The following is a 90,692-nucleotide window of genomic DNA, read 5'->3' as shown; positions in this document are numbered from 1 at the left end:
AGTCCAGTGATGATGGCAAAGAGGCCACACCCGTTCCCATCCCGAACACGGCAGTTAAGCTCTTTTGCGCTGATGGTAGTTGGGGGTCTCCCCCTGTGAGAGTAAGACGTCGCTGGGCAATGGAAAGAAGTCGTTACCGATTCCGGTAACGGCTTTTTTTGTGGTTTTATATTAAATGGTGGGTGCTCAAAAAAAGAAGCGGATTCCGATTGCTGATGTATATCGCGTAAAACCTCCAACTTTAAACAAAGATGCCAGAAGTAACATTGTGAAAAAACGAAATCTATTAGCAGCAAGTCTACTTCTTCAAAACTACTTGCAAAGTCTTTACGTGAAAGAGTTTCTTCTATAAAAGATATAAGTATAGAAAAAATGAAGGTGTCATTTACTGAATAATCGCATTTGCATCTTCGTTAAGGCGGTAAGAATGTGAAGAATTATGGAAGTTCCTTTATATACTAAGGTTTTCTCCATCTTTTCTCTCTTGCTTTCTTCAGAAATTTCCCCTAAGATGAAAATTAATTCTTATTGAAAAGTGAAAGGGTGTAGAGATTGGATGTGAATCCGTGGTTAATGGTATTGATCATTTTCTCGATCAATATCGTTTATGTAACATTTTTTACGGTGCGAATGATCATGACATTAAAAGGCTATCGCTATTTAGCGGCCGTTGTAAGTATGGTGGAAGTGGTCATTTATATAGTTGGACTTGGTTTGGTTCTCGATAATCTTAATGAAATTCAGAACCTGGTTGCTTATGCTTTGGGATACGGTTCCGGTGTCATCATCGGTTCGAAAATTGAAGAGAAGATGGCACTTGGCTATATTACGGTAAATGTCATCACCAGTGAAGCTGGTGAGTATCTGCCGAAGCAGCTCCGAGAAAAAGGCTATGGCGTAACCGACTGGAATGCCAATGGCCGTGACGGGGGCAGACAATCGATGCAGATTTTGACGCCGCGCAAAATGGAACTGAAATTGTATAAAGCTATCCAGGAAATCGATCCGAAGGCCTTTATCATTGCCTATGAGGCGAAGACGATTCATGGCGGATTCTGGGTAAAGACAGTGAAAAGGGGTAATTTGTATAAATGAGTAAGAATACAATATGGTTTGAAGTAGAAGAACATGAATCCATTACCGAGTGCTTGGATCGAATGAAAGCTGAAGGATATGCGGCTGTTGGCCGCAAAGAAGAGCCATTGTTCGAAGAAATAAACGGACAGCCAGTGCCAATAAGGCAAATTGTGAAATTTAAAGGAAGTAAACTTGGAGAATAACAAATTATACCTTTTAAAACCGAACGATTAAATAATTGAATAACCAATCGTTCGACTTTATCATTGACGTACTTTCTACGACTTGTTATGATTAATGAGAATACCCCATATATGCAAAAGAATTGGCTTTTGCGTCTCTACCAGGACACCGTAATGTCCGGACTATGCGGGAAAGCAACTTAGTGGATCGTAAAACGAAGGAGGGGCTTCTCTATATGTCCTCATCCATGAATTCGTTTCATGTACAGTCCTTAAGTAACCTGCTTTTCACGTAATGTGAGCAGATTACTTAAGGACTTTTTATTTTTTAAAGGAGAGTGTATCGATGAATCCTCGAATTGGCGTCATTATGGGAAGTACGAGTGATTGGGAAACAATGAAACATGCGTGCGACGTATTGGATGAACTGGGTCTGAGCTACGAGAAGAAAGTGGTTTCAGCACACCGGACACCTGATTTGATGTTCAGCTATGCAGAACAGGCAAGAGAACGCGGCTTGCACGTGATTATTGCCGGAGCTGGCGGTGCTGCGCATTTGCCGGGTATGGTGGCAGCAAAGACCACCTTACCCGTTATCGGTGTCCCCGTTCAGTCCAAAGCGTTAAACGGCCTGGATTCCTTGTTGTCGATCGTTCAGATGCCAGGTGGGGTTCCAGTGGCCACTGTAGCTATCGGTAAAGCAGGTGCTGTCAATGCAGGCTTGCTGGCAGCTCAAATATTAGGGACAGTCGACGAAGAAGCTGCACAGGCTTTGCAGAAGAGAAGAGACCGGACAGCTGCAGCTGTGCTGGAAAGTTCAGGTGACCTGATATGACCAAAACAATCTTACCCGGACAAACCATCGGGATTATCGGCGGCGGTCAATTAGGGCGGATGATGGCTCTTGCAGCAAAAGAAGCCGGATTTAAAATTGCGGTTCTCGACCCAGGTATGGATTCTCCTACTGGCCAAGTAGCCGACATTCAAATTGTCGCTCCCTTTAATGATCAGCATGCGCTGGAAGAATTGGCTGAAGTGAGCGATGTCATCACTTATGAGTTTGAAAATATAGACGTTGAAGGATTAAAAAAATTAGCGGAAATTGCTTATGTTCCCCAAGGGGCCGAATTGATTCGGGTGACCCAAAACCGGATTTTTGAGAAACAGGCCATTTCTGAAGCTGGAGTTGTGGTTGCAGATTACATCACTGCTTCTACGTTTAAGGAGTTAACAGAAAAACGCAGCGAGCTGTCATTTCCTTTCGTAGTAAAGACTGCACGTGGCGGTTATGACGGCAAAGGGCAGCAGACGGTTTCTTCTATTGACGAACTCCCTCAGGCAGAAGCGCTGTTTGAAAATGGGGAGTGTGTTGCGGAAGCCTTCGTGGAATTCACGAAAGAGATTTCGGTGATCATCCAGCGCAATGTGCACGGTGAAACGGCTATTTTGCCGATCGGTGAAAATATTCATAAAGACCATATTCTGCATCAGACGATTGTACCGGCACAGATCGATAAAGAGACGGTCGACCTCGCAAAGCAAGCAGCTGAAAAAATCGCTGCCCACTTGAATATGGTCGGAACCTTAGCGGTTGAAATGTTCGTTTTGGAAAATGGCAGCATCATCGTTAATGAACTCGCACCGCGTCCCCATAACTCAGGGCATTATTCAATCGAAGCGACGAACATCTCGCAATTCCATCAGCATATCCGTGCAGTTTGCGGATGGCCGCTGCGGCAGCCGATCTTATGGTCAGAAGCGGTGATGGTCAACGTATTAGGTGAACATGTCGCGCCACTCACTTCGAAAGTCTCACAATTCCCGAATTGGTCGATTCATTTGTATGGAAAAGATGAAGCGAAGCAGAAACGGAAGATGGGACATGTTACGATATTAACGGAAGACTTAAAGGCGACTTTAAGTGAAATAGATGCATCCGGCATTTGGCTGGAATAATTGGAGGAACTTACAAATGATCGCACGCTATACTCGGCCTGAAATGGGCGCAATCTGGACGGATGAAAACAAATACAGCGCATGGCTGGAAGTTGAAATTCTGGCATGTGAAGCTTGGGCTGAAATCGGTGACATTCCAAAAGAAGACGTAGCTAAAATCCGTAAAGGCGCTTCTTTTTCAGTAGATCGCATTTTGGAAATTGAAGAAGAAACCCGCCACGATGTGGTTGCTTTTACAAGAGCGGTATCTGAAACGCTTGGCGAAGAACGCAAATGGGTCCATTATGGCTTAACGTCAACAGATGTCGTAGACACAGCTTTGTCTTATCAGTTAAAACAGGCAAATGTCATTATCCGTAAAGACTTGACGAACTTTATCGAAATCCTGGCGAATAAAGCCAAAGAACACAAGATGACGGTCATGATGGGCCGTACACACGGTGTTCATGCTGAACCGACAACTTTCGGTTTGAAGCTGGCGTTGTGGCACGAAGAAATGAAGCGTAACCTGGAACGTTTCGAAGCAGCTGCAGCTTCCATTGAAACAGGCAAAATGTCGGGCGCAGTGGGCACTTACGCCAACATCGATCCGTTTGTTGAAGCCTATGTCTGCAAAAAACTGGGACTTGCGGCTTCACCGATTTCGACACAGACTTTACAGCGCGACCGCCATGCACAGTATTTGAGCGTTTTGGCATTGATCGGTTCATCGATCGAGAAATTCGCTACGGAAATTCGCGGACTGCAAAAATCAGAAACGCGTGAAGTAGAGGAATTCTTTGCAAAAGGCCAAAAAGGTTCATCGGCAATGCCGCATAAACGCAACCCGATCGGTTCTGAAAATATGACAGGGCTTGCCCGTCTGATCCGCGGTTATATGCTGACAGCTTACGAAAACGTTTCTTTATGGCACGAACGCGATATTTCGCATTCATCTGCTGAACGGGTAATTTTGCCGGATGCGACGATTGCACTGAATTATATGCTGAACCGTTTCGGCAATATCGTCAAAAACTTGACGGTGTTCCCTGAAAACATGAAGCGCAATATGGATTCAACACTTGGCCTCATTTATTCGCAGCGTGTGTTGTTGACGTTGATCGATAAAGGAATGGCTCGTGAAGCGGCATACGATCTGGTTCAGCCATGTGCGATGGAAGCATGGGAAAACCAGACGCATTTCCGAAAAATCGTGGAAGCGAATGACACCATCACAGCTAAACTATCCAAAGAAGATTTGGACGACTGCTTCGATTACAATCACCACCTGCAGCAAGTGGACATGATTTTCAACCGACTTGGACTAAACTAAACGGGGGCTTCTAAAAATGGAAAAAGGTCAGCTATTGTACGAAGGAAAAGCAAAGCGCTTATATGCAACGGATGAACAGGGAATTTTGTGGGTGGAATATAAAGATTCAGCAACGGCTTTCAATGGTGAAAAGAAAGAAGAGATCACCGGCAAAGGCATTTTGAACAATAAAATCACGTCACTGATTTTCACGAAATTGCAGGAAGCGGGCATTGCTTCTCATTTCGTCAAGCAATTGTCTGACCACGAACAATTGGTGCAGCAAGTCAGCATTATTCCATTGGAAGTAGTGGTCCGGAACATTACAGCCGGCAGCATGGCCAAACGCCTCGGAATCGAGGAAGGCGTGGCCATCAGCCGCCCGGTAGTGGAGTTCTATTTGAAGGATGATGAACTGGGCGATCCATTGATCACTGATGAGCATGTCGATATGCTGAACCTGGCAACTTCAGAAGAAGTGGCAGAGCTCAAGCAGAAAGCGCGCAAAATCAATGAGGTTCTCATCGGCTTCTTTAAAGAAATAGGCGTCGATCTGGTCGATTTCAAAATCGAATTCGGCCGCGATGGCGATGGAAACATTCTATTGGCAGATGAAATTTCGCCGGATACTTGCCGGCTTTGGGATACGGAAACCAAGCAAAAGCTTGATAAAGACGTTTTCCGCCGCAATCTAGGGAATTTGACAGAAGCGTACGAACTCATTTTAACTCGTCTAGGAGGACAACACTCATGAAAAAAGTAAAAGTATACGTAACATTGCGCGAAAGTGTATTGGACCCGCAAGGATCCGCAGTTATGGGCTCTCTTCATAAAATGGGCTATGGTGAAGTGGAAGACGTACGGATCGGCAAATACCTGGAATTGGTCATCAGCGACAGCGAACGGGATGTGGATGCATTGGTCAATGAGCTTTGTCATCGCTTGTTAGCCAATACCGTAATTGAAGATTATCGTTATGAAATTGAGGAGGTTGTCTCGCAATGAAATTCGCAGTGATTGTTTTCCCCGGCTCAAATTGTGACTTGGATATGTACCATGCGGTCAAGGACGAACTAGGTGAAGAAGCGGAGTACGTGTGGCATGACTCAAAAGATTTGAGCAGCTATGACGGCATTTTGCTGCCAGGCGGATTTTCATACGGCGATTACCTGCGCTGCGGCGCGATTGCCCAGTTTTCGGGTGTCATGGACGAAGTGAGAAAAGCAGCAGAGGCAGGGAAACCGGTTCTTGGAATCTGTAACGGCTTCCAGATCCTGACGGAAGCGGGGCTGTTGCCAGGTGTTCTTTTACGCAACAAGAACCTGAAGTTCATGTGCCGTACCGTTGGATTGAAAGTTGAGAACAATAATACCTTGTTCACCAATGAATACGAAAAAGGCCAGGAGATCCAAATTCCAATCGCCCACGGAGAAGGCAATTATTTCTGCGACGATGCGACATACAGCCACCTCAAGGAAAACAATCAAATCGTCTTTACCTATGCAGACGATTTTAACGGCAGCCGCAACAACATCGCGGGCATCATCAACGAGCGCGGAAACGTGCTCGGCATGATGCCCCATCCGGAACGTGCAGTGTCTGACTTGATCGGCGGCACAGACGGATTGGCTTTATTCAGATCAATCGTAAAACAGTGGAGGGAAGCACATGTCAGTCATGCTTGAACCAAATGCAGCTCAGATAAAGGAACAGAAAGTTTATCAGCAAATGGGCTTGTCGGATGCGGAATTCGCCATGGTCGAAGAAATCTTAGGGAGACTGCCAAACTACACGGAAACCGGATTGTTCTCGGTCATGTGGTCTGAGCATTGTTCCTATAAAAATTCAAAACCGGTCCTGGCAAAATTCCCGACGAAGGGAGAGCGTGTCCTGCAAGGACCAGGTGAAGGTGCGGGTATTGTGGACATTGGCGACGGGCAAGCGGTCGTATTCAAGATGGAATCACATAACCATCCCTCAGCCATCGAACCTTATCAAGGTGCTGCAACTGGCGTCGGCGGAATTATCCGTGATGTCTTCTCGATGGGTGCGCGTCCGATTGCGTTGCTGAACTCGCTGCGTTTTGGCGAATTGACCACTCCACGTGTGAAATATCTTTTTGAAGAAGTCGTTGCCGGTATTGCCGGTTACGGAAACTGCATCGGCATCCCGACAGTGGGCGGGGAAGTTCAGTTCGACGATTCCTATGACGGCAATCCACTGGTCAATGCGATGTGTGTCGGATTGATCAACCACGAAGATATCCAAAAAGGCATCGCCAAAGGCACAGGCAACCCTGTGATGTATGTCGGCGCTAAAACAGGCCGCGACGGCATCCACGGAGCGACATTCGCTTCTGAAGAGCTGACTGACGGATCTGATAAAAATCGGCCGGCTGTGCAGGTTGGTGATCCATTTATGGAGAAGTTGTTACTTGAAGCCTGCCTTGAATTAATCAAGTCAGACGCTTTGATCGGCATTCAGGACATGGGTGCGGCAGGATTGACTTCATCTTCAGCTGAAATGGCTTCAAAAGCCGGATCCGGCATCGAGATGGATTTGGACCATATTCCGCAGCGTGAAACCGGCATGACGGCATATGAAATGATGCTGTCTGAATCACAGGAACGCATGCTCATCGTCGTTAAAGCTGGCCGTGAGCCTGAAATCGTCGAGTTGTTCGAGAAATACGGCCTGGATGCTGTCACGGTTGGTACGGTTACAGACGATTCGACGCTTCGCCTCAAGCACAAAGGGGAAATCGTTGCAGAAGTACCGGTTGACGCGCTTGCTGAAGACGCACCGGTTTACCATAAGCCATCAGCAGTCCCTGCTTACTTTACGGAGTTTCAGCAGCTCGACAATGCAGAGCCGAAAGTCTCGGATTACACAAAGACCTTGACGGCGTTATTGAAACAGCCGACCATTGCTTCGAAAGAATGGGTCTATAATCAATATGACCACCAAGTGCGCACGAGCACTGTAGTGAGCCCAGGGTCGGATGCAGCAGTGATCCGTGTCCGCGGCACCAATAAAGGCCTTGCGATGACGACGGATTGCAACTCCCGCTACATTTACCTGGATCCGGAAACCGGCGGCAAAATCGCAGTGGCGGAAGCGGCGCGAAATGTGGTCGTTTCCGGTGCAAAACCGCTTGCCATCACGGATTGCCTGAACTTCGGAAATCCGGAGAAACCAGAGATTTTCTGGCAGCTTGAAAAAGCGGCAGACGGCATGTCTGAAGCCTGTACAATCCTGGATTCTCCAGTTATCGGCGGAAATGTCTCTTTATACAATGAAACCAATGGCACGGCCATTTATCCGACGCCGACCATCGGCATGGTCGGGCTTGTGGAAGACCTTTCACACGTTACGACGCAAGACGCTAAGAAACAAGGCGACCTGGTGTATTTGATCGGGGAAAGCTTTACGGAATTTGGCGGCAGTGAACTGCAGAAGATGGTGGAAGGGCGCATTTTCGGAAAAGCGCCAGCCATCGATTTGACAGTGGAAGCAAAACGCCAAAAAGAAATCCTTTCAGCGATCCAACAAGGGCTTATCGCTTCAGCGCATGACGTTGCTGAAGGCGGCGTTGCCGTTGCATTAGCTGAAAAAACTTTCGGCAAGGGATTGGGAATGGACGTCACTTTGTCCGGAACGGCGACAACGGCTTTATTCAGTGAATCGCAATCACGTTTTGTCGTGACAGTCAGCCCGGAAAAAGCAGCACAATTCGAAGAAATCGTATCAGACTCCAAGAAAATCGGCCAAGTCACGGGAGACAACTTAGTAATCAACGGTGAAGACGGCACGGCTTGGATCAACGATTCAGTCGCAACGCTTCGCTCAGCTTGGAAAGGAGCTATCCCATGCTTGCTGAAATCAGAAGCTTAAATGAAGAATGTGGTGTCTTTGGAATATGGGGCCATCCGAACGCGACTCAATTGACCTATTACGGGCTGCACGCGTTGCAGCATCGCGGCCAGGAAGGCGCAGGAATTGTGTCGACAGATGGAGAAGGTCTTCGTCCATTGAAAGGCGAAGGCATGGTCAGTGAAGTGTTCACGCCAGAAAAAATAGAGAAGATTGCGGGGCATGGCGCAATCGGCCATGTGCGTTATGCAACAGCAGGAGGCAGCGGCATTGAAAACGTCCAGCCTTTGCTTTTCAATTCAACTACCGGTAGTTTAGCGATTTCCCATAACGGCAACCTGGTCAACGCGACACAGTTGAAAGGCCATCTGGAACGACAAGGAAGCATTTTTCAAACGAGTTCCGATACGGAAGTATTGGCCCATTTAATCAAAAGAAGCGGCTACGCGACCTTTGAAGAAAAAGCGAAAAATGCCTTGTCTTTATTGAAAGGTGCCTTTGCCTGTGTCATTTTGACCGAGGAAGCGATGTACATTGCCTTGGATCCGAACGGCTTGCGACCACTTTCTCTTGGGAAGCTCGGGGATGCCTGGGTGACGGCATCGGAAACCTGTGCGTTTGATATTGTTGGAGCTGAATTTGTCCGTTCGGTTGAACCGGGTGAATTTTTGATTGTTACGAAAGACGGCATGCGCGCTGAGCGTTTTGCCTATCCGGAAGAGCGTTCAATCTGCACGATGGAGTATGTGTATTTCTCCCGTCCGGATTCGGATATCGATGGCATCAACGTCCATACTGCGAGAAAACGCCTTGGCGTCCAATTGGCGAAGGAAGTGCAGATTGAGGCAGACGTGGTAACCGGTGTACCGGATTCCAGTATTTCGGCAGCAATCGGCTACTCGGAACAAAGCGGCATTCCATACGAATTGGGAATGATCAAGAACCGTTATGTGGGGCGTACGTTCATCCAGCCTTCACAGGATCTGCGCGAACAGGGCGTTAAGATGAAATTATCGCCTGTGCGCCAGGTAGTGAAAGGGAAACGCGTCATCATGGTGGATGATTCAATCGTCCGCGGCACGACTTCACGGCGCATAGTCAACTTGCTGAAAGAAGCAGGGGCAACGGAAGTGCATGTCGTCATCAGTTCGCCGCCGATCAAGAATCCTTGCTTTTACGGCATTGATATCAGCACGGCAGGCGAATTGATCGCCGCTAATAACACAGTAGAAGAAATGCGTGAAATCATCGGAGCAGATTCGCTGACATTCCTGTCGGTGGACGGCATGGTCCAAAACATCGGGCGGACAGATCCCGGTTCGAAATGCGGACATTGCCTGGCTTGTTTTACAGGCGAATACCCGACCAATATTTATCCGGATACCGTATTGCCGCACGAAAAAGAAAAAGTGAAATAAGGGGGAACCGGTGTGTCAAAAGCATATGAAAAAGCAGGCGTCAATATCGAAGCAGGCTATGAAGCAGTCAACCGCATGAAGTCCCATGTGGAACGCACAGCGCGCAAAGGAATGTTGGGTGCGTTCGGCGGCTTCGGCGGCATGTTCGATTTATCCGAACTGAAGTTGAAGGAACCGGTTCTTGTTTCCGGGACGGATGGCGTGGGCACGAAATTGAAGCTGGCGTTCATGGCTGACCGCCATGATACGATCGGCATCGATTGCGTCGCGATGTGCGTCAATGACATTGTCGCACAAGGTGCGGAACCTTTATTTTTCCTTGACTATATCGCAGTCGGCAAAGCGGTTCCTGAAAAGATAGAACAGATCGTCAAAGGGGTAGCGGACGGCTGTGTTCAGTCCGGCGCTGCATTGATTGGCGGGGAAACGGCGGAAATGCCGGGACTCTATGAGGAAGATGAATACGATATCGCCGGTTTTGCGGTGGGCGCTGCGGAGAAATCCAAAATCGTCACAGGAGAAAAAATTACAGCTGGCGATGTCCTGATTGGCCTCGCTTCCAGCGGCATCCATTCAAATGGTTATTCACTGGTGCGCCAGATCATCTTTGATGAAAATAATTTAAAACTCGACCAAAAAGTAGAAGGCTACGAATCGCTGGGTCCAATCGGCGCTGCGCTTTTGACGCCGACCAAAATATACGCCAAAGCAGTGGCAGCCATCGGCAACGAAACGGTTATCCACGGCATGGCGCACGTCACAGGCGGCGGCTTTATCGAGAACATCCCGCGGATGATGCCAAATGGCTTAGGAGCAGAAATTTCCATCGGCAGCTGGCCGGTGCTGGACGTTTTCAAGTTACTGAAGGAAAAAGGCGATCTTGCGGACCGTGACTTGTATTCTGTTTTCAATATGGGCATCGGCTTTGTGCTGGCTGTCGCTCCTGAAGATGCGGAAGCGGTCCTGAAAACAGCTCAAGCGAACGGCGAACAGGCTTTCCAGATCGGCCGCGTCTCAAGCACGGAAGGCGTTCAATTCCAAGGCGAACAGGACGGCACGCTAAATGAACAATAAACCGAAAATTGCTGTTTTTGCGTCCGGCAATGGCTCTAATTTTCAGGCCATCGCCGACGCTATTGCCGGCGGCAGCCTGCAGGCCGATTTGGTGCTTGCTGTGACGGACAAGCCACAAGCTTATGTAGTGGAAAGAGCCCGCCAGGCAGGAGTAGAATCTTTTGCTTTCATCCCTTCCGAGTTTGAATCCAAGCAGCTTTATGAGCAGATGCTGAAAGAGAAACTGCAGGAAATGGGAGTGGAATGGATCGTTTTGGCGGGCTATATGCGCTTGATCGGTCCTGTTCTGCTGGAAGCCTATGAAAACCGCATCGTCAATATCCACCCATCGGTTCTGCCTGCTTTTCCAGGGAAAGATGCCATTGGCCAGACACTGGCGGCGGGTGCAGAAAAAGCTGGAGTCACCGTGCATTATGTGGACGCAGGCATGGATACGGGCAGCATCATTACGCAGCAGTCGTTTCCGGTTTCGGGGCGCGGACGCGAAGAAGTCGAACGACAGATCCATCAGATTGAACATGAATTATATCCTGCAGCTTTGCAGCAATTATTCGACCGGTAATACTGCCGGTCTTAATCTATAGGAGGACTATTTGTGAAAAAAAGAGCATTACTCAGCGTATCGGACAAATCAGGGATATTGGAATTTGCACAGGAACTGGAAAAGATGGGCTACGAGCTCCTATCAACGGGCGGAACCAAGAAATTCCTTGAAGAAAACGGTGTTTCCATTACAGCCGTCGATGAAGTGACGAAGTTTCCTGAAATTCTGGGAGGCCGTGTAAAAACCTTGCACCCTCTTGTACATGGTGGATTATTGGCTAAACATGATGACGCAGAACACCAAAGCCAGATGGCTGAAAACGGCATTTCTCCAATTGACATCGTCTGTGTCAATTTATACCCATTCCGTGAAACCATCGCCAAACAGGATGTGACTGTGGACGATGCCATCGAAAATATCGATATCGGCGGTCCGACAATGCTGCGTTCTGCTGCAAAAAATCATGCCTATGTAACAGTAATCGTGGATGCAGCGGACTACACGGCAGTATTGACGGAATTACACAATGACAAAGCGACTACACCTGAAACAAGACGCCGTCTGGCTGCGAAAGTTTTCCGCCATACTGCTGCTTATGATTCTTACATCTCCAACTATTTAACTGACCTCACGGGCGAAGAATATCCGGACCAATTGACGCTTACTTATGAATTGTCCCAAACACTTCGTTACGGAGAAAACCCTCATCAAAAAGCCGCTTTCTACCGCAGCCCGCTTGGATCGGATTTTTCAATTGCCAACGCCCATCAATTGCACGGCAAGGAATTATCCTACAATAATATCCAAGATGCTAATGCTGCTCTTCAAATCATAAAAGAATTCAAAATGCCGGCAGCAGTGGCCGTTAAACACATGAACCCATGTGGCGTCGGTACAGGCGAAACGATTGCCGATGCTTTCGGAAAAGCCTATGAAGCCGATTCCACTTCCATTTTTGGTGGAATTGTCGCATTGAACCGTGAAGTTGATGCCGAAACCGCCAAACAACTAGCAACCATTTTCCTTGAAATCATTATTGCTCCTGCGTTTTCTGCCGAAGCTACCGAATTGTTGACACAGAAGAAGAATATCCGTCTGCTGACTATTCCATTCGACAGCAAAACCAAAGACAAATGGAATACTGTCACCGTTGAAGGCGGCTTGTTGATCCAGCAGCCGGATGTTTACGGTTATGAGGATGCTGACATCCAAATCGTGACAGAGCGCCAGCCGTCATCTGCAGAGCTTGATGCCTTAAAACTTGGCTGGAGTGTGGTGAAACATGTCAAATCAAATGCCATCGTCGTATGCAACGCTGAAATGACCTTGGGGATCGGTGCAGGACAGATGAACCGTGTGGGATCCGCTAAAATTGCTTTAGAACAGGCAGGCGAAGGGGCGAAGGGCGCTATCATGGCCTCGGACGCATTCTTCCCGATGAGCGATACAGTGGAAGCTGCAGCGCAAGCGGGCATCAAAGCCATCATTCAGCCGGGCGGTTCCAAGAAAGATCAGGAATCGATCGATAAAGCGAACGAATACGGAATTGCCATGGTCTTCACAGGAGTCCGTCATTTCAAACATTAATCGAGGTGGAATAAAATGAAGGTATTGGTCATTGGAAGAGGAGGACGGGAACACGCCATTGTGCGCCAGTTCTCGAAATCTCCATCCGTCACAAAAGTTTTTGCAGCTCCTGGCAACGATGGGATGCGTGAAGACGCTGAAATAGCTGAGATCGACGAAATGGATTTTGCTGGCCTTGCTGAATTTGCACAGCAGCAGGAAGTGGATTTCAGCTTTGTGGGTCCGGAACAACCGCTGTCAGAAGGCATCGTCGACTTTTTTGAAGCCAAAGGACTGCGCATTTTCGGACCGTCCAAAGCAGCGGCGCAAATTGAAGGCAGCAAAGCTTTTGCAAAAGAACTGATGAAAAAATACAGCATTCCGACTGCTGGTTATGAGACATTTACAGAAGTTGCCCCGGCCGTTGCCTTTATCCGACAGCATGGAGCGCCGATCGTCATTAAAGCAGACGGCCTCGCTGCGGGCAAAGGAGTCGTTGTGGCGTTATCGGAAGAAGAAGCCATCTCTGCCGTCAACGATATGCTGGAAGGGCAGAAGTTCGGAGAATCGGGTTCCAAAGTGGTTATCGAGGAATTTTTGGACGGTGAAGAATTTTCGTTCATGTCTTTTGTCTATGCAGGCCATATTTATCCGATGGTCATTTCGCAGGATCATAAGCGTGCTTATGACGGAGATCGTGGACCGAATACCGGCGGAATGGGTGCCTACTCGCCAGTTCCCCAAATCTCACAGGCCATCGTTGATGAGACTTTTGAAAAAATCGTGGAACCGTCGGTCAAAGCAATGGATGAAGAAGGAACCCCATTTAATGGCATCTTGTATACCGGTGTCATTTTAACAGAGCAGGGGCCGAAAGTGATTGAATTCAATGCGCGCTTTGGGGATCCGGAAACACAGGTGGTTCTGCCGCGCATGAAATCCGATTTTGGCGTATTTATCGATGCTGTTCTAAAAGGCCAACCAGCTGACTTGGAATGGGATGACCAAGCGGTGCTTGGTGTGGTCATTGCGGCTGATGGGTATCCGGAAACAGTGGAGAAGGGTACTCTTTTGCCAAATCTCGCAAAGCTTACAGGAGTTGAAGTGACCCATGCCGGTACGAAGCTCTTGGACGGCGGATACGCTGGCAACGGAGGACGTGTGCTGCTGGTTTCGGCGAATGGATCATCCATCCAAGCCGCCCAGGAGAAAGTCTATGAACAGCTGAACAGCATAGACTGGAATGGTTTCTTCTACCGCACGGATATTGGATGGCGTGCAAAATAATTTCACATATGATATAATCATTGATGACACAAATTCGACAAGAAGATGTGTCATTTTTGTTTTGTCGCCTGCCCTATAGGCGATGAGACCAGGTTGAGGATTTTCAACAACCCACGGTTACCTCTATTTAAACTCCAGAATAGCAAATCCATTACGACCTCAGAAACAAAATCAGCAAGGCATTGAAAATCGAAAGGAGACAAATCATGAATTGGTATGAAAAACTAAATCAGTATTTTCCAGTAGAAGAAATGAAATCAAAAGAACATATGGATGCTTTATTAAAGGAAAAAGGGAGTGTCTATTACAAAGATGAGGGTCCTTACCACGTCTTGATGTATGCAGAATTCCCGAATTTCACTTTTGTCGATTATTTGTTCGTATCGAAGGAATCACGCGGCATGGGTCTTGGCAAAAAGACGCTTCAGATGCTGAAAGACAAGAACAAACCGATCATCCTTGAAGTGGAGCCGGTCAACTACGAAGATACGGATACTGAAAAACGTTTGCGCTTCTATGCACGTGAAGGGTTTGAACATGCTTCGTCCATCGGATATTGCCGCCGTTCACTAGCGACGGGAGAAGAGAATTCCATGGAAATCCTTTACTGGACTCCAAGTGGAGAATCAGAAGAACAGATTTTTGAGGGAATGCAGAAAATGTACGAGGATATCCATACCTATAAGGACGAACAGTTTTACGGCGAATCGTACGATTCCGTTGCGGATGTTCTGACTTTCCAGGAAGAAGAGAAAGTGGATGTCCTAAAACCTTTCAGCGACCCCGTCGAAAAATAGTAAGTTACAAAAATCCATGCGGAATGCGTGGATTTTTTGTGTCGGACGTTAATCAGAATGTTCTTGTTTTTTCAGGGAATAACTGTATTTCATTGCATAATTATGCTACGATATTAAGTATCGAACTAGCAGAAAGCAGGTGCCGGCAAATGGTTAATCCCCTATGGAAAAACACAGAGATTCGAAATCAGTTAAAAATTGTCACCAAAGAAGTTGCGCCGGATCTCGTTTTAACAAATGCAACCTATCTTCATGGAATCTTCAAAAAATGGGTCACAGGAAATATATGGATAGCGGACGACCGTATCGTCTACGCTGGAAAAGAAATGCCGAAAATCGATGCTTCGACTGAAGTGGCAGATATGACGGACAAATTCATCGTTCCCGGATACATAGAACCTCATGTCCATCCTTCTCAATTATATAATCCTCGAAGCTTTGCAGATTATGCGGCTCAGGGCGGGACGACGATGTTCCTTTCCGACAACTTGACGCTTTTTTTAGCATTGGAAAATGAGAAAGCGTTTTCATTATTGGATCAATTGGCGGAATTGCCGTTCAGTTTTTATTGGTGGACCCGTTTTGATTCACAGACGGAATTGAACGATGAAGATAAGTTATTCACTTCCACCTCAGTTGGAGAATGGCTGGATCGACAGGACGTGTTACTTGGCGGTGAATTGACCGGCTGGCCGAAACTGATGGCAGGTGACGACCAGATGCTGTATTGGATTCAAAAAGCCAAAATGGGTTTGAAGAAAATCGAAGGGCATTTTCCAGGGGCTTCGGAAAAGACCTTGGCTCGCATGAGATTGCTTGGGGCAGATGGCGACCATGAAGCAATGACTGTGGACGAAGTGGAAATGCGACTGTTGCATGGCTATGGCGTAACGCTTCGCCACTCTTCCATTCGCCCGGATCTTCCGGATTTGTTGAAAGGGATAGTGGAACGGGAGTTGAATGTCTTTGACAAGCTGATGATGACAACTGATGGCTCCACACCGACTTTCCATTTGGATGGGGTTATGGACTTGTGCATTAAAATTGCGCTTGAAGCGGGTGTGCCGCCGATTGATGCTTACATGATGGCTTCTTATAATGTCGCACGCTATTATAATGTAACGAGCCTGCATGGCCTGATCGCGACTGGCCGCTATGCGAACTTGAATATCCTCGATACGGTGGATAATCCAGTGCCTTCAGGTGTCATCTCAAAAGGGGTCTGGCTGAAGAAAGATGGGGAGAAAGTCCGGTCATTGCCGGACATCGATTGGTCGATCTTGCCGGATCTGGACATCGATTATGAACTGACGGAAGATGATTTCCAGTTCTCGATGCCTTTTGGTATTGAGATGGTCAATGACGTTATTACGAAACCCTATTCAGTCAGCGTGGATACCCATGACGGCAAACTCTCGAAATCGCATGATGAAAGCTTTTTGATGCTCATCGATAAGAAAGGGAAATGGCGTGTCAATACACTGATCAAAGGTTTTGCACCGGAATTGGACGGGTTTGCTTCTTCCTATACCAATACAGGTGATATCATTCTGATCGGTAAAAACCGTGAAGACATGTGGATCGCGTTCAATGAATTGAAACGCTTGAAAGGCGGGATCATCCTGACCGACAATGGCGAAATCGTGGAATCTTTGCCGCTTCCATATGGTGGTGTCATGTCGGATCTGCCGATGGAGCAGTTGATCGAGCAGGAGAAGGCGCTGAAGAAAGCTTTGAAAGAGCGGGGCTATAAGCACGGAGATGCGGTTTATACCCTGCTGTTTCTGCAGGCGACACATCTTCCATATGTCCGCGTTACGCAAAAAGGCATCTACGATGTCATGAATAAAAAAATTCTGTTTCCAGCGTTCATGAGGTAGGGGAAAATGAAAAATTGGGCTTTAAGCTTAGGCGTTTTACTTGTGCTTGCGGCATTCGCCGCAGGCTTTTGGCTGATCATAAAAGAAAATCCTGACGAGCCGCCATCGCCGGACGAAATTTTGACCCATTCGCCATATACAGGTGAAGAGGCTGTTCCTCCAGCGAACCGCCGAACTGTCATGGCAGTCATCAATAACCATCCGGATGCACGGCCGCAAACAGGGCTTACCGACGCAGACATGGTCTTTGAAATGATAGCTGAATACGATGTCACCCGATTTTTGGCCCTTTATCAAAGGGATTTTCCAGAAACAATCGGACCGATCCGCAGCGCGCGCGATTACTTTGTTGAACTTGCTGCAGCCTCTGATGCTTTTTTTGTGGCTCATGGCTACAGTCCGGAAGCCCGGGTAATGCTGGAAGCGGGAATCGTCGATCATATCAACGGCATTCAGCATGACGGCACGCTGTTTCAGCGCTCGAGCGATCGTGTCGCTCCCCATAATTCCTATATCTCCTTGGAAAACATCGGAACAGCTATGGAAATGACGCAGGCTGCGACTGAATACAGCGGAAAATCACCTTATTATTTCTATGACTCCGTGGAAGATGCTAAACTTAAGGAACAGGCTCTTTCGGTTAGAGTGGAGTACGGGACAAATGAGCTGTTTTTCAGTGAGTATACATATGGCAGTGAGACACATCTTTACAGCCGATCGTCCGGCGGCGTACCGACAACCGATAAAGAGACCCTGGAAACAGTCGAAGTCTCAAATGTTCTGGTTTTTGAAGCGAAACACCGAACTGTCGATTCCGAAGGCCGTCAGTCAATTGATTTGGCGAACGGTGGGAATGCCCTTCTTTTCCAGGGGGGCGGCGTTCGTGAAATAGACTGGAGTTCGGCAGGCGGAATGCCTGTGCCGACAGCAGATGGGGAGCCGGTGAAGCTGGCACCAGGAAAAACGTGGATTCATATTGTCCCGGCTGCGCCCGGTATAGCAGAATCCGTCAGCTATACGCCTTGATGATCAGAGCAATGAAAGGATGATGAAGCTGCATGCAAGTTGATAAAATCAGAGGCCACCAGACAGATCAATTGATTGAAGCTGTTTTGGCTTTGAAAGATAAGGAAGAAGCCTATCGCTTTTTCGACGATTTATGCACAATCAGTGAAATCCAATCGCTGTCACAGCGTTTGGAAGTTGCCCATATGCTTCGTATGAAGAAAACATACGAAAAAATTAAAAATGAAACCGGTGCGAGCACTGCGACCATTTCCCGTGTCCGCCGCTGCCTCAACTACGGCAATGACGGCTATGATGAAATGCTGGCGCGCCTGTATCCCGATGAAAAACCGTTTGAACTTCCAAAAGACTGAACAGAGAACCGACTCTGTTCGGTTTTTTTGTTATAATAAATTGATGATAATTGATGCAAAGTTGGGTGAAACGAGATGGATTTCAACACATGGCGGCATGTCTTTAAATTAGATCCGGCAAAAGAAATCACGGATGGACATTTGGAACGAATTTGCAGATCCGGGACTGATGCCATCTTGATTGGCGGCAGCGATAATGTCACACTCGACAATGTCCTTCATTTAACGGAGCGTGTGCAGAGCTATGCTTTGCCGGTGGTGATGGAAGTATCCACCATCGATTCGGTAGCGTTGGGATTTGACTATTACTTTATCCCGACGGTCCTTAACAGCGATGATCCCCGATGGATCAAAGGCCTCCATCATGAAGCCCTCCGGGAATATGGCGAGATCCTGGACTGGGATGAATTGATTCCCGAAGGCTATTGCATTTTGAATGCCGATTGCAAAGCCGCCAAGCTGACTGGAGCGAAAACGGATTTGACGGTGGAGGACGTACTGGCTTACGCCCGCATGGCCGAACATTTTTTCCGGCTTCCCATTTTTTATCTGGAGTACAGCGGCATGTTCGGCGATATGGAGTTGGCAGGGAAAGTCAAAAAAGTCCTTGACGAAACCCGGTTGTTTTACGGAGGCGGAATCGATTCGGCCGATAAGGCAAAGGCGGCATTGGCTGCCGCAGATACCATTGTCGTCGGCAATATCATTTATGAAAATATCGAAAAAGCGATTGAAACCGTAGAGGCAGTTGCGGAAACGGCTGATTAGTCGCTATACTAATAAGAACGAATGTTCGAGGTGGTGCACAATGGAATTGATAACGAAGAATTTACTGAACGGGATGAATCCTGAACAAGCAGAAGCGGTCAAAACGACGGAAGGGCCCCTATTGATCATGGCCGGTGCAGGATCCGGGAAAACACGGGTGCTGACGCATCGGATCGCTTATTTAGTGCTGGAAAAACAGGTCTATCCATCCAATATCCTGGCGATTACCTTCACCAATAAAGCAGCACGTGAAATGCGCAACCGGATTGACGGATTGCTGGGCCACGGAACAGGGCAGCGCATGTGGGCTTCGACTTTCCACTCGATGTGCGTACGGATTTTGCGGCGCGACATCGACCGGCTGGGCATGTCGAAGAGTTTCTCCATATTGGATACGACCGACCAACTGACGGTCATCAAAAATGTGTTGAAGCAGCAAAACCTGGATCCGAAAAAATATGAACCACGGACCATGCTGAACGCCATTTCATCGGCAAAAAATGAATGCATCGATGCCACGCAGTTTGCAGCGGATATGAATCAATTCAATCCATATGAAAAGACCATTTCCGATGTCTACTTTGCCTATGAGAAACGGCTTAAGAAAAACCAGTCACTTGATTTTGATGATTTGATCATGACGACCTTGAATCTATTCAATACGGTTCCTGAAGTACTTGAGTATTACCAGAACAAATTCCATTATATCCACGTGGATGAATACCAGGATACCAACAATGCCCAATACCAGCTGGTCCAGAAATTGGCAAGTAAGTTCAAGAACATCTGCGTGGTAGGCGATTCGGATCAGTCGATTTATCGCTGGCGCGGCGCGGACATCACCAACATCCTGTCATTCGAAAAGGATTATCCGAACGCCAAAGTGATCATGCTCGAGCAGAATTACCGCTCAACCAAGCGCATCCTGCAGGCGGCAAATGACGTCATCCAGAAAAATACCAGCCGCTATCCGAAAGAGCTGCGTACCGATAATGACGAAGGGCCGGCTATCACCTTGCATAAAGCGGGGGATGAGCGGCAGGAAGCCCAATTTGTTGTACAGACCATCCAAAGGCTAATGGATGAAGAGAATTACAAGACTTCGGATTTTGCGATCCTTTACCGCACCAACGCGCAATCCCGGATTATGGAGGAAATGTTCGTCAAATCGAATATGTCCTATACCATCGTCGGCGGAACAAAGTTCTATGATCGTAAAGAAATCAAGGATCTGTTGGCGTATTTGCGTTTAATCGCCAATAATGACGACGATTTGTCACTGGCGCGTGTCATCAATGAACCGAAGCGCGGAATCGGAGCGACTTCTTTCGAGAAGATGGCGCGTTTTGCGATTGAGCAGGATCGTACCATCATGGATGCGCTCCAGGAAGCTGACTTTATGGGATTGACCCCCAAAACAGCACAGACAGCCCTTGAATTCCGTACGATGATCGACAGCTTTACGCAAATGCAGGAGTATTTGTCGGTGACGGAATTGGTGGAGGAAGTCTTGAAGAAATCAGGCTACCGCCAGATGCTGCAAATCGATAAAACGATTGAAGGCGAAAGCCGCCTTGAAAACCTGGAAGAATTCCTGTCTGTGACGAAAGCGTTTGAAAAGCAGAGCGATGACAAGTCGCTGGTTGCGTTCCTGACGGATTTGGCTTTGATTTCGGATATTGACTCCCTGGATGACGAAGAAGATGCAGACGGTCCGATTATTTTAATGACGATGCATGCTGCAAAAGGTTTGGAGTTCCCAGTGGTCTTCATCATCGGTCTGGAAGAAAACGTCTTTCCGCATTCGCGCTCCAATAACGACGACGAAGAATTGGAAGAAGAGCGGCGGCTGGCTTATGTCGGCATCACGCGCGCGGAAAAACGTCTGTACTTGACGCACGCCTCTTCCCGCACATTGTTCGGAAAGAGCAACTACAATATGCCGTCCCGTTTCATCTCTGAGATTTCCGAAGACTTGATCGAACTGACGACGGCGCATCACCGTGCCGGAGCAGTAACAAGCTACAAACAGGCACCTAAACGGGCGGCTGTGACGCGCCCTGGCTACAAACAATCAGGTGGAGACAAGCTCGGCTGGAAGACCGGCGATAAAGCAACGCATAAAAAATGGGGAACGGGAACAGTCGTCAGCGTCAAAGGCGAAGGTGAAGAAACCGAACTTGATATTGCTTTCCCAAGCCCTGTCGGCATCAAGCGGCTATTAGCCAAATTTGCGCCGATTGAAAAAGTGTAATCGGGAGGAAACCTTATGGATCGCATAAAAGCGGAAGAACGTGTAACTGAATTGAACGAACTGCTTCGAAACTATGGCCATGCTTATTACGTACTGGATAAGCCGGCAGTTCCGGACGCTGTTTACGATCAATTATTAAACGAATTGATTGACCTGGAAACCCTATACCCCGATTTGGTTTTTCCGGATTCACCGACCCAACGCGTTGGTGGAACCCCGATTGCCAACTTCGATAAAGTGACGCATGAACGGCCGATGCTCAGTTTATCGAATGTTTTCGGCGAAGAGGATCTGCGCGAATTCGACAAACGGGTGCGCAGTGGCGCAGGAGACAGCATCGAATATGTCTGTGAGCTGAAAATTGACGGCCTTGCGGTGTCGCTCATGTATGAGGACGGCAAATTCGTCAAGGGTGCAACCCGCGGGGACGGCCGTATCGGTGAAGACATCACCGTCAATCTGCGGACCATCCGTGCGATTCCGCTGAAATTAAAGCAGCCGGTCACACTGGAAGTGCGCGGCGAAGTCTTCATGCCAAAAGGATCCTTCCACGCCTTGAATGAACAGCGGGGGGAGCGCGGCGAAGAGCTGTTCGCCAATCCGCGCAATGCAGCGGCTGGATCATTACGCCAACTGGACCCGAAAATCGCGGCGAGCCGCAACCTGGATGTTTTCATCTATGGAATCGGCGGAGACGGAGAGACGTACAGCTTGTCTGAACATGATCAATCGCTCAGCTACCTGGCAGATCTTGGATTTAAGACCAATCAGGAACGCCAGGTGTGTACAAGTGTGGAAGAAGTGCTGGCTTATATCGAGAAATGGACGGAAAATCGGACCAAGCTCTCTTATGAAATTGATGGCATCGTCATCAAAGTCAATCGCTTCCTTCATCAGCAGGATCTTGGATTTACAGCGAAAAGCCCGAAATGGGCCACGGCTTATAAATTCCCGGCAGAAGAAGTGATGACGACCGTTCGTGATATCGAATTGAGTGTCGGACGGACAGGCGTCGTGACGCCGACTGCTATACTGGATCCGGTTTCGGTGGCGGGGACGACCGTCCAACGGGCTTCTCTGCATAATGAAGATCTGATTCGGGAAAAGGATATCCGGATCGGCGATAAAGTCATTATTCGCAAAGCGGGAGATATCATTCCGGAAGTGGTGTCGGCCATTATCGAGCAGCGGACAGGAGACGAGCTTCCTTTTGAAATGCCTACAAATTGTCCGGCCTGTGACAGTGAGCTTGTCCGCATTGAAGGGGAAGTGGCCCTTCGATGTGTCAATCCGCAATGCCCTGCGCAAATCACGGAGGGGCTGATCCATTTTGTCTCCCGGAATGCGATGAATATTGATGGCCTTGGGGAGAAAGTAATCGAGCAATTATACCGGGAAGGCCTGATCAAGGACATTTCCGATATTTATAGACTGACAAAAGAACAGTTGCTGGAACTGGATCGTATGGGGGAAAAATCCGCCTCAAATCTGGTTGCAGCAATCGATGCCTCGAGAAGCAATTCGATGGAGAAATTGTTGTTTGGCCTCGGCATCCGCCATGTGGGTGAAAGAGGTGCACGGATTTTATCCGAGCATTTCGGCACTATGGAGCGGTTGATGGAAGCAACAAAAGAAGAACTGGTTGAAATCCACGAAATCGGCGAAAAAATGGCTGATTCCATTGTCACTTATTTAGACAATGAAGAAGTTCGTGCATTGATGGAACGTTTGCGCGAGACTGGCGTCAATTTAACATACACCGGCACACGGGTCCGCGTTGAAGCGGGAGCGAACGCATTCGCAGGCAAAAAAATCGTCCTGACCGGCAAGTTGGAACAAATGACCCGGCAGGAAGCGAGTGCACAGATCGAAGCGCTTGGCGGCAAACTGTCGGGAAGTGTCAGCAAAAAAACCGATTTGCTGATTGCCGGCGAAGAAGCGGGATCTAAGCTCGATAAGGCGCTCGAGTTGAAGGTGGATATATGGGACGAAGAACGTCTCGTTGCGGAATTGAACAAATAAGGGGATTTTAACATGAAACGCATATGGTGGATTCCGATCAGCTTGCTGCTGTTAACGGGATGTGTTCCTTCCGGGACTGATGAGGAAACGGAAGTGATAAATGAGAAAGAAGAAGTAGAGACGGCAATCATTCCGAGCATGCAGTTGGATGATCAGTTTTACCGTACACTTCTGCCATATAAGGAAAGCGCCACAAGAGGGAAAATCGTCAATCGCCTGAACTCCCGCTACGATATTACAGAAACGGAAAATGGTTTATTGCGTTTGTCGCAGAAGCAATTTTCGCCTGATGATTATTATTTCCAGGAAGGGCAAAAAATCACTGATGAAGACGTGACTTCCTGGCTGCAGCGGGCCAGCAAAGATAATCCAACAGGCTTGAATCCCGCAGACAGCCGTTCAGCAGAACAAAAAAAGGCTGGCGAACGGCCGCCTGCTGAAATATTGGCGCATGTCATTGAACAGAATTATTTAGTGAAGACCGATGAGGAGACCATACGGCTCGGCGGCATCTCGATTGGCCTGGCATTGAATTCGGTGTATTACAGCTCAGAAGATGGAATTTCCTATGAACAAGAAATTCCTCAAGCGCAAATCGAAAAAGAGGGCCAGCGTATGGCCGATGAAATCGTGAAACGTCTGCGTGACAAAGAAGGTCTTGCGGATGTACCGATTGTAGTGGGCCTTTTCAAACAAAATTCCGCTAATGCAATGGTGCCAGGAACCTACTTCTCGTACGGCGCAGTACCTGGCGGCGATGAGGCTGTAGCCAATTGGACTGCAGTCAACGAGGCGTATGTCCTGTTTCCGACTTCCGGCGCAGATGAGCGCTACCGGGACATCGATACAGCATTCCGCAATTTCAAACAGGATGTCGAAGTCTATTTTTCCAATTTCACCAGTGTTATCGGCACAGGGTTTTATCAGGAAAATCAATTAAAGGAATTGAAGATTGAAATTCCAATCCAATTCTATGGTGCAGCTGAGGTAATCGGCTTTACACAATACGTAACGGGTCTGGTGATGGAGCATTTTCCTGAAAATGTGTTAGTGGAAGTCAGCTTAACATCGACCAACGGTCCTGAAGCATTAGTTTTGAGAAAAGCCGGGGAAACCGAACCGTTTGTTCACATTTACGAATAATTTGCATGAAAACGGGGATGGCCATGCGGCTGTCCCTATTCATTTTTTTAGAAAAATGGTATGATATAGCGTATGTTTACTGAATCCGGAGGTGTAGAAAAATGGCTAAAATGACAAAAGAAGAAGTGATTGAAGTCGCCCATTTGGCGAGATTGGCAATTACTAACGAAGAAGCGGAACATTTCGCAGATCAATTGGAAGCAATCACAAATGCAATGGAATTGCTGAATGAGTTGGATACAGATAATGTTGAACCGACCACTCATGTCCTGCAGATGGTCAACGTCTTGCGTGAAGACAAATCCATCCCTGGATTGGACCGTGAATTGGTCTTGAAAAACGTTAAAGAACATGAAGGCGGACAAGTGAAAGTCCCAACAATCTTAGAGTAACCGGAAGGAGGAACCATTGATGTCATTGGTGGAAAAGACAGCTGCAGAATTGCAGGAAATGATACATACGAAAGAAACGACGATTGCTGAAATGACCCAAAAAGCATTTGACCGCATTGAAGCCCTCGAGCCGAAAGTGGATGCGTTTCTTGCATTGAACAAAGAACGCGCAACACAGCAGGCCGAAGAAATGGATCGAGTGCCTTTTGCTGAACGCGGACCGTTATTTGGTTTGCCGATCGGCGTAAAAGACAATATCGTAACAGAAGGTTTGGAAACGACCGCTTCCAGCCGTATCCTTGAAGGATTCAACCCGATCTACAATGCAACTGTTGTGGAGAAATTGAAGGAAGCCGGAATGGTGACAGTCGGGAAATTGAATATGGATGAATTCGCAATGGGTTCTTCCAACGAAAACTCATACTATAAGAAAACCAAAAATCCATGGAATCTTGAAACGGTTCCAGGCGGTTCTTCAGGCGGCTCTGCTGCTGCTGTTGCAGCAGGCGAAGTGCCTTTCACATTGGGCTCGGATACAGGCGGATCGATTCGCCAGCCTGCAGCTTTCTGCGGCGTGGTCGGCATGAAGCCAACTTACGGACGGGTTTCCCGTTTCGGTCTGATCGCTTACGCTTCTTCTCTTGATCAGATTGGTCCGATTACAAGAACTGTTAAAGACAATGCGTTATTGTTGAATGCCATTTCCGGTCATGACGACAAGGATTCAACATCCGCCAATGTAGAAGTTCCAGATTTCGCTGCTGCTTTGACAGGCGACATCACTGGACTGCGGATCGGTGTTCCAAAAGAGTATTTTGGTGAAGGTGTCGGCGAAGCGGCAAAACAAGCCGCGCTTGATGCTTTGAAAGTACTTGAAGAGCGAGGCGCAATCTGTGAAGAAATTTCGCTTCCTCATTCGAAATACGCCTTGGCCACTTATTATTTATTGGCTTCTTCTGAAGCGTCTTCCAACCTTTCCCGTTTTGACGGAATCCGTTATGGCTACCGCACTGAAAAGGCAGGAAATCTGCTTGAATTTTACATGAATACCCGGTCTGAAGGATTTGGCGATGAAGTCAAGCGCCGCATCATGCTTGGCACATACGCATTGAGCTCAGGCTATTACGATGCTTATTACAAAAAAGCACAAAAAGTCCGCACCTTGATCAAAAAAGACTTTGATGATGCTTTTGAAAAATACGATGTTATCATCGGCCCTACGACGCCGACACCGGCATTCAAAATCGGCGAAATCATCGACGATCCATTGACAATGTATGCCAACGATATTTTAACGATTCCAGTAAACCTGGCTGGCGTACCTGCGATTTCAATCCCTTGCGGATTCGCTGACGGTTTGCCATTGGGTCTGCAGATCATCGGGAAATATTTTGACGAAGAAACGGTATACCGTGTTGCTGACGTATTTGAACAAGCGACCGATTTCCATAAAAAAACTCCTCAAACCTGGGAGGGAGCAGCACAATGAATTTTGAAACAATCATCGGGCTTGAAGTCCACGTCGAATTAAAAACAGAGTCGAAAATGTTTTCTCCAGCACCTGCACATTTTGGCGCTGAACCGAACACCAACACCAATGTCGTCGATCTTGGCTATCCGGGCGTGTTGCCGGTAGTCAATAAGCGCGCAGTGGATTGGGCAATGAAAGCGGCACTTGCATTAAATTGCGAAATTACCCGCCATACTAAATTCGACCGCAAAAACTATTTCTATCCGGACAATCCGAAAGCTTATCAGATTTCACAATTTGATCAGCCGATCGGCGAGCATGGATGGATTGAAATTGAAGTGAAAGGCGAGAAGAAGCGCATCGGCATCACGCGCCTTCACATGGAAGAAGACGCTGGGAAATTGACGCATACCGGCAATGGCCATTCACTGGTTGACTTTAACCGCCAAGGCACTCCATTGATCGAAATCGTTTCTGAACCGGATATGCGTACAGCTGATGAAGCTTATGCCTTCCTGGAAAAAATCAAAGCGATCATCCAGTACACTGGCGTTTCGGATGTGCGCATGGAAGAAGGTTCATTGCGCTGCGACGCAAACATCTCTCTTCGCCCATTCGGCCAGGATGAATTCGGTACGAAAACAGAACTGAAGAACTTGAATTCATTCAACTTCGTCCGTAAGGGCATCGAGCACGAACAGGTTCGCCAGGAGCAGGTCCTGCTTTCAGGTGGATTTATCGGACAGGAAACCCGCCGCTATGACGAATCGACAGGAAAAACTTTGTTGATGCGCATCAAAGAAGGATCCGACGATTACCGTTATTTCCCGGAACCGGATCTTGTCGACATTGTCATTGACGATGCTTGGTTAGAACGTGTCCGTGCTGAAATTCCAGAATTGCCGGATGCCCGGAAAGCCCGCTATGTTTCGGAACTTGGCATGTCTCCATACGACGCTATGGTCCTGACATTGGCGAAACCGATATCTGATTTCTTTGAAGCGACAGTCGCTGCTGGTGCTGACGCTAAACTGGCTTCCAACTGGTTGATGGGAGAAGTATCGGCTTACTTGAATGCTGAGCAAAAAGAACTGGAAGATACGGAACTGACACCTGAAGGTTTGGCTGGTATGATCAAACTAATTTCTGATGGTACGATCTCATCTAAAATCGCTAAAAAAGTCTTCAAAGAGTTGATTGAAAAAGGCGGCGACGCAAACAATATCGTCAAAGCGAAAGGGCTCGTTCAGATTTCGGATGAAAACACATTGCGTGAATTCGTTACAACCGCACTCGATAGCAACCCGCAATCGATCGAAGACTTTAAAAACGGCAAAGACCGCGCAATCGGTTTCCTTGTCGGGCAGATCATGAAGCAGACAAAAGGGCAGGCAAATCCGCCATTGCTCAATAAAATCCTTCTTGCAGAAATTGCAAAAAGATAAGAAATGCTTTTGATAGGTAAAAGGGTGGTCCATTAGAGGCCATCCTTTTTTTGATGGCCTCCGCATCGGATGCTCTGGGGGACATTGCCTCTGCAGAAATCCATTCTTGTAGTCTAATCATAGTAATAGGAACTAACCGGAATTGTAGTCGTCCTTAAATCGAGGATATTTTTTAGAGCGAAGACCAACGCAAATCGCTGTTTCTGCATCTCAGCCTTGAAGACTGTGCTGCAGAACAGTAAACTGGTAATAAAGAGACATTCGAGCAATGGCATTTATAATCCACCATTGTTTGAAAAAATGATTCAACCGATTATTTTGGCGGGTTAGCCAATAAGCAAGATAAAGGAGAAGTGATTAGATGATGACCGAACAGGAGTATTTCGAAAAAGGCATTACATTGGAGAGCTATATGGCTCAAATGGAGTCGAATCAGCAAAAGTCATACAGTGTATACGAAAAGTTTGAATTGCCGGAAGATCCGGATTTCATGGCTTTACTGAAAGACAAGAAACCTCACATATTGGTCATCACTGAAGACTGGTGCGGAGATGCCATGATGAATAACGCTATTTTGCGTAAGATTGCGGATGCAGCCGATTTGGAGGTTCATTGCGTCTACCGCGATGAAAACCTGGAATTGATGGACCGTTATTTGACCAATGACGGACGTTCAATCCCTAAATATATCTTTCTTTCAGAAGACGGCAATGTCCTTGGTGACTGGGGACCGAGAGCACCCAAAGTACAGGAATTCGTCGATGAGAAAAAGTCGGTTCTTCCTGAGAAGGATGACCCGCAATACGACCTTCACATGAAAACAGTAATCGGTGAAATTTCGGATGGTTTTGTCTATAACGAGAAGTTCTGGGAAATTGTCTATGATGATCTGCGCCAGGCTTTTAAAACCGCATTAAAATAAAGTGGATTTGTTAACCATAAAGAACTGGCCGGCAATTTGCTTGGAATCACCGGAACAAATCCGTGAATTTGCCCTGTCTTACCTTTAACAGAAAGTCCAGAAAGGCTGAATCTGATGAAACGTGCACGTATTATATACAATCCAACTTCCGGCCGTGAGCTGTTCCGAAAGCACCTGCCCGAAGTTTTGGAAAAAATGGAGAAGGCAGGCTATGAAACGTCCTGCCATGCGACAACCTGTGAAGGCGATGCGATACAGGCTGCGAAAGCTGCTGTAGAACGAAATTTTGATCTGGTGATTGCAGTCGGTGGAGACGGTACGTTAAATGAAGTCGTCTCGGGAATCGCTAAATTTGAGGTCCGGCCAAAAGTCGGCCTTATTCCAATGGGGACGACCAATGATTTCGCTCGTGCTGTTCATATTCCCCGCGATATCACCAAAGCTGTGGATATCATCCTTAAAGGAGATTCAATCCCAGTGGATATCGGTTTGATGAACGACGACCGCTATTTCATCAATATCGCAGGTGGCGGAAGACTGACAGAGCTGACTTACGAAGTACCAAGCAAATTGAAGACAGTCCTCGGGCAAATGGCGTATTATTTGAAAGGGATCGAGATGCTGCCTTCGATCCGCTCTTCCCGTGTCCGGATTGAATACGATGGCCAGATTTTCGATGACAGTGCCATGATGTTCTTGATCGGATTGACCAACTCTGTCGGAGGCTTCGAAAAATTGGCTCCGGATGCCAGCATCAATGATGGGAAATTCACCTTACTGATTTTAAAAGAGCTTAATATGGCGGAGTTTATCCGAGTTGCTTCCTTGGCATTGCGCGGAGAGCATTTATCGGATCCTCATGTGATTTATGTCAAAGCCAGTAAAATTACAGTGACGACAAAAGAGCGCGTGCTGTTGAATCTGGACGGAGAATATGGCGGCGTGCTGCCGGCTGTATTCGAGAACTTGGCCGGCCATATTGAAATGTATGTCCCGATCGATTCTTTAAAAGAAAACGACCGCAAATAAAAAGCTGGAAAATGGAGAACACCCCATTTTCCAGCTTTTTATATTCCAGCGATCAACTGGCTTAATGAATCATTTAGAGAAGTTCAATTGCTTTGTCCTGTTCAGCTGCAAGCTGTGGCAGGTCTTTGATCGGTTCCCAGCGGAACAGAAGCGTCATGCCATTGTCTCGCCCGTGGCTTTTGATGGTATGTTCAAATTGATCGATGGGTTCACCTGTATACTCAAATTGAAAGATGTTCCGTTCATACGCTTTGTCCTGGTGTTCAGGATAGTAGGTATACTTATGGATTTTCCCGACAAAGTCAAGAACCTCCCGAGGCAATCCGGTTTCTTCTTTGACTTCTCTGTACAAGGCATCGATCAATAGTTCACCATCTTCGATGGTACCGCCAGGCACTTGCAAGCCGACTTCCGGTTCTCCTTTGTACTCGAATACAAGCAATTCACGATTTTCCTCATCGCCTCTTGTGATATACGCAAATACTTTCCGCTTTGTTCTCATGATGTCTCACCCTTTTTCTTTATTCTCTTTAGAATACTAAATATTAAGAAAAATTTCAATTCATTTCGCTTTATCTTTGTCACAGCTTATTCAAAGTTGAACATAAATACAAGGCTTAGAAGGCGTTTTGAGATATAGGTTTGAGGTACAATAGGAACTAGAGATCAGTGAATTACATGCTTGAAAAAAAGGAGACGAGTAGATTGGACTTTCAAGATCCGGCTTTTCTGAGTCGAATTTTAACGCTATTGACTCTTTCATTCCATATTCTTTACGCAACAATAGGTGTGGGTGTCCCTCTCATGATTATGATTGCCCAGTGGGTGGGCATTAAGAAAAAAGACGATCATTATATTTTATTGGCTCGCCGATGGGCGAGAGGATTTGTCATTACGGTTGCAGTAGGTGTTGTAACCGGTACCGCTATCGGTTTGCAGTTATCGTTGCTATGGCCGAATTTCATGCAATTGGCTGGGAACGTAATCGCTTTGCCGTTGTTTATGGAAGTTTTTGCGTTTTTCTTCGAAGCCATCTTCCTGGGCATTTATCTTTACACATGGGATCGCTTTGAAGATCAGCGAAAGCATTTTCTATTGCTTATTCCGGTTGCGATTGGTGCAGCTGCATCATCCGTTTTCATCACCATCGTCAATGCCTTCATGAATCAGCCGCAGGGCTTTGAAATACTGAACGGTGAAATGGTCAATGTCAGTCCGTTGCTGGCAATGTTCAGTCCCGCAGTGCCCACAAAAGTGGCCCACGTTATGGCCACGGCATTCATGACCAGCGCTTTTGTGCTGGCATCCATTGCTGCATTGCGCATGTTGGGTGGATCTAAGCATATCTACCATAAAAAAGCTTTATTTTTAACGATGAAACTGGGATTGGTATTCGCCATCGCCACTGCTTTGATCGGCGACTTCTCGGGTAAATATTTGGCAGAGTACCAGCCAGAAAAATTGGCGGCTGCGGAGTGGCATTTTGAAACCGAGGAAGAAGCTGGATTGATCCTGTTTGGGATTCTGGATGGGGAAGAGGCGAAGTACGCCATTAAAATCCCTTATGCGCTGAGCATTCTGGCACACAGTAATCCGTTTACAGAAGTAATCGGCCTTAATGAATTTCCGGAAGATGAAATACCGCCGCTATGGATCCATTACCTCTTTGATACGATGGTCATGATCGGTATGTGGTTGGCATTCTTTTCCTTTGTCTATGTTGTGGCCGCTTGGCGCAACTGGGCATTTATCCGGGCAAAATGGTTCCGCTGGCTGATAGTGGCTGGAGGGCCGTTAGCGCTCATCGCCATCGAAGCAGGATGGTGGTTCACGGAAGTAGGGCGCCAGCCTTGGGTTCTTCGAGGCCATATGAAAGTCAGTGAAGCAGCAACCACCAGTGGCCAAGTGGACCTGATGATCATTTTATTCGCAGGCTTATACCTCATCTTGGGTATCGGTACTGGGGTCGTCTTAACCCGTATGTACAAACGCAACCCGGTTGAAAAAGAATTGGCAGCGCGCGAAAATGGCAAAGGCGGTGAAGAAGAATGACTTTAGAGATTATCGGCATATCCGTTCTTTGGCTGTTTCTGTATCTGTATGTCATTGTGGCGTCGATCGATTTCGGCGCCGGCTTCTTTAATGCCTATAGCTCGTTTGTCGGCAAGCAGCATATATTGACTGGAGTCATTCAGCGCTATTTGTCACCGGTTTGGGAAGTCACCAACGTATTCTTTGTGTTCTTCTTTGTCGGGATCATCGGTTTTTTCCCGCAGACCGCTTTCTACTACGGCACCACGCTATTGGTTCCAGCGAGTCTGGCATTGATCCTGCTGGCGATCCGCGGTTCCTATTACGCGTTTGCGACCTACGGGGCAAAGATCAACCATAGAGGCTATATCTATATGTACGGCTTGTCCGGCCTGCTGCTGCCCGCTGCTTTGTCACCGGTGCTGGCCATGTCCGAAGGCGGCTTTATCTTTATGGATAACGGACAGCCTTACCTGGATTACTGGGCTTTGTTTACCAGTCCTTTAATGTGGAGCATCGTGGTCCTGAGCTTAACAGCAGTCCTTTACATTTCCGCGGTATTCCTGACCTGGTATTCCGCTAAAGCTGGGGATGCCAAGGCAACCGATCTGATGCGCAAATACGCATTAATTTGGGCAGGTCCAGCCATCATTACGGCAACTGGCATCATTTACGAACTGCGCGGCCATAATCCGGAACATTATGCGCGCATTCTGGACTTGTGGTGGGTATTCGCTGTATCGTTCCTGCTTTTTGCCGGAACGGTTTACCTGATATGGAAAAAACGCCATTACGGTTGGGCTTTCATTTTATTGATGGGGCAATTCTTTACGGCGTTCTTTGCATACGGTGCATCGCATTACCCGTATCTGCTGTATCCGTATTTGACGATCTACGACAGCTTTACGAATGAAGCCATGGCCATCGCCTTGATCATCGCGTTTATCGCAGGCCTCTGCCTGTTGTTGCCGTCGCTTTACTTGTTGTTCCGTCTGTTCCTGTTCGATAAAGATTACATCGAAGGCAAATCGGATTACCACGCATAGAGGAGGCAGTATCCATGCAGGATTTCATGATATTTTATGCACCATTTCTGGTGTTGTTCGGAGCCATCATTTTCGGCTTCTGGTTTTCGCTGAAAGATGGTCCCGCTACGAAAGATCGGGATTAGGCACGCGTGCAGGCTTTTGCCTGCCGCGTTTTTTTGTTGTATGATAGTTAGATGTGAAACGGAGTGAATATTTTTGAAACCAGTAAATAAAAATGACCGGATAACGGTCCACGTAGAAGACTTGACCCATGACGGTGCAGGTGTAGCGAAAGTGGAAGGCTACCCGTTGTTCATCCCAGGCGCTTTGCCGGGGGAAGATGTAGTTGTCCATGTTTTGAAGACCTTGAAATCTTATGGCTTTGCGAAGCTTATTGAAATAAAACAGGCGTCCCCGTTCCGTGTAACCGCGCCGTGTCCGGTGTTCGATACGTGCGGAGGCTGCCAGATTCAGCACTTGTCCTATGAAGGCCAGATGACCTTCAAACAGAAATTGGTGCGCGATGCCATCACCCGGATCGGCAAATTGCCCGACGTCCCGGTACATCCGGTAAAAGGCATGGAACATCCATGGCGCTATCGCAATAAATCCCAAATCCCGTTCGGTACACAAGACGGAAAAGTCGTCGCCGGATTTTATCAGACGCGTTCGCATGACATTGCAGATACGGATATTTGCTTGATCCAGACGCCTGAAGCGGATGCCATCATGGTGGCTTTGAAAAAGAACCTGGCTGAAATAGGCATCGAGCCTTATGAAGAAGCGACGCATCGCGGCATGCTCCGCCATGTAGTCGTTCGGAAAGCGCGGGCGACAGGCGAAATCATGGTGGTGCTGGTGACCAAGAAAAAGAAGTTTCCTCAGGCAGTACGCGCCATTGAACTGATCCAAGCGACTGTACCGGAAGTTACTTCGGTTGTCCAAAACATCAACAGCGAAAAGACCAATGTCATTTTTGGTGATGAAACCTTGACGCTTTGGGGCAAAGACGTAATCGAAGATCAGATCGGCGATGTCCGTTTTGAAATTTCCGCCCGGTCTTTTTACCAAATCAATCCCGAGCAGACAGAAGTTCTATACGGTCAGGCGCTCGAGTATGCGCAATTGACCGGAAAGGAAACCGTAATCGATGCATACTGCGGCATCGGAACAATCTCCTTGTTCCTTGCGCAGCGCGCTGAATTTGTGATGGGTGTCGAAATCGTGCCCCAAGCGATCGAAGATGCAAAACGCAATGCGGAACTGAATGGCTTATCCAATACGCTATTTGAAGCGGGACCGGCTGAACAAGTCATTCCTCGCTGGTATAAAGAAGGCAAGAAAGCGGATGTATTGGTCGTTGACCCGCCGCGCAAAGGCTGTGATGAGCAATTGCTGCGGACCATCCTTAAGCAGCGTCCGAGGCGTGTAGTCTATGTGTCCTGCAATCCGGCAACATTGGCGCGTGACCTGCGCATACTGGAAGATGGAGGGTATCGCACGAAAGAAGTGCAGCCTGTTGATATGTTCCCGCAGTCCACCCATTGTGAAGCAGTGGCTTGGCTGGAACTGGCGGAGTAACCCGCAAGAACCCGATCAGCATTTATGCTGATCGGGTTCTATTTTTATTTCCAATTAGAATAAGATATTTTAAACATAGACAGGTTTTAAAGGGATAGGCTGAAGGGTAAAGATAAGGGAATACTTCCAGAAGGAGAGAACGAGGAAAATGGAACAGATACCCGAGTCGAAATTCACTGACAAACGTGAAATCATCATTCAAGGATTAGTTGAACAAAATGTCTTTAAGATAAATGGACGGCAATTATATGAAACTTCACTTTATGAGTTGATGAAAACCTATACAGAAACTAACCAAGCCGGCTGATTCCGGCTTTTTTCAATGGTTTATATGGAATAGGAGGAAAATCAATGCACAATCAACATTTAGAAGAGTACCGACGGGAACGGCTGGATGAATTGACGATTGCTGAAATGCAGGAAGAGATGGCTGAAGGCCGGCTGACTTCTGAAGAACTGGTTTTGATGTACAAAGAAAACATTTCTTTGCGCGATAAAAATACACAAGCAGTTCTTGAAATGAATCCGGATGCCTTATTGACAGCACAGTCGCTTGATTTTGAACGCCATCAAACTGGTCCGCGTTCTGTGCTGCATGGCATTCCGATCCTGGTCAAGGACAATATGGAAACGGGCGACAAGATGCATACCAGTGCCGGATCTTTCGCGCTGAAAGATCATTATGCACTGCAGGATGCCAAAGTGGTGGAAAAGCTGCGACAGGCGGGTGTTGTGATTCTAGGGAAGACCAATATGACGGAATGGGCCAACTTCATGTCGGATAAAATGACCAACGGCTACAGCTCAAGAGGTGGGCAAGTGAAAAATCCATATGGCGCTTTTGATGTCGGCGGCTCAAGTTCAGGTTCTGCTGCAGCCATCGCCTCGAATCTGGCAGCGGGAGCGATTGGGACAGAGACATCGGGATCCATCATCAATCCGGCTGCCCAAAACAGTTTAGTCGGCATTAAGCCCACGGTCGGCCTGGCAAGCCGGACCGGTATTATTCCGCTGTCGCATACACAGGATGTTCCAGGGCCTTTGGCGCGGACGGTTGCTGATGCTGTGGCACTTCTTCAAGCCATCATCGGCGTCGACCCGAAAGACGTCAGTACCGCTTTTGCAGCGCCATTTGAGAACTATAATTGGAGCAGCCACTTCAAGACGGATGGCCTTCAAGGTGTCAAGCTTGGTATAGCCAGAGGGCTGTTCAAGGAAATCAGGGACGAGCAGGCAGCTCTTTTCGAAAAAGCGCTGGATGCACTTCGAGCTTGTGGTGCCGAACTCATCGATGACGTCGATTTAGGCGTCCATCAGGAGGATTTGGGATTTGCGGTGCTGTTGCATGAGTTTAAAGCGAATCTCAATGCTTACCTGGCAAAATCAAATCCCGATCAACCGATTCGTTCATTGGACGATGTCATCGCGTTTAATAACGAGCACCCTGAGAAGATGCTGAAGTTCGGACAAAATCTGCTCGAACAAGCCAATGGAATGACGGGCATGTTAACAGAGCGGGAGTACGTGGAAGCGTTGGAGCGCAACCGCTTTTTGGCAGCAGAACGCGGCATGAAAGAAGTGCTGGAAAATATCGGCGTGGATGCGTTGGTGCTACCCCAGGATTTCGGCTGCAATATCGGGGCGGCCGCTGGATTCCCTTCGATTACGGTACCTTTTGGCTATAGCGAATCAAAAGAACCATTCGGCATCACGTTCGCCGGCCAAGCATTCAGTGAGCCGGCTTTGATTGAATATGCTTATGCGTTTGAACAAGCCGTAAATGGGCGGCGCAAACCATAAAAAAGAGCGAAGCCACTACAGGCTTCGCTCTTTTTTATGTGATGTCACTTAAATGCTTCCACACATGCTCAATCAGGATCGACAGTTCAGATTCGATCAAATCGTCATGTGCCAGTGAGGTGAGGACACTTTCAACTAAGGCTTTTCTCGGACTTTCTGCGGCCAGTTCTGTTGAAAGAAAATGCACCAGTTGCTGCGTATTTTTGTGGTTTTTTAATTTCTTTGCATAAGTTTCGAGCAATGTTGAAAGTTCTGCCAGGCTGAATTCGTCAGTGGGGGTGGCGAATGGCAATTTCAAATTACCAATAAAGGTATCTTTTGCCGCTATCTGAAGAGCGATGGTCGCCTGCAAGCGTCGAATCACGAAAGAAGATAGTTTTTCTGCCGGCACTTCCTCGGTGGAAAGAAGGCGCCATAAGTGAATCAGCTGCTGAACATAGCCATGTACAAAAGCCGCATTTTCCAGAGCATATGGTGCTGCTTCTTTGCCGAAAACATCCACAATCCGTGAAGAAATCCATTCCATTTCCGAAGAATATTGTTTGATGGAGAATGCTTTCAATTCCGGCTCCTGTGAGTAGAAAATGCTTTCATAAAGAGAAAACAAGTTCTTTTCAAGGTTCAGCTTAATTCGAATATACAATTGTTCTGCCAGAACTTCTGGATTATGGGGGGGCATGCCGACTGCCGCTGCCATTCGCCGTTGGCGGATTTCGCTGCCGATGGATTCCATGATGGCCATAAGGCATTCTGCTTTGGATCCAAAATAGTTATAGAAAGTCCCTTTGGATACACTGGCTTCATCCAGGATGTCCTGTATCGAAGAGGAATTATAGCCTTTGTTGATGAAAAGTTCATAGGCCGCATTTAGGATCTGTTGTTTTTTAGGGTTCATTTACCTCACCTTTATACCGTTAGTCTATTTTTATAATAACCTGAAAACGCTTTTGAATCAATGTTTTAATAAATGAATGGCAAAATACTTGAAAAAAATATACAGTCGGTATAGAATGATGCAATGGAGAAACAGAAAAAAATACAGAGCAGTAAGTACGGAGGAAAGAAAAAGATGAAAGAACAGAAAAAAACGCCTTATGGCATAATCGCCATTCTCTTTACGGGTGCATTCGTAGCAATTTTTAACCAGACTTTATTGAATATAGCTTTACCTGAAATAATGATCGACCTCGATATCGCGGCTTCCACAGCACAATGGCTGGTCACTGGATATATGCTCGTCAACGGAATTTTGATCCCGGCCAGTGCTTATTTCATCCAGCGCTATTCAAACCGGTCGATTTTCATTGTGGCCATGTCGTTATTTGCCCTTGGTACATTGCTTGCTGCAATGGCACCAGTATTCAGTGTTTTATTGATCGGAAGAATGATTCAAGCTTCCGGTGCAGCTTTGATGATGCCATTGCTGATGAATGTGATGCTTGCAGCATTTCCTGTTGAAAAACGTGGATCGGCAATGGGGGTGTTTGGACTCGTCATGGTCGTTGCACCTGCAATCGGACCGACACTTTCCGGATTTATCGTCGAGAATTACTCATGGCGCGTACTTTTCTGGATCGTCCTGCCGGTGGCTTTGATTCCACTGGCTTTAGGGATATTCAAATTGAAGAACTTGACCTTCCAGAACCGAGAAATTTCGCTTGATAAGGCTTCGTTGGCCCTTTCAAGTTTAGGTTTCGGAGGTGTTTTATACGGGTTCAGTTCAGCAGGAACGATGGGCTGGAGCGATCCGATTGTTATGGTGACGATTGCGATCGGCATCGTTTCGCTGATTGCCTTCGGTTTGCGCCAATTGAAATTGGATGAACCCTTGCTTGAAATCAGAATCTATAAATATCCGATGTTCGCTTTGTCATCCGCTATTTCAATCGCTCTATCCATGTCCATGTTTTCAGCGATGATCCTGATGCCGATCTACATCCAGACCATCAAAGGCATTTCACCGATCGACTCCGGTTTGTTGATGTTGCCGGGTGCTTTAGTGATGGGCTTCATGTCGCCGGTTACCGGCCGGCTTTTCGACCGATTCGGTGCAAAAGTGCTGGCGATCCCTGGATTGGCAATCGTCGTTTTCACCACGTATCTATTCAGCCAATTAAGCTTGGATTCCAGCTATATCAATATCATGTTGATCTATACTTTGCGGATGCTTGGCATTTCAATGGTGATGATGCCGGTTATGACGAACGGCCTTAACACCTTGCCGGTGAAATCTTATCCGCACGGAACAGCCATCAATAATACGTTGCAGCAAGTAGCGGGTGCTGTCGGCTCTGCTTTCCTGATCACCATCATGAATACGCGCACTGAGTCTACAGCGAAAGAACTGGCGGCAAGTGGGACTAATCCTGAGAGTATCATGAATTTGGCAATGCTTGATGGCATCAACTTTTCGTTTTTCGTATCGACTTTTATCGCCCTAGTGTCGCTGATTCTGGCGTTCTTCATTAAAAAACCTGTGCGTCCGGTCACTGAAGCGGAAAAAGAGATTGTCTATAAACAAAAAGAAGTAACTGAATGATTCGTGAAGCCAGGCCCATTTATGGGTCTGGTTTTTTGGTTTTTGTAAGCATCGGGGCTTGGGCTTTTCTTTATTGTCCAGCTCCAGCGCCCAGCTCTTTGGGTCATAAGCCAGCCCAGCGCCGTGGCAAAGAACGCCACTCTGCCGGTCTGTCTTATGCCCGGCAGAGCTACACGGGCGCTTGCGCTTTTCTTCATGTCCAGACTCCCGCAGCCAGCCCCTCGAGTCGCTTCAGCCTTTCCAGCAATGGCTCTGAAGAACGCCATTACCGGCAAGGCTTCCAGCGCTTGTCGGGGCTTAACGGCTGCTTGCGCTTTTCTATGTCCAGACTCCAGCGCCCAGCTCTTTGGGTCATAAGCCAGCCCAGCTGTGCGGCTGAAAATATGCCGCTTCGCCGGTCTGTCTTATGCCCGGCAGAGCTACACGGGCGCTTGCGCTTTTCTTGTTTCATCAAGGCGTTAAAACACCAAATATGATACACTTATAGCATTGAAAAGAAGGTGGAATCGCAAATGACTTTTATAAATGAATTGAGTCCGATATGGCAGGAAAAATGGGAAAAGGCTGGGTTTGAAACGGCAATGCCGATCCAGGAGCAGATGATTCCGGAGATGTTGGCCGGCAATGATATCGTTGCAGAATCTCCAACAGGTTCCGGTAAGACTTTGGCTTATGTACTTCCGATATTAGAACGGGTCAACCCTGAGAAACAAGCAATCCAGGCAATGATCGTCGCTCCATCGCAGGAATTGTCGATGCAGATCGTCAATGTACTGCGTGAGTGGACAGAAGGAACAGACGTAACAGTCACTCAATTGATTGGCGGGGCAAATATCCAGCGCCAATTGGAGAAATTGAAGAAAAAGCCGACGATTGTGGTGGGGACGCCAGGACGTCTAAATGAGTTGGTGAAAACCAAAAAGCTGAAAATGCATGAAATCCGGATTTTGGTGTTGGATGAAGGCGACCAGCTGATGGCGCGCGAACACCGCGGCATCATGAAGGATTTGATTGAAAAAACCCAGCATGAACGCCAATTGGTACTGGTATCTGCAACCATCACTGAAGAAATAGAGCTGGTAGCAGAACGTTTGATGCAGCACCCGACACGTCTGCAAGTAACCGCAGAAGATCTGCCGATGTTTGGGAAAGTGACGCACTCATTCATTAAAGTGGATGAGCGGGACAAGACCGAAATGTTGCGCAGCCTTTCGCATATTCCAGGCATGAAAGGGTTGGCGTTCGTCAATAACCTGGATCAATTGCTGATGAAGGAAAATAAACTGAAGTTCCGTGATGCGAAAATCGTGACCCTGCATTCCGAAATGAAGAAAGATGAACGCAAAAAAGCTTTGGATGCTTTTCGAAAAGGGGAAGTCGCCATATTGATAGCGACAGAAGTGGCAGCACGCGGACTGGATATCGACTTAGTGACGCATGTGATCCATGTGGATGTTCCCCAAACGGTTGAGCAGTACCTGCATCGTTCAGGAAGAACCGGAAGAGCTGGAGCGGATGGTGAAGTGTTGACCTTGTTGGCCTATTCCGATGAACGGCATTATAAGAAATTCACTAAGGAATTGCCGTCTAAACCTGTCCAAAAAGTGATCCATGGCGGGAAACTGATTGAAGGTTCCAGTAAAACCATCGCTGCAAAGGGGAATAAACGATGAATTTTCAGCAGAAGCTCGAACAATATGCCGATTTGACGGTCCATGTAGGCTTAAATGTTCAAAAAGGACAGTTTATTGTTATCAATACGACAATTGATACACTTGAATTCACACGAATTGTTGTTAAAAAAGCTTACGAAGCAGGCGCTAAGCGGGTGCAGGTCAATTATGAGGATCCCGTGTTGACGCGGACGCATTTTGAACTGGCACCTGATGAAGCTTTTGCGGAATATCCTGAATGGTCCGTCGTCCAGCGTGATGAAGTGATCAATACAGGCGGTTCTTTTTTGTGGATTGATGCAGAAGATCCGGATCTTTTGACGGGAATTCCCGCGAAACGTCTGGCTGATTCGCAAAAATCTGCCGGAAAAGCACTGGAGCGTTATCGACAGGCGGTCGGAACAGACAAAGTGGCTTGGTCGATCGTCGCGATGCCGTCACCAAAATGGGCGCAAAAAGTATTTCCTGACCTACCGGCTGAAAAACAAGTGGATGCCTTATGGCAGGCCATCTTCAAAACGGTTCGCATCGGTGAAGGTGATGCCGTGGAAGCATGGAAAAACCACATCGCTTTACTGGAACAGCGCGCTTCCCAGTTGAACGATAAACGATACGTGAAACTGCAATACAGCGCACCTGGTACAGAACTGACAATCGAACTTCCCGACAAACATATCTGGATGTCCGGCGCGTCAAAAACGCCTCAAGGCAATCCGTTCATCGCCAATATGCCGACAGAGGAAGTTTATACCGTTCCCTTAAAGCATGGAGTGGATGGAACGGTCCGCAATACAAAGCCATTGGTTTATCAGGGCAATGTCATCGACGGTTTCACACTAACTTTTAAAAAAGGCAAAATTGTTTCTGCCAAAGCGGAAGTAGGGCAAGAACTTCTCGACGAAATGATCAATGCAGATGAAGGTGCGGCTTATTTGGGAGAAGTGGCATTGGTGCCGTACCATTCACCGATTTCCGACTCGAACATCTTGTTCTACAATACCTTGTTTGATGAAAATGCTTCGAACCATTTAGCGATCGGCGATTCTTATCCGACCTGTTATGAAGGGGCACGTGACCTGGAGCGCAATCAATTGGCTGCCATTGGCTTGAATACATCGATTGTCCATGAAGATTTTATGATTGGCAGTGACGGAATGGATATTGATGGCATCACAGCAGATGGTTCAAAAGAGCCTATCTTCCGAAATGGAAACTGGGCATTCTAAGAGGTGAGTGAAATGAAAAAATTTTGGATTGCGGCCATGGCCGGACTTTTCCTGTTCAGCGGATCGGCTAATGCGCAGGCAGAGATTAAACTACCAGCAGCTTATGTAGCCATCGGTGATTCGTTGGCAGCTGGGCAGACACCCGAACGCCAAATAGATACGGGCTATGCAGATTTGATTGCCCAAGAGCTGTCACGCAACCAACCTGTCGCATTCTATTCGAAAAACCTGGCATTTCCCGGTTTTACAACGGCTGATGTGTTAGACAGCATCCAAACCGATGAGGCAAAGGAAGTACTGGCATCCGCCAATCTGATTACCGTATCAGCAGGGGCGAATGATCTGCTGCGTCTCGTACAGAATGATTCAGTACAGGGATCGCTGACGTTCCAGCAGGTGCAGGCGGATTTTGCACTCAATGATGCACGCAAGAACATGGAGCTGATTTTGGCTGAGCTTACGGAGCAATCTCCGGACGCAGCGGTTTATGTAATGGGTTATTATTTTGCCTATCCGCATGTGCGTGACAGCCAAAAGAGCGGAACGGCCAAACAGCTTGACCGTCTCAATCAAATTCTCCAGGAGTCTGCTGAAAAGGCAGGAGCCGTTTTTGTATCAGTAGACAAGCCATTTGGTGAAAATGCCGTAGATAAAGTTCCGAATGCAGCCGACGTCCATCCGAATGCAGTCGGCTACCAGGCGATGGCCAATGCGTTCTTCGATGAATACCAGGCAGCTTGGACAGTCGAGGACTTGGAATTGCCACCGCCGAACCCATTGTCTTTCGAGCAGATAATGGAAGCACAGGATCAAGAAGAGCAAGATGGCCAAGACCAAGAGGCTAATGATTCGGAAGAAACAGCACAGCGCCCATCTGAAAGCAGCCCAACCGGCTACTTTGCATTGCGCGAAGCAATGCCTTATTATATCTAGAAAAGCGTAAGCAGCCGTCAAGCCCCGACAAGCGCTGGAAGCCTTGCCGGTAATGGCGTTCTTCAGCCATTGCTGGAAAGGCTGAAGCGACTCGAGGGGCTGGCTGCTGGAGCTGGACAAAGAAAAGCGTAAGCGCCCATTTAGAGGAACGTAAGCTAAAAGCGCAACTTCCTGTCGCAACGCTTACATGATCCGCATCCTGCGGACCTCCAATTCTTTATAAAACTCAAAAAAACGTTCCGGCATATTTTATGCCGGAACGTTTTTTGGTTTAGCGTTTTTTATCACGCGATGTAGATTGTTTGGAAGCTGGTTGTCCAGCTTTTCCTTGTTTTCTTTTATTTAATACTTTACGGATGATCGGGTAAGCGATGGGACCGTATTTTATCGCAGATTTCACTAGTCTTCCAATTGCCATTTAAATCTCTCCATTCATGGGGTTAGTTATTGTTATTTTCCCGAATTTTGCAGAATGCAAACCTATTTAAGCAGATTGGGCATGAGCCAAGAGGATATCCTTGTACGCATGGACGCTTGAAATCGTTACGTATTCAGCATTGCCATGCCAATCATCGCCGCTTGGACCGAATTCTATTGCCCCTTCGCCGCCGGTCACCGCTGCATAATAACGCGTATCTGCAGCGCCATGCTGGCCGAATAAAACAGGTTCCTGATCTGTAGTATCCAGAATCGCCTTTTGCAGGCTCTGGATATAGGGATTTTCTTTTGTTGTTGTCAGGGCTGGGGTAGATCCTGACGCTTTGTAGTCCATATCGAGATCCAAGGTTTCAGCCAAGTCTGCCAATTGGCGAACGATCTCGTCTTTGTCCTGTCCGGGCATGAAGCGGATATCATAGGACATTTCGCACGTTTCAGGAACCACATTGTAACGGTCTCCTGCTTTGATGATCGGCAAATTGACGGAAGGCTGCTCGTAATATTCCGTTGATTCTTTTCTGAAAGGAAGCTCAGAGATAGCCATGTGGAATTTCATCGCAGATTCAATGGCGTTGATGCCTTCCCAAGGACGGCTCCCGTGGGCCGGTTTGCCTTTGAACGTCATATCCATCCGCAGGATACCTTTGGATTGCAGGCCAACTTTCAATCCCGTAGGTTCACCGCAAATGACGAAGTCACCATGGAAGCCTTGTTCGACCAGCCACTTGGAAGTGTTTCGGCCGCCAATCTCTTCGTCCGTTACAATATGCAGCTGCACCGTGCGCTCTAGGCCGGAACTGTCCAGCTCGATAAAGGCCTGCATCATCGCGGCAACTCCGGCTTTCATGTCAGCGGCGCCGCGGCCATAGATGCGGTCCTGCTCTTCGACTGGGACAAACTGTTCTTTATGGCCAGGAACGACGTCGACGTGGCCATTCCAAACGATGGTCTCGGTGCCTTGCCCTTTAGCGGCAGTCAGCATCAGATAACCTTTATTGTCATGGACAGTAACGGTTTCTCCTTTGGATTTCAGCCAATCTGCACAAAAAAGAAGAGCTTCATTGGCTCCATCTTTAGTATCGCTTTGAATTTTAATCAGTTCCTTCAACAATTCAATCATATTTTCGGCAAGCCCAGAATCCCGGCTGCCTTCACCACCTTTCAACTATCTTCATCATGTAATTCTTTACCCTATCAGGCTATCTTAAAACAGCCTTGCACAAAATGAAACCCTTGTGTACAATACAGGTGAATGCTAAATATCTGTATACACCACAAGGGGAGCTTTTGCTGAGAGTGAACATTTGTTCTTACCCTTTGAACCTGTAAGTTAACACTTGCGCAGGGATGTGGATGGAAACCGGCCCTTACAACGGCGACAGGCTCTGTCCTGTCGCCGTTTTTAATATGGTTTTATTCACGGCCCTTCTGGTGATGTGCATAACACATTAAAGGAGGAAGTCATGAGAAATAAAAAAGTATTGTTGATGATGGAAATTGCCATTTTCGCAGCTCTTGGATTTGTGTTGGATTTCGTTTCTTTCCGGATGCCACAGGGGGGTTCAGTCAGCCTGGTGATGATTCCAATTGTATTGATCGCTTTCAGAAGAGGCGTCGGTGCCGGAGTGCTGACAGGATTCCTGGTCGGGCTGCTGCAGATTGTCTCAGGGTTTATCTCTGTGGCGCCCTTGTCTTTCGGATTCGTCGTCATGCAGGTCATATTGGATTATCTTCTCGCCTACGGAGTCGTGGGGCTGGCGGGTGTCATGCGTGGGAAGTATCTGCAGCATGCACATGCCAAGCAAACAGGGAAGATGCTGACGGCTGTTGTTGCCGGTGTGTTACTTGCTTCTGCGCTGCGCTACCTCGTCCATGTCATTACCGGCATCCTGTTCTTCGGCATGTTTGCTGAAGGCAATGTGGTCATTTACTCGGTGATTTATAATGCAACGTATATGATCCCGGTATTTTTGCTTGCCGCCTTTGTCTGTGCTGCGCTTTTTGCAGCAGCTCCGAGACTGGTGGATGCTGAAGCTTGAAATATGGAAGGCTGTCCTCGGACAGCCTTCTTTTTTTATGTCGATTTTCCCGGATTTATTGAAACGGGTCAGGAGCCCCTGATTTAATTTTGTGGTATAATTCTTGAATAGAAAAGCTTGAAAGAAGGGTCATTGATGATAGCAACTAATGAAAAAGATATTGAAATGTTGAAAAAAGCCGGCCAAATGGTGGCTGAAATTCGTGAAGCGATGAAGGCGGCTACTAAAGCTGGAGTCACTACGAAGGAAATTGACGAATTGGGCGGCAAATTGTTCGAAGAGCTGGGCGGCGTTTCCGGACCTAAATCAGAGTATGATTTTCCTGGATTCACCTGCATCAGTGTCAACGAAGAAGTGGCACACGGAATTCCGGGTGACCGCGTGATCCAAGACGGCGATATCGTCAATATCGACGTTTCTGGCTCATACGAAGGATTCTTCTCCGATACCGGCATTTCCTTTGTTGTAGGCGAAGGGCATGCGGACAAGGAAAAAATCTGTGAAGCTGCAGCTTCAGCTTTCGATCGCGCGATGACAAAAGTCAAAGCCGGTGCAAAGCTTAACCAAATTGGTAAAGCAGTGGAACGTGAGGCGAAAGAGCAGGGCTTGTTCGTTATCAAGAATTTGACCGGCCATGGCATCGGCAAATCGCTGCATGAAGCTCCACAGCACATCCTGAATTATTACGATGCGTGGGAGACGACCATCCTGAAAGAAGGCATGGTGCTGGCTGTAGAGCCGTTTATCTCGCAAAAGGCCGAGCACATTGTGGAATCAGGCGATGGCTGGACATTCATCACACCGGATCAGTCATTGGTGGCGCAAATCGAGCATACTGTGCTCGTTACAAAAGGCGAGCCGATCCTGCTGACCAAAATGGATAAATAAGAATTGTAAAAAAATCAAGGGATCCGGAGCAAATGCCGGATCCCTTTTGTTTTTCGATTTATTATCAAAGTCTGGAAACGAAAAACTGTGGACACCCTTTAGAATCGGGTTGCCCACAGTTTTACTGAACTGCTGGGGCAGTTCTTTTTTTAATTAGCAGAATACCGGTCAAAATGACGCCGCTCAGGAAAAGGGCGGCCGTTGTCACCAGCATTTCATCTGTCCCATGCTTTACGGCAATTCCGATGAACGCCCAAATGAAGACCAAAGCAAAGGGGATATCCGCATGATGGAAACGGATGTGCAAAGCAAGTGCCGTGGCGACCGTCAGCATGATCACCGTCCATAGCTGGTCACTGAGTCCCCAGCCACTCCAATTATAGTACGTCAGGACAAAACTGATATTGGCGATGGTTGCGACACTGATCCAACCCATGTTGATTGAAATCGGCAGCCGTTCAGTAATCTTTCTTTCTGAATTGCTGTATTGCAGATAAAGGGCGATCAATGCCACCAAGTAGCCGAGCATTGCAATGATTGACCAGGCGAAGAATTCATAATGCCACAAAAGCAGCCAGGTGATATTGAAAATGCAGCTTAAGATGAAAAATAAGGCAATCTTGGATGAGGGAGTTTCTCCCTTTCTTAACCGCACCCAGAAAGCGATGATCCAAACAGCCAATAAAAGATAGATGATGGACCAAATTGAAAATACGTAACCGGCTGGCGTAAACAAGACCAGAAGCCGATTAGATATTTCTCCGGTGGTCTGATCATTCAGCGGCAAGGTGTTTGCTAAAGTATTCATGACAATTACAGCGATGAAAGCAATTGTCATAAGCAAAATACGAATCATGCGAAATCCCTCCTTCTTTTCAGTATACCTGTCGCCGTTTCAATCAACAATTATCCTTTTCCAAAAAATTCCCTAAAAATGGCGATTAGGTGAAGTGCAGGGTGCCTATGTGGAATATTGTTCCGGTTCAGGAAGGAAAAATGATATACTTATAAGTGTTTTTAGAAAATTAAGTTTACCAGGGGGCCATATCATGACAGTTAACTATCCGGAAGTATGGGATTTGGATACGCTATTTCCAGGGAGCAGCGAATCAAAGGAATTGCGGCTGCATATGAACGAAGCGGTAACGAAGCTTTCTGGATTTGAAGAGTTTGTCCAGAAGTTCGAAGTGCCGGCTGCAAAAGAGGATGCTCCAAAAGTGGCTGAGGTGCTTGAACAAATGAGTCATGTGATGCGGCATTTAAGCCAGTCTGGTGCATTCATCGGCTGTCTGATGGCCCAGAACACTCAGGATAAAAAAGCTGGTGTTTTGGAAAGCGAAGCTTCTTCACTCTCTGCGCGTTTTCAAAGCTCTTTTCAGAAAATCCAGCAGGATCTATCGAAGACTGAAGAGGGAGTTTGGGCAGAGCTGCTGAACGAAGAGGCTTTGCGCGAATTTACATTTGTCTTGAATGAATGGCGTGAAGAAGCAAAGATGCTGCTTTCTGAAAAAGAGGAAAACCTGATCACTGCGTTAAGCATCGATGGTTATCATAGCTGGAGCCAATTGTACGATATGCTGGTGGGAGAAATCAGCGTGACGGTCACTGTAGACGGCGAGTCGAAAGTGCTGTCGGTTGGACAAGCGAATAACTTAAGCTCCCATAAAGATGCTGCAGTACGGAAGGAATCCTATGAAAAGTTGGAAGAGGCATGGGCAGATAAAGAAGAGTTCTTTGCGAAAACCTTGAACTCTATAGCTGGATTCCGTCTGGAAACCTATAAAAAACGCGGTTGGGATAGTCCGCTGCAGGAACCGCTGCATATCAACCGGATGAAGCAGGAAACATTGGACGCCATGTGGGGGGCAATCAGCAAAAATAAGCAGCCTTTCGTCGACTATTTAAACCAAAAAGGCAAGCTGCTCGGGAAAGACGGATTGGATTGGTATGACGTCGATGCACCGGTGACAGAGAGCACGCAGCAGTTTTCCTATCAGGAAGGAGCTGAATTCATCCTCCAGCAATTCGGTAAATTCGGTCCGGAATTAGAGCAATTCGCCCAGCAGGCATTCGAAAAAGGCTGGATTGAAGCAGAAGACCGTCCGAATAAACGCCCAGGAGGATTTTGCACCGGCTTGCCGTTAAGTGAGGAGTCGCGTATTTTCATGACTTACAGCGGATCGATGTCCAATGTGGCGACGCTGGCACACGAACTCGGGCACGCCTTTCATACCTATGCCCTTCGTCCAGTCCATTCATTGAACCGTTCCTATGCGATGAATGTAGCGGAAACAGCATCTACATTCGCCGAAATGATTGTGGCGGATGCAGCGGTGAAAAATGCGCAGTCCAAAGACGAGAAAATTGCTTTATTGGAAGATAAAGTCCAGCGCAGCGTCGCGTTCTTTATGAATATCCATTCCCGTTTCCTTTTTGAAACCCGTTTCTATGAAGAACGCAAAAAAGGGGTCGTTCCGGCAAGCCGATTAAATGAATTAATGGAACAGGCGCAAACAGAAGGATTTGCAGGCGGGCTGGCTTCAACGCATCCGCATTTCTGGGCATCCAAACTGCATTTCTATATTACGTATGTGCCGTTCTATAATTTTCCGTATACGTTTGGCTATCTGTTCTCCTTGAGCGTTTATGCAAAAGCGTTGGAAGAAGGAACCGGCTTTGAAGAGAAATACATGGCTTTGCTTCGCGATACAGCAGTGATGTCAGCAGAAGACTTGGCAATGAAGCATTTGGGTGAAGACATTACACAACAGGCGTTCTGGGAAAAAGGAATCGCTTTATGTGTCCAAGATGCCAAGGAATTCATTTCGCTGACATCTGCTGAGGCCTGATATGAACTTGCTTTTCGAGGGACAGACCTGTTACCTGCGCAGTTTGACGATTGAAGATGCAGAAGAAATGGTGCAGTTGCTACTGCGAAACCGGGATTATTGGTCTGTGTACGAACCGCGTCACCGGGACAGTTATTTTTCAGCAGCCGTTCAGCGTGAAAAAATTCGGGAATCGATTTACCAGGCAAGAGAAAATCGCGAATACAGTGTTGGAATCTTCGAGCATGATACCAATAAGCTGATTGGCCACATTTCCATCTATAGCGTCAAACGCATGCCGTTTTTAAGCGCTTTAGTCGGTTACTCGATCGATGAGGCCTATGTCGGCAAAGGTATTGCCACAGAAGCGGTAAGGTTGATGATTACATTCGGATTTGAACAGCTTCGGCTCCATCGGATCGAGGCTTACGTCTCTCCGGAGAATGTTGGATCCATCCGGGTATTGGAGAAGACCGGCTTTCGTCAGGAAGGTTTGCTGAAAGAGTTTCTTTACATCAATGGCGAATGGAAAGATCATTATTACTATGCCATGGTTGAAGACGAATTTTGAAAGGGCAAGGCCACCTATAAAAAATGGTGGAAAGAAATGCAGCGCTGGTTTGAAACATGAATAAAAGCGGAGGAAGGTGCGTAGAATATGAATAAAGACAAGTTGTTCTCTTATCATAAATGGGCGACACTGGCCTGCTTGGAGCATGTTCAAACGATTGGCGAAGAAATCTACCAAAAAGAAGGCGCAAATTCATTTGCTTCCATCGAAGCGACGATTGCGCATGTCATTGGAGTGGAAAAGCTGTGGCTTCTTCGGATGAATGGTGTAAAGAAGCCAGTGTTTGAACATTTTGATGTAGCGACAACTGAACTAGCGATTGAAGCTTTTATGTTGCTGCATGCTGAAATGGAATTGTATTTTGCTTCTTTATCAGAGCAGCAATGGCAGGAGGTTCTCCATTATCAGAACATGCGGGGCGATGATTTTTCAACGTCCCGTGAAGAGATGCTGTTCACCGTCATCAATCACGCAAGCTACCATCGAGGACAAATCACATCTTTCCTCCGCCAGTTCGGCAAAGAGGGAATACCGCTCGATTATATCTATTATCAAAAACAAAACCGCTGAGAGTTTCTCAGCGGTTTTCGTTTCCATTGACGACAACATCAAGCTTACCTGTAGTTGGGTCGATCACCAGTCCGTGGACTGGAACTGTAGGGTCTAGCAATGGGTGGTGTCGCACCATATTGACACTGTGTGCAACGCTTTCCGAAACATTATCGAAACCGCGTAGCCAGCCTTCGAGATCCACTCCGGAATACTCCATCATCTCAATGGTCTTCTCTTCTACACCGCGTTTTTTCATCTTCTCAAGCATTTCATGAGGTTTAATGGAGGACATCCCACAATCATGGTGTCCGATAATGTAGATTTCGTCTGCATTCAACTCATATACAGCGACAAGTAAACTCCGCATAATGCCGCCAAACGGGTGGTTGATGACAGCTCCTGCACTTTTGACTATTTTTATATCACCATTTTTAAAATTCATCGCTTTTGGCAGCATCTCAAAAAGACGCGTATCCATGCATGTCAAAATAACGACTTTTTTGTCAGGGAATTTGGTGGTCATAAATTCCTCGTACCGCTTTTCTTTCACAAACTCTTCGTTATACTCCAAAATTTCATCCAATAAAGCCATGTTGTTTCCTCCTTATCGACTAGTACCTTTTAAGTTTAATCCAAATTTCTGAAAAATACGAATTGAAATAGGCCATATAAAGAAAATAAGGAAAAAAGTCATCCCACATCGTTTCCTAGATAATAAGCGCTTGTCTTTTATAGAACAAGGGGTGGGCATGGTGACCCAGATGCTTTGGTGGAATTTCAGTTCTTGTGTGGTTGGGCGCTTCCACTTTTCGGTGTTGTCCAGCTCCAGTGCCCAGCTCTTCGGGACGTAAGCCGATCTGGCTGTGCGGCTGAAAACATGCCGCTTTGCCAGCTCGTCTTACACCTGTCAGAGCTAACCGGGCGCTTCCGCTTTTCGGTGTTGTCCAGCTCCAGCAGCCAGCCCCTCGAGTCGCTTCAGCCTAACCGGCAATGGCAACGAACGCCATTACCGGTCAGGCTTCCAGCGCTTGTCGGGGCTTAACGGTTGCTTACGCTTTTCTTATTGTCCAGCTCCAGCGCGCAGATTCTAGGGTCATAAGCCAACCCAGCCGCGTGGCAAAAAGCGCCACACTGCTGGTCTGTCTTATGCCCGCCGAATCTACACGGGCGCTTCCGCTTTTCTTATCACCTCGACATTTTCTCCAGCTGTTTGATCATGCCGAGGGACAATCCTGTTCCGATAGCGACAGACTCGAGCGGCTGAGGTGCGATGTGGACGGGAACTGAGATTTCTTTCGACAGCCATTCCTGCATGCCTTTCAGTAAGGCGCCTCCTCCTGAAATGACAACACCCTGGTCGACCATATCCCCGGATAGTTCTGCCGGGCAATTTTCCAAAGTCGCGCGGATGCATTCCAAAATAGCGGATAAGGATTCTTTCAGTGCTTCCTGCGTTTCAAGCGAGCTCAAGTTGATGGTTTTCGGCAAGCCCGTCATGATGTCGCGGCCCCGGATTTCCATGTTTTCGGCTTCGTGGGGAACGGGTGCATAGCCAATTTCCTTTTTAATATTTTCAGCGGTGCGTTCACCGATTAGGACATTATACTGTTTCCGGACGTAATGAATAATGTCTTCATCCATGCGGTCACCTGCAACTTTGACAGTATTGGATGAAACGACTCCACCAAAAGAGATGATGCCGACTTCCGTTGTGCCGCCGCCGATATCCACGATAACGCTTGCGACCGGTTCACTGATCGGCAGTTCGGCTCCAATTGCGGCAGCCACTGTTTCTTCAATCAAGTGGACGGTTTTGGCTCCGCTTTGCTTCACGGCATCGTGAATAGCGCGGCGTTCAACCGTAGTCGCTCCAGAAGGCGTACAAACCATGACATTGGGCTTGCGAAAAGCACTTCCGAGCTGTTTTGCGGCTCTTTGCATAATAATTTTCAACAGGTCCCGTGTAACATCGAAATCTGCAATGACGCCATCTTTCAAGGGGCGGATGACGAGGATGGAATCGGGAGCTTTGCCGAGCATCGCTTTTGCCTCGTCGCCGATGGCCAGAACAGCCCGTGTTTTCGCATCCAGGGCAACCACCGAGGGCTCGTTTATAATGATGCCTTTTGATTTCGTGTAAACCAATATATTTGCAGTTCCTAAATCGATACCAATATCTATTGCAGAAAACATACGTGAATTCCTCCTATGAATAAAGACGCTGACTAGTTTGGATTCTAACATTATAGAAGATCAAGCGAAAGAGCCGAAGGGACCTAAAGTACAAGGGAAATGGATAAAAAAATTAATTATGGTATGGCTTATGGAGCTGAAAAAAACGGCTTCAGTGAAGAAGCCGTTTTTTATCGCTCAGTATTTTTTTTCAGGCATTGGATCTACATGCTCTGCATCGTGCGTGTGAAGCTCTTTTCCAAGGAAATGAAGAAGCGTGAAGAAAAACATGAAAATTACGGCCATGAAGCCGAGTACGACAGTAACACCATAAAACATAATGATAACTCCTCTCTAAACTGTAATTATCAATATTTAGTATACATGATTCTGCCGGAAAAAATAAGTGTCGAATTATCGATACTTAGAATGCCCAGTTGCCGCCGCGGAAAATCGGTTCACGGGTGCCGTCTTCCAAGACGCCGTCGATGTCCATTTCGGAAGACCCTACCATGAAGTCGACATGCGTGATGCTTTGGTTCAAGCCGTTTTTCAATAGCTCATCCTGAGACATGGTTTTTCCGCCTTCGATACAAAAAGCGTAAGCGCTTCCGATAGCGAAATGGTTTGAAGCATTTTCATCGAACAGCGTATTGTAGAATAAAATGTTTGAATCGGAAATCGGCGACTGATGAGGCACCAATGCCACTTCGCCCAGGAAATGTGAACCTTCATCTGTTGCAACAAGTTGCTTTAGGACTTCTTCACCTTGAGCAGCTGTCACTTCAACGATTTTCCCGTTCTCGAATGTCACTTTAAAATCGTCGATGATGTTTCCGCCATAGCTCAGTGGTTTTGTACTGGAAACATAGCCGTTGACACCCGTTTTATGTGGGACAGTGAAAACTTCTTCTGTTGGCATATTGGCCATGAAAGGATCGCCTTTTTCATTGATGGATCCGGCTCCACACCATAAGTGGCCATCAGGAAGAGCGACTTCCAAGTCAGTCTTTGGTGACGTGTAATGCAGTTTCGCATACTTTTTGCCGTTCAGGTAATCGACTTTCGTGTGAAGCAAACGGTCATGCTCCGTCCATGCTTCAATCGGCTGATCAAGATCTGCGCGGACTGCTTTAAAAATAGCATCCCATAAGGTATCGATCTGTTGGTCTGCCGGTACATCCGGAAAGACTTTAGCTGCCCATTTCTCAGAAGGCGCGGCAATGACAGTCCAGCTGATTTTATCTGATTGGACGTATTGGCGATATTTGCTCAATGCCTGTCCCGTCGCTTTTTGTGAAGCAGCGATGCGTTTCGAGTCGATTCCCGACAATAGATCCGGGCTTTGGGACACAACACTGATGAAAGCGGCGCCTTGTTCAGCCAATTGTTCACGTTCCTGTACTTTCCATGCAGGATAATCAGAAAACGAATCTTCCGGAGCTAATTCAAAACGCAGGCGCGAAACAGCGTCGTCATTCCAGTCGACATAGACTTGTTTGGCCCCTGATTCATAAGCCTTTTGCGTAATTAAACGAACCAAAGGTGCCGCCTCAATGGCAGCAGCGATATAAAGTTGCTGGCCGGGTTGAATATTTACTCCCACTTTTACAGCCAATTCCGCATAGCGGGCTAATTTCTCATTAAAAGATGTCAAATAAATCTCTCCTCTCATCACTTCTTATAGTAGCAATTTTCAATCACACCCTGCAATCATTTATAACGATATTCGAAATAATATTTTCACTTGCATTTTTTATTATAAAAGTTTATGATTTAAACAAATGTTTGGACGGAGGTGTTGAAATGAACCAGAAAGAAGTGGAAGTGTTGGAATTGATCCGCCGCAATCCGTATTTGTCCCAGCAGGAAATGGCGGAACGCTTGAATATGTCCAGGCCTTCATTGGCCAATTTCATCTCGAATCTCATGCGGCAAGGAAAAATTTTGGGGCGGGCTTACGTATTGCCGGAAGAAAAAACGGTTATTAGCATCGGAGGTGCCAATGTCGACAGAAAGTTTCTCATGGATCGGCCGGCGCAGATGGGGACCTCAAATCCAGCTTCCGTTTCCGGAAGTGTCGGTGGAGTTGCAAGGAACGTTGCAGAAAACTTGGGACGCCTCGGCCATTCCGTCAAGCTGCTGTCGATTGTCGGCAATGATCCTGAGTGGAATTTGATTGAAGCGGCTTCGAGCCCTTTCATGTCGACTGAATTGACAAAAGCCATGGACGGGCTTTCGACAGGAACCTATACAGCGATTTTGGAACCGGATGGTGAGATGCTGCTGGCGATGGCTGATATGAAAATCTACGATTCCCTGACACCGGACCATATCTCTAAAAATGACAGCACGTTATTGTCAGCTGCTTTTCTTGTCATCGATTTGAACTGTCCACTTGAAACAGTGGAATATGTTCGGCAGTTGGCACTGGCCAATAAAATTCCGCTCGCTGTCATCCCGGTATCCGCTCCAAAAATGGATCGGCTGGGCAAAGATTTGGCAGGCATCAGCTGGCTGATCTTGAACCGCGACGAAGCAAGCAAGTTTCTACAAATACCTATCGAATCAATGGATGACTGGCATAAGGCAGCGCAGCAGCTTTTGGATCAAGGAGCGGAAGCTGTGGTCATCACAGGAGGAAAAGATGGAGCGATAGCCGGCAATTCTGAGGGCATCCGCCATTACCATGCCATGCAAGTCGATCATGTTGCCGATGTGACAGGAGCAGGAGATGCATTTTCCAGTGCCATCGTCCACAGCGTCATGGATGGCAAGGAATTTGAATCCGTCATCCATTCAGGCATGGTCAATGCAGCAAAGACCCTGGAAAGCAATGCCACTGTCCGTCATGAACTGACAGCCATACTATTACAAAAAGAACTGGAGGAATTACAATGACATCAATGATTTCCTATTCAACTGAAGTACAACAAGCACTAGAGGACAAAAAACCGATTGTGGCACTCGAATCCACAATTATCTCCCATGGCATGCCATATCCACAGAATGTTGAGACAGCCCGTGTGGTAGAGCAGATTATTCGCGATAATGGAGCAGTTCCTGCAACCATCGCAATTATGGATGGCAAGATCAAAATCGGCTTGTCCGAGGAAGAATTGGAAATGCTCGGCAATACTCCAGGGGTTTCCAAAGTATCAAGAAGAGATATCGGCCAATTGATCGCAACCAAAAAAATCGGCGCGACAACCGTCGCAGCAACGATGATCTGTGCGGAACTTGCAGGCATCCGCGTTTTCGCTACAGGCGGCATCGGCGGGGTGCACAGAGGCGCTGAGACGACGATGGACATTTCGGCAGATTTGGAAGAACTGTCGAACACTGGAGTCGCTGTCGTTTGCGCTGGGGCAAAGTCGATTCTGGATATCGGCCTGACATTGGAGTATCTAGAGACCAAAGGTGTTCCGGTCATTGGCTACCAAACAGATGTAATGCCTGCATTCTATACCCGCTCAAGCGGTTTTGACCTGACGTTCCGCAGCGACGGGGCAGATGAACTGGCTCAAGTTCTGAAAGCGAAATGGGATTTAGGGATCAAAGGCGGGGCAGTCATCGCCAATCCAATTCCTGAAGAGCATGCACTGGAAGAATCATTCATCAACGGCATCATTGCACAGGCGATGGCTGAAGCAAAGGAAAACGACATTTCCGGCAAAGAAGTTACTCCTTTCCTATTAGGAAAAGTTAAAGAGTTGACAGAAGGAAAAAGCTTGGTCGCCAATATCGAACTCGTTAAGCACAACGCGAAAATAGGAGCCGAGCTCGCTGCAGCTTATAACAAACTTTAAGGATAAATTGTGAAAGAAGTCCATTCGTGGGCTTCTTTTTTTTGTTGGGGAGGTTTAATGGGTTTTCAGTCTCCTAAAGGTAGGGTAAGGAGAAACAAGGGGATGAAGCAGATGAAAACTGATGTATTCATCGGCGGGGGTGGAATCGGTGGATTGACGCTGGCGTTGAAATTGGTACAGCGTGGAATCGATGTGGTCCTCGCCGAACGGATGGCTGTCAAAGCACCTACCTATAAGGGTGAACTCCTGCAGCCAAAAAGTATGCAGATATTTGATGGTCTTGGCCTATATAAAAAAGTATGTGATCGCTCAAATGAAATTAAAGTTTTGGATATGCTTGAACTTTCGAGCTCGCTGCAAGTGAAAGACCAATCGTTCATGGATTACAGCGTACTGCCGGGCAAATACAATGCGGCTTATATGATGCACCACGAAGAACTGAAGTCCGTCATTCTAAAAGCAGCTTGCGAATATGAAAATTTCCATTACTTGAAAGGGACTGCCTGCAAAGGCTATGGAGAAAAAACGGCTTTGCTTCAGAAAGGAACAGAGAAACTTGAAGTGGAAGCAGCTTTTTTCTTCGGCGCAGAAGGACGTTCCTCTGTTACGCGAAAAGCGATGGAAATCCAGGTAAAGCAAACCACCTATAACCATCATTTTCTGACAGTCACGTTTCCGCGTGCTGAGGATTTCACGGACGGCAAAATCATCTCCACGTACAATCGTTTCCTCGGCCTGTTCCCGCTGCCGGACGATCAGGTCCGAAGTGTTTATTTGATTCCTCCAGGAGACTATAAGCAATTAAAAGAAAAACCAATCAGCCATTTCCATAAATTATATACGGATTTGGCTCCTGCAGTGGACGGCTATGTGCAGAAGTTGATGGATTGGAAAAAGATTCAATTGATGATTCCAGTCATGTACCATGCCGATTCCTATGTAAAAGGCAATAAAGCCATCATTGGAGATGCCAGCCACGCTGTTCATCCGATGGCGGGGGAAGGGATGAATATGGCAATCCAGGATGCCGATATCCTGGGTGAGCTGACAGCAGATATGTTCGAGCAGGAAAAAAAGGACAACGATAACTTGAAATGGTATGAAGCTGTCCGCTACAAACGGGCAGACCATGTGATCCAGCTCAGCCATCTGGCAGCACTCGCTTATTCATTTCCGTTCAAACCGGTAAGTTATATCCGCCAGCGGACATTCGAGCGCATGGAGGAAGACCCGATTCTCCACTTTAAACAGATGCTGAACGTTTCCGGGCTTGGGATGTGGAAAGAAAACTTCCGCGACCGATTTATTCAAGGAGGCATCATGCCTGTTCGCATGAAAGATTTAACAAAAGGCACCAAAGAATTGAAGTATTATACACCGGAAGAAGATTATCCATGGAAAGCGGAGGGACTCCAATGATTGATGTCATGAAGATGTTTAAAGCCAGAATGTACATGAAACGCAATGAACCTTTTCTCTACAGCTGGCATGCCTATGTCGGCTATGAACTGGATTTGTTCAAAGCTTTCGAACGCCCGGTCACAAAATTTGATGTGGCGGATGCCCTGCAATTGGATGAAGACCTGCTGAATCAGTGGGTGAGTGTTGGGGTATCGATCGGCCATCTGAAAGAAGCGGGAAGAAACCGTTATAAAACCTGGAACGCCTGGAAACTGCCAAAACCCAAAGGCAATAATTCCTCGGGTGTCCTGTTGAAGGAAATGATGGAATTGCATATTCCGACATTGTTGAATTATCCAGAGATGATGCGCAAGCAGGAACGCCTTCACTTTGATGAAGAAAAACATGCGCCTACAGTAGCTGAAACGAGCCGATTGCTCGAAGTCCTCGCTCTGCCGAAAATGTCCAGACGCCTAAAAGGAACTGATATTGAAACCGTATTGGATATCGGCTGTGGAGAAGGCGGCTACATCAAACAATTAGCTGAACGCTTTCCAAGGACGCATTTCACAGGAATTGAAATAAGCCCCTCTGTCACGGAAGTTGCAAAAACCCTCACTAAAGAAAATGAAAATATTACAATTGAAAATGCCGACCTGTGGCAATATAAGCCTTCCGAAAAACAAGGAATGGTCATGATGAACAATGTCATCCACTATATCGACCTCGAAAAACGCCAGGAGCTATTCACCGAACTGGCCAGCTGGATCAAAAAAGAAGGATTTCTGTCAGTAGTGACCCCAATTGCCGGTGGCAGCGACAGTCCGCCATTCGCCAATGTCTTCAACAGCTTCTTCTCATCGTTCGATAACCTCTACCGATTGCCGACACGCGAAGAATTGGCCCAATGGGGGGAACAGGCAGGACTCGAATTGCTCAGCATCCAAACCGTCATAAAAGAAGGCGGCTGGTATATTGTGCAGTATGAAAAGAAAAGCTGAGGAAGCCGTTAAGGTTCGACAGGCATAAGACAGACCGGCGAAGCGGCATGTTTTCAGCCGCATAGCCGGGTTGGCTTATGACCCGAGAACCTGGCTTCCGAAGCTGGACAATGAGAAAAGCTGAGGCGACCGTTTTGCTCCGACAGACATAAGATGAACTTCCGAAGCGGCGTTTTTTGCCGCACAGGAAGGGCAGCTTATGATCCGAGGAGCAGGTCGCCGAAGCTGGACAACGAGAAAAGCTTAGGCGTCTGTTCAGTCTCGACAAGCGCTGGAGGACTTGAAGGTAATGGCGTCCTTTGCCATTAGCAGCAAGTCCGAAGCGACTCGAGAGACTAGACGCCGAAGCTGGACAAAGAAAAGCTGAAGCGACCGTTCTGCTCCGACAGACATTAACCTTTCAAAGCAACGCATGAATTTTCATCAAAACAAAAATCCCCTGAAGGAGAAGATCCTTCAGGGGATTTTAAAATCTCTTATTTTCGCAAAGAACCAAGCTCTGTAGCAATGGCCTGCATTTCACTTGTACTGAACTTGTCGCGAGTTGCGACCATTTCGTACAGTTCACGCAAATCTTCGTATTGCGAAGCGTTGAAATGTTCGGCTTTCATTGCATCTACATTGACCATGCGCAATTTCGATTTTATTTCTTCGATCATAAAGCTGACGTTTTCTGGAGATGGGTTTGATAAGTCCATGATAAGTTCCTGCCTTTCAGGTGGATATGCTTAATCATTTCATTATTCAAATGTAATGTCAATTGCCAGCTCGTTCCGCTTCTTTTTCTTCTTTGATTTTGGCGATGATGCGTTTTGTTTCGTAGACAATGACTCCGGACAAGCCAAGAAGTCCGATTAAGTTCGGGAATGCCATCAAACCGTTCATGACATCGGAGAAAGTCCAGACGACGTCAAGTGACACAGTTGCGCCGACGAAAACCATCAACACGAAAGCGATGCGGTAAACGACCAGCAATGCCGGATTCTTGAATAGGTATTGGAAACATTTCTCGCCGTAATAAGACCAGCCGATAATCGTAGAAGAAGCAAAGAAAATCAAACCGATCGCGACGATGATCGGACCAGCACCACCTAGAAACTGTTCAAAGGCAGCAGTCGTCAATGCAGCACCTTCGAGTGATTTGTCGGTGTAAAGGCCGGACATAACAATTGTGACACCTGTAATTGAACAGATGATGATCGTATCGAAAAACACCTGTGTCATGGAAACCAGTGCCTGGCGCCCAGGAAGGTCTGTGATGGCTGCAGCTGCAGCAATCGGAGCAGAACCAAGCCCTGCTTCGTTGGAGAAGACGCCTCGAGCTACACCATAGCGGATAGCGGCGCCGATTGCACCACCGGCTGCCGCTTCACCCGTGAAGGCAGCGCTGAAAATTGTACCAAAAGCAGCGGGTATGAGTTCCATATTGAAAATCATGATAATTATTCCTGCAATTATGTAGAATAATGCCATAAAAGGAACGAAGAATGAAGTCACGCGCCCTATGCTCTTGATTCCGCCAAGCAGAACCAAGGCTGTAAAGATAGTTAGAATGATTCCTGTAATCCATGTGGGAACACTAAATGTATCGCGAACAACAGAAGCTACTGAGTTCGATTGTGTACCGTTTCCGATTCCGAAAGCGGCAATAGCGCCGAAGATAGCAAATAAGACGGCCAGCCATTTTTGTTTTAATCCGTGCTCAAGATAATACATGGGTCCGCCAGCCATTTGGCCTTTAGCATCGACTACACGGTATTTGACTGCCAGGACAGCTTCGCCGTATTTGGTGGCCATACCGAAAAAGGCAGAAAACCACATCCAGAAAACAGCACCCGGTCCACCCAAAATGACAGCTGTTGCGACACCGACGATATTACCGGTACCCACCGTTGCAGCCATGGCGGTCGACAATGCCTGGAAATGGCTGATATCTCCTTTAGAGGTCGTATCCGTGTTCTTAGTGAAAACCAATTTTAAAGCGTAAGGCAATAAGCGGAGCTGCAGCACGCCGAGACGGACCGTTAAGAAAATTCCTGTTCCTACTAATAAAATCAATAAAGGCGGTCCCCATACAAACCCGCTGATCGTGCCCAATAGTTCTTCAAACTGTGCCATTATTTCTCCCCCTTTTAAAATTCTATTTCTATCTGAAAACCTCCTGTAAACATAATATTCCGAAAGTTTTTCAATATAGTCAAGTTATTTTTAAAAAATAGTTTCAGTATAAGTGTTTAAGTTTTCAAAGATTAGGGAAAATTCCTAACAGATGTGAAAAAACATATTTATATTGGGAGGAATTTAGGATGAGCCAAAACAAATTGATGACAGGTTTATTAGTAGGAGCAGCAGTGGGGATTATTGTCTCACTACTTGATAAAAATACGAGAAACGATGTTGTGAACAAATCGAAAAAAGCTAGCAGCAGTGCAAAATACTATGCTTCCAATAGAGATGAATTGGTGCAGGCTTTCCAGCAACAGGCTGAAAGAGCGCAAAATCTGTATTCACGCATTTCGGAAGATGCTTCTTACGTGGGAAGCAAGGTAAATGAATTGAAAGAAATGTCTCCGCAAGTGAAAGAAATGGCGCTTGAAACAAAAGAAGCGTTTATGGATACGAAAAATGCAGTTGTAGAAACAAAAGACGATGTAATTTCGGCAGTTAAAGAAGACAATCCATCTCCGACTTCTTCTTTGACGGATGATACAAATTCTTCTTCAGGATCTAGCAATAAATCATCAGGATCTGATAACAAGTCGCCCCAATCCGATACTAAATCAACATCAGGCAACCAGTCCGGAAACAATTCAAATTTTGGGAATCGGTCATAATCCGATTAGCGACATGAAAACTGCAGGACAGCAAGAGGATGCAAATCAGGCTTCGGTTCACTCGGTAACTTTCGATGTGACCACAGGGTCTGGGTTTCTAAAAGAATTGCTTCAGAGGATTAAAGACGTCGATGTGCCAGGACTTGGAGCGCAGCTGGCGTTTTTTTTCCTCTTATCAATTTTTCCTTTGCTGATTTTCCTGGTAACTTTGTTGCCGTATTTGGCTATCTCTGAAGATGAAATTTATAGTTTCTTGGAAGAAGTAGTTCCGGCAGAAGTATATACACTGATTGAAAGCACACTTGTGGAAATCTTAACTAATCAAAATACAGGTTTGCTGTCTTTTGGTATTTTGGCAACTATCTGGTCGGCAAGCCTCGGAATGAATGCTTTGATTAAATCGCTGAACCTCTCCTATAAAGTTGCGGAAGATCGCCCAATTCTTTTAGCGAGGGGAATGTCGATTATCATGACGGTGCTGCTGATTTTTATACTAATCGTGGCATTGGCGTTGCCCATCTTTGGAGAGCAGCTGGGCTTGCTTATTTTCTCATTTCTTGGATTGGAAGAAGGGTTTCTGGCATTATGGAACTCCATCCGTTTTACCATTCCGGGGATCATCACTTTTGTAGCCTGTGCCATCATCTATTGGCTGGCTCCTAATGTGAAGATGAGTATACTGAGTGTTTTGGGAGGCGCCGCCTTTGCAGCAAGCGGCTGGCTGCTGACTTCTTACTTGTTTTCACTTTATGTCAGCAATTTTGGAAATTTTTCAGCTACCTACGGCAGTATCGGTGGGGTTATCATTTTGATGCTGTGGCTTTATATCTCAGCCATGTTATTGATCGTGGGCGGGCAAATCAACGCGGTGATGAAAGAACGGCGGCATTTACTTAAGAAAAGGACAGCTTGAGATGCATCTCAGGCTGTCCTTTTTTGTTTTGAAATCAACTACTAAACGATCTTTCACTTTCTTGTTCCTCCCGGCTGCCTGGCCCACACTCATACATTGCGGTTGAGCATCCGCAAGCCATTTAAGATGACCAGAATGGTGCTGCCTTCATGTCCAATAACGCCGATCGGCAAAGTGATGGTCTGAAAAAAGTTTGAGATGATCAGCAGGATGATGACAGAAACTGAAAAGAAGATATTCTGTTTGACAATGCGCTGCATTTTCCGGGAAAGACGGATGGAGTAGGCAATCCGCGATAAATCATTTTTCATCAAAATGACATCAGCAGTTTCCAAAGCAATATCAGTTCCGGCGCCCATCGCAATTCCAGTCGTTGCCGTTGCCAAAGCAGGGGCATCATTTATGCCATCACCTGTCATCGCTACATACTTGTACTTTTTCAGCAGTACTTTCAATTCTTCTACTTTATCGGACGGTAAGCATTCTGCAATGTAATCGTCGACTCCGGTTTCTTTGGCGATGACTGCTGCTGTTTTCCGGTTATCTCCCGTCAGCATGATGCAGTAGATGCCTGCTTTTTTCAATTCTTCAATCGTTGATTTGGTGATGTCTCTCACTGTGTCTTTCAAAGCCATAGCGGCAAGGATACCTTCTTTGTCTCGGACAAAAGTGACCGTTTTCCCCTGATTGGCCAGTTTTTCCAGTAAGCCATCTTCAAAAGCTTCTGCCAGCTCTTCACCGACAAACTTCGGCTTGCCGACGAGATAGTCTTCATTGCCGATAGTTGCTTTCAAGCCATTTCCTGGGACATCTTCGATTGCCAGATTCGATAGCGGATCGATTCCTTTTGACATTACGTAATCACTGATGGCTTTCGCCAGCGGGTGATTGGATTGGGATTCGATTCCTGCAATATTGGCCATGACAATCTGGGGGTCCGCTCCTTGTCGAATGACAAAGTCTGTGACTTCGGGTTGACCGCGAGTCAAGGTGCCGGTTTTGTCAAAAGCGATGGCCCTGACCACACTCAAATTTTCGAGGTGCATCCCGCCTTTGAAAATGATGCCGCTTTTAGCACCATTGGAAATCGCTGCGAGAGTGGCGGGCATAATGGAAGCGACAAGCGCGCAAGGTGAAGCCACAACCAGCAAGACCATGGCTCGATAAAAGGTCGTGTTCCAATCCCAGCCGAAAATATAATGCGGCAAGAACAGCATGAGTACAAATAGTAAAAGCACAACTTTTACATAACGGCCTTCAAAGCGTTCGATAAACTGCTGGGAAGGGGACTTTTCGCTTTGTGCAGATTGAACCAGGTCGATGATTTTCTGAAACATGGTTTCAGAACTCGGCTTGGTCATTTCCATCGTGATGGCACCAGACAAGTTGACGGTTCCAGCGAACAGCTCGTCCTCTTCATACTTAGAGACAGGGTATGCTTCGCCGCTGATCGCTGATTCATCGACAGCTGTTTGGCCAGTCTGCAAAATGCCATCAACTGGTATCCGTTCACCTGGTTTGACAACAATAAAGTCTCCAAGAGCCAGTTCTTTCAAAGGAACACGGACCGTTTGCCCTTCCTTCATCAACCAAGCGGCTTCTGGCTGAATTTCCATCAGGGATGTGATTTCTTTTCGGCTTTTGTTCATGGTATAGGTTTCCAGCGCTCCGCTTAAGGAAAAGATGAAAATCAGAATGGCTCCTTCTGTCCAATAGCCGATGATGGAAGAACCAACAGCTGCCAAAATCATTAAAATTTCAACATTCAGCTGCCCGTCCTCCAAGGTTTTCAGTATACCGTACTTGGCTTTGGCATAACCGCCAATCCCGAAGGCCAGCAAATAGGTGATGACTGAGTACGTGATGTAATTCTGCAGTTCAAATGTAAAGGCGATGATGATTAAAATTCCTGAAAGAATCGATGCGATCAATTCGATATGAGTTTTAAAAAATGCCATGATGGTACCCTCTTTCTCCTGAAAGCAAATTTACTGGACGCGGTGAATAAAAGCTTTTCATGAAGTCAATGTAAGAGAATAGAATATTTAAAATCCGATTATTCTTTATAGTATCACATTCTATGGCGGCAAAAGAGTGCACAATTATCAGTAGAAGACAAAAGGAAAATCCGCTGCCACATGGGGCAACGGATTACTGTTTACTGTTCTTCAGTTGGACGGCCTTGGAATTGTTTCATCTTGTCATCTAAATCATCGACCATCGCAATCAAGCGATCAATATCTTCAAGTTCCGTGTTTTCCGGTTCAATAGCATCTAATACTTCCAAAAACATGCTCAAGCGCTGTTTCATGTAAGAAACTTGCTGTTCTTTGTTTGTGATGGATTTCCCCAATTGATACACCTCATTTCGCATGTTAATCGTAACGGAAACTGACGCAGATTTCAATAATGTATAGGTAGAACTAATTATTTTACTCTTTTATGTATTTTGAATATTTACTTAATGATAAGTTTGTGTTAAATTAAGTTTAATTAAACGAGAGGGGAGGCCGAAGGGAATCAGCGAAACCAGACCACAACATCAGGAATATCGAAGGAGGGGGTTCGCACATTTCGTCGGCATCTGAGACGAGAATGAGATTATGATAAATAATTTAACTGTATATAAACCATAAAAGGCTCATCCGCAATCTGAAATCAGATACGGAATGAGCCTTTTGTGATGCTTATCGGATTTCGAAGCTTTCGATGATTTCAATGGAATCCTTGACCGACTGCACCATCGAACAGTTTTTACGGGTCAATTCCATAACTCGAGGCATTTTTTCTTCGTTGATATCCCCGGTGACGATAAAGTGCAGGTGGACTTTATCAACCCGGTCCGCCTCTTCTTCATTGCGCACAAGCTCTTTAACCTCGATCTGAATGTCTTCAGCAGGCATCCGCATCTTATCAAGCACTTTTCTCATGACGCCTCCACTGCAGACTGCAAGTGAAGAAACCAATAATTGATATGGCCGGAAGCCGTATTCCTCGTTGCTCGAGATTTGAAGCTCTCCAAAAGGCATATGCCCCGTGAAGCCATTTTTATTCATTGAATAATTCATCTGTAAACGCCTCCTATGTTAGAATTGTATCTGAATTCCTAATAAATACAAAAGAACGTGCTTGTTCGGGGAGGCATCATGAAAGGTTTTTTAAAAAGTGAGCGTGGCCGATTTTGGATTCTCGTGGCCATCGTCTCGATTTCTGGATTTTCACAAGGCATGCTGCTGCCATTGATTGCAGTTATTTTTGAACAGGATGGTGTCTCCTCTGCTTTAAATGGCCTGAGTGCCACAGGTTTGTATGTGGGAACTCTTTTGATTGCACCATTTATGGAACCACAACTGCGGAAATTCGGCTATAAGCCCTTGATTTTGGTGGGTGGGGGACTGGTCATTCTGTCTTTGCTGCTGTTTCCTCTTTGGAAATCGGTCCTGTTCTGGTTTGTGCTGCGCATTCTGATCGGTGTCGGCGACCAGGCTTTGCATTTTTCGACGCAAACCTGGATCACCAGTACCTCTCCTCAGCACAGGTTGGGGCGCAATATTGCCATTTACGGCATGTCTTTCAGTGTGGGCTTCGGCGCGGGACCCCTTTTTGTTCCTATGGTGGAAATATTTGAAGCTTTGCCATTCATCGTATCGGGACTCCTTTGTCTATTGGCCTGGTCATTGGTTTTCTCGCTGAAGAATGATTTTCCTGAAGTATCCGGAAGTTCCATCACAACGAAAGGAACAGCCGGACGTTTCAAAGCGGCTCTAATTATTGCGTGGGTGGCATTTTTGCCGCCCCTCGGCTACGGTTTTTTGGAAGCCTCTCTCAATGCCATCTATCCGGTCTATGCTTTGCGACAGTCGATAGAAGTGGGCATGGTGTCGATTATGTTGGCAGCATTTTCAGCAGGAGCCATTGCGACACAACTGCCTTTGGGGAATCTGAGCGACCGGATTGGCAGAAGGAAAGTTCTGCTGCTGGCATTGATCGGGGGAGCGGCTGTGTTTGCGGCTGCCAGCTTTTATGAATCCAATGCTTGGCTGACCGTCGGATTTTTTGCGCTGGCCGGTATGTTTGTCGGTTCTACATTTTCGCTGGGCATTTCCTATATGGCCGATTTGATGCCGAAAGATCTTTTGCCGACCGGCAATCTCCTATGCGGTATCGCCTTCAGTATCGGAAGCCTTGCAGGGCCTTCCATGGGTGGACTGTTTATCGAATACTCCGGTGGCCTCAGCCTCCTGTTGTTAATCGCAGGGATTTTGATGCTGATTGCAGCGCTCATTGCTTTGAATGGCAATGCAAAAAAGGTGCGTACTATATAATTTAATCTAAAAAACTGGACCAGAGAATTTCTCTGGTCCAGTTTTTTATTGTTCAGCATAAGTTGTTGGATTGCTTTCGCTTTTCTTTATTGTCCAGACTCCAGCAGCCAGCCCCTCGAGCCGCTTCAGCCTTTCCAGCAATGGCCATTACCGGTAAGTCTTCCAGCGCTTGTCGGGGCCAAACGGCTGCTTTCGCTTTTCTTATTTCAATACCAATTTCGTTACTGACTCGACTTGCGCGGTTTGCGGAAACATATCGACCGGTTGAATGTATTCAATGCGGTAGATTTTCGTTAGTTGCTGCAAATCCTTTGCCAAGGTGGAAGGGTTGCAGGATGTGTAGATGAATCGTTTCGGCTTTACTTTCAAAATGGTTTTCAACAATGAGTCGTCTAAACCGGTACGCGGTGGATCGACCGTTAGTACATCAGGTACAAAGTCCTCGTTGCTCCACAGCTCCAGCCATTTTTCGGCTGTACCCGTAACGTATTTTGCAGTGATGCCTTGTTTTTTAGCGTTGGCTTTGGCATTAACGACACTTTCGTGGATGACGTCCATGCCACGTATTTCTTTTGCACCGTCCGCCAGCCATAATCCGATTGTGCCGACGCCGCAATAGGCATCAACGACTTTTTCCTTGCCGGTCAATTCAGCTGCGCGTTTGATTTCATTGTATAGTTTGACAGTTTGAGTCGGGTTGAGCTGGAAAAAGGCGCGAGCCGATAAATCGAATGCCAATTCACCGAGCTCTTCATGGATGGTGTCTTTGCCGAATAGAGTAACCGTTTCATCCCCAAAAATAAGGGAGGTTTTTTCTTTGTTAATGTTCTGGACGATTGATACCAGGTTAGTATCAATTTTTTTCAAACGTTCCAGCAATAATTCCTTTTGTGGAATCTTGGAACGTGTCGTGACCAGCACCAATTGAATTTCACCTGTTTTTACACCGGTGCGGACAACGATGGTACGGATAATGCCTTTCATCGTCTTGCCATCATAAATCGGCATTTTCAATTCTTCCAGAATCCGTTTGACGGCATTGGTGATGACTGTCGTGTCGGGATGCTGGACGATGCATTGCTCGATATCCAATAATTGATGGGAACCTTCCGCAAATAATCCTGCAATGACTTTTGTGCCTTTCAGGCGTGTCTGAAACTGGCTCTTGTTCCGGTAATGCCAAGGGTCTTCCATGCCAATGGTATTCTCCACATGGACTTTGGTGCCTTTCAAATACCGTTCCAATGCCTGTACGACAAGATCACGCTTTTCGACCAATTGCTGGTCATAGCTCATGTGCTGCAATTGGCAGCCGCCGCATGCTTCATAGATCGGGCAGGGCGGCGTCTGGCGGTGTGGAGAAGCTGTGCGCATTTTAACGATGCGGGCCTGGGCAAAATTCCGCTTGACTACAGTTACTTGCGCGGTGATTTCTTCACCTGGCAAAGCTCCCGGTACAAATACCACATTGCGTTTGAAATAGCCAATGCCTTCGCCGTTGATGCCGAGCCGCTTAATGGTCAATGGAAACATTTGGCCTTCTTCAATAATGGGTTGTTCGTTCATGGATATCACGTCCTTCAATTAATCATCCCTTCATTATAGCCTTATTTATAGATATCAGCCAGTGCCGATCGTAAATTGGGATACTTGAATTGAAATCCATGCTGTTCGAGAACAGTCGGAAGGACTCGCTGACCTTCAAGAACCAATTGGCTTTTATCGCCCAAAGCCGTCTTCAATGCGAAGGAAGGAACCGGAATCCAATGAGGACGCTTGAGTGCATGTGCAATTTCTTTGCCGAAATCCTTCATCTGCTTAGGATTAGGGGCTGTGACATTAAATGCTCCGCTCAACTGGTCGTTATCCAGTGCAAAAGCGATGGCCCGCGCCACGTCCTTCACATGGATCCAAGACAACCATTGCTTGCCGGAACCCACGGTGCCTCCGGCAAACAATTTATAAGGCAACGCCATCAGCGGCAATGCTCCTTCGTCTTTCCCCAGAACAATTCCGAAACGGCCACATGCTACGCGTAACCCATCTTCTTCGGCGCGGCTGGCTAAGATTTCCCAATCCCGTAGCGTTTGTGCAAGAAAATCAGAGGCTTGATCGGCGGAAGCTTCTGTATAAGTAACAGTTTCCGATGGCGGGTAAATTCCAATCGCGCTGGCGTTCACAAGCACTTTCGGTTTTTTCTCGAGTTTGTGGATGATCCGCAATAATTCATTGGTGGCATCCATACGGCTTGTGTAAATCAGTTTTTTCTGTTCTTCACTCCAGCGTCCATCGTTTATGGAAGCTCCAGCTAAATTGACGAAAGCATCGATGCCTTCCAGCTGCCTTTCAGGAACGGCATCTTTTGACAGCCATTTTACATATGTAATCTTATCGGCAGCATTTTTCTGTTTTCTCGTCAAAATATATACTTCATCGCCTCTATCGAGCAAAAGACGCGTCAATTCTTCACCGACAAATCCAGTTCCACCAGTAATTGCAATTTTCATTTTCATCGCCTCCATTTCTTCTTAGCATACCCTTTTTGGCGTCTGGCTATGCCAATGTCAGCATGAAAGGTGTATAATATGAGAAGAAGAGGGGTGCCAGTAAATGCCGATTATTTCGAAAATCACACAGGGGAAGAAAAACCCTGAAAGGTATAATATCTTTTTTGAAGATAAATATGCTTTTAGCGTGGATGAAGCGGTGCTTATCAGGTATCAGCTCACCAAAGGGAAAGAGCTCGACCAATGGACGATCGAAGAAATCAACTTCGAGGACGAAGTCCGAAAAGCCTATAACAAAGCTCTTTATTACCTTGGATTTCGGATGAGAAGTGAAGGCGAAGTACGCCAGAAACTGAAAGAAAAAGAATACGGCGATGCTGTAATAGATGAAGCTATTAAGAAATTGTATACCCACAAATTTCTGGATGATCAGCAATTTTCAGAGGCGCTGATGCGGACACAAATCAACTCGGGCAAAAAAGGGCCTCGTGCAATCCAGCAGGATATGCAAAAGAGAGGAATTGACAAACAGATGCAAAAAGATGTTTTGGATTCCTATTCTGAAGAAGAACAACTTGAAGTTGCCAAAGGCCTTGCAGAGAAAATTGCCGATAAGGAGAAGATGAAGACGCCTAGCCAAATCCATCAGAAGATCAGTGATACTTTGATGAGAAAAGGCTATAATTATTCACTGATCAAATTGGCGATTGCAGAGCTGGATCTTGAAAAAGATGACGATCAATGGTTAGAGATGATCACGGAGCAAGGCGATAAATTGTGGCGTAAACATAGCTCAAAACTGACAGGCTACGATCTAAAGTCAAAAGTTAAACAAGGGCTATACCAAAAAGGTTTTCCAAATGAAGTAATCAGTGAATACTTGGAAAAGAAGGAGTTTGAAGATGACTGAAGAAAAACGTTACAGCGACATGACTGAACATGAGCTTCGCGGAGAAATCGCGCGTTTAAAAGAAAAAGCCAGAAAAGCTGAGCAACTGGGCATCGTCAATGAATTTGCGGTGCTGGAACGGAAAGCCATGATGGCTGCAGCTTATCTATTGGATCCCGCCGATTTCAAAAAAGGCGAAGTGTACCGCATCGAAGGAGATCCGAACGTCTATTTTCAAATCGATTATTTAAAAGGCCGATTTGCCTGGGGGTACCGGATGGGCGGCGAAAAACATACGGAAGCGTTGCCGATTTCCATGCTGCGCCCGTTGAAGGAAGGGAAGTAAACGGATGAAAGAGATTATTGAGCAACTGACAATCGAGCTATTGGAAAAAAATCCAAATCTGTCGGAAGAAAAAGCACGTACGTGGATCGAATTGCTGGCTTCTGATTTTGAATCCTCCTATGCAAAAGCGGGATACGATTACCAAGGAACGGCGGTAGTCGAGAAAGTGATGCGCCAATGGATTGACAGCTATGGCGACAAGATCCATGAGTTTGCCAGCACCAATCCGAAATATGCACATTTGCTGAAGGATTAATAGAAAAGCGGAAGTAGCCGTGTAGATTCGACGGGCATAAGCCGCGCTGGCGAAGCGGCATCTTTCAGCCACACAGCCAGCGCGGCTTATGACTCTAGAATCTGGCTCCTGGAGTCTAGACAGTGAAGAAAAGCGGAAGCAGCCGTTTAGCCCATACACTCTCTTTAACTCCAATAAAAAAACGCGCACCCATAGGTGTGCGTTTTCTAGTTATGGCTGAAGTCTAATTTTTTCCTTAACTTGTCTTCGCTGAAAATCCATCCGGTATAAGAGTTGATGATTTTGCACTCCTTATCCAGATGGGCAACTGCAACGAATGGGTAATAGTCATTGCTGCGGTAGCGCAAGTCGATCAATCGAACTTCGAAGACATCTCCGTATTCGTTGATTTCCCAACGATACAGTGGAGAGAAGGAAATGAAGGCGGCAATATTTTTATCTTTCATAGCCGCCTGGATCAAATTGTTTTCAGGCATCTCTTTTTTCATGAATTTATCATAGATATTAATGGTGCGGCCATATGCACGTCCGACGTAATGGTGTCGATCTGTATCAGCAGCTACGCGCCAGTGGAAAAAGCGCATGGTTGGTGCCACAAAAACCTCAGTGGCTCCTGGGATTGTATTTCGGACAGCCTTTTTAATAGCCGACTGCACTGCAAATCTTGCGAGATAGTAGAAAAACATGGCAATATAGAGGATGCCGATCGTCAAAACGGGATCAGCACCAAATGCCCAAAGCATCAGGGCCAACACATGCGCACCGAAAATGATGGGGTCAAAAGTGTTGATAACGCCAAGAGCTACCCACCGGTTTGAAATCGGCCTGAGCGCTTGTGTGCCATATGAGTTAAAGATATCAACAAAAACGTGCATAAAAACGGCCAGGAATGACCAGAGCCATAAATGGAGCAGATTAGCTTCAGGAAAAATGAGAGATAATGCACCTGCTATCAATAGAGGCCAAAGCAACACTGCAGGAATGGAGTGGGTAGCGCCCCGGTGATGCCGAATATAGACGGCGTTGTCACGAAGCTTCAAAACAGTATCGACGTCCGGTGCCAAGGATCCAATAATGACACCAGATACTACAGCGGTCATGGTTGCGGGGTGGCTGACGACAGCCGGATCGGCCATTGCGAGGCCGCCAAGGGCAATGCCCATGACAATATGTGTTCCTGTATCCATTGCCTCATCCCCTTTCTATAAAAATGTTGATTGGTATGGGGAACAAAAAAGTTTTGTTAAGATAAACTTATTCCTTACTTTCTCATATACCCGAAAAAAGGCTGGAATAATCAAGCTGAACGGAGGCTAAATCCATTAAACTAGAGAAATTGCACTTTCAAAATGACCTGATCAATTGGTTTGCGGCGGAGAAAAGAGATTTGCCCTGGAGACGGACAGCAGACCCTTATCAAATCTGGATTTCAGAAATCATGCTGCAGCAAACACGTGTGGATACTGTCATTCCTTATTATAAACGCTTTATCGAGAAATTTCCCACTTTGGATGACCTGGCACAAGCCGATGAACAAATTCTGCTTAAACAATGGGAAGGATTGGGGTATTACTCCCGTGCACGCAACCTGCAGGCGGGCGTCAAAGAAGTGGCTGAAAATTACGGAGGCATCGTCCCGAGTAACCGCAAGGAAATCTCATCATTGAAAGGTGTTGGCCCTTATACAGCTGGGGCTATCCTAAGTATTGCCTACGGGGTTCCGGAGCATGCAGTGGATGGCAATGTCATGCGTGTATTGTCACGGATCCTGTTAATTGAGGAAGACATTGCTAAACCTAAAACGCGGAAAATCTTTGAAGAAGCAGTGACTGAAATCATCAGCCATGAAGATCCTTCTTCGTTCAATCAGGGCTTGATGGAGTTGGGAGCCTTGATTTGTACACCGACCTCCCCGAAATGCCTGCTGTGCCCAGTTCGTGAGCATTGTGCCGCATTCCATGAAGGTAAACAGCATGATTTGCCAATTAAATCCAAAGCAAAAAAAACGAAATCGCTGCAATATGCAATGATAGCTCTTCGCCATCAAGATAAACTGTTGATGGAACAGCGTCCAGCCACGGGTCTGCTGGCGAACATGTGGCAGTTTCCGATGCTGGAAACTACAGCGGATATTCTGCCGCTTGAAATAGAAGAGCGGCTGTCGGAGAGTTTGAAAGGCGTTGTGGACAAAGTTGAAAAAATTACTTCTTTCAAACATGTCTTTTCTCATTTAACATGGAACGTGGATGGCTTTATTGCCGACAGTGAAAATATAGATGCCCCGGCCCATATGAAATGGGTGACGGCAGAAGAGCTGGATTTATTGCCGATCGCAGGACCGGTCCAAAAAATGAAAACAGCATTACAGCAAAGAGGAGATGTTTAACCATGGCAGAACAAAAAGTAGCGCTGGTGACAGGTAGCAGCAGAGGCCTCGGAAAAGCGATGGCGATCGCCCTTGCAGATCAAGGATACGATATCGTCGTCAATTACGCGCGCAGCAAAACCGCTGCACTCGATACCGTTAAGGAAATTGAAGCAAGAGGGCAAAAAGCCTTATTGGTCCGTGCAAATGTAGGAGATGTCGAGAAGCTTCGCGGCATGTTTGAGACCATCAAAGAAGAGTTTGGACGCCTGGATGTTTTCGTATCCAACGCAGCTTCCGGCGTTCTGCGCCCAATCATGGAACTGGAAGAATCGCATTGGGACTGGACAATGAACATCAATGCAAAAGCGATGTTGTTCGGCGCTCAGGAAGCGGCGAAATTGATGGATAAAGGCGGCAAAATCGTCGGCATCAGCTCACTCGGATCGATTCGTTATTTAGAAAATTATACGACGATAGGAGTTTCAAAAGCGGCGGTAGAGTCGATTACACGCTACCTAGCTGTAGAGCTGGCACCACTTGGAATTGCCGTCAATACAGTATCCGGTGGAGCACTGGATACGGAGGCGTTGAAGCATTTCCCGAATCGTGAAGATCTATTGAATGATGCCCGTGTGAATACGCCGGCGGGTCGTATGGTTGAAATCGAGGATATGGTCAAAGCGGCATTATTCCTGATTTCCTCCGACTCGGATATGATCCGCGGACAGACGATTATCGTGGACGGCGGCCGTTCGGTCGTGATGTAATCCTTTGGTCCTTCCGCCTTATTGCTGTATGTTTTCAGAATTGATTGATATAATACTGAAATAGCAGATAAACAAAGGCTTAGACAAGAAGGTGGGATGCTACATGGCGATTCCTGCGGAGGGTGAAACTATCCAAATCCACAGTTATAAACACAACGGCCGAATCCACCGTGTCTGGCAGGAAACAACTGTACTGAAAGGTACGAATAATATTGTAATTGGTGCAAACGAACGGACGCTGGTGACAGAATCCGATGGCCGAACCTGGTTGACGCGCGAACCGTCAATCTGTTATTTTCACGCAGAGCATTGGTTCAACATCATCTGTATGCTCCGAGACGACGGTGTTTATTATTATTGCAATGTCAGTTCTCCATTCGTCTATAATAATGGCTCGTTGAAATACATCGATTATGACTTGGATGTAAAAGTGTTTCCAGACATGTCTTACACGCTGTTGGATGAAGACGAATATGAAGACCATAAGCGGCAAATGGGTTATCCGGAAGTGATTGATCAGATTCTTCACCGGAATGTGGAAAAATTGATCAGCTGGATTAAACAGCGCCGAGGACCGTTTGCCCAGGACTTTATCGAAGTATGGACGAACCGCTATGAATTTCATAGACTAAACCGGATTCGTGATTAAAATGAAAACCTGTTGCCAGCCAACAGGTTTTTCGTTTTGAATAGAATGGAGTGAAAGTTTTGAGCAGTATGAAACGCTATATGCAGTTTGTCAAACCGTATTATTGGCAGATTGCGTTGACGATTGTCATCGGGATATTCAAATTCGCGATTCCGCTTTTTATCCCGTTGCTGATCAAAATCGTCATTGATGATATTATCGGGGCGGATGCATTGTCGAATGCAGAAAAGCTGGAGCAGCTGTACTTATGGCTTGGAGGAACGGCGATCGTATTTTTCCTACTGCGCCCACCGATTGAATATTACCGCCAGTATTACGCACAGTATGTCAGCAATAAAATCCTTTATGATATCCGTGGTTTTCTATATGGCCATCTCCAGCGTTTAAGTTTGCGCTATTACGCTAATACACGTGCGGGTGAAATCATCTCGCGGATCATTAATGACGTTGAGCAGACCAAAAACTTTGTGATGATCGGCTTGATGAACGTTTGGCTCGATTTGGCGACGATAGTCATCGCCATCATCATCATGCTGACAATGGATGTTTCATTGACCATTGTCGCGTTGCTGGCATTCCCGTTCTACGCCTTCAGCGTCAAATACTTCTTTGGCAGGTTGCGCGACCTGACGCGTGAACGCTCACAAGCTTTGGCCAATGTCCAGAGTTACCTGCACGAGCGGGTGCAGGGGATGAGCATCATCAAAAGTTTTGCGTTGGAAAAACATGAACAGAAAATTTTCAACGATACCAATGATCAATTTCTGGAAAAGGCAATCGACCATACCAAATGGAACGCCAAAGCGTTTGCGGTAGTGAACACCATCACGGATGTCGCACCGCTGCTGGTGATTGGGTATGCCGGTTACCAGGTCATCCAGGGGAACTTGACGCTTGGTACGATGGTGGCGTTTATCGCCTATATCGAACGCCTTTACAATCCACTGCGCCGATTGGTCAATTCTTCGACGACCCTGGTGCAGTCACTGGCATCCATGGACCGGGTGTTTGAGTTGATTGATGAGGATTACGATGTCACGGACAAAGAAAAAGCGCATGATTTGAAAGTTGTCGACGGCAAACTGGAATTCCGCGATGTCGGTTTCCATTATAATGATGGCGGAACGGAAGTGTTGACGGATCTGAACTTCACAGTGAAACCTGGAGAGACTGTCGCTTTTGTCGGGATGAGCGGTGGCGGGAAATCGACTATCATCTCGCTGATTCCTCGTTTTTATGACGTTACCAGCGGTGGCATCTACATGGACGATCACGACCTGCGTGATGTGACGACCCATACGTTGCGTGACCAGATCGGCTTGGTGCTGCAGGATTCGATTCTCTTCAGTGATTCTGTAAAAGCGAATATCCTGATGGGGAAACCGGATGCAACAGATGAGGAAGTGATTGCGGCTGCCAAAGCTGCAAATGCTGATGAATTCATTACTCAACTACCGGAAGGCTATGATACGAAAGTCGGGGAACGCGGAGTGAAATTATCGGGAGGACAAAAACAGCGTGTAGCGATTGCGCGGGTGTTCTTGAAGAATCCGCCGATTCTTATATTGGATGAAGCGACTTCTGCTCTTGATCTTGAAAGCGAAGCACTGATCCAGGATTCACTGGAACGTCTGGCCCATGATCGCACGACTCTCATTGTGGCGCATCGCCTTTCCACCATCACCCATGCAGACCAGATTCTTGTCATTGACCACGGCAAACTCGCTGAAAGTGGAACACATTATGAATTGATGGAGCAACAAGGTGTTTATTATAACTTGTTCCAAGTACAACATTTTAACTGATTATAGTAAGGGCCTCCAAAATTTTGGAGGCTCTTTTTATGGGTACAGAACTTCCAGCAAATTCAAAAAGAGATATTGCATTAATAATAATATTACGTATAATTAAAAGAAGGAGAATAGTCTGAATCATTTTTTGTGCAAAAGGGGGAGCATCATGAATGAACGCAAAACCATCTTAGACGTTAAAGGTTTGAAAACATCCTTTTTCACAGATGATGGAGAGATACCAGCAGTAGATAATGTAAATTTTCACATACGGGAAGGTGAAGTACTGGGCATCGTCGGTGAATCCGGATGCGGTAAAAGTGTCACTTCCCTATCTATAATGGGATTGGTTCCCAGCCCTCCTGGGAAAATTACCGGAGGCGAAATTTTATTTCAGGATAAAGATTTAACCAAGCTATCTGAAAAAGAAATGAGAGGAATCAGAGGCAACGATATTGCGATGATCTTCCAGGAACCGATGACTTCGTTGAATCCACTTTTTACAATCGGCGATCAGCTTCGCGAAGCAATTAAGATACACAAACGGGATTGGTCGAAAAAACAGATTCAGGAACGCGCCATCGAAATGATGAAACTGGTGGGCTTACCACGTCCAGAGGGTCTCATGAAGGAGTATCCGCATCAACTGTCAGGCGGAATGCGCCAACGCGTCATGATTGCCATGGCACTGTTGTGCGATCCCAAAGTATTGATTGCCGACGAACCTACGACAGCCTTGGATGTAACCATCCAGGCCCAGATTTTAAAGCTGATTAAAAATCTTAACGAGCGTTTGAATACAGCCGTTCTGCTGATCACCCACGATTTAGGTGTGGTAGCTGAAACCTGCGAACGTGTAGTTGTCATGTATGCAGGAAAAGTGGTCGAAGAAGGGCCGGTCCATACGATTTTCAATGATCCGCAGCATCCTTATACAAGGGGGCTGCTGGAATCGGTTCCGGATATGCGCTTTAAAAAAGAGCGTCTGTACTCGATTCCCGGAAACGTTCCAAAACCGGGGACGATCAAAACCGGCTGTAAATTTGCAGAGCGTTGTGAATTTGCTTTCGGCCGCTGCATAGAGGAAAACCCGGAACTGTACCAAACTGCGGACAATCATCAAACCCGCTGTTTCCTATTTGATCCGAAGGAGGTACAGTCTCATGACAGAACCGTTATTAAAAGTTGAAGGGCTGAAAAAGTATTTCCCCATTAAGTCCGGAATTTTGGGCAGAGTCAGCAATCATGTCAAGGCGGTGGATGACGTATCGTTTACTGTCCAGGAAGGCGAGACTTTAGGGATCGTCGGCGAATCGGGCTGTGGAAAATCCACGACAGGGCGCATGTTGATGCGCCTTCTGGAACCGACGGAAGGCACCGTCACATTTGACGGCCAGGAATTGACCAGTCTGTCGAGTAACGATATGCGAAAAGCGCGCCGTGATATTCAGATGGTCTTTCAGGATCCATATGCGTCATTGAATCCACGCCACACGATCGAAAAGATTTTAATGGAACCGCTTAATGTTCATGATATAGGCGATCCGAAAGAGCGTAAAAAGAAAGTGCATGAGTTTCTGGAGATTGTCGGATTGAGCAGTTACCATGCGAAGCGCTATCCACATCAATTCAGCGGCGGCCAAAGGCAACGCATCGGCATTGCACGTGCATTGATGACAAACCCGAAATTGATTATCGCAGATGAACCCGTCTCAGCGCTTGATGTTTCGATTCAGGCACAGGTATTGAATCTGATGCAGGATCTTCAAAAAGAGCTGAAGCTGACTTATATTTTCATTGCCCATGATTTAGGGGTGGTTCGCCATATCAGCGACCGCGTGGGAGTTATGTATCTCGGACAAATGGCGGAACTTGCCGACACTGAAGATTTGTATGAAAAACCGCTGCATCCGTATACGCAGGCATTATTGGCTGCTGTCCCGGTGCCGGACCCGGAATTTGTACGGGAAGAAGTCACTATTACTGGAGATGTTCCAAGCCCGGCGAATCCTCCGAGCGGCTGCAGGTTCCATACACGCTGTCCTTTCAAAATGGACATATGTTCGAAAGCCGTACCGATTTTTGCGGAGGTTGAGAAAGGTCATTCTGTTGCCTGCCATCTTTACGAAGAGTCCAGGCCGCAATGATAATAAATAGAAAAAACGGAGGGGTTAATTTGGGAAAGAAAAAGTTTTTAACGTGGGCATTTCTGCTGCTCTTATTAGTGTCGACAGCTCTTTATGGCTGTAGTTCTGATAATGCGTCAGAAGGCGGCGAAGGCGAAGGTGGAAACGAAGGGGAATCCACTGAAGAGAAAACATTGATCTTTGGGCGCGGAGGCGACTCGGTTTCTCTTGATCCAATTACAGTCACGGATGGTGAATCTTTTAAAGTAACGAAAAACATTTTTGATACGTTAGTAAACTTTGGTGAACAGGATACAGAAATTGAATCAGCATTAGCTACCGAATGGACAGCTTCTGAAGATGGCTTGACGTATACCTTCACATTGGAAGAAGGCGTCAAGTTCCATGATGATACTGATTTTAATGCAGAAGCAGTCGTTAAGAACTTTGAACGTTGGGCAGCCGGTGACGGAGAGCAATTCCCTTATTATGGTTCTATGTTCGGTGGATATGGCGATGAAGAAGGACATGTTATCGAATCTGTTGAAGCGACAGGCGATTACGAAGTGGTCTTCACATTGAAGCGTCCGCAGGCTCCATTCCTTAAAAACCTGGCTATGAGCCCATTTGCAATTGCCTCACCAACTGCATTTGAATCTGCTGGCGACGCTTTTGGCGACAACCCGGTTGGAACAGGACCATTTAAATTTGTTGAATGGAAACGCAACGATACGATTACAATTGAGAAGTTCGATGATTATTGGGTGGAAGACGAGCCAAAATTGGATCAAGTGGTATTCCGCGCGATTCCAGATAACTCAGCTCGTTTGAACGCTTTGTTGTCAGGTGAAATTGACTTGGCAGACGGCATCACGCCTTCTGACGGTGCGACAATCGAAGCAGATGAAAATCTTCAATTGTTTGAACGTCCGTCTATGAACGTCGGCTACCTTGGTATGACAGTTACCCGTGAACCATTTGACGATCCAAAAGTACGTCAGGCAGTAAACCACGCTATTGATAAACAGGCGCTTGTAGATGCGTTTTTCGAAGGGCGTGCTGAAGTAGCGAAAAACCCGATTCCGCCGGTAATCAGTGGATATAACGACAGCATCGAGGGGTATGATTATAACCCAGAACGTGCGAAAGAGTTGCTAGCTGAAGCTGGTCTTGAAGACGGTTTTGAAATGGAACTTTATGCAATGCCGGTTCCACGTCCGTATATGCCGGACGGCCAAAAAGTAGCAGAAGCCATTCAAAAGAACTTGGCTGATGTCGGCGTAACTGCTGAAATCGTGTCATTTGAATGGGCAACTTATCTTGAAAAAGCTGCAAACGGAGAAGCCGATGCATTCCTACTTGGTTGGACAGGCGATAACGGCGATGCCGATAACTTCCTTTATGCTTTGCTTGATCAGGACAATGTTGGGACAAATAACTACACGTATTACGAAAATCAGGAATTGCACGATATCCTGATCCAAGCACAATCAGAAGTTGAAGAAGAAGTAAGAAACGACTTGTACATGCAGGCTCAGGAAATCATCCATGAAGATGCTCCTTGGGTACCGCTTGCACACTCTACACCGCTTTTGGCTGGTGGAAATAATGTAATCAATTTCAAAGCACATCCAACAGGTTCTGACAAATTGGCTTCAGTAGATTTAGAGTAGGCAATTCATGGGGAGGAAGTCGGATGATTTCCTCCCTTTTTTTCTTCCAGTTATACATATTGCAAGAGATGGAGAGGTGAAGAAGATGCTTCACTATATCGGAAGGCGGCTTCTACAGTTAATCCCGGTTTTACTCGGTATGACATTTATCGTATTTATGATCATCCGCGCGATTCCCGGTGATCCTGCACAAGTCATCCTTGGTCAACAAGCATCCGAAGAAGCGATAAAAGCATTACGAACAAATCTGGGGTTGGATAATCCCTGGTACATCCAGTACTTTGATTATTTGAAAGGGCTGGTGACAGGAGATCTGGGAGAGTCCCTTCGTACGAGAACTCCAGTAGTGGATGAAGTATGGCCATATCTGGCTGCAACAATCGAACTTTCTTTATTTGCAATCATTATTGCAGTAGTCATCGGAATCAACGCCGGCATCATTTCAGCCTGGTTCCAAAATTCATGGTTTGATTACTTGGCTATGATCATCGCATTGATTGGGGTATCAATGCCGATCTTCTGGTTGGGCTTAATGAACCAATGGATTTTCTCGATTGAATTGGGGATCCTCCCGACAACCGGACGTGAAAATGTCCGGGATCCGGTCGATGTCATTACCGGATTCTATGTCATCGATACATTGGTTGCAGGCGATTTCAACCAACTGTCGACAGTTCTGAGGCACTTGGTACTGCCGGGGACAGCTCTAGCGACCATACCGATGGCGATTATTGCCAGAATGACACGTTCAAGCATGCTGGAAGTCATGCGTTCGGATTATGTCAGAACAGCTCGATCTAAAGGCTTGTCGATGTTTTGGGTGGTTTACAAACACGCCCTTAAAAACGCGATCATTCCAGTATTGACGATTATCGGTCTCCAGATGGGGCTGCTTCTTGGCGGCGCTATTTTGACAGAAACCATTTTCGGTTGGCCTGGAATTGGACGTTATATCTATGAAGCGATTGGTTTCCGTGATTATCCGGTCATTCAATCCGGAATTCTGATTGTCGCGTTTATTTTTGTCATGATCAATCTGTTTGTCGATCTGCTCTACGGCTTGGTCGATCCACGCATCAAATATGACTAGGAAGGAGGAGACGTACATTGGCTGAAACAGCAATCAAACAAGATCAAGCGGAAATGCAGAAAGTCGCCGGTCCCTGGAAAGAGGCTTGGCGCGGTTTCCGAAAAAGCAAAGTAGCGGTAGTCGGAATGGGAATCGTCATTTTCTTTGTTCTGCTGGCGATTTTCGGTCCACTCATTACACCGCAGGGCATCAATGAACAAAATCTGTCTCAACGGCTTATGCCTCCTTCTTCCTCACATTGGATGGGAACGGACGATTTTGGCCGGGATATCCTGTCGCGGGTTGTATACGGTGCCCGCATTTCGTTATGGGTCGGCTTTTTAGCAGTTATCGGATCAGTGGTAGTCGGTAGTATTTTAGGGATTTTAGCCGGATATTACGGTCGCTGGGTGGATACCATCATCTCGCGTATCTTTGATATCATGCTGGCATTCCCGAGTATTTTACTGGCGATTGCGGTTGTATCGGTTCTTGGGCCATCATTACGTAATGCGCTCATTGCCATTGCGATCATCAACGTTCCGAACTTTGGGCGTTTGATCCGTTCGAAAGTGTTAAGCATTAAAGAAGACGAATACATCATGTCGGCTAAAGCAATCGGCATGAAGGATAACCGGATTCTGGTATCGCATATTTTGCCGAATTCCATGGCGCCGGTCATTGTTCAAGGAACACTTGCTATTGCGACGGCCATCATCGAAGCTGCAGCTCTCGGATTCCTTGGCTTAGGAGCTCAAGCTCCGTCTCCGGAATGGGGCAAGATGCTGGCAGACTCGCGTTCGTATTTGACGAATGCACCTTGGACCATGATTTTCCCAGGCGTTGCCATCATGCTGACAGTTCTCGGGTTTAACCTGATGGGCGATGGTTTGCGCGATGCCTTGGATCCGCGGATGAAGTCGTAGGAAAAGCGAAAACGCCTTGAAATCTGGACATTAAATAAAAAGGTGAAAACTTATAAATTCTTAAGGTCAAAAAACGTGCAGGGCAATTTGCCCCGCACGTTTTTTTATATGGCATTCTCCAGATCATTGTCTACTTCTTCTGAGTGGTAATTCAAGTAAGCGATGATGAGTAAATCCAAATGTTCCAGTTGTTCTTCATAATCAAGGATTGCCGAAAGCACATGCATTAAATGATAGACCGAAAATTCATCCTCATTCTCTTCATGAGCTAAATTTATTTCTTTTACAAAAATTGTCATTACTTCATTGCGTTTCATGATGGCATCTGCTCCAGAACCTTCACTATGTTCCGGCCGCATTTTGCCGACATACTTCATATACAACTGCTCGTGGTAGCTGGCCAAACTTTCCAATCGCTCCTGGACCATCATGTGGAAATGTTCCGGTAGCTCCATCAACTCGTTTTCAAATCGGTTCAGTCGCTTCAAAACTTCAAGGCTTTTCTTGGAAGTCGCGATCATCTGGCGGTATAGCACCAATTTCCGCGCTTTTACATACTGTTGTTTTTTAGTGTAGCTGCGCTCTTCTTTGTAAAATGAGTACCATTGATCCACTTTTATCAGCTTTTCCGTCAATTTATCGATGTCTTCTTTGACCGATGCATGATCGGACGCATGGCGAATAGAGACGCGGATCCAGCGAATCACTTCTTCGCTGACCTCATGGATTGAAGTGAACAGACGCGTTTCGTATTTGGGTGGAAGGAAAATCATGTTTACAGCAAACGCTGATAAAATCCCAAGCATGACTGTACTGATTCTCAAGGAAGCAAAGGTCAGGAAGTCAGCGGAATGGGAATCCATGATGATGATAATGGTGACCAAAGTCAACGGGACAGTATTTTCCAGCTTTAGTTTCAGCATCACCACAATGGCCAAAATGGCTGCTGTACCGATCGTTAAATAGTTGCTTCCAAGTGTCAAAACAAAAATAATGGCAATGGCTGCACCAATCAGGTTTCCGTATATCTGATCAAGCAAGGTCAGATAGGATCGATAAATAGACGGCTGGATAGCGAAAATCGCTGCGACGCCTGCAAATACAGGGGAAGGCAATTCCAGTAAGTTGGCCAGGAACAAGGCCATAGAAATGGCCACGCCAGTTTTTAATATACGTGCACCTAACTTCATTTACTTAAGGACTCCTTCCCATACATATAGTTTTGTACTAATTATAACTGTTTAAATGCTTGGCGTACGGCTTGAATGGAAACTTCCACATCTTCTTCAGTATGCTCAGTTGTTAAAAACCATGCTTCATATTTTGAAGGGGCAAGATTGATGCCCTGTTCCAGCATCAGTTTAAAGAAACGACCGAAAATTTCACCGTCAGTTGCTTCAGCCTGTTCGTAGTTTTCGACTTTTACATCGGTAAAATAGATGGTTAAAGCACCTTTTAAGCGATTGACGGTGATGGTCACGCCAAATTCTTTGGCGGCAGCTAAAATCCCTTTTTCAAGTTGTGCACCTAATTTATCCATTTTCTCGTAAACACCATCTTCACGAAGCACTTCCAGACAAGCGATTCCAGCTTGTATAGAAGCTGGGTTTCCAGCCATCGTGCCAGCTTGATAGGCTGGCCCTAAAGGAGCCACAGTTTCCATAATCTCTTTTTTTCCGCCATATGCACCAATCGGCAATCCTCCGCCGATAATCTTTCCAAGCGCTGTAAGGTCCGGCACTAATCCAAGCATATCCTGTGCGCCGCCGTAATGGAAACGGAATGCGGTAATTACTTCGTCATAGACAATCAAAGCACCTTTTTCGCGGGCGATGCGATGAACTTCCTGTAGGTAACCCTCATGTGGTTCGACGATTCCAAAATTGCCGACGATTGGTTCGACCAGGATGCAGGCAATTTCTTCGCCCCAACGATCCATCGCTTCTGCAAATGCCTGCGGATCATTAAATGGGATGGTGATCACTTCTTCGGCGATGGATTTTGGCACGCCTGCTGAATCGGGGGTACCGAGTGTTGCAGGGCCGGAACCCGCAGCAACCAGAACCAAATCGGAATGGCCATGATAGCAACCCGCAAACTTCATGATTTTAGTACGTCCGGTATAAGCGCGCGAAACACGGATCGTCGTCATGACCGCTTCTGTCCCACTATTGACGAAACGGACTCTGTCCATGTTCGGCATCGCTTCCTTCAACATTTTGGCGAATGTGATTTCGTGGCGGGTCGGAGTCCCGTAAAGAAGGCCGGTTTCCGCTGCGTGCGTAATCGCCTGCGTGATGTGTGGGTGTGCATGGCCAGTGATGATGGGGCCGTATGCAGCGAGATAGTCTATGTATTTATTGCCGTCGACGTCCCAAAAGTAAGCGCCTTGGCCACGCTCCATGGCGATTGGAGATCCTCCGCCTACCGCTTTAAAAGATCTGGATGGACTGTTGACGCCGCCCACAATATGTTCTAACGCTTCTTGGTGAAGCTTTTCTGAAGTTGAATGATCCATTGAATGAATGCCTCCTATCGATTAATCTATTCCTTATTGTAGACAAATTTACCGCTGAACGCCAAAGAAATTGAAACTGAAGCTGTGGTTCGGTACGATAGAGAGAAGAAAAGGAGTGATGGAGATGGCTGCATTGGAAGGTACACAAGCACCTGAATTTTCATTGAAGAACGAAGCGGGGGAAACGGTTTCCTTGAAGGATTTTGCCGGCAGTAAATATGTGGTCCTTTATTTCTATCCGAAAGACATGACTCCGGGCTGCACGACTCAAGCCTGTGATTTCCGCGATGCCGAAGCTGACTTCTCTGCACTCAACGCAGTGATTTTGGGTGTCAGCGCTGATTCGGAAGACCAGCACAATAAATTCATCGAAAAACATGGCTTGCCGTTTTCGCTTTTGGTGGACGAAAACCATCAGGTATCCGAAGACTATGGTGTCTGGGTGGAGAAGAATGTATACGGCAAAAAATCCATGGGCATTGAACGCGCAACGTATCTGATCGATCCAACTGGGACAGTCGTAAAAGAATGGCGCAAAGTGAAAGTTCCAAACCACATCCAGGACGTTCTGGAAACCTTGAAGACAATCAGCAATCAGTAAGAAGGGAGACATTCATGGAAATCCTGTTTACATTCATTCCAAAAGAAGATCAACAGCAGAGGTTAAGTACCGAGTTCCCAGAAGTCGATTTCCATTTCCTTTATAAAGACAAGACACGTTTGCCGTCTGCTGACATCATTGTCACATATGGAGAAGATCTCATGGCGGAAGATATTGCAGCTGCTCAAAATGTGCAGTGGATCATGGTTGCCAGTGCCGGCATCGAAAAGCTTCCGCATCAAGCCATCGCAGAGCGGGGCATTACGGTATCCAATGTTAAAGGCATCCATAAGATACCGATGGCAGAATCGGCTTTGGCCCATCTTTTATCGTTAAAGCGCTCACTTCCGTTAATTTATGAAAACCAGCGCAATCAGGAGTGGAATAGAAGGACCCGGTCATCAGAGCTGCATAACTCTACCGCGCTGATTTTGGGACCAGGCGCCATCGGTTCAGAGATCGGCCGATTGCTGCAGGCTTTCGGTGTCAAAACAATCGGCTGCAACCGCTCTGGAACACAGGCTCTCTACATGGAGGAAATGGTCTCTTTCGAAAACATTCTTGAAAAACTTCCAGATGCAGATTACGTCATTTCAATTTTGCCAAGTACACATGAAACCAACTATCTACTGAAGAGAGCGCATTTTCAGGCAATGAAAAAGACCGCGATTTTTATGAACCTTGGGAGAGGGGACCTCGTTTCGGATGAGGTGCTGCTTGAAGCATTGCAAAACGAAGAAATTGCTTTTGCTGTTCTGGATGTTTTTGAAGAGGAACCGCTTCCAAAGGACCATCCTTACTGGTCAATGAATAATGTTATTGTGTCACCTCATGTATCCAGCCATTCTGGGAAGTATGTGGAGCGCGCGTTAGATGTCTTTATTCCCAATCTTAAGAAATGGCTGGCTGATCAAACTGTCCCGGCAAATCTGGTTAATATGGAAAAGGGGTATTAAGCATGAAGATTTACACGAAAACAGGCGATAAAGGCACTACTTCACTTGTCTACGGGACGCGGGTCGCCAAAAACGATGCAGTGGTTGATGCTTATGGAACATGCGACGAAGCGAATTCATTGATCGGTCTGGCAGTGGGGCATATGAATGCGGAGTTTTTTGAAGAAAAAGAAGCCCTTTGTGAAGCGTTCCACGAAATTCAGACGACTTTGTTCCACGTAGGAGCTGAACTGGCTACTCCGAAAGGCAAAGAAGTAAAATGGAAATTGACGGAAGAAGATGTCTTTAAGCTGGAGCAATGGATCGATCAGTACGATGTTGAAGTCCCGCCACTCAAAAACTTCATTTTGCCAGGAGGGCACCCTTCTGGAGCGGCTCTGCACGTGGCCCGTACCGTTGTCAGACGAGCTGAGCGGACAACGTTGTCGATCGGTGAAGACGTGCCGCCGAATGTTTTGGCTTATTTGAATCGCTTGTCAGACTTTTTATTCGTCGCAGCGCGTTTAGTCAATCAGCGCCTTGGACGGAGAGAGAAAGGGCTGCACGAGAAATGAAAATGGATTGCGCGTGGCAAACGGCGGTAATATAGTGATTTCTTGACATTCCCCACTCTGATTAGGTACACTGTTTATAACGATTACAATGTAAGAATATCTATGAAGTGAGGTGCACGGCGATGTCTGAAGTACAACTAAAAGACGCGCTTGATGCTTTGAAGTCAACAGGTGTAAGAATCACACCCCAGCGCCACGCGATTTTGGAGTATATGATTCATTCAACAACGCACCCAACAGCGGATGACATTTATCGCGCGCTTGAAAAAACGTTTCCTAATATGAGTGTTGCAACTGTTTATAATAATTTACGGGTGTTCAGAAAAGCGGGGCTGGTAAAAGAATTGACTTACGGAGATTCTTCAAGCCGATTCGATTTTGTTACACATGACCATTACCATATTATCTGTAACGACTGTGGAAAAATCGTTGATTTCCATTATCCAGGACTTGATGAAGTAGAACACTTAGCTTCCCACGTCACTGGCTTCCAAGTGGATTATCATCGCCTTGAAATTTATGGAACATGCCAAGTATGCTCAGGCAAAACGGCAAAAGCCCAGTAAAGGTTCAAGACGGAAGAAGCCTACTGCGCAAAACGGTAGGCTTCTTTTTTTCACAGCATAAAAAAACATCCAGCGAAATTCTCATTCGCTGGATGTTTTTATTGTTGTGAGCTTTTCTTATTGTAGTCCTGATTAAACTCTTTTCCTTCAAGAGAAGGGTCCATTGTCAATGGCTCGTTGCAGTGCATGCAGATATCAACACGACCCAGCATTTTTGTATGTTTTCCGCAATTAGGACATTCGACCGGAACGGTTTTCATGGAAAGCAATCCGATCCAGGCATAGACAGCTGTACTACCAATAATCGCCACGACGCCCAGCAGCATGAAAATCACCATTACAACAGGATGATTTCTGAAATAAATGCCGACGTACATAATGACGATTCCGATGAAGATCAACGCTAACGCAAACGTCCGAATGCGATTGATTTTATTTTTATAAGGTTTCATGATTTATTTCCTCCTTGCATCCATCATACTATATCATAAATGCCCTTAAAAAGTGATATCGATTTTCAAATGAAGGAATCCGCAATAAATATGTCGAAATAAAGAAAAGCAGAAGCAAATGAGTTTGGATGCTACGTACGAGACAGAGAGAACGGGAAGACCCGATAAGACCATAGGGACAATGTAAAAAACGCTGCAGTTCATTACTAGCCAACTCTGTTCAACTTCAGAATGGAATAGGTTAGAGACAGCAAGGAGTGAAAGTTGATGGAACAAATCCTACGACCTATTTATCAGGAACGCGCCAGCCAGGAAAGTACGCTGGGAGTGATTCTAGTGGAAAAAAGAGAAAAGGTCAGCCAAATTACAGACACCTTTGATTCGATTCTATTGATTGTCACCAAGGAAAACGAGACTCCGGTGTTTACGAAGCATTACACCTATTTGGATAAAAAGGCTGCGATGCATATCGTTACCGAAAAGCAATTACATAAATGGCTCCTGCTTGGCACAAACCGGAAGATCGTTGATTGGCTCTTCTATGGCCGTGTGATCTATGATCGCAATGAATTCATGGAGAAGTTAAAAACAGAACTGAAAGATTATCCATTCTACGGCCGCAAAATCAAAATGGGTATGGAGTTTGCCAAACTGATTCGCCGTTATATGGAAGGGAAGGTATTCTTTGAAGAAAAGAACTACATGGATGCGTATCACCATATGGTGGAATCGTTGCATCATTTGGCACGACTTGCAGTGCTTGAGAATGGGCTGCCGCCTGAGGTCACTGTCTGGTCACAGGTGAAACAAATGGAGCCGGCTATCTATAAGCTATATGAAGAATTGATTTCCAGCGATGAGCCGATCGACAAACGGTTGGAATTGTTGTTTCTGGCCAGTGAATTCTACATTCATTCACGAACGCAAGACGGAGCTCTTCATATAACAGAGGTTATGGAGAAACAAAGAAGCTGGACGATTCAGGAATTGCATGAGCAGGAAGAATTAAAAAATTACTCTTCCAACCTCGAAGTGTTCATCGAATACCTCGTTGATAAGGAACTGATTTTTATCAACGGAGTTACGACGAAGAGCGAAGGAATCTTCCACAGATACTATTATGTAAAGAACTGATTTGGTATAGGATGTAGCATGTTGTTTCTGTAAGGAAAACATGCTTCGCTGATGAGGGGATTAGTAGTTAGCTTTCAAGCATGAAGAAAGCTTGTCTTGCAGTAGGAAGTTCTTAGTCTATCGTAAACTAGGGATGGTCATCGGGAATCCGGTTCTCCGGAGTTTCGGTGACTGCTTTTCTTTTAGGGAATTCGTTCAGAAAGTAAGGGATGAATAATGATTTAAGAGTAAGTTAATCAATGAATTAAAGTTTTTTTAACTTTTTTCTCTTTAATCATTGACATACTTGAATGGAATGTATTATGATAATACACGTCGCTAAGGGAAATTAAGTTTTTTACAATAATAAAAAAGCTTGACTCTTCCAACGAACGATGTTAAATTAGAGAAGTTGCTTTTACAGGGCGAAACAAACTTGAACCTTGAAAACTGAACAGCAAAACGTCAACAAACATGCAACGGCCGCGCAAAACGGCCCGCGCACTTTACTGATCAGCGTATGCAGATCACAAGCGAACCGTGCGTCTTCGGACGGCGGTACGCCAGCAAGTATTTGAGCAATCAACTACTCTATAATGGAGAGTTTGATCCTGGCTCAGGACGAACGCTGGCGGCGTGCCTAATACATGCAAGTCGAGCGGAACCGGTGGAGCTTGCTCCATTCGGTTCAGCGGCGGACGGGTGAGTAACACGTGGGCAACCTGCCCTGCAGATCGGGATAACTCCGGGAAACCGGTGCTAATACCGAATAGTTTGCGGCCTCTCCTGAGGCTGCACGGAAAGACGGTTTCGGCTGTCACTGCAGGATGGGCCCGCGGCGCATTAGCTAGTTGGTGGGGTAATGGCCCACCAAGGCGACGATGCGTAGCCGACCTGAGAGGGTGATCGGCCACACTGGGACTGAGACACGGCCCAGACTCCTACGGGAGGCAGCAGTAGGGAATCTTCCGCAATGGACGAAAGTCTGACGGAGCAACGCCGCGTGAGTGACGAAGGTTTTCGGATCGTAAAACTCTGTTGTGAGGGAAGAACACGTGCCAATTAACTACTGGCACTTTGACGGTACCTCACCAGAAAGCCACGGCTAACTACGTGCCAGCAGCCGCGGTAATACGTAGGTGGCAAGCGTTGTCCGGAATTATTGGGCGTAAAGCGCGCGCAGGCGGTCCTTTAAGTCTGATGTGAAAGCCCACGGCTCAACCGTGGAGGGTCATTGGAAACTGGAGGACTTGAGTGCAGAAGAGGAAAGTGGAATTCCATGTGTAGCGGTGAAATGCGTAGAGATGTGGAGGAACACCAGTGGCGAAGGCGACTTTCTGGTCTGTAACTGACGCTGAGGCGCGAAAGCGTGGGGAGCAAACAGGATTAGATACCCTGGTAGTCCACGCCGTAAACGATGAGTGCTAAGTGTTAGGGGGTTTCCGCCCCTTAGTGCTGCAGCTAACGCATTAAGCACTCCGCCTGGGGAGTACGGCCGCAAGGCTGAAACTCAAAGGAATTGACGGGGGCCCGCACAAGCGGTGGAGCATGTGGTTTAATTCGAAGCAACGCGAAGAACCTTACCAGGTCTTGACATCCCGCTGCCCGGTGTAGAGATACGCCTTTCCCTTCGGGGACAGCGGTGACAGGTGGTGCATGGTTGTCGTCAGCTCGTGTCGTGAGATGTTGGGTTAAGTCCCGCAACGAGCGCAACCCTTGATCTTAGTTGCCAGCATTCAGTTGGGCACTCTAAGGTGACTGCCGGTGACAAACCGGAGGAAGGTGGGGATGACGTCAAATCATCATGCCCCTTATGACCTGGGCTACACACGTGCTACAATGGACGGTACAAAGGGCTGCCAACCCGCGAGGGGGAGCCAATCCCAGAAAACCGTTCTCAGTTCGGATTGCAGGCTGCAACTCGCCTGCATGAAGCCGGAATCGCTAGTAATCGTGGATCAGCATGCCACGGTGAATACGTTCCCGGGCCTTGTACACACCGCCCGTCACACCACGAGAGTTTGTAACACCCGAAGTCGGTGAGGTAACCCTTGTGGAGCCAGCCGCCGAAGGTGGGACGGATGATTGGGGTGAAGTCGTAACAAGGTAGCCGTATCGGAAGGTGCGGCTGGATCACCTCCTTTCTAAGGATGAATTCGGAACCGGGTTTCCCGGGGTTGACGTTTTGCGTTCAGTTTTGAAGGTTCACCTTCA

The 90,692-nt window shown here is 46.7% G+C and carries 86 protein-coding genes, 2 rRNA genes and 2 riboswitches; of the genes, 68 read left to right on the top strand and 20 right to left on the bottom strand.

The features are described 5' to 3' along the window. Window positions 1–2: 2 nt before the first annotated feature. From rrf to ACRC6Q_RS18065, 28 genes are all read left to right on the top strand, one after another. Window positions 3–118, top strand: a 5S ribosomal RNA gene (gene rrf / locus ACRC6Q_RS18200). 455 nt (window positions 119–573) lie between these two features. Then, window positions 574–1,095, top strand: a complete 522-nt coding sequence (locus ACRC6Q_RS18195; protein WP_394122045.1) for a DUF2179 domain-containing protein — start codon at window positions 574–576, stop codon at window positions 1,093–1,095. Then, window positions 1,092–1,280 carry an NETI motif-containing protein gene (locus ACRC6Q_RS18190; RefSeq protein ID WP_223642931.1) on the top strand — a complete coding sequence of 63 codons (189 nt, stop codon included), beginning with the start codon at window positions 1,092–1,094 and terminating at the stop codon, window positions 1,278–1,280. The genes ACRC6Q_RS18195 and ACRC6Q_RS18190 overlap by 4 nt, the downstream gene beginning before the upstream one ends. 85 nt (window positions 1,281–1,365) lie before the next feature. Next, window positions 1,366–1,465, top strand: a riboswitch (purine riboswitch). A 140-nt stretch (window positions 1,466–1,605) separates the two neighbouring features. Further along, window positions 1,606–2,094: a 5-(carboxyamino)imidazole ribonucleotide mutase gene (gene purE, locus ACRC6Q_RS18185; protein WP_298833403.1), complete on the top strand. Its 489-nt coding sequence runs from the start codon at window positions 1,606–1,608 to the stop codon at window positions 2,092–2,094. Continuing rightward, window positions 2,091–3,215, top strand: a complete 1,125-nt coding sequence (gene purK / locus ACRC6Q_RS18180; protein ID WP_431467191.1) for a 5-(carboxyamino)imidazole ribonucleotide synthase — start codon at window positions 2,091–2,093, stop codon at window positions 3,213–3,215. Before purE ends, purK begins: the two co-directional genes overlap by 4 nt. Window positions 3,216–3,231: 16 nt before the next feature. Next, the gene (purB, locus tag ACRC6Q_RS18175) at window positions 3,232–4,527 is read left to right on the top strand and encodes an adenylosuccinate lyase (RefSeq protein WP_431467190.1); all 1,296 of its coding nucleotides are present in this window, start codon (window positions 3,232–3,234) and stop codon (window positions 4,525–4,527) included. Between the two features lie 16 nt (window positions 4,528–4,543). Beyond that, window positions 4,544–5,260: a phosphoribosylaminoimidazolesuccinocarboxamide synthase gene (gene purC / locus ACRC6Q_RS18170; RefSeq protein ID WP_223642923.1), complete on the top strand. Its 717-nt coding sequence runs from the start codon at window positions 4,544–4,546 to the stop codon at window positions 5,258–5,260. Next, on the top strand, window positions 5,257–5,511 hold the full coding sequence (gene purS / locus ACRC6Q_RS18165) for a phosphoribosylformylglycinamidine synthase subunit PurS (RefSeq protein WP_223642921.1): 255 nt from the start codon (window positions 5,257–5,259) through the stop codon (window positions 5,509–5,511). The genes purC and purS overlap by 4 nt, the downstream gene beginning before the upstream one ends. Then, window positions 5,508–6,191, top strand: coding sequence for a phosphoribosylformylglycinamidine synthase subunit PurQ (gene purQ, locus ACRC6Q_RS18160; protein ID WP_223642919.1), 684 nt, complete (start codon window positions 5,508–5,510; stop codon window positions 6,189–6,191). The genes purS and purQ overlap by 4 nt, the downstream gene beginning before the upstream one ends. After that, complete coding sequence (gene purL, locus ACRC6Q_RS18155; RefSeq protein ID WP_223642917.1) at window positions 6,175–8,400, top strand: phosphoribosylformylglycinamidine synthase subunit PurL; 2,226 nt, start codon at window positions 6,175–6,177, stop codon at window positions 8,398–8,400. The genes purQ and purL overlap by 17 nt, the downstream gene beginning before the upstream one ends. Then, the gene (gene purF / locus ACRC6Q_RS18150; protein ID WP_223642915.1) at window positions 8,376–9,797 is read left to right on the top strand and encodes an amidophosphoribosyltransferase; all 1,422 of its coding nucleotides are present in this window, start codon (window positions 8,376–8,378) and stop codon (window positions 9,795–9,797) included. Before purL ends, purF begins: the two co-directional genes overlap by 25 nt. 12 nt (window positions 9,798–9,809) lie before the next feature. After that, on the top strand, window positions 9,810–10,871 hold the full coding sequence (gene purM, locus ACRC6Q_RS18145; protein WP_431467189.1) for a phosphoribosylformylglycinamidine cyclo-ligase: 1,062 nt from the start codon (window positions 9,810–9,812) through the stop codon (window positions 10,869–10,871). After that, complete coding sequence (gene purN / locus ACRC6Q_RS18140) at window positions 10,861–11,433, top strand: phosphoribosylglycinamide formyltransferase (protein WP_223642911.1); 573 nt, start codon at window positions 10,861–10,863, stop codon at window positions 11,431–11,433. Before purM ends, purN begins: the two co-directional genes overlap by 11 nt. Before the next feature lie 33 nt (window positions 11,434–11,466). Further along, window positions 11,467–13,002: a bifunctional phosphoribosylaminoimidazolecarboxamide formyltransferase/IMP cyclohydrolase gene (purH, locus tag ACRC6Q_RS18135; RefSeq protein ID WP_431467188.1), complete on the top strand. Its 1,536-nt coding sequence runs from the start codon at window positions 11,467–11,469 to the stop codon at window positions 13,000–13,002. 15 nt (window positions 13,003–13,017) lie between these two features. Beyond that, window positions 13,018–14,268: a phosphoribosylamine--glycine ligase gene (purD, locus tag ACRC6Q_RS18130; RefSeq protein ID WP_223642907.1), complete on the top strand. Its 1,251-nt coding sequence runs from the start codon at window positions 13,018–13,020 to the stop codon at window positions 14,266–14,268. 206 nt (window positions 14,269–14,474) lie between these two features. Then, the gene (locus ACRC6Q_RS18125; protein WP_223642905.1) at window positions 14,475–15,065 is read left to right on the top strand and encodes a GNAT family N-acetyltransferase; all 591 of its coding nucleotides are present in this window, start codon (window positions 14,475–14,477) and stop codon (window positions 15,063–15,065) included. Window positions 15,066–15,214: 149 nt separating this feature from the next. Then, window positions 15,215–16,945, top strand: a complete 1,731-nt coding sequence (locus ACRC6Q_RS18120) for an adenine deaminase C-terminal domain-containing protein (protein ID WP_223642903.1) — start codon at window positions 15,215–15,217, stop codon at window positions 16,943–16,945. Window positions 16,946–16,951: 6 nt separating this feature from the next. After that, window positions 16,952–17,971 carry a DUF3048 domain-containing protein gene (locus ACRC6Q_RS18115; RefSeq protein ID WP_431467187.1) on the top strand — a complete coding sequence of 340 codons (1,020 nt, stop codon included), beginning with the start codon at window positions 16,952–16,954 and terminating at the stop codon, window positions 17,969–17,971. Between the two features lie 32 nt (window positions 17,972–18,003). Then, window positions 18,004–18,324, top strand: a complete 321-nt coding sequence (locus ACRC6Q_RS18110) for a YerC/YecD family TrpR-related protein (protein ID WP_223642899.1) — start codon at window positions 18,004–18,006, stop codon at window positions 18,322–18,324. A 75-nt stretch (window positions 18,325–18,399) separates the two neighbouring features. After that, the gene (locus ACRC6Q_RS18105; protein ID WP_431467186.1) at window positions 18,400–19,092 is read left to right on the top strand and encodes a heptaprenylglyceryl phosphate synthase; all 693 of its coding nucleotides are present in this window, start codon (window positions 18,400–18,402) and stop codon (window positions 19,090–19,092) included. 40 nt (window positions 19,093–19,132) lie between these two features. Continuing rightward, window positions 19,133–21,346 carry a DNA helicase PcrA gene (gene pcrA / locus ACRC6Q_RS18100; RefSeq protein ID WP_431467185.1) on the top strand — a complete coding sequence of 738 codons (2,214 nt, stop codon included), beginning with the start codon at window positions 19,133–19,135 and terminating at the stop codon, window positions 21,344–21,346. Between the two features lie 15 nt (window positions 21,347–21,361). Next, the gene (ligA, locus tag ACRC6Q_RS18095) at window positions 21,362–23,368 is read left to right on the top strand and encodes an NAD-dependent DNA ligase LigA (protein WP_223642893.1); all 2,007 of its coding nucleotides are present in this window, start codon (window positions 21,362–21,364) and stop codon (window positions 23,366–23,368) included. Between the two features lie 12 nt (window positions 23,369–23,380). Next, a complete protein-coding gene (locus tag ACRC6Q_RS18090; RefSeq protein WP_223642891.1) occupies window positions 23,381–24,511 on the top strand; it encodes a CamS family sex pheromone protein in 1,131 nt (376 codons plus the stop codon). Window positions 24,512–24,612: 101 nt separating this feature from the next. Continuing rightward, the gene (gatC, locus tag ACRC6Q_RS18085) at window positions 24,613–24,903 is read left to right on the top strand and encodes an Asp-tRNA(Asn)/Glu-tRNA(Gln) amidotransferase subunit GatC (RefSeq protein WP_431467184.1); all 291 of its coding nucleotides are present in this window, start codon (window positions 24,613–24,615) and stop codon (window positions 24,901–24,903) included. A 19-nt stretch (window positions 24,904–24,922) separates the two neighbouring features. Next, a complete protein-coding gene (gene gatA / locus ACRC6Q_RS18080; protein ID WP_223642887.1) occupies window positions 24,923–26,392 on the top strand; it encodes an Asp-tRNA(Asn)/Glu-tRNA(Gln) amidotransferase subunit GatA in 1,470 nt (489 codons plus the stop codon). Continuing rightward, on the top strand, window positions 26,389–27,819 hold the full coding sequence (gene gatB, locus ACRC6Q_RS18075) for an Asp-tRNA(Asn)/Glu-tRNA(Gln) amidotransferase subunit GatB (protein WP_298833341.1): 1,431 nt from the start codon (window positions 26,389–26,391) through the stop codon (window positions 27,817–27,819). Before gatA ends, gatB begins: the two co-directional genes overlap by 4 nt. Before the next feature lie 361 nt (window positions 27,820–28,180). Further along, entirely contained in the window at window positions 28,181–28,741 is a 561-nt protein-coding gene (locus tag ACRC6Q_RS18070; protein ID WP_223642883.1) for a thioredoxin family protein, read from the top strand. 114 nt (window positions 28,742–28,855) lie between these two features. After that, window positions 28,856–29,770 carry a diacylglycerol kinase gene (locus ACRC6Q_RS18065; RefSeq protein WP_431467183.1) on the top strand — a complete coding sequence of 305 codons (915 nt, stop codon included), beginning with the start codon at window positions 28,856–28,858 and terminating at the stop codon, window positions 29,768–29,770. Window positions 29,771–29,843: 73 nt separating this feature from the next. Here the strand turns inward: ACRC6Q_RS18065 and ACRC6Q_RS18060 are convergent, their stop codons facing one another. Next, a complete protein-coding gene (locus ACRC6Q_RS18060) occupies window positions 29,844–30,272 on the bottom strand; it encodes an NUDIX hydrolase (protein ID WP_223642879.1) in 429 nt (142 codons plus the stop codon). Between the two features lie 203 nt (window positions 30,273–30,475). Here ACRC6Q_RS18060 and ACRC6Q_RS18055 point away from each other — a divergent pair, with 203 nt between their 5' ends. The 6 genes from ACRC6Q_RS18055 (at window position 30,476) to ACRC6Q_RS18030 (ending at window position 36,210) form a co-directional block, all read left to right on the top strand. Further along, window positions 30,476–31,822, top strand: a complete 1,347-nt coding sequence (locus ACRC6Q_RS18055) for a cytochrome ubiquinol oxidase subunit I (RefSeq protein WP_223642877.1) — start codon at window positions 30,476–30,478, stop codon at window positions 31,820–31,822. Beyond that, complete coding sequence (locus tag ACRC6Q_RS18050) at window positions 31,819–32,847, top strand: cytochrome d ubiquinol oxidase subunit II (RefSeq protein WP_223642875.1); 1,029 nt, start codon at window positions 31,819–31,821, stop codon at window positions 32,845–32,847. Before ACRC6Q_RS18055 ends, ACRC6Q_RS18050 begins: the two co-directional genes overlap by 4 nt. A 14-nt stretch (window positions 32,848–32,861) precedes the next feature. Continuing rightward, window positions 32,862–32,972 (top strand): cytochrome bd oxidase small subunit CydS, encoded by a 111-nt coding sequence (cydS, locus tag ACRC6Q_RS18045; protein ID WP_394122031.1) that lies wholly within the window; start codon window positions 32,862–32,864, stop codon window positions 32,970–32,972. Between the two features lie 73 nt (window positions 32,973–33,045). Then, complete coding sequence (rlmD, locus tag ACRC6Q_RS18040) at window positions 33,046–34,410, top strand: 23S rRNA (uracil(1939)-C(5))-methyltransferase RlmD (RefSeq protein ID WP_431467182.1); 1,365 nt, start codon at window positions 33,046–33,048, stop codon at window positions 34,408–34,410. A gap of 148 nt (window positions 34,411–34,558) precedes the next feature. Continuing rightward, the gene (fbpA, locus tag ACRC6Q_RS18035) at window positions 34,559–34,717 is read left to right on the top strand and encodes a Fur-regulated basic protein FbpA (protein WP_223642871.1); all 159 of its coding nucleotides are present in this window, start codon (window positions 34,559–34,561) and stop codon (window positions 34,715–34,717) included. Between the two features lie 44 nt (window positions 34,718–34,761). Then, entirely contained in the window at window positions 34,762–36,210 is a 1,449-nt protein-coding gene (locus ACRC6Q_RS18030; protein ID WP_431467181.1) for an amidase family protein, read from the top strand. A 34-nt stretch (window positions 36,211–36,244) separates the two neighbouring features. Here ACRC6Q_RS18030 and ACRC6Q_RS18025 read toward each other — a convergent pair whose 3' ends face one another. After that, window positions 36,245–37,105 (bottom strand): TetR/AcrR family transcriptional regulator, encoded by an 861-nt coding sequence (locus ACRC6Q_RS18025; protein ID WP_223642867.1) that lies wholly within the window; start codon window positions 37,103–37,105, stop codon window positions 36,245–36,247. 174 nt (window positions 37,106–37,279) lie between these two features. On the opposite strand from ACRC6Q_RS18025, the gene ACRC6Q_RS18020 reads away from it, so the two are divergent. From ACRC6Q_RS18020 to ACRC6Q_RS18005, 4 genes are all read left to right on the top strand, one after another. Continuing rightward, entirely contained in the window at window positions 37,280–38,749 is a 1,470-nt protein-coding gene (locus tag ACRC6Q_RS18020) for an MDR family MFS transporter (protein ID WP_223642864.1), read from the top strand. 512 nt (window positions 38,750–39,261) lie between these two features. Then, a complete protein-coding gene (locus tag ACRC6Q_RS18015; protein ID WP_223642862.1) occupies window positions 39,262–40,422 on the top strand; it encodes a DEAD/DEAH box helicase in 1,161 nt (386 codons plus the stop codon). Further along, on the top strand, window positions 40,419–41,648 hold the full coding sequence (locus ACRC6Q_RS18010; RefSeq protein ID WP_223642860.1) for an aminopeptidase: 1,230 nt from the start codon (window positions 40,419–40,421) through the stop codon (window positions 41,646–41,648). The genes ACRC6Q_RS18015 and ACRC6Q_RS18010 overlap by 4 nt, the downstream gene beginning before the upstream one ends. A gap of 12 nt (window positions 41,649–41,660) precedes the next feature. After that, window positions 41,661–42,581, top strand: coding sequence for an SGNH/GDSL hydrolase family protein (locus ACRC6Q_RS18005; protein ID WP_431467180.1), 921 nt, complete (start codon window positions 41,661–41,663; stop codon window positions 42,579–42,581). 271 nt (window positions 42,582–42,852) lie between these two features. Here ACRC6Q_RS18005 and ACRC6Q_RS18000 read toward each other — a convergent pair whose 3' ends face one another. Continuing rightward, a complete protein-coding gene (locus tag ACRC6Q_RS18000) occupies window positions 42,853–42,999 on the bottom strand; it encodes a hypothetical protein (protein ID WP_223642856.1) in 147 nt (48 codons plus the stop codon). Window positions 43,000–43,065: 66 nt separating this feature from the next. Continuing rightward, window positions 43,066–44,139, bottom strand: coding sequence for a M20 family metallopeptidase (locus ACRC6Q_RS17995; protein ID WP_223642947.1), 1,074 nt, complete (start codon window positions 44,137–44,139; stop codon window positions 43,066–43,068). Window positions 44,140–44,286: 147 nt separating this feature from the next. Then, window positions 44,287–44,384: riboswitch (TPP riboswitch) on the top strand. 98 nt (window positions 44,385–44,482) lie between these two features. Here ACRC6Q_RS17995 and thiT point away from each other — a divergent pair. Continuing rightward, on the top strand, window positions 44,483–45,058 hold the full coding sequence (gene thiT, locus ACRC6Q_RS17990) for an energy-coupled thiamine transporter ThiT (protein WP_223642839.1): 576 nt from the start codon (window positions 44,483–44,485) through the stop codon (window positions 45,056–45,058). 135 nt (window positions 45,059–45,193) lie between these two features. Continuing rightward, window positions 45,194–45,946, top strand: coding sequence for a type I methionyl aminopeptidase (gene map / locus ACRC6Q_RS17985; protein ID WP_431467179.1), 753 nt, complete (start codon window positions 45,194–45,196; stop codon window positions 45,944–45,946). A 121-nt stretch (window positions 45,947–46,067) separates the two neighbouring features. Here the strand turns inward: map and ACRC6Q_RS17980 are convergent, their stop codons facing one another. Then, a complete protein-coding gene (locus ACRC6Q_RS17980; protein WP_223642827.1) occupies window positions 46,068–46,802 on the bottom strand; it encodes a tryptophan-rich sensory protein in 735 nt (244 codons plus the stop codon). A 193-nt stretch (window positions 46,803–46,995) separates the two neighbouring features. Between ACRC6Q_RS17980 and ACRC6Q_RS17975 the strand changes: the two genes are divergently transcribed. The 3 genes from ACRC6Q_RS17975 (at window position 46,996) to ACRC6Q_RS17965 (ending at window position 49,915) form a co-directional block, all read left to right on the top strand. After that, window positions 46,996–48,795 carry a M3 family oligoendopeptidase gene (locus ACRC6Q_RS17975; RefSeq protein ID WP_431467178.1) on the top strand — a complete coding sequence of 600 codons (1,800 nt, stop codon included), beginning with the start codon at window positions 46,996–46,998 and terminating at the stop codon, window positions 48,793–48,795. A gap of 1 nt (window position 48,796) precedes the next feature. Then, complete coding sequence (locus tag ACRC6Q_RS17970) at window positions 48,797–49,345, top strand: GNAT family N-acetyltransferase (protein ID WP_223642823.1); 549 nt, start codon at window positions 48,797–48,799, stop codon at window positions 49,343–49,345. A gap of 87 nt (window positions 49,346–49,432) precedes the next feature. Beyond that, window positions 49,433–49,915, top strand: a complete 483-nt coding sequence (locus ACRC6Q_RS17965; RefSeq protein WP_298833280.1) for a DinB family protein — start codon at window positions 49,433–49,435, stop codon at window positions 49,913–49,915. A gap of 7 nt (window positions 49,916–49,922) precedes the next feature. Here the strand turns inward: ACRC6Q_RS17965 and ACRC6Q_RS17960 are convergent, their stop codons facing one another. From ACRC6Q_RS17960 to ACRC6Q_RS17945, 4 genes are all read right to left on the bottom strand, one after another. Continuing rightward, window positions 49,923–50,489, bottom strand: a complete 567-nt coding sequence (locus ACRC6Q_RS17960) for a beta-class carbonic anhydrase (RefSeq protein WP_223642819.1) — start codon at window positions 50,487–50,489, stop codon at window positions 49,923–49,925. A gap of 593 nt (window positions 50,490–51,082) precedes the next feature. After that, window positions 51,083–52,090 carry a rod-share determining protein MreBH gene (mreBH, locus tag ACRC6Q_RS17955; RefSeq protein WP_223642817.1) on the bottom strand — a complete coding sequence of 336 codons (1,008 nt, stop codon included), beginning with the start codon at window positions 52,088–52,090 and terminating at the stop codon, window positions 51,083–51,085. 177 nt (window positions 52,091–52,267) lie between these two features. Beyond that, window positions 52,268–52,408, bottom strand: a complete 141-nt coding sequence (locus ACRC6Q_RS17950) for a hypothetical protein (protein ID WP_223642815.1) — start codon at window positions 52,406–52,408, stop codon at window positions 52,268–52,270. An 85-nt stretch (window positions 52,409–52,493) separates the two neighbouring features. Beyond that, on the bottom strand, window positions 52,494–53,726 hold the full coding sequence (locus ACRC6Q_RS17945; protein WP_223642813.1) for an aminopeptidase: 1,233 nt from the start codon (window positions 53,724–53,726) through the stop codon (window positions 52,494–52,496). A 149-nt stretch (window positions 53,727–53,875) separates the two neighbouring features. Between ACRC6Q_RS17945 and ACRC6Q_RS17940 the strand changes: the two genes are divergently transcribed. From ACRC6Q_RS17940 to ACRC6Q_RS17925, 4 genes are all read left to right on the top strand, one after another. Continuing rightward, window positions 53,876–54,970 (top strand): carbohydrate kinase, encoded by a 1,095-nt coding sequence (locus ACRC6Q_RS17940; RefSeq protein ID WP_223642811.1) that lies wholly within the window; start codon window positions 53,876–53,878, stop codon window positions 54,968–54,970. Continuing rightward, entirely contained in the window at window positions 54,967–55,878 is a 912-nt protein-coding gene (locus ACRC6Q_RS17935; RefSeq protein WP_223642809.1) for a pseudouridine-5'-phosphate glycosidase, read from the top strand. Before ACRC6Q_RS17940 ends, ACRC6Q_RS17935 begins: the two co-directional genes overlap by 4 nt. 111 nt (window positions 55,879–55,989) lie before the next feature. After that, a complete protein-coding gene (locus ACRC6Q_RS17930) occupies window positions 55,990–57,297 on the top strand; it encodes an FAD-dependent oxidoreductase (protein WP_431467193.1) in 1,308 nt (435 codons plus the stop codon). Beyond that, window positions 57,294–58,280, top strand: coding sequence for a class I SAM-dependent methyltransferase (locus ACRC6Q_RS17925; protein ID WP_223642807.1), 987 nt, complete (start codon window positions 57,294–57,296; stop codon window positions 58,278–58,280). The genes ACRC6Q_RS17930 and ACRC6Q_RS17925 overlap by 4 nt, the downstream gene beginning before the upstream one ends. Window positions 58,281–58,756: 476 nt before the next feature. Here ACRC6Q_RS17925 and ACRC6Q_RS17920 read toward each other — a convergent pair whose 3' ends face one another. Further along, on the bottom strand, window positions 58,757–58,978 hold the full coding sequence (locus ACRC6Q_RS17920; protein ID WP_223642805.1) for a DUF1128 domain-containing protein: 222 nt from the start codon (window positions 58,976–58,978) through the stop codon (window positions 58,757–58,759). A gap of 58 nt (window positions 58,979–59,036) precedes the next feature. Continuing rightward, a complete protein-coding gene (locus ACRC6Q_RS17915) occupies window positions 59,037–60,398 on the bottom strand; it encodes an alanine/glycine:cation symporter family protein (protein WP_223642797.1) in 1,362 nt (453 codons plus the stop codon). A 188-nt stretch (window positions 60,399–60,586) separates the two neighbouring features. Here ACRC6Q_RS17915 and ACRC6Q_RS17910 point away from each other — a divergent pair, with 188 nt between their 5' ends. Further along, entirely contained in the window at window positions 60,587–61,114 is a 528-nt protein-coding gene (locus ACRC6Q_RS17910; RefSeq protein ID WP_223642795.1) for a YtxH domain-containing protein, read from the top strand. 13 nt (window positions 61,115–61,127) lie between these two features. Further along, window positions 61,128–62,027, top strand: a complete 900-nt coding sequence (locus ACRC6Q_RS17905; protein ID WP_431467177.1) for a YihY/virulence factor BrkB family protein — start codon at window positions 61,128–61,130, stop codon at window positions 62,025–62,027. An 89-nt stretch (window positions 62,028–62,116) separates the two neighbouring features. Here ACRC6Q_RS17905 and ACRC6Q_RS17900 read toward each other — a convergent pair whose 3' ends face one another. From ACRC6Q_RS17900 to ACRC6Q_RS17890, 3 genes are all read right to left on the bottom strand, one after another. Further along, window positions 62,117–63,985 (bottom strand): heavy metal translocating P-type ATPase, encoded by a 1,869-nt coding sequence (locus ACRC6Q_RS17900; RefSeq protein ID WP_223642793.1) that lies wholly within the window; start codon window positions 63,983–63,985, stop codon window positions 62,117–62,119. A 200-nt stretch (window positions 63,986–64,185) separates the two neighbouring features. Then, complete coding sequence (locus tag ACRC6Q_RS17895; RefSeq protein ID WP_223642791.1) at window positions 64,186–64,380, bottom strand: SE1561 family protein; 195 nt, start codon at window positions 64,378–64,380, stop codon at window positions 64,186–64,188. Between the two features lie 334 nt (window positions 64,381–64,714). Beyond that, entirely contained in the window at window positions 64,715–65,095 is a 381-nt protein-coding gene (locus tag ACRC6Q_RS17890; protein WP_223642789.1) for an OsmC family protein, read from the bottom strand. A gap of 78 nt (window positions 65,096–65,173) precedes the next feature. Between ACRC6Q_RS17890 and ACRC6Q_RS17885 the strand changes: the two genes are divergently transcribed. Further along, the gene (locus tag ACRC6Q_RS17885) at window positions 65,174–66,352 is read left to right on the top strand and encodes an MFS transporter (protein ID WP_431467176.1); all 1,179 of its coding nucleotides are present in this window, start codon (window positions 65,174–65,176) and stop codon (window positions 66,350–66,352) included. A gap of 201 nt (window positions 66,353–66,553) precedes the next feature. Here the strand turns inward: ACRC6Q_RS17885 and rlmD (ACRC6Q_RS17880) are convergent, their stop codons facing one another. Both rlmD (ACRC6Q_RS17880) and ACRC6Q_RS17875 read right to left on the bottom strand, forming a co-directional pair. Then, window positions 66,554–67,918 (bottom strand): 23S rRNA (uracil(1939)-C(5))-methyltransferase RlmD, encoded by a 1,365-nt coding sequence (rlmD, locus tag ACRC6Q_RS17880; protein WP_431467175.1) that lies wholly within the window; start codon window positions 67,916–67,918, stop codon window positions 66,554–66,556. A 41-nt stretch (window positions 67,919–67,959) separates the two neighbouring features. Then, window positions 67,960–68,859 (bottom strand): TIGR01777 family oxidoreductase, encoded by a 900-nt coding sequence (locus ACRC6Q_RS17875; RefSeq protein ID WP_431467174.1) that lies wholly within the window; start codon window positions 68,857–68,859, stop codon window positions 67,960–67,962. A gap of 103 nt (window positions 68,860–68,962) precedes the next feature. Here ACRC6Q_RS17875 and recX point away from each other — a divergent pair, with 103 nt between their 5' ends. The 3 genes from recX to ACRC6Q_RS17860 are packed head-to-tail and all read left to right on the top strand — an operon-like array spanning window position 68,963 to window position 70,350. Next, a complete protein-coding gene (recX, locus tag ACRC6Q_RS17870) occupies window positions 68,963–69,769 on the top strand; it encodes a recombination regulator RecX (protein ID WP_223642775.1) in 807 nt (268 codons plus the stop codon). Continuing rightward, on the top strand, window positions 69,762–70,094 hold the full coding sequence (locus tag ACRC6Q_RS17865; RefSeq protein ID WP_223642773.1) for a YfhH family protein: 333 nt from the start codon (window positions 69,762–69,764) through the stop codon (window positions 70,092–70,094). The genes recX and ACRC6Q_RS17865 overlap by 8 nt, the downstream gene beginning before the upstream one ends. Before the next feature lie 4 nt (window positions 70,095–70,098). Then, window positions 70,099–70,350: a YfhJ family protein gene (locus ACRC6Q_RS17860; protein ID WP_223642770.1), complete on the top strand. Its 252-nt coding sequence runs from the start codon at window positions 70,099–70,101 to the stop codon at window positions 70,348–70,350. 206 nt (window positions 70,351–70,556) lie between these two features. Here the strand turns inward: ACRC6Q_RS17860 and ACRC6Q_RS17855 are convergent, their stop codons facing one another. Next, window positions 70,557–71,537, bottom strand: coding sequence for a metal-dependent hydrolase (locus ACRC6Q_RS17855; RefSeq protein WP_223642768.1), 981 nt, complete (start codon window positions 71,535–71,537; stop codon window positions 70,557–70,559). A 200-nt stretch (window positions 71,538–71,737) separates the two neighbouring features. Between ACRC6Q_RS17855 and mutY the strand changes: the two genes are divergently transcribed. From mutY to nikC, 9 genes are all read left to right on the top strand, one after another. Further along, the gene (mutY, locus tag ACRC6Q_RS17850; protein WP_431467192.1) at window positions 71,738–72,736 is read left to right on the top strand and encodes an A/G-specific adenine glycosylase; all 999 of its coding nucleotides are present in this window, start codon (window positions 71,738–71,740) and stop codon (window positions 72,734–72,736) included. A gap of 2 nt (window positions 72,737–72,738) precedes the next feature. After that, on the top strand, window positions 72,739–73,485 hold the full coding sequence (gene fabL, locus ACRC6Q_RS17845; protein ID WP_223642757.1) for an enoyl-[acyl-carrier-protein] reductase FabL: 747 nt from the start codon (window positions 72,739–72,741) through the stop codon (window positions 73,483–73,485). Between the two features lie 103 nt (window positions 73,486–73,588). Next, window positions 73,589–74,134: a nucleoside tri-diphosphate phosphatase gene (ntdP, locus tag ACRC6Q_RS17840; RefSeq protein WP_191716769.1), complete on the top strand. Its 546-nt coding sequence runs from the start codon at window positions 73,589–73,591 to the stop codon at window positions 74,132–74,134. Window positions 74,135–74,193: 59 nt separating this feature from the next. Further along, window positions 74,194–75,939, top strand: coding sequence for an ABC transporter ATP-binding protein (locus ACRC6Q_RS17835; RefSeq protein WP_431467173.1), 1,746 nt, complete (start codon window positions 74,194–74,196; stop codon window positions 75,937–75,939). A 154-nt stretch (window positions 75,940–76,093) separates the two neighbouring features. Next, a complete protein-coding gene (locus ACRC6Q_RS17830; protein ID WP_223642755.1) occupies window positions 76,094–77,113 on the top strand; it encodes an ABC transporter ATP-binding protein in 1,020 nt (339 codons plus the stop codon). Continuing rightward, entirely contained in the window at window positions 77,088–78,071 is a 984-nt protein-coding gene (locus ACRC6Q_RS17825) for an ABC transporter ATP-binding protein (protein WP_223642752.1), read from the top strand. The genes ACRC6Q_RS17830 and ACRC6Q_RS17825 overlap by 26 nt, the downstream gene beginning before the upstream one ends. Window positions 78,072–78,100: 29 nt before the next feature. Beyond that, window positions 78,101–79,723, top strand: coding sequence for an ABC transporter substrate-binding protein (locus tag ACRC6Q_RS17820; RefSeq protein WP_223642750.1), 1,623 nt, complete (start codon window positions 78,101–78,103; stop codon window positions 79,721–79,723). Between the two features lie 85 nt (window positions 79,724–79,808). Next, window positions 79,809–80,813: an ABC transporter permease gene (locus ACRC6Q_RS17815; RefSeq protein ID WP_223642939.1), complete on the top strand. Its 1,005-nt coding sequence runs from the start codon at window positions 79,809–79,811 to the stop codon at window positions 80,811–80,813. A gap of 53 nt (window positions 80,814–80,866) precedes the next feature. Further along, window positions 80,867–81,718, top strand: a complete 852-nt coding sequence (gene nikC, locus ACRC6Q_RS17810; protein ID WP_223642938.1) for a nickel transporter permease — start codon at window positions 80,867–80,869, stop codon at window positions 81,716–81,718. A gap of 104 nt (window positions 81,719–81,822) precedes the next feature. On the opposite strand, the gene ACRC6Q_RS17805 is transcribed toward nikC, so the two are convergent. Together ACRC6Q_RS17805 and ACRC6Q_RS17800 are read right to left on the bottom strand one after the other, a co-directional pair. Next, window positions 81,823–82,908 carry an FUSC family protein gene (locus ACRC6Q_RS17805; protein ID WP_223642748.1) on the bottom strand — a complete coding sequence of 362 codons (1,086 nt, stop codon included), beginning with the start codon at window positions 82,906–82,908 and terminating at the stop codon, window positions 81,823–81,825. A 41-nt stretch (window positions 82,909–82,949) separates the two neighbouring features. Then, window positions 82,950–84,236 (bottom strand): glutamate-1-semialdehyde 2,1-aminomutase, encoded by a 1,287-nt coding sequence (locus ACRC6Q_RS17800; protein WP_223642738.1) that lies wholly within the window; start codon window positions 84,234–84,236, stop codon window positions 82,950–82,952. A gap of 124 nt (window positions 84,237–84,360) precedes the next feature. Here ACRC6Q_RS17800 and bcp point away from each other — a divergent pair, with 124 nt between their 5' ends. From bcp to perR, 4 genes are all read left to right on the top strand, one after another. After that, window positions 84,361–84,837, top strand: coding sequence for a thioredoxin-dependent thiol peroxidase (gene bcp / locus ACRC6Q_RS17795; protein WP_223642729.1), 477 nt, complete (start codon window positions 84,361–84,363; stop codon window positions 84,835–84,837). A 14-nt stretch (window positions 84,838–84,851) separates the two neighbouring features. Then, complete coding sequence (locus ACRC6Q_RS17790; RefSeq protein ID WP_431467172.1) at window positions 84,852–85,793, top strand: D-2-hydroxyacid dehydrogenase; 942 nt, start codon at window positions 84,852–84,854, stop codon at window positions 85,791–85,793. Between the two features lie 2 nt (window positions 85,794–85,795). After that, complete coding sequence (locus ACRC6Q_RS17785) at window positions 85,796–86,347, top strand: cob(I)yrinic acid a,c-diamide adenosyltransferase (protein WP_431467171.1); 552 nt, start codon at window positions 85,796–85,798, stop codon at window positions 86,345–86,347. Window positions 86,348–86,469: 122 nt separating this feature from the next. Next, complete coding sequence (gene perR, locus ACRC6Q_RS17780) at window positions 86,470–86,913, top strand: peroxide-responsive transcriptional repressor PerR (protein ID WP_146559369.1); 444 nt, start codon at window positions 86,470–86,472, stop codon at window positions 86,911–86,913. A 98-nt stretch (window positions 86,914–87,011) separates the two neighbouring features. On the opposite strand, the gene ACRC6Q_RS17775 is transcribed toward perR, so the two are convergent. Then, the gene (locus tag ACRC6Q_RS17775) at window positions 87,012–87,365 is read right to left on the bottom strand and encodes a YgzB family protein (protein WP_223642723.1); all 354 of its coding nucleotides are present in this window, start codon (window positions 87,363–87,365) and stop codon (window positions 87,012–87,014) included. A 267-nt stretch (window positions 87,366–87,632) separates the two neighbouring features. On the opposite strand from ACRC6Q_RS17775, the gene ACRC6Q_RS17770 reads away from it, so the two are divergent. Further along, entirely contained in the window at window positions 87,633–88,499 is an 867-nt protein-coding gene (locus tag ACRC6Q_RS17770; protein ID WP_223642721.1) for a nucleotidyltransferase-like protein, read from the top strand. 572 nt (window positions 88,500–89,071) lie between these two features. Then, window positions 89,072–90,622 (top strand): 16S ribosomal RNA (locus ACRC6Q_RS17765). Window positions 90,623–90,692: the final 70 nt, after the last annotated feature.

Origin of the sequence: Planococcus sp. SE5232, assembly GCF_050686535.1 — a bacterium.
Classification (GTDB): domain Bacteria; phylum Bacillota; class Bacilli; order Bacillales_A; family Planococcaceae; genus Planococcus.
Note: the sequence above shows the minus strand (reverse complement) of the source record. Positions and strands in the feature narration are given on the sequence as shown.

Bases quoted from the DNA above. Each gene is read 5' to 3' on its own strand.
- fbpA (WP_223642871.1), top strand. From the start codon at position 34,559: ATGGAACAGATACCCGAGTCGAAATTCACTGACAAACGTGAAATCATC.
- ACRC6Q_RS18000 (WP_223642856.1), bottom strand. From the start codon at position 42,999: ATGGCAATTGGAAGACTAGTGAAATCTGCGATAAAATACGGTCCCATC.
- ACRC6Q_RS17900 (WP_223642793.1), bottom strand. From the start codon at position 63,985: ATGGCATTTTTTAAAACTCATATCGAATTGATCGCATCGATTCTTTCA.
- ACRC6Q_RS17995 (WP_223642947.1), bottom strand. From the start codon at position 44,139: ATGATTGAATTGTTGAAGGAACTGATTAAAATTCAAAGCGATACTAAA.
- ACRC6Q_RS18065 (WP_431467183.1), top strand. From the start codon at position 28,856: ATGAAACGTGCACGTATTATATACAATCCAACTTCCGGCCGTGAGCTG.
- ACRC6Q_RS17800 (WP_223642738.1), bottom strand. From the start codon at position 84,236: ATGGATCATTCAACTTCAGAAAAGCTTCACCAAGAAGCGTTAGAACAT.
- gatC (WP_431467184.1), top strand. From the start codon at position 24,613: ATGGCTAAAATGACAAAAGAAGAAGTGATTGAAGTCGCCCATTTGGCG.
- ACRC6Q_RS17940 (WP_223642811.1), top strand. From the start codon at position 53,876: ATGAACCAGAAAGAAGTGGAAGTGTTGGAATTGATCCGCCGCAATCCG.
- purD (WP_223642907.1), top strand. From the start codon at position 13,018: ATGAAGGTATTGGTCATTGGAAGAGGAGGACGGGAACACGCCATTGTG.
- thiT (WP_223642839.1), top strand. From the start codon at position 44,483: ATGAGAAATAAAAAAGTATTGTTGATGATGGAAATTGCCATTTTCGCA.
- ACRC6Q_RS18110 (WP_223642899.1), top strand. From the start codon at position 18,004: ATGCAAGTTGATAAAATCAGAGGCCACCAGACAGATCAATTGATTGAA.
- nikC (WP_223642938.1), top strand. From the start codon at position 80,867: ATGCAGAAAGTCGCCGGTCCCTGGAAAGAGGCTTGGCGCGGTTTCCGA.
- fabL (WP_223642757.1), top strand. From the start codon at position 72,739: ATGGCAGAACAAAAAGTAGCGCTGGTGACAGGTAGCAGCAGAGGCCTC.
- ligA (WP_223642893.1), top strand. From the start codon at position 21,362: ATGGATCGCATAAAAGCGGAAGAACGTGTAACTGAATTGAACGAACTG.
- ACRC6Q_RS18070 (WP_223642883.1), top strand. From the start codon at position 28,181: ATGATGACCGAACAGGAGTATTTCGAAAAAGGCATTACATTGGAGAGC.
- ACRC6Q_RS17930 (WP_431467193.1), top strand. From the start codon at position 55,990: ATGAAAACTGATGTATTCATCGGCGGGGGTGGAATCGGTGGATTGACG.
- ACRC6Q_RS17855 (WP_223642768.1), bottom strand. From the start codon at position 71,537: ATGGATACAGGAACACATATTGTCATGGGCATTGCCCTTGGCGGCCTC.
- ACRC6Q_RS17770 (WP_223642721.1), top strand. From the start codon at position 87,633: ATGGAACAAATCCTACGACCTATTTATCAGGAACGCGCCAGCCAGGAA.
- ACRC6Q_RS17935 (WP_223642809.1), top strand. From the start codon at position 54,967: ATGACATCAATGATTTCCTATTCAACTGAAGTACAACAAGCACTAGAG.
- ACRC6Q_RS17805 (WP_223642748.1), bottom strand. From the start codon at position 82,908: ATGAAGTTAGGTGCACGTATATTAAAAACTGGCGTGGCCATTTCTATG.
- ACRC6Q_RS17815 (WP_223642939.1), top strand. From the start codon at position 79,809: ATGCTTCACTATATCGGAAGGCGGCTTCTACAGTTAATCCCGGTTTTA.
- ACRC6Q_RS18020 (WP_223642864.1), top strand. From the start codon at position 37,280: ATGAAAGAACAGAAAAAAACGCCTTATGGCATAATCGCCATTCTCTTT.
- ACRC6Q_RS18105 (WP_431467186.1), top strand. From the start codon at position 18,400: ATGGATTTCAACACATGGCGGCATGTCTTTAAATTAGATCCGGCAAAA.
- ACRC6Q_RS18190 (WP_223642931.1), top strand. From the start codon at position 1,092: ATGAGTAAGAATACAATATGGTTTGAAGTAGAAGAACATGAATCCATT.
- ACRC6Q_RS17950 (WP_223642815.1), bottom strand. From the start codon at position 52,408: ATGTTTTATGGTGTTACTGTCGTACTCGGCTTCATGGCCGTAATTTTC.
- purN (WP_223642911.1), top strand. From the start codon at position 10,861: ATGAACAATAAACCGAAAATTGCTGTTTTTGCGTCCGGCAATGGCTCT.
- ACRC6Q_RS17875 (WP_431467174.1), bottom strand. From the start codon at position 68,859: ATGAAAATTGCAATTACTGGTGGAACTGGATTTGTCGGTGAAGAATTG.
- ACRC6Q_RS17790 (WP_431467172.1), top strand. From the start codon at position 84,852: ATGGAAATCCTGTTTACATTCATTCCAAAAGAAGATCAACAGCAGAGG.
- ACRC6Q_RS17890 (WP_223642789.1), bottom strand. From the start codon at position 65,095: ATGAATTATTCAATGAATAAAAATGGCTTCACGGGGCATATGCCTTTT.
- ACRC6Q_RS18010 (WP_223642860.1), top strand. From the start codon at position 40,419: ATGAATTTTCAGCAGAAGCTCGAACAATATGCCGATTTGACGGTCCAT.
- ACRC6Q_RS17775 (WP_223642723.1), bottom strand. From the start codon at position 87,365: ATGAAACCTTATAAAAATAAAATCAATCGCATTCGGACGTTTGCGTTA.
- ACRC6Q_RS17915 (WP_223642797.1), bottom strand. From the start codon at position 60,398: ATGGCACAGTTTGAAGAACTATTGGGCACGATCAGCGGGTTTGTATGG.
- ACRC6Q_RS18050 (WP_223642875.1), top strand. From the start codon at position 31,819: ATGACTTTAGAGATTATCGGCATATCCGTTCTTTGGCTGTTTCTGTAT.
- ACRC6Q_RS17975 (WP_431467178.1), top strand. From the start codon at position 46,996: ATGACAGTTAACTATCCGGAAGTATGGGATTTGGATACGCTATTTCCA.
- ACRC6Q_RS17960 (WP_223642819.1), bottom strand. From the start codon at position 50,489: ATGGCTTTATTGGATGAAATTTTGGAGTATAACGAAGAGTTTGTGAAA.
- ACRC6Q_RS17825 (WP_223642752.1), top strand. From the start codon at position 77,088: ATGACAGAACCGTTATTAAAAGTTGAAGGGCTGAAAAAGTATTTCCCC.
- gatB (WP_298833341.1), top strand. From the start codon at position 26,389: ATGAATTTTGAAACAATCATCGGGCTTGAAGTCCACGTCGAATTAAAA.
- ACRC6Q_RS17830 (WP_223642755.1), top strand. From the start codon at position 76,094: ATGAATGAACGCAAAACCATCTTAGACGTTAAAGGTTTGAAAACATCC.
- perR (WP_146559369.1), top strand. From the start codon at position 86,470: ATGTCTGAAGTACAACTAAAAGACGCGCTTGATGCTTTGAAGTCAACA.
- ACRC6Q_RS17885 (WP_431467176.1), top strand. From the start codon at position 65,174: ATGAAAGGTTTTTTAAAAAGTGAGCGTGGCCGATTTTGGATTCTCGTG.
- ACRC6Q_RS18115 (WP_431467187.1), top strand. From the start codon at position 16,952: ATGAAAAATTGGGCTTTAAGCTTAGGCGTTTTACTTGTGCTTGCGGCA.
- ACRC6Q_RS18025 (WP_223642867.1), bottom strand. From the start codon at position 37,105: ATGAACCCTAAAAAACAACAGATCCTAAATGCGGCCTATGAACTTTTC.
- purE (WP_298833403.1), top strand. From the start codon at position 1,606: ATGAATCCTCGAATTGGCGTCATTATGGGAAGTACGAGTGATTGGGAA.
- ACRC6Q_RS18090 (WP_223642891.1), top strand. From the start codon at position 23,381: ATGAAACGCATATGGTGGATTCCGATCAGCTTGCTGCTGTTAACGGGA.
- purQ (WP_223642919.1), top strand. From the start codon at position 5,508: ATGAAATTCGCAGTGATTGTTTTCCCCGGCTCAAATTGTGACTTGGAT.
- purS (WP_223642921.1), top strand. From the start codon at position 5,257: ATGAAAAAAGTAAAAGTATACGTAACATTGCGCGAAAGTGTATTGGAC.
- ACRC6Q_RS18195 (WP_394122045.1), top strand. From the start codon at position 574: ATGGTATTGATCATTTTCTCGATCAATATCGTTTATGTAACATTTTTT.
- ACRC6Q_RS18005 (WP_431467180.1), top strand. From the start codon at position 41,661: ATGAAAAAATTTTGGATTGCGGCCATGGCCGGACTTTTCCTGTTCAGC.
- ACRC6Q_RS18120 (WP_223642903.1), top strand. From the start codon at position 15,215: ATGGTTAATCCCCTATGGAAAAACACAGAGATTCGAAATCAGTTAAAA.
- map (WP_431467179.1), top strand. From the start codon at position 45,194: ATGATAGCAACTAATGAAAAAGATATTGAAATGTTGAAAAAAGCCGGC.
- ntdP (WP_191716769.1), top strand. From the start codon at position 73,589: ATGGCGATTCCTGCGGAGGGTGAAACTATCCAAATCCACAGTTATAAA.
- ACRC6Q_RS17865 (WP_223642773.1), top strand. From the start codon at position 69,762: ATGACTGAAGAAAAACGTTACAGCGACATGACTGAACATGAGCTTCGC.
- ACRC6Q_RS17970 (WP_223642823.1), top strand. From the start codon at position 48,797: ATGAACTTGCTTTTCGAGGGACAGACCTGTTACCTGCGCAGTTTGACG.
- ACRC6Q_RS18015 (WP_223642862.1), top strand. From the start codon at position 39,262: ATGACTTTTATAAATGAATTGAGTCCGATATGGCAGGAAAAATGGGAA.
- purC (WP_223642923.1), top strand. From the start codon at position 4,544: ATGGAAAAAGGTCAGCTATTGTACGAAGGAAAAGCAAAGCGCTTATAT.
- ACRC6Q_RS17980 (WP_223642827.1), bottom strand. From the start codon at position 46,802: ATGATTCGTATTTTGCTTATGACAATTGCTTTCATCGCTGTAATTGTC.
- purB (WP_431467190.1), top strand. From the start codon at position 3,232: ATGATCGCACGCTATACTCGGCCTGAAATGGGCGCAATCTGGACGGAT.
- ACRC6Q_RS17925 (WP_223642807.1), top strand. From the start codon at position 57,294: ATGATTGATGTCATGAAGATGTTTAAAGCCAGAATGTACATGAAACGC.
- ACRC6Q_RS17860 (WP_223642770.1), top strand. From the start codon at position 70,099: ATGAAAGAGATTATTGAGCAACTGACAATCGAGCTATTGGAAAAAAAT.
- cydS (WP_394122031.1), top strand. From the start codon at position 32,862: ATGCAGGATTTCATGATATTTTATGCACCATTTCTGGTGTTGTTCGGA.
- mreBH (WP_223642817.1), bottom strand. From the start codon at position 52,090: ATGTTTTCTGCAATAGATATTGGTATCGATTTAGGAACTGCAAATATA.
- ACRC6Q_RS18030 (WP_431467181.1), top strand. From the start codon at position 34,762: ATGCACAATCAACATTTAGAAGAGTACCGACGGGAACGGCTGGATGAA.
- ACRC6Q_RS17910 (WP_223642795.1), top strand. From the start codon at position 60,587: ATGAGCCAAAACAAATTGATGACAGGTTTATTAGTAGGAGCAGCAGTG.
- purF (WP_223642915.1), top strand. From the start codon at position 8,376: ATGCTTGCTGAAATCAGAAGCTTAAATGAAGAATGTGGTGTCTTTGGA.
- purL (WP_223642917.1), top strand. From the start codon at position 6,175: ATGTCAGTCATGCTTGAACCAAATGCAGCTCAGATAAAGGAACAGAAA.
- ACRC6Q_RS17920 (WP_223642805.1), bottom strand. From the start codon at position 58,978: ATGGACTTATCAAACCCATCTCCAGAAAACGTCAGCTTTATGATCGAA.
- pcrA (WP_431467185.1), top strand. From the start codon at position 19,133: ATGGAATTGATAACGAAGAATTTACTGAACGGGATGAATCCTGAACAA.
- recX (WP_223642775.1), top strand. From the start codon at position 68,963: ATGCCGATTATTTCGAAAATCACACAGGGGAAGAAAAACCCTGAAAGG.
- ACRC6Q_RS17965 (WP_298833280.1), top strand. From the start codon at position 49,433: ATGAATAAAGACAAGTTGTTCTCTTATCATAAATGGGCGACACTGGCC.
- ACRC6Q_RS17785 (WP_431467171.1), top strand. From the start codon at position 85,796: ATGAAGATTTACACGAAAACAGGCGATAAAGGCACTACTTCACTTGTC.
- purK (WP_431467191.1), top strand. From the start codon at position 2,091: ATGACCAAAACAATCTTACCCGGACAAACCATCGGGATTATCGGCGGC.
- ACRC6Q_RS18125 (WP_223642905.1), top strand. From the start codon at position 14,475: ATGAATTGGTATGAAAAACTAAATCAGTATTTTCCAGTAGAAGAAATG.
- bcp (WP_223642729.1), top strand. From the start codon at position 84,361: ATGGCTGCATTGGAAGGTACACAAGCACCTGAATTTTCATTGAAGAAC.
- ACRC6Q_RS18060 (WP_223642879.1), bottom strand. From the start codon at position 30,272: ATGAGAACAAAGCGGAAAGTATTTGCGTATATCACAAGAGGCGATGAG.
- ACRC6Q_RS17905 (WP_431467177.1), top strand. From the start codon at position 61,128: ATGAAAACTGCAGGACAGCAAGAGGATGCAAATCAGGCTTCGGTTCAC.
- rlmD (WP_431467175.1), bottom strand. From the start codon at position 67,918: ATGAACGAACAACCCATTATTGAAGAAGGCCAAATGTTTCCATTGACC.
- gatA (WP_223642887.1), top strand. From the start codon at position 24,923: ATGTCATTGGTGGAAAAGACAGCTGCAGAATTGCAGGAAATGATACAT.